The 115,343-nt window shown below is 71.0% G+C and carries 93 protein-coding genes and 7 pseudogenes (2 of these 100 cut by a window edge); 51 read left to right on the top strand and 49 right to left on the bottom strand.

Annotated elements, in window-relative coordinates; all coding sequences use genetic code 11:
• The 3 genes from AMK11_RS25990 to AMK11_RS25980 form a co-directional block, all read right to left on the bottom strand.
• Positions 1-1,967, bottom strand: the 5' portion of a protein-coding gene (locus AMK11_RS25990) for a helix-turn-helix transcriptional regulator (protein WP_241847087.1). Its footprint begins 946 nt before the window's first position; only the first 1,967 of its 2,913 coding nucleotides appear in the window; its start codon is at positions 1,965-1,967; its stop codon lies off the left edge, out of view.
• Positions 1,968-2,168: 201 nt separating this feature from the next.
• Positions 2,169-2,831, bottom strand: a complete 663-nt coding sequence (locus AMK11_RS25985) for an NADPH-dependent F420 reductase (RefSeq protein ID WP_073730481.1) — start codon at positions 2,829-2,831, stop codon at positions 2,169-2,171.
• Positions 2,828-3,697 carry a helix-turn-helix transcriptional regulator gene (locus AMK11_RS25980; protein WP_073730480.1) on the bottom strand — a complete coding sequence of 290 codons (870 nt, stop codon included), beginning with the start codon at positions 3,695-3,697 and terminating at the stop codon, positions 2,828-2,830. Before AMK11_RS25980 ends, AMK11_RS25985 begins: the two co-directional genes overlap by 4 nt.
• Positions 3,698-3,810: 113 nt before the next feature.
• On the opposite strand from AMK11_RS25980, the gene AMK11_RS25975 reads away from it, so the two are divergent.
• The 3 genes from AMK11_RS25975 (at position 3,811) to AMK11_RS25965 (ending at position 7,522) form a co-directional block, all read left to right on the top strand.
• Positions 3,811-4,509, top strand: coding sequence for an SDR family NAD(P)-dependent oxidoreductase (locus tag AMK11_RS25975; RefSeq protein ID WP_073730479.1), 699 nt, complete (start codon positions 3,811-3,813; stop codon positions 4,507-4,509).
• 599 nt (positions 4,510-5,108) lie between these two features.
• Entirely contained in the window at positions 5,109-5,855 is a 747-nt protein-coding gene (locus AMK11_RS25970; RefSeq protein WP_073730478.1) for an SDR family oxidoreductase, read from the top strand.
• 710 nt (positions 5,856-6,565) lie between these two features.
• Positions 6,566-7,522, top strand: a complete 957-nt coding sequence (locus tag AMK11_RS25965; RefSeq protein ID WP_073730699.1) for a LysR family transcriptional regulator — start codon at positions 6,566-6,568, stop codon at positions 7,520-7,522.
• Here the strand turns inward: AMK11_RS25965 and AMK11_RS25960 are convergent.
• From AMK11_RS25960 to AMK11_RS25950, 3 genes are all read right to left on the bottom strand, one after another.
• Positions 7,471-8,217: an SDR family oxidoreductase gene (locus AMK11_RS25960; RefSeq protein WP_073730477.1), complete on the bottom strand. Its 747-nt coding sequence runs from the start codon at positions 8,215-8,217 to the stop codon at positions 7,471-7,473. The genes AMK11_RS25965 and AMK11_RS25960 overlap by 52 nt on opposite strands.
• 57 nt (positions 8,218-8,274) lie before the next feature.
• A complete protein-coding gene (locus AMK11_RS25955) occupies positions 8,275-9,045 on the bottom strand; it encodes an oxidoreductase (RefSeq protein ID WP_073730476.1) in 771 nt (256 codons plus the stop codon).
• A gap of 570 nt (positions 9,046-9,615) precedes the next feature.
• Entirely contained in the window at positions 9,616-9,990 is a 375-nt protein-coding gene (locus AMK11_RS25950) for a winged helix-turn-helix transcriptional regulator (protein ID WP_073730475.1), read from the bottom strand.
• A gap of 75 nt (positions 9,991-10,065) precedes the next feature.
• Between AMK11_RS25950 and AMK11_RS25945 the strand changes: the two genes are divergently transcribed.
• The 3 genes and pseudogenes from AMK11_RS25945 to AMK11_RS25935 form a co-directional block, all read left to right on the top strand.
• Positions 10,066-10,476 carry a RidA family protein gene (locus AMK11_RS25945; RefSeq protein ID WP_073730698.1) on the top strand — a complete coding sequence of 137 codons (411 nt, stop codon included), beginning with the start codon at positions 10,066-10,068 and terminating at the stop codon, positions 10,474-10,476.
• Positions 10,477-11,461: 985 nt separating this feature from the next.
• Positions 11,462-12,526, top strand: a complete 1,065-nt coding sequence (locus tag AMK11_RS25940) for a lipoate--protein ligase family protein (protein WP_073730474.1) — start codon at positions 11,462-11,464, stop codon at positions 12,524-12,526.
• Positions 12,527-12,604: 78 nt separating this feature from the next.
• A pseudogene (locus AMK11_RS25935) lies at positions 12,605-12,972 on the top strand (lipoate--protein ligase family protein); the annotation flags it as partial.
• On the opposite strand, the gene AMK11_RS25930 reads toward AMK11_RS25935, so the two are convergent.
• Positions 12,969-13,667: a response regulator gene (locus tag AMK11_RS25930; protein ID WP_073730473.1), complete on the bottom strand. Its 699-nt coding sequence runs from the start codon at positions 13,665-13,667 to the stop codon at positions 12,969-12,971. The pseudogene AMK11_RS25935 and the gene AMK11_RS25930 overlap by 4 nt on opposite strands.
• Entirely contained in the window at positions 13,664-14,785 is a 1,122-nt protein-coding gene (locus tag AMK11_RS25925) for a sensor histidine kinase (protein ID WP_073730472.1), read from the bottom strand. The genes AMK11_RS25930 and AMK11_RS25925 overlap by 4 nt, the downstream gene beginning before the upstream one ends.
• Before the next feature lie 167 nt (positions 14,786-14,952).
• On the opposite strand from AMK11_RS25925, the gene AMK11_RS25920 reads away from it, so the two are divergent.
• The 3 genes from AMK11_RS25920 to AMK11_RS25910 all read left to right on the top strand — a co-directional run bounded on the left by AMK11_RS25920 (position 14,953) and on the right by AMK11_RS25910 (position 17,542).
• On the top strand, positions 14,953-15,954 hold the full coding sequence (locus AMK11_RS25920; protein ID WP_073730471.1) for a carboxymuconolactone decarboxylase family protein: 1,002 nt from the start codon (positions 14,953-14,955) through the stop codon (positions 15,952-15,954).
• Positions 15,951-16,679 carry a class I SAM-dependent methyltransferase gene (locus AMK11_RS25915; RefSeq protein ID WP_073730470.1) on the top strand — a complete coding sequence of 243 codons (729 nt, stop codon included), beginning with the start codon at positions 15,951-15,953 and terminating at the stop codon, positions 16,677-16,679. The genes AMK11_RS25920 and AMK11_RS25915 overlap by 4 nt, the downstream gene beginning before the upstream one ends.
• A gap of 200 nt (positions 16,680-16,879) precedes the next feature.
• Positions 16,880-17,542 (top strand): hypothetical protein, encoded by a 663-nt coding sequence (locus AMK11_RS25910; RefSeq protein ID WP_073730697.1) that lies wholly within the window; start codon positions 16,880-16,882, stop codon positions 17,540-17,542.
• On the opposite strand, the gene AMK11_RS25905 is transcribed toward AMK11_RS25910, so the two are convergent.
• The 8 genes from AMK11_RS25905 to AMK11_RS25870 form a co-directional block, all read right to left on the bottom strand.
• Positions 17,533-19,080: an NCS1 family nucleobase:cation symporter-1 gene (locus AMK11_RS25905; protein WP_073730469.1), complete on the bottom strand. Its 1,548-nt coding sequence runs from the start codon at positions 19,078-19,080 to the stop codon at positions 17,533-17,535. The two genes, AMK11_RS25910 and AMK11_RS25905, sit on opposite strands and share 10 nt — an antisense overlap.
• Positions 19,081-19,188: 108 nt before the next feature.
• Positions 19,189-20,211, bottom strand: coding sequence for a TIGR03842 family LLM class F420-dependent oxidoreductase (locus AMK11_RS25900; RefSeq protein ID WP_073730468.1), 1,023 nt, complete (start codon positions 20,209-20,211; stop codon positions 19,189-19,191).
• An 11-nt stretch (positions 20,212-20,222) separates the two neighbouring features.
• Entirely contained in the window at positions 20,223-21,626 is a 1,404-nt protein-coding gene (gene hydA, locus AMK11_RS25895) for a dihydropyrimidinase (protein WP_073730467.1), read from the bottom strand.
• A gap of 33 nt (positions 21,627-21,659) precedes the next feature.
• Positions 21,660-22,502, bottom strand: coding sequence for a nitrilase-related carbon-nitrogen hydrolase (locus AMK11_RS25890; RefSeq protein ID WP_073730466.1), 843 nt, complete (start codon positions 22,500-22,502; stop codon positions 21,660-21,662).
• Between the two features lie 102 nt (positions 22,503-22,604).
• Positions 22,605-24,203, bottom strand: coding sequence for a PucR family transcriptional regulator (locus tag AMK11_RS25885; protein WP_073730465.1), 1,599 nt, complete (start codon positions 24,201-24,203; stop codon positions 22,605-22,607).
• Between the two features lie 55 nt (positions 24,204-24,258).
• Positions 24,259-25,542 (bottom strand): aspartate aminotransferase family protein, encoded by a 1,284-nt coding sequence (locus AMK11_RS25880; protein WP_073730464.1) that lies wholly within the window; start codon positions 25,540-25,542, stop codon positions 24,259-24,261.
• Positions 25,539-26,381: a nitrilase-related carbon-nitrogen hydrolase gene (locus tag AMK11_RS25875; protein ID WP_073730463.1), complete on the bottom strand. Its 843-nt coding sequence runs from the start codon at positions 26,379-26,381 to the stop codon at positions 25,539-25,541. The genes AMK11_RS25880 and AMK11_RS25875 overlap by 4 nt, the downstream gene beginning before the upstream one ends.
• A 163-nt stretch (positions 26,382-26,544) precedes the next feature.
• Positions 26,545-26,799 carry a helix-turn-helix domain-containing protein gene (locus tag AMK11_RS25870; protein WP_043378025.1) on the bottom strand — a complete coding sequence of 85 codons (255 nt, stop codon included), beginning with the start codon at positions 26,797-26,799 and terminating at the stop codon, positions 26,545-26,547.
• A gap of 64 nt (positions 26,800-26,863) precedes the next feature.
• Here AMK11_RS25870 and map point away from each other — a divergent pair, with 64 nt between their 5' ends.
• Both map and AMK11_RS25860 read left to right on the top strand, forming a co-directional pair.
• Positions 26,864-27,640 (top strand): type I methionyl aminopeptidase, encoded by a 777-nt coding sequence (map, locus tag AMK11_RS25865; RefSeq protein WP_073730462.1) that lies wholly within the window; start codon positions 26,864-26,866, stop codon positions 27,638-27,640.
• Positions 27,641-28,396: 756 nt separating this feature from the next.
• Positions 28,397-30,925, top strand: coding sequence for an ATP-dependent Clp protease ATP-binding subunit (locus tag AMK11_RS25860; protein WP_073730461.1), 2,529 nt, complete (start codon positions 28,397-28,399; stop codon positions 30,923-30,925).
• A gap of 3 nt (positions 30,926-30,928) precedes the next feature.
• Here AMK11_RS25860 and ggt read toward each other — a convergent pair whose 3' ends face one another.
• The gene (gene ggt / locus AMK11_RS25855) at positions 30,929-32,731 is read right to left on the bottom strand and encodes a gamma-glutamyltransferase (protein ID WP_073730460.1); all 1,803 of its coding nucleotides are present in this window, start codon (positions 32,729-32,731) and stop codon (positions 30,929-30,931) included.
• Between the two features lie 141 nt (positions 32,732-32,872).
• Between ggt and AMK11_RS25850 the strand changes: the two genes are divergently transcribed.
• Entirely contained in the window at positions 32,873-33,640 is a 768-nt protein-coding gene (locus AMK11_RS25850) for a hypothetical protein (RefSeq protein WP_073730459.1), read from the top strand.
• Positions 33,641-33,839: 199 nt separating this feature from the next.
• Here AMK11_RS25850 and AMK11_RS25845 read toward each other — a convergent pair whose 3' ends face one another.
• The 5 genes from AMK11_RS25845 to AMK11_RS25825 all read right to left on the bottom strand — a co-directional run bounded on the left by AMK11_RS25845 (position 33,840) and on the right by AMK11_RS25825 (position 38,376).
• A complete protein-coding gene (locus AMK11_RS25845) occupies positions 33,840-34,247 on the bottom strand; it encodes a DUF6278 family protein (protein WP_073730458.1) in 408 nt (135 codons plus the stop codon).
• Between the two features lie 100 nt (positions 34,248-34,347).
• Positions 34,348-35,127 (bottom strand): exodeoxyribonuclease III, encoded by a 780-nt coding sequence (locus tag AMK11_RS25840; RefSeq protein WP_073730457.1) that lies wholly within the window; start codon positions 35,125-35,127, stop codon positions 34,348-34,350.
• 83 nt (positions 35,128-35,210) lie between these two features.
• Positions 35,211-35,846, bottom strand: coding sequence for an MBL fold metallo-hydrolase (locus tag AMK11_RS25835; protein ID WP_073730456.1), 636 nt, complete (start codon positions 35,844-35,846; stop codon positions 35,211-35,213).
• A gap of 44 nt (positions 35,847-35,890) precedes the next feature.
• A complete protein-coding gene (pcaDC, locus tag AMK11_RS25830; RefSeq protein WP_198941462.1) occupies positions 35,891-37,276 on the bottom strand; it encodes a bifunctional 3-oxoadipate enol-lactonase/4-carboxymuconolactone decarboxylase PcaDC in 1,386 nt (461 codons plus the stop codon).
• Complete coding sequence (locus tag AMK11_RS25825; RefSeq protein WP_241847086.1) at positions 37,255-38,376, bottom strand: site-specific integrase; 1,122 nt, start codon at positions 38,374-38,376, stop codon at positions 37,255-37,257. The genes pcaDC and AMK11_RS25825 overlap by 22 nt, the downstream gene beginning before the upstream one ends.
• 488 nt (positions 38,377-38,864) lie before the next feature.
• Here AMK11_RS25825 and AMK11_RS39150 point away from each other — a divergent pair.
• Both AMK11_RS39150 and AMK11_RS25815 read left to right on the top strand, forming a co-directional pair.
• A pseudogene (locus tag AMK11_RS39150) lies at positions 38,865-39,073 on the top strand (extradiol dioxygenase); the annotation flags it as partial.
• A gap of 49 nt (positions 39,074-39,122) precedes the next feature.
• Positions 39,123-39,713 (top strand): annotated as a pseudogene (locus tag AMK11_RS25815) (transposase); the annotation flags it as partial.
• Positions 39,714-39,750: 37 nt separating this feature from the next.
• On the opposite strand, the gene AMK11_RS25810 reads toward AMK11_RS25815, so the two are convergent.
• The gene (locus AMK11_RS25810; protein WP_206745212.1) at positions 39,751-41,328 is read right to left on the bottom strand and encodes an ISL3 family transposase; all 1,578 of its coding nucleotides are present in this window, start codon (positions 41,326-41,328) and stop codon (positions 39,751-39,753) included.
• 83 nt (positions 41,329-41,411) lie between these two features.
• On the opposite strand from AMK11_RS25810, the pseudogene AMK11_RS25805 reads away from it, so the two are divergent.
• Positions 41,412-42,122 (top strand): annotated as a pseudogene (locus tag AMK11_RS25805) (IS256 family transposase); the annotation flags it as partial.
• Positions 42,123-42,218: 96 nt separating this feature from the next.
• Here AMK11_RS25805 and AMK11_RS25800 read toward each other — a convergent pair.
• Positions 42,219-43,112, bottom strand: coding sequence for a helix-turn-helix transcriptional regulator (locus tag AMK11_RS25800; protein ID WP_073730455.1), 894 nt, complete (start codon positions 43,110-43,112; stop codon positions 42,219-42,221).
• Between the two features lie 222 nt (positions 43,113-43,334).
• Between AMK11_RS25800 and AMK11_RS25795 the strand changes: the two genes are divergently transcribed.
• From AMK11_RS25795 to AMK11_RS25745, 11 genes are all read left to right on the top strand, one after another.
• Positions 43,335-44,351 carry a zinc-dependent alcohol dehydrogenase family protein gene (locus AMK11_RS25795; RefSeq protein ID WP_073730454.1) on the top strand — a complete coding sequence of 339 codons (1,017 nt, stop codon included), beginning with the start codon at positions 43,335-43,337 and terminating at the stop codon, positions 44,349-44,351.
• Positions 44,352-44,390: 39 nt separating this feature from the next.
• Positions 44,391-44,801: a (R)-mandelonitrile lyase gene (locus AMK11_RS25790; protein ID WP_073730453.1), complete on the top strand. Its 411-nt coding sequence runs from the start codon at positions 44,391-44,393 to the stop codon at positions 44,799-44,801.
• Positions 44,802-44,948: 147 nt separating this feature from the next.
• Positions 44,949-45,632 carry an SDR family NAD(P)-dependent oxidoreductase gene (locus AMK11_RS25785; protein ID WP_073730452.1) on the top strand — a complete coding sequence of 228 codons (684 nt, stop codon included), beginning with the start codon at positions 44,949-44,951 and terminating at the stop codon, positions 45,630-45,632.
• Between the two features lie 185 nt (positions 45,633-45,817).
• Complete coding sequence (locus tag AMK11_RS25780) at positions 45,818-46,168, top strand: cyclophilin-like fold protein (protein WP_073730451.1); 351 nt, start codon at positions 45,818-45,820, stop codon at positions 46,166-46,168.
• A 57-nt stretch (positions 46,169-46,225) separates the two neighbouring features.
• Positions 46,226-47,476, top strand: a complete 1,251-nt coding sequence (locus AMK11_RS25775; RefSeq protein WP_073730450.1) for an MFS transporter — start codon at positions 46,226-46,228, stop codon at positions 47,474-47,476.
• Between the two features lie 47 nt (positions 47,477-47,523).
• Positions 47,524-48,291 (top strand): glucose 1-dehydrogenase, encoded by a 768-nt coding sequence (locus AMK11_RS25770; RefSeq protein ID WP_073730449.1) that lies wholly within the window; start codon positions 47,524-47,526, stop codon positions 48,289-48,291.
• Positions 48,292-48,349: 58 nt separating this feature from the next.
• The gene (locus AMK11_RS25765; protein ID WP_073730448.1) at positions 48,350-49,117 is read left to right on the top strand and encodes an SDR family NAD(P)-dependent oxidoreductase; all 768 of its coding nucleotides are present in this window, start codon (positions 48,350-48,352) and stop codon (positions 49,115-49,117) included.
• Between the two features lie 162 nt (positions 49,118-49,279).
• Positions 49,280-49,927, top strand: a complete 648-nt coding sequence (locus AMK11_RS25760; protein WP_073730447.1) for a (2Fe-2S)-binding protein — start codon at positions 49,280-49,282, stop codon at positions 49,925-49,927.
• A gap of 12 nt (positions 49,928-49,939) precedes the next feature.
• Entirely contained in the window at positions 49,940-50,920 is a 981-nt protein-coding gene (locus AMK11_RS25755; RefSeq protein ID WP_073730446.1) for an FAD binding domain-containing protein, read from the top strand.
• Positions 50,917-53,115, top strand: a complete 2,199-nt coding sequence (locus AMK11_RS25750; RefSeq protein WP_073730445.1) for a xanthine dehydrogenase family protein molybdopterin-binding subunit — start codon at positions 50,917-50,919, stop codon at positions 53,113-53,115. Before AMK11_RS25755 ends, AMK11_RS25750 begins: the two co-directional genes overlap by 4 nt.
• Before the next feature lie 154 nt (positions 53,116-53,269).
• A complete protein-coding gene (locus AMK11_RS25745) occupies positions 53,270-54,598 on the top strand; it encodes an XdhC family protein (RefSeq protein WP_079187704.1) in 1,329 nt (442 codons plus the stop codon).
• A 70-nt stretch (positions 54,599-54,668) separates the two neighbouring features.
• On the opposite strand, the pseudogene AMK11_RS39260 reads toward AMK11_RS25745, so the two are convergent.
• Both AMK11_RS39260 and AMK11_RS25735 read right to left on the bottom strand, forming a co-directional pair.
• Positions 54,669-55,763 (bottom strand): annotated as a pseudogene (locus tag AMK11_RS39260) (IS110 family transposase).
• Positions 55,764-57,373: 1,610 nt separating this feature from the next.
• Entirely contained in the window at positions 57,374-58,636 is a 1,263-nt protein-coding gene (locus AMK11_RS25735; RefSeq protein WP_073730444.1) for a cellulase family glycosylhydrolase, read from the bottom strand.
• 494 nt (positions 58,637-59,130) lie between these two features.
• On the opposite strand from AMK11_RS25735, the gene AMK11_RS25730 reads away from it, so the two are divergent.
• The 3 genes from AMK11_RS25730 to AMK11_RS25720 all read left to right on the top strand — a co-directional run bounded on the left by AMK11_RS25730 (position 59,131) and on the right by AMK11_RS25720 (position 63,141).
• Complete coding sequence (locus AMK11_RS25730; RefSeq protein ID WP_158070999.1) at positions 59,131-60,744, top strand: cellulose binding domain-containing protein; 1,614 nt, start codon at positions 59,131-59,133, stop codon at positions 60,742-60,744.
• A gap of 88 nt (positions 60,745-60,832) precedes the next feature.
• Positions 60,833-62,080, top strand: a complete 1,248-nt coding sequence (gene manA / locus AMK11_RS25725; protein ID WP_073730442.1) for a mannose-6-phosphate isomerase, class I — start codon at positions 60,833-60,835, stop codon at positions 62,078-62,080.
• Positions 62,081-62,166: 86 nt separating this feature from the next.
• A complete protein-coding gene (locus tag AMK11_RS25720; protein WP_073730441.1) occupies positions 62,167-63,141 on the top strand; it encodes an ROK family protein in 975 nt (324 codons plus the stop codon).
• 201 nt (positions 63,142-63,342) lie between these two features.
• Here the strand turns inward: AMK11_RS25720 and AMK11_RS25715 are convergent, their stop codons facing one another.
• Both AMK11_RS25715 and AMK11_RS25710 read right to left on the bottom strand, forming a co-directional pair.
• Complete coding sequence (locus AMK11_RS25715) at positions 63,343-64,371, bottom strand: LacI family DNA-binding transcriptional regulator (protein WP_073730440.1); 1,029 nt, start codon at positions 64,369-64,371, stop codon at positions 63,343-63,345.
• Positions 64,368-66,815 carry a glycoside hydrolase family 2 protein gene (locus tag AMK11_RS25710; protein ID WP_073730439.1) on the bottom strand — a complete coding sequence of 816 codons (2,448 nt, stop codon included), beginning with the start codon at positions 66,813-66,815 and terminating at the stop codon, positions 64,368-64,370. The genes AMK11_RS25715 and AMK11_RS25710 overlap by 4 nt, the downstream gene beginning before the upstream one ends.
• A 271-nt stretch (positions 66,816-67,086) precedes the next feature.
• Here AMK11_RS25710 and AMK11_RS25705 point away from each other — a divergent pair, with 271 nt between their 5' ends.
• From AMK11_RS25705 to AMK11_RS38735, 6 genes and pseudogenes are all read left to right on the top strand, one after another.
• The gene (locus AMK11_RS25705; RefSeq protein ID WP_073730438.1) at positions 67,087-68,409 is read left to right on the top strand and encodes an ABC transporter substrate-binding protein; all 1,323 of its coding nucleotides are present in this window, start codon (positions 67,087-67,089) and stop codon (positions 68,407-68,409) included.
• Between the two features lie 111 nt (positions 68,410-68,520).
• The gene (locus AMK11_RS25700) at positions 68,521-69,495 is read left to right on the top strand and encodes a carbohydrate ABC transporter permease (protein WP_073730437.1); all 975 of its coding nucleotides are present in this window, start codon (positions 68,521-68,523) and stop codon (positions 69,493-69,495) included.
• Complete coding sequence (locus AMK11_RS25695) at positions 69,492-70,364, top strand: carbohydrate ABC transporter permease (RefSeq protein ID WP_073730436.1); 873 nt, start codon at positions 69,492-69,494, stop codon at positions 70,362-70,364. The genes AMK11_RS25700 and AMK11_RS25695 overlap by 4 nt, the downstream gene beginning before the upstream one ends.
• Before the next feature lie 712 nt (positions 70,365-71,076).
• Positions 71,077-71,393, top strand: a pseudogene (locus tag AMK11_RS38740) (alpha/beta fold hydrolase); the annotation flags it as partial.
• Between the two features lie 1,091 nt (positions 71,394-72,484).
• Positions 72,485-73,003 (top strand): hypothetical protein, encoded by a 519-nt coding sequence (locus AMK11_RS25690; RefSeq protein WP_073730693.1) that lies wholly within the window; start codon positions 72,485-72,487, stop codon positions 73,001-73,003.
• A gap of 90 nt (positions 73,004-73,093) precedes the next feature.
• Positions 73,094-73,752: pseudogene (locus AMK11_RS38735) on the top strand (transposase); the annotation flags it as partial.
• Positions 73,753-74,010: 258 nt separating this feature from the next.
• On the opposite strand, the gene AMK11_RS25680 reads toward AMK11_RS38735, so the two are convergent.
• A complete protein-coding gene (locus AMK11_RS25680; protein WP_073730435.1) occupies positions 74,011-75,432 on the bottom strand; it encodes a non-reducing end alpha-L-arabinofuranosidase family hydrolase in 1,422 nt (473 codons plus the stop codon).
• 450 nt (positions 75,433-75,882) lie between these two features.
• Here AMK11_RS25680 and AMK11_RS25675 point away from each other — a divergent pair, with 450 nt between their 5' ends.
• Complete coding sequence (locus AMK11_RS25675) at positions 75,883-77,316, top strand: endo-1,4-beta-xylanase (RefSeq protein WP_073730434.1); 1,434 nt, start codon at positions 75,883-75,885, stop codon at positions 77,314-77,316.
• 84 nt (positions 77,317-77,400) lie between these two features.
• Here AMK11_RS25675 and AMK11_RS38730 read toward each other — a convergent pair whose 3' ends face one another.
• Positions 77,401-79,920, bottom strand: coding sequence for a DUF1963 domain-containing protein (locus tag AMK11_RS38730; RefSeq protein WP_241847085.1), 2,520 nt, complete (start codon positions 79,918-79,920; stop codon positions 77,401-77,403).
• 187 nt (positions 79,921-80,107) lie between these two features.
• On the opposite strand from AMK11_RS38730, the gene AMK11_RS25665 reads away from it, so the two are divergent.
• The 4 genes from AMK11_RS25665 to AMK11_RS25650 are packed head-to-tail and all read left to right on the top strand — an operon-like array spanning position 80,108 to position 83,404.
• Entirely contained in the window at positions 80,108-80,959 is an 852-nt protein-coding gene (locus tag AMK11_RS25665) for a TetR family transcriptional regulator C-terminal domain-containing protein (RefSeq protein ID WP_073730433.1), read from the top strand.
• 42 nt (positions 80,960-81,001) lie between these two features.
• Entirely contained in the window at positions 81,002-81,895 is an 894-nt protein-coding gene (locus AMK11_RS25660) for a 3-keto-5-aminohexanoate cleavage protein (RefSeq protein ID WP_073730432.1), read from the top strand.
• Between the two features lie 31 nt (positions 81,896-81,926).
• A complete protein-coding gene (locus AMK11_RS25655; protein ID WP_073730431.1) occupies positions 81,927-82,928 on the top strand; it encodes a 3-hydroxyacyl-CoA dehydrogenase NAD-binding domain-containing protein in 1,002 nt (333 codons plus the stop codon).
• Complete coding sequence (locus AMK11_RS25650; RefSeq protein ID WP_073730430.1) at positions 82,925-83,404, top strand: thioesterase family protein; 480 nt, start codon at positions 82,925-82,927, stop codon at positions 83,402-83,404. Before AMK11_RS25655 ends, AMK11_RS25650 begins: the two co-directional genes overlap by 4 nt.
• Here AMK11_RS25650 and AMK11_RS25645 read toward each other — a convergent pair.
• From AMK11_RS25645 to AMK11_RS25605, 9 genes are all read right to left on the bottom strand, one after another.
• Positions 83,343-83,888 carry a hypothetical protein gene (locus AMK11_RS25645; protein WP_073730429.1) on the bottom strand — a complete coding sequence of 182 codons (546 nt, stop codon included), beginning with the start codon at positions 83,886-83,888 and terminating at the stop codon, positions 83,343-83,345. The genes AMK11_RS25650 and AMK11_RS25645 overlap by 62 nt on opposite strands.
• Positions 83,889-83,929: 41 nt before the next feature.
• On the bottom strand, positions 83,930-86,101 hold the full coding sequence (locus AMK11_RS25640) for an SWIM zinc finger family protein (protein ID WP_073730428.1): 2,172 nt from the start codon (positions 86,099-86,101) through the stop codon (positions 83,930-83,932).
• Complete coding sequence (locus AMK11_RS25635) at positions 86,098-89,166, bottom strand: DEAD/DEAH box helicase (protein ID WP_073730427.1); 3,069 nt, start codon at positions 89,164-89,166, stop codon at positions 86,098-86,100. Before AMK11_RS25635 ends, AMK11_RS25640 begins: the two co-directional genes overlap by 4 nt.
• A 108-nt stretch (positions 89,167-89,274) precedes the next feature.
• The gene (locus AMK11_RS25630) at positions 89,275-89,856 is read right to left on the bottom strand and encodes a sugar kinase (protein WP_073730426.1); all 582 of its coding nucleotides are present in this window, start codon (positions 89,854-89,856) and stop codon (positions 89,275-89,277) included.
• Entirely contained in the window at positions 89,853-91,001 is a 1,149-nt protein-coding gene (locus tag AMK11_RS25625; protein WP_073730425.1) for an ROK family glucokinase, read from the bottom strand. The genes AMK11_RS25630 and AMK11_RS25625 overlap by 4 nt, the downstream gene beginning before the upstream one ends.
• Before the next feature lie 91 nt (positions 91,002-91,092).
• Positions 91,093-91,908, bottom strand: coding sequence for an ATP-binding cassette domain-containing protein (locus tag AMK11_RS25620; protein ID WP_073730424.1), 816 nt, complete (start codon positions 91,906-91,908; stop codon positions 91,093-91,095).
• Positions 91,905-92,951 carry an ABC transporter permease gene (locus tag AMK11_RS25615; protein ID WP_073730423.1) on the bottom strand — a complete coding sequence of 349 codons (1,047 nt, stop codon included), beginning with the start codon at positions 92,949-92,951 and terminating at the stop codon, positions 91,905-91,907. The genes AMK11_RS25620 and AMK11_RS25615 overlap by 4 nt, the downstream gene beginning before the upstream one ends.
• The gene (locus AMK11_RS25610; protein WP_073730422.1) at positions 92,948-93,952 is read right to left on the bottom strand and encodes a sugar ABC transporter substrate-binding protein; all 1,005 of its coding nucleotides are present in this window, start codon (positions 93,950-93,952) and stop codon (positions 92,948-92,950) included. The genes AMK11_RS25615 and AMK11_RS25610 overlap by 4 nt, the downstream gene beginning before the upstream one ends.
• A 219-nt stretch (positions 93,953-94,171) precedes the next feature.
• On the bottom strand, positions 94,172-94,909 hold the full coding sequence (locus AMK11_RS25605; RefSeq protein ID WP_079187720.1) for a myo-inositol degradation transcriptional regulator: 738 nt from the start codon (positions 94,907-94,909) through the stop codon (positions 94,172-94,174).
• Positions 94,910-95,039: 130 nt separating this feature from the next.
• On the opposite strand from AMK11_RS25605, the gene AMK11_RS25600 reads away from it, so the two are divergent.
• Positions 95,040-96,062, top strand: coding sequence for a Gfo/Idh/MocA family protein (locus AMK11_RS25600; RefSeq protein WP_073730420.1), 1,023 nt, complete (start codon positions 95,040-95,042; stop codon positions 96,060-96,062).
• Positions 96,063-96,092: 30 nt separating this feature from the next.
• On the opposite strand, the gene AMK11_RS25595 is transcribed toward AMK11_RS25600, so the two are convergent.
• Together AMK11_RS25595 and AMK11_RS25590 are read right to left on the bottom strand one after the other, a co-directional pair.
• Positions 96,093-96,782 (bottom strand): response regulator transcription factor, encoded by a 690-nt coding sequence (locus AMK11_RS25595; protein WP_073730419.1) that lies wholly within the window; start codon positions 96,780-96,782, stop codon positions 96,093-96,095.
• A 94-nt stretch (positions 96,783-96,876) separates the two neighbouring features.
• A complete protein-coding gene (locus AMK11_RS25590; RefSeq protein WP_073730418.1) occupies positions 96,877-98,136 on the bottom strand; it encodes a sensor histidine kinase in 1,260 nt (419 codons plus the stop codon).
• A gap of 169 nt (positions 98,137-98,305) precedes the next feature.
• On the opposite strand from AMK11_RS25590, the gene AMK11_RS25585 reads away from it, so the two are divergent.
• Positions 98,306-98,506 carry a hypothetical protein gene (locus AMK11_RS25585; protein ID WP_073730417.1) on the top strand — a complete coding sequence of 67 codons (201 nt, stop codon included), beginning with the start codon at positions 98,306-98,308 and terminating at the stop codon, positions 98,504-98,506.
• Positions 98,507-98,536: 30 nt separating this feature from the next.
• On the opposite strand, the gene AMK11_RS25580 is transcribed toward AMK11_RS25585, so the two are convergent.
• Complete coding sequence (locus AMK11_RS25580) at positions 98,537-98,932, bottom strand: ribonuclease domain-containing protein (protein ID WP_073730416.1); 396 nt, start codon at positions 98,930-98,932, stop codon at positions 98,537-98,539.
• 186 nt (positions 98,933-99,118) lie between these two features.
• On the opposite strand from AMK11_RS25580, the gene AMK11_RS25575 reads away from it, so the two are divergent.
• Positions 99,119-99,886: an SDR family oxidoreductase gene (locus AMK11_RS25575; RefSeq protein WP_198941460.1), complete on the top strand. Its 768-nt coding sequence runs from the start codon at positions 99,119-99,121 to the stop codon at positions 99,884-99,886.
• Positions 99,887-100,461: 575 nt separating this feature from the next.
• Here AMK11_RS25575 and alc read toward each other — a convergent pair.
• Both alc and allB read right to left on the bottom strand, forming a co-directional pair.
• Positions 100,462-101,592: an allantoicase gene (alc, locus tag AMK11_RS25570; protein WP_073730414.1), complete on the bottom strand. Its 1,131-nt coding sequence runs from the start codon at positions 101,590-101,592 to the stop codon at positions 100,462-100,464.
• A 62-nt stretch (positions 101,593-101,654) separates the two neighbouring features.
• Complete coding sequence (gene allB, locus AMK11_RS25565) at positions 101,655-102,995, bottom strand: allantoinase AllB (RefSeq protein ID WP_073730413.1); 1,341 nt, start codon at positions 102,993-102,995, stop codon at positions 101,655-101,657.
• A 250-nt stretch (positions 102,996-103,245) separates the two neighbouring features.
• Here allB and allR point away from each other — a divergent pair, with 250 nt between their 5' ends.
• Positions 103,246-104,049, top strand: a complete 804-nt coding sequence (gene allR, locus AMK11_RS25560; protein ID WP_073730412.1) for an allantoin degradation transcriptional regulator AllR — start codon at positions 103,246-103,248, stop codon at positions 104,047-104,049.
• 15 nt (positions 104,050-104,064) lie between these two features.
• Here the strand turns inward: allR and AMK11_RS25555 are convergent, their stop codons facing one another.
• Positions 104,065-104,379, bottom strand: coding sequence for a DUF5955 family protein (locus AMK11_RS25555; protein ID WP_073730411.1), 315 nt, complete (start codon positions 104,377-104,379; stop codon positions 104,065-104,067).
• 209 nt (positions 104,380-104,588) lie between these two features.
• Between AMK11_RS25555 and AMK11_RS25550 the strand changes: the two genes are divergently transcribed.
• Together AMK11_RS25550 and aceB are read left to right on the top strand one after the other, a co-directional pair.
• Positions 104,589-105,188 (top strand): nucleotidyltransferase family protein, encoded by a 600-nt coding sequence (locus tag AMK11_RS25550; protein WP_073730410.1) that lies wholly within the window; start codon positions 104,589-104,591, stop codon positions 105,186-105,188.
• A gap of 184 nt (positions 105,189-105,372) precedes the next feature.
• Positions 105,373-106,995, top strand: a complete 1,623-nt coding sequence (gene aceB / locus AMK11_RS25545) for a malate synthase A (RefSeq protein ID WP_073730409.1) — start codon at positions 105,373-105,375, stop codon at positions 106,993-106,995.
• Positions 106,996-107,057: 62 nt separating this feature from the next.
• On the opposite strand, the gene AMK11_RS25540 is transcribed toward aceB, so the two are convergent.
• Both AMK11_RS25540 and AMK11_RS25535 read right to left on the bottom strand, forming a co-directional pair.
• Positions 107,058-107,972, bottom strand: coding sequence for a HipA family kinase (locus tag AMK11_RS25540; RefSeq protein ID WP_073730408.1), 915 nt, complete (start codon positions 107,970-107,972; stop codon positions 107,058-107,060).
• A gap of 46 nt (positions 107,973-108,018) precedes the next feature.
• On the bottom strand, positions 108,019-108,462 hold the full coding sequence (locus tag AMK11_RS25535) for an ATP-binding protein (protein ID WP_073730691.1): 444 nt from the start codon (positions 108,460-108,462) through the stop codon (positions 108,019-108,021).
• A 162-nt stretch (positions 108,463-108,624) separates the two neighbouring features.
• On the opposite strand from AMK11_RS25535, the gene AMK11_RS25530 reads away from it, so the two are divergent.
• Both AMK11_RS25530 and AMK11_RS25525 read left to right on the top strand, forming a co-directional pair.
• On the top strand, positions 108,625-109,485 hold the full coding sequence (locus tag AMK11_RS25530; RefSeq protein ID WP_073730690.1) for a helix-turn-helix domain-containing protein: 861 nt from the start codon (positions 108,625-108,627) through the stop codon (positions 109,483-109,485).
• The gene (locus AMK11_RS25525; RefSeq protein WP_073730407.1) at positions 109,482-109,727 is read left to right on the top strand and encodes a DUF397 domain-containing protein; all 246 of its coding nucleotides are present in this window, start codon (positions 109,482-109,484) and stop codon (positions 109,725-109,727) included. Before AMK11_RS25530 ends, AMK11_RS25525 begins: the two co-directional genes overlap by 4 nt.
• A gap of 3 nt (positions 109,728-109,730) precedes the next feature.
• Here the strand turns inward: AMK11_RS25525 and AMK11_RS25520 are convergent, their stop codons facing one another.
• Positions 109,731-111,260, bottom strand: a complete 1,530-nt coding sequence (locus tag AMK11_RS25520; protein WP_073730406.1) for an IucA/IucC family protein — start codon at positions 111,258-111,260, stop codon at positions 109,731-109,733.
• 124 nt (positions 111,261-111,384) lie between these two features.
• On the opposite strand from AMK11_RS25520, the gene AMK11_RS25515 reads away from it, so the two are divergent.
• The 3 genes from AMK11_RS25515 to AMK11_RS25505 all read left to right on the top strand — a co-directional run bounded on the left by AMK11_RS25515 (position 111,385) and on the right by AMK11_RS25505 (position 115,024).
• Positions 111,385-112,884: an IucA/IucC family protein gene (locus tag AMK11_RS25515; RefSeq protein ID WP_073730405.1), complete on the top strand. Its 1,500-nt coding sequence runs from the start codon at positions 111,385-111,387 to the stop codon at positions 112,882-112,884.
• Positions 112,885-112,946: 62 nt separating this feature from the next.
• A complete protein-coding gene (locus tag AMK11_RS25510; RefSeq protein ID WP_073730404.1) occupies positions 112,947-114,221 on the top strand; it encodes a VWA domain-containing protein in 1,275 nt (424 codons plus the stop codon).
• Positions 114,221-115,024 (top strand): hypothetical protein, encoded by an 804-nt coding sequence (locus tag AMK11_RS25505; RefSeq protein ID WP_073730403.1) that lies wholly within the window; start codon positions 114,221-114,223, stop codon positions 115,022-115,024. Before AMK11_RS25510 ends, AMK11_RS25505 begins: the two co-directional genes overlap by 1 nt.
• A 51-nt stretch (positions 115,025-115,075) precedes the next feature.
• On the opposite strand, the gene AMK11_RS25500 is transcribed toward AMK11_RS25505, so the two are convergent.
• Positions 115,076-115,343: the 3' portion of a winged helix-turn-helix transcriptional regulator gene (locus AMK11_RS25500; RefSeq protein ID WP_073730402.1), read on the bottom strand. The gene runs 398 nt beyond the window's last position; 268 of the gene's 666 nt are visible here — the last part of the coding sequence; its start codon lies beyond the right edge, outside the window; it ends in the stop codon at positions 115,076-115,078.

The raw sequence follows: 115,343 nt of genomic DNA, 5'->3' as shown, positions 1-115,343 counted from the left end.
TGGTCGACGGCGACGAAGATCAGGCCCGGCATGCTCGCGCCCACGGCTCCACCGTCGCGGATGACCCGCGACACAGCCTCTCGACAGTCCGGGAGCCGATCGAAATACTCGGCCACCAAGGCGGTGCGGATGACTACGTCGGCGTCGGTCTGGCCCTTCAGCCGCGAGATCTCCTCATCCAGGCGGCGCAGCATGTCGTCGGTGACGGAGCCGATGTCGTGGTGGATGCGCCCCAATGACGCCGCGGCGGACGGCGATGCTTCGGGAAGCCGGGCGAGCACGTCGACCAGAGGTCGCCAGTGCTCCTCCCGGCCCGAGAAGGTGCTGGTGAGCGTGAGGGTGAAAAGCGCGTTCTCCAGCTCGTCCTGTGGCAGGGCGGCCGGGGCCGGGGCCTGCTCGATCGCCTCCATCAGGAGCGAGTGGGCGGTGTCGGCGTCCCCCTCCGTGACGAGCACCAGGAAGCCGGAGGCCGCGGCCGCCGAGAGCGACCGGGCCACCGGATCGCCCTGCACCTCGCGCATGATCTCGTACGAGACGTCCAGGTGGCCCGCGACCCAGGCGGCGATGTACGCGGCCCGCGACTGGCGGCGCCTGCGGTCCATCCGGTCGGGACTCAGTTCGGCCGCGCGCCGCAGCCTGGTGACCGCACCGTCGGCATCGCCGCGCCGCAGGCTTCTCTCGGCCGCCGACTCGATCACGGCGGCGACCGCCTCGTCGGGCACCGTCGTGGCTCTCGCAAGGTGATCACCGCGACGCTCGGGCTGGTCCACCAGCGCGTCGGCCAGCCGACGGTGGGCGCTGCGCCGCTGCTCGCCGGTGGAGCCGTCGACCACCGCGGACCTGACCAACGGATGCCGGAAACGCACAGCACGGCCGTTCTCCGCGACCATGACCAGATGGTCGCGTTCCGCCGGAGCGAGTCCCTCGAGCCCGCCCGGCCCACCTGCCACCTCAAGAACGCCGATGTCCCCGGAACCTTCGAGAACGGCGAGCAGCAGCAGGTCGCGGGTTCTCTGCGGCAGCCGTTCGACGCGGGCGCCGTACAGTGCACGGACGTCGCGCCCCGGGCCGCTCCACCTCACATCGTTGCCGTCCCAGTTGCCGGACACACTGGTGGACCCGGCGAACTCGAGCAGGGCGAGAGGATTTCCCTGCGCCTCTCGCGCCACGGTCGAAAGGAGCCGCTGGGGGAGGTGAGCGAAGCGCCGGGACAGCAGTCGCAGTGCGTCCGTGTCGCTCAGGGGTCTGACCTCGACCTCTGTCAGGCCGGTAGCCAGGAAGGGCTCCTCGGCCTCCGCACGCTGGGCCCCGATCAGCCCGATGCGGCGACCGCCCAGTCTCCTGGCGACGAATCCCACTGCGGACCGGCTCGCGTGGTCGACGACATGGAGATCGTCGACCACGAGGAGCAACGGCTGCTCCTTCGCGGCCTCTTCGAAAAGCGACAGTGCCGCGTTCAGGACGGTGATACGGCTCGGTGCGGGACCGACGCCGAGACCGAGCGCAACCTCGAGGGACTCCCTCATGGAACGCGGCAGAAGAGCAAACTCGTGCGACAGCGAGGCGACGAGCTGATGAAGCCCCGCGAAACTGATGTCCGTCTCGTACTCGACGCCGCTCCCGCGGAGGACCCGGGCTCCCTTCGCGAGCGCCAGCTCAGCGGTCGCGTCGAGGAGCGCCGTCTTCCCCACCCCCGGTTCACCGGTGAGCACGACGGTGGCTCCGGCCGTGACAGCCTTGTCCAGGAAGATCGCGAGCTCACCGAGCTCACGGTCTCGTCCGATCAGCCCGGTCGGATCGAAGCCCACGCCTGTCACTGAACCCGCCCGCCTCACATCCGCTCGCCCCTCCTCCTGCCGCGCGAAGCATTCGAACGACCTGCCACGCACATGGCCGAAAATTATCTCATCAGCGGACGGCATGTGCGAGGGAACGCGCTCTCGGCGATACCGACGGCCGGTGTCCAATGCCGTGGCGCAACTATGGGGCTATGACGAGGACAGTCATGGGGCGCGCCCGGGGAGGAGAGAGGTCGAGCGCCTGATCGCCGGTCAACGTGAAGGGACACTACGCTGCCGACAAGTCTTTCCTGGGAAGTCGGTGTGCTTCACTGCACGTCCGAAAGCTTCTCAGCAGGTGGGGTGAACCGGCGCGGTCAGACGTCAGACTCAGCCTCGCACGGGGTATCTGATCCTGCGCGCGTTGGCCAGGTTGGCGGCGAGTTGTTCGCGCGTCTGGTGGGCGTGCGACTGCCAGGCGGGCTGACCCGGACCGCTCCGCCATGACTCGCTGAGTGGGCTGTTGTCGACGGTGTCGAATCCGAACTCGTCGTACAGGCGCGTGACGAGGTCCACCGCCTCGGGGTAGTTGCTGGAGACCGAGAGAGCGTGCCGATCGGGAGTGCCCGGGGGGCTTGCGGAGAGGAAGAGGCGCGGTGCCTGGACGTGCGTGAACGCCTTGGCGACCTTGGAGGCGGGCAACTGCTCCTGCCGCAGCTCGTGCACGGTCTTCTCCCCGGAGTCGATGGCCGGGAAGTGGCCGTCGCGCCAGGGCATGTAGTTGTTGGTGTCGAGCACGATCTTGCCGGCCAGTTGCTCCACAGGCATGTTGTTGACCAGCTTGAGAGGGGCGGCGATGATCACGAAGTCGCCCGCTGCGGCGGCGTCTGCCGCTGTCGCGGCACGGGCCGAGGGCCCGAGTTCGTCGACGAGGCGCTTCAGCGTTTCCGGTCCTCGCGAGTTGGCGATGACCACCTGGTAACTGTGGGCGATGGCTGCGCGGGCGAGTTGGCCGCCCACCTCACCTGCTCCGATGATGCCGATTGTCCTCACGCGTCGCTCCTCGGAGAAGAGATGATGCCGGCGACCTCGAGCTTGGACTCGTCCTCGCTGCCCGGAACCGCCGTATACGCAACGACCTTGAGGTCGGTGTCCCCGTCCGTCAGGACGTCGCAGTCGACGCGCACTTCCCCGATGTCGGGGTGCCGGATGGTCTTGCGGTCCTCAGCGTGCCGGCCCACGGCGGCGTCCGCCCAGAACGCGGCGAACCGGGGGTTGCCGGCGACCCTGCTGGCCACGAGCTCGGACACGCGCGGATCATCGGGGAACCGGGCCGCGGCTCGACGCAGGTCGGCCACGAGGGCCCGGTCGGCGGCCTCGGCGTTGACCGGGATCACCGGCCAGCTCGTCAGACGGCCGCGGTCCGAGGCGACCGGGAAACGCAGCCGCACCAGATTGCGTTCCTCGGCCCCGATCCGCGTGGGATCGCCGAACAACGCGGCCCACCGGGGGTTCCACCAGACCAGTTGCCAGTCCGCGGCGAAGACCGCGACCGGCGTGGAGTCGAGCAGGGTCAGCAGCCGTCGCATGCTCGGCGGGATGTCGTTGACGACCCGCTGGTCCTGCGGCGGCCCGAACCCCGCGAGACGGTGAAGGTGGTCTCGTTCGTCCTGGGAGAGCTGCAGCGCGCGGGCCAACGAGACGACGACCTGCTCGGAGGGACTGACTGCCCGGCCCTGCTCGAGTCTCACCAGGTAGTCGACGGAGAGACCGGCAAGCTCGGCGAGCTCCTCACGCCGCAGGCCCGGCGAGCGACGCGCTCTGTCCACCGGCAGTCCGATGGCTTTGGGCGAGAGCCGGTCCCGCCAGGCCCGAAGCGTCGCTCCCAGTTGATTGTCGACGGCATGTCCATGGTTCACCCTTGCATCGTAAGCATCCGCACGTCCGACTCGGTGCTCGTCGGGTGGTACTGCTGGACCTACCGAGAACCGTTCCCTGGCTGGTCCCGACAGGATCGGCAATGGTTTGGGGCATGTCCAAGACCACGTTCATCACCGGCGCCAACAAGGGCCTCGGTTTCGAAACCGCCCGCCGCCTCACCGAACTCGGCCACACCGTTCTCATCGGCGCCCGCGACGTCGATCACGGACGCCGTGCGGCGACGGAGCTCGGTGCCCGCTTCGTCCAGATCGATGTCACCGACGATGCGTCGGTTGCGGCCGCCGCTGCCGACGTCGCGGCCCACGAAGGCCGGATCGACGTCCTGATCAACAACGCCGGCATCACCGGCGGCGTCGTGTCCGCCGACGAGCTGACCGGCGCGGAGGCCGCGCGAGTGCTCGACACCAACGCGGCCGGCATCGTGCGGGTCACCGCTGCCTTCCTGCCGCTCCTGCGCGCCTCCGGCGCTCCGGCCGTCGTCAACGTCACCAGCGGACTGGGGTCCGTCGCGCTCACCCACGACCCCGAACGGGTCGAGTCGAAGGTGATCGCCCCCGCCTACGCGGCCTCCAAGGCCGCCGTCACGATGCTGACCACGCAGTACGCGAAGGCGTTCGGCGACGTCCGGTTCAACGCCGCCGATCCCGGCTATACCGCAACCGACCTCAACGGCCACACCGGCACCCAGACCGTGACCGAGGGAACCGACGCCATTGTGACGCTGGCGACCGAGAACCCCAGCGCCGGGACCGGTCGGATCATCGACCGCTACGGCCTCCTCGTATGGTGAAGTGGACCGGACGGCACTTGGCTTCTTCTCCAATTTCACCGGCGCTTGGAGCGGCCGCGGAGCGGGATGCGACCGTCGTACGCTGCCGCGACCGGACACGCGTGCGGACTCTCGCTCGAATCACCGAGCGGCCCGGAGGAAGACACCTGCGAGGTGGAGACCGGCCAGGTAGATCGTGGCTGTCTCCTCGGGACGCGATAGCTCGGGGCAGGCTCAGTCAGGAGCAGAGCGCCATGACAGGTCGCAGCACGATGCCGATCAAGGCGTGGAGACCTCGCGTTCGACACCGGCCGCGGAGTGGACCGCGCAGCCCTGAATGAGGACCGTCACGAACCGTCAGCGCCCCGGTTTCCAGCGCCGTCCGGAAATCACCTCCTGAACCGTTCGCGCCATCTGCAATGCCTTCGCCCCCTACAGGCGTTGGTCTCGCTCACCGCCGAGTGAGTCCTGGCGGACCGCGCCGGGTCCACCCACCTGGAACCACCATGACCGCCAAAGGCACGTCAGCTGGACCGATCTGCGCAACGCCCGGTTCGTCGCCCATGCACGTCCGTGATCACGGCTCCTGCCCCAGCACCACAACACCGAAAGGAAGACTTATGACCGCACAACCACTCAAAGGCAAGACCGCGTTGGTGACCGGAGGGTCACGAGGAGTCGGCGCCGGCATAGTCGCGCGCCTGGCAGCCGACGGCGCAGCAGTGGCGTTCACCTACGCCCGGTCCGACGAGCGCGCGGAAGCCGTAGCGGCCGAGGTCGTCGCGTCGGGAGGCACCGCGCTCCCCGTCCGCGCCGACAGCATGCACGAACAGGACGTCGAGGCCGCCGTCACGCGGACCGTCGAGCGGTTCGGCGGCCTGGACATTCTCGTGAACAACGCCGCCGTAGGCTACGTCGCACCGATCACCGACCTGACGATGGACGAGATCGACGCGATGCTCACGATCAACGTACGGTCCGCCGTCGTCGCGATCCGCCAATCCCTGACTCACATGGGCGCAGGCGGGCGGATCATCAACATCGGCAGCATCAACGCCGACCGCACGCCGTTCCCCGACCAGTCGATCTACGCACTGACCAAAGGCGCGCTGGCGAGCCTCACCCGCGGCCTCGCGCGTGAACTGGCACCACGCCGGATCACCATCAACAACATCCAGCCCGGACCGATCGACACCGATGCGAACCCCGCCGACGGACCCACCGCGCAGGCCATGCTCGGTGTCATGGCGACCGACCGCTACGGCACCGCCGCAGAGGTCGGCGCCCTCGTGTCATATGTCGCTGGGCCAGACGCCGGCTACATCACCGGCTCCAGCCTGAACATCGACGGCGGCTTCACCGCCTGACAGCCACAGTCATGGGGCTCTCGTACGGATCGCCGAGCGCACCAAAGGAGGGTGCCTGTAGGTCTGCCACGACCTGGGCATCAGCGGGCCCTTCGCCCGCCCCTGGCAGCCCCGGACCAACGGCAAGGCCGAGTGCTTCCGCCGTAGCCTGCTCGACGAGTGGCCTGCGACCGGCCGTCGCCGCCCTTCGAGACACTCCCGTGCGGGCCCAGAACCGAGCCGCCGAGCGGGCACCCCGTCTCTCGCAGTGCCGGAGGCTCTTCCGCTGACCGTCGAGGCCCCCGGGACGGGGGTGCACTTCGAGGGCCTGAGTACTGCCTGGCAGCAGGCCACAAACGACCAAGGCGCGACCGGCAAGCTCACCCGCATCCACCGACCGCAGCATGGCAAGGCCGAGCGCTCCAGCCGGACCCTGGAGGCCCTGATGGTCACCGACGTAGCCCGTGCTTCGCCTGACTGGGCCACCGAGCCATCCTGTGCCGGGGCGCAGGAGCGGGAATACGGCCGGGGCGCGATCGCGTTGCCGCTTCCGCGGTGGACGATCGTCGGCGCACGTCGTCGAGGACGTAGTGGCTGTTCGGCGCCTTGACTGAGCTGCGCTGCGGCTCCCTAGCCAGCGGTGACGGTGGGGAGCGGGCTCGCCGGGCACCGTGCAGGACTCCAGGTACAACGCGGTGGGCCGTGGCCCGGCCCGGGGGAAGGCTTTGAAGGTGACCATTCGTCAGTTCGAGTACGCCCTGGCAGTGGCGGAGGCAGGCTCGGTCACGGCAGCGGCGGAGTCGCTGCGTGTTGCCCAGCCATCGGTGTCGCAGCAGATACGCGGCCTGGAGCGGGAACTCGGTGTGACGCTGTTCGCCCGTACGTCGGCCGGGCTGGTACCCACCACGGTCGGTCGCGCGTTCCTCCGGGACGCGGAGGCCGCAGTGAGGGCGGCACGGCGCGCGAGGGCGACAGCGCGGGCCGGTGCCGATGAGCTGGAGGGCGAACTGGTGGTCGCGGCACAGATGGGACTGGGCACGCGGCAGCTGCCGGGCGCCCTGAGCGCATTGCGTCGCCGTTTCCCGCGGTTGGAGATCACCGTGTTCGAGGAGGCGAATCCCGCGGAGCTGGAGCGGCTGGCCCGCCGGGGTGTGGTGGACCTCGGTCTGATGAGCGGACCCTGTGAGGACGGCCTGTACGAGGGCCACCACCTCGGCGACGAAGAGTTCGTCGTGGTGCTGGGCTCCGAGCAAGCGCGGCTCGCTGCGGACCGGGTCGAACTACGCGACGTAGCGCGGGAGCCGTGGATCAGGTTCGACCACGGCAGCGCGCTCGACGGCGTACTGCGGGACGTCCTGCGGGACAACGATCTTGCCCCGACCACGGTCGCCCGCGTCTCCCAGACGGCGACGGCGGTGCGCTGGGCCGCCCACGGACTGGGAGCGACCCTGGTGCCGGCGTCCGCGGTGCCTCCCGGGTTCGAGCACCTCACGCGTCCCGTCCTTCCCGCCGTTTCCATGCCCACCGTCGCTGCGGTCCGGCCCGGCGCGGGCCCTGCGGAAATGGCCCTGCTCGACTTTCTGCGTCAAGAGACCTGGCAATACACCGGCTTTTCCGATAACAGGTCAGGGCTTGCTTACAACTGGGTGGCGCCTCCGTCCACTACCAACTCGGCGCCCGTGGTGTAAGTAGCGTCGAATGCCAGGAACGCCACCGCCCTGGCGACTTCTTCCGGAGTCCCGAAACGGTGCATGGGGTTCGCCGCGACCCGTTCCGCCTTGAACTGATCCGCGGCCTCTTTGGTCATCGTGGTCTCCAGGATCCCCGTATCGACCGGGCCGGGGCTGACCGCGTTGACCCGGATTTCGCGCGGAAGGAGCTCGCGGGAGAGGCTGCGGGCCATGGAGCGCAGCGCCGCCTTCCCGGCCGCGTAGACGCTGGACTCGAGCAGGCCCATGACGTTCGCGACCGAGGTCGTCAGGACCACGCCGGCGCCCGTGCTCAGCAGCGGGGCGAGCTTCTGCACGGCGAAGAAGGCACCCTTGACGTTGATCGCGAACGATTCATCGAACATCTCCTCGGTCGTCGAAACGAATGGGGTGGGGATGGTGACACCCGCGTTGACGAACAGGGCGCCCACTGTTCCGAGTTCGTCCCGTACGTAAGCAGCCAGAGCGTCGAGGTCGGGTAGCGAGGCCACGTCGCTCCGGAAAGCCAGCGCGTTCTCGCCGAGGCGCTCCCTGGCGGCGTCGAGGGTGGTCTGGGAACGTCCGGTGATCACCACGCGCGCTCCGGCGTCCACCAGCAGCTTCGCCGTTGCGAAACCTATGCCACTGCTGCCGCCCGTGATCACTACGTTTTTGCCTCTGTACGTCTCGCTCATTTCAGGACCCCTACTTCTTCATTTCCTTGTCCGGTTCCTTTGCCTACTGCATCGGCGTCAGCCCACGGGGAACTCGCCGCCGTCCACCGTGAGGGTCCTTCCGGTCAGCCAGCTCGCCCGGACCGATGCAAGAAACAGCACCGCGTCCGCGATGTCGTCGGGCCGGCCATCACGCCCCAACGGAGGGGTGGTGTCGTCCTGGCCCGCCCCCTCGTCAAGACTCATCTGCTGTTCCCGCGTTGCCTCGCCGCCGGGTGTGGCGGTCCTGCCGGGAGACACCGCGTTGACCCGGACCCCGAACGGAGCCAGCTCCAGAGCCAGTCCCCTGCTGTAGTTCTGCAGCGCCGCTTTCGCCGCCGTGTAGTGCAAGAAGCCCGGCGCAGAGGTGGGAACGGCGGCCGAGGAGACGTGCACGACCGCACCCGAACGCCGTTCCCGCATCCCCGGAGTCAACAGCGAGTCCAGCCGCACCGACGCCAGGTAGTTCAGATCCAGCTGGTCCTGCCACTCCTCGTCGGGGATGGCCAAGGCGCTCCTGAAGGGACGCGCTCCACCCGCGTTGTTGACCAGAATGTCCACCCCGCCGAGGGCCTCCTGCGCGGCCTCGGCGACTGCCTTCACTCCGGCCTGCGTCCGCACATCGGCCTCCACGAAGGCGGCGCCCTCCGGCACCGTGCTCGCCCTCGACCTGGCGGTAGTGAGCACCTCGGCGCCCGCGTCCAGGAACTGGCGCACGACAGCCGCACCGATTCCGCGCGAACCGCCAGTGACCAAGACTCGCTTTCCTGCGAATTCTCGCGCCCTTGAATCAATATTGACTGTGGTCATTCCGCTTGCCCTCTCAAATACGAATCGGTCCGCTCGACTGCAAAAGGGAGGCAAGTACGAGGGCTCTGACTCCAGGAAACCACCACGTACGCATCTTGCCTCGTCGAGAGGTTTCACCGTAGAGCCGGAAAGGATTGGGAGGCAAAGACGAAAAATGAGCAGCTGCTATAGGAGTTACCTATAGGCAGGTCACCTGGAGGTGCGACTGGCCTCGCCGGGACGGAGGTCGGCGATCCGCCGGTTCGCTGGCTTGTCGAACTACTTCTTCCCGGCCTGACGTCTGGCCGTGTCGGTGATGCGCGCACATGCCGACGCCCTGGCCCAAGAAGACGCCCACCTCGCCGGTGCTCGATGAGTGCCGGCCTCGGCGGCGGGGTCGCTGGCAGGCATCCACGTCGCACAGACGCGCCGCCCGCGAGCGACTGGGCACTGCGCTCGGCCAGGCGGTGGTAGGGCAGCTGAATGGCGTCTTGGGCGGCACCCCTACGCCCGGCGACACCATCCCCAGGTCGTCTGTTCGAGAAGGAGAAAACAGCACGCCAGCCCCCCGGGGGGGGGGCCGGCAAAGCGTCAGAGGCCCGCTTCTTCTTCCCGCATGTCGAAGGCTGCGCGTGCGCCTGCGATGGCGGGCATGTTGTGCGAGGCCCATGCCAGCAGCACGTCGATGGGGTGTCGAAGGGTCTTACCGAGGGGCGTGATCCGGTACCTGACCGCCACGGGCCGGGTGGAGACGACCTCGCGCTCGATCACACCGTTGCGTTCGAGTCGCCGAAGCGTCGCGGTCAGCGACTTCTGTGTGACCTGAGGGATGGCCCGGCGCAGTTCGTTGAAGCGGCACGGGCGTTCGCACAGTTCGTTGAGGACGCTGAGCGACCACTTGTCCAGGACCTGGTCGAGCAGTTCACGGTGCGGGGCATCAATGCGGAGGTCGGCGTCGGTATCCATGGTGAAACCTGGTCTCGTTGAAGTGTCCTTCGTCTACTAGGTAGCTTACGGATACCTACTGTGGAGGAGAAGACCATGACTGTGCAGCACTTCACCCCGGACGGCATGCTGCAACCGACCCCGTACCACCACGTCGCCGTGGGCACCGGGACGAAGCACATCCACGTCAGCGGTCAGGTCGCCCGCCAGGCCGACGGGACTCCGGTCGCACCCGGCGATCTGGCCGGTCAGGTCGCACAGGCGCTGCGCAACACGTCCATCGGCCTGACGGGGGCGGGCGCGTCGTTCGCGGACGTGCTGCGCCTGACGTTCTACGTGACTCGGTGGAGCCCGGAGAAGATCGGCGACTTCATGGCAGGAGTCGAGTCGGTTGCCGACGAGATCGGACTCAGCCTTCCCATGGCTCCGGCCTCCCTCATAGGCGTCGAGTACCTCTTCGAGCCGGATGTTCTCGTCGAGGTCGAAGCAACCGCGCTCCTCAGCTGAAGTCTCAGTCGGTTTCACCTCCCGAACTTCTGCCGGGATGGCGCGCCGTTGGCAGTGAGGCATGGCGGACTTCGATGTGGCACGTGTTCATCTGCCGTGGCGAGATCAGGCCCACGGCCTGCTGGTGGGGCAGCGGTGGTACGGATGGTGTCGCGTGTCGCTCATGTCCTCGCGGCGGCCGGGGTGGCGGGCCAGGGCTTGCCGGTTCGCCGGATGGCCGGCGCCGTGCTCGACACGGAGACGGCGTGAGGACGGCACCCTCACTGCCGCTCGCGCGTCTCCTCGTACCGCTCAGGCGCACTTATTGACGGGGTGCTGTGACGTCAACGCCCGGCCGCGAGGATCTCGGCCAGTGTGAGGCCCGGGGCGTGCCACTGTACGTCGGCCTCTCGAAGAGGACCGAACGGTGCCGGGCCTGTCATGAGAGGCCGACGAGGTCGGGCAACCGATTTGCCGTCACGAACGTGCCAGTCTGGGGCGAGGCCGGGGTTTCGTGGATGTCGTCGCGTCGTTCCCCGGCGGATGCCCAGGCGGCGGAAGCCGTGCCGCCGGGAGATCGTTCGCCAGCGCGTACACGCGCTGCGGCCGTTCCTCGGCACCGTGTTTGCTGTGTCGAGGTCGACGGCGACAGAGCGGAGCGAGCAGGCCCCGGAGCCACCCCGCCTCGCCGTCCCTGGGACTTTCCGCCGCCTAACGCGGCAAGCCGCCAGAGATCAGAAAGGGCCTCCGTCGCAGATCTGAGGCCCTTCCAAGGAGAAGCCGCAGTTGGCGGCAGACGCGTCGGGCTGTACGCCGGGTTCTGTTCCCCACGAAGAGGCAGCCGCCGGACAGCATGTCGGCATCCTTCCCTCTCCAGTTCCTTCGGGGCTACGCATCGCCCGCTGCGGACGAGCATTAAGGTGCAATCCGAAAGATGTACGCATCTGTCCGACCGCCAGAGCAGCAGGCTCAGGACACGTACAGCGCACTGGAAGGAAACGAAGCCGTGCATGGCGAGTACAAGGTGCCCGGCGGCAAGCTGGTCGTCGTGGATCTGGATGTCGAGGACGGTGTCCTGCGCAACGTGCGAGTCGCCGGGGACTTCTTCCTGGAGCCGGACGAAGCGATCCTCTCGATCAACACAGCCCTAGAGGGTTCATCCTCATCGACGGACGCCGCAGGGCTGGCCGCCCGGATCACGGCGGCGCTGCCGGAGTCGACCGTGATGCTCGGGCTGACAGCAGAGGGCGTCGGCATCGCCGTCCGGCGCGCTCTGGCCCACGCGACCGAGTGGAGCGACTACGACTGGCAGCTGGTGCACATGGAGCCGCAGGCACCGGCCCTGCACATGGCGCTGGACGAGGTGATCACCGCCGAGGTGGCCGCCGGGCGGCGGGCCCCGACCCTACGGGTATGGGAGTGGGCCTCGCCTTCCGTGGTGATCGGCAGCTTCCAGTCCCTGCGGAACGAGGTGGACCCCGAAGGGGCCGCGAAGCACGGGATGACCGTGGTGCGCCGCATTTCCGGTGGTGGGGCCATGTTCGTAGAGCCCATGAGTACGATCACGTACTCCCTGTCCGTGCCGGACTCCCTGGTCTCGGGCCTCTCCTTCGCAGACAGCTACGCCTACCTCGACGACTGGGTGCTCGGCGCACTCGGCGACATGGGCATCAAGGCCTGGTACCAACCCCTGAACGACATCGCCACCGAGGCCGGCAAGATCGCCGGTGCGGCCCAGAAGCGCGTGGTCGGCCCCGATGGCGGCCCTGGAGCCGTCCTCCATCACGTGACGATGTCCTACGACATCGACGCCGACAAGATGCTCGAGGTGCTCCGCATCGGCAAGGAGAAGATGTCCGACAAGGGCACCAGGAGCGCCAAGAAGCGTGTCGACCCGCTCCGTCGGCAGACGGGCCTCGCGCGGGAGCAGGTCATCGAGAACATGGTCGCCTCCTTCCGCAACCGCTACGGACTGACCACCGGCGAAGTCACGGCGGAAGAGATGGCCCGCGCCGAGGAACTGGTGCGGACGAAGTTCGCGACCGAGGAGTGGACCGCGCGCGTGCCGTGAACGCCGCGCCCTGCCGGGTGCCGACTCGCACCCGGCAGGGCGAGTAGGCCCTTGCCCGTGATCACGCCGGCTCGCCAGGGCCTCTCCTTCCAGGACAGCTACGCCTACCTCGACGACTGGGTGCTCGGCGCACTCGGCGACATGGGCATCAAGGCCTGGTACCAACCCCTGAACGACATCGCCACCGACCAGGGCAAGATCGCGGGCGCCGCGCAGAAGCGCGTGGTCGGGCCCGGGGGCGGCCCGGGCGCGCGAAGAAGCGGGTGGACCCGCTGCGCCGGCAGACCGGTCTGCCGCGCGAGGCCGTGATCGACCGCATGATCACCTCCTTCGGCGGCCGCTACGGGCTCACCCAGGGCAAGGTGACCGACGAGGAGCTGACCCGGGCGCGGGAGCTGGCGCGCGCCAAGTTCGGTTCCGCGGAGTGGACCGCGCGGGTGCCCTAGGGGGTGTCGAAGGTGTGCGTCTGGCGTCGCCGCGCCTCCACCAGTCCCGACTCGTAGGCGAAGACCACCAGCTGTGCCCGGTCCCGGGCGCCCAGCTTGGTCATCGCCCGGCTGATGTGCGTCTTGGCGGTCAGCGGGCTGATCACCATGTGCGCGGCGATCTCCTCGTTGCTCAGTCCGCGTGCGGCGAGCGCGGTGACCTCGCGTTCGCGGCGGGTGAGGCCGTCCAGGCCGGGGGCGGTGGCCCGGTCCGGGGGACGGGCCACGAACTCGCCGATCAGGGTGCGGGTGACGGACGGGGAGAGCAGGGCCTCGCCGCGCGCCACCACCTCGATGGCCTGGAGCAGGTCGGCCGGCTCGGTGTCCTTGAGGAGGAAGCCGCTCGCGCCCGCCCGCAGCGCCTCGAAGACGTACTCGTCCAGGCCGTAGTTGGTGAGGATGACCACGCGCACGGCGGCGAGGACGGGGTCGGAGGCGATGCGGCGGGTCGCCTCGATGCCCGACAACACCGGCATCTGCACGTCGACCAGCGCGATGTCGGGCACTTGGGCCCGCACCAGCGCCACCCCTTGCTCCCCGTCGGCGGCCTCGCCGACCACCTCGATGCCGTCCTCGGCGTCCAGCAGGGCCCGGAAACCGGCCCGCATCAGCGCCTGGTCGTCGACGAGCGCCACCCGCAGGATCTGCTCGCTCATCCCCGCTCCCCCAGCGGGAGCCGGGCCCGCACCGCGAATCCGCCCTCCGCGCGCGGGGCGGCGCGCAGGCTGCCGCCGAGGGCCGTGACGCGTTCGTCCATGCCGGTCAGGCCGGTGCCCGGCGCCGGCGGCCGGGCCGGGTCACCGGCGCCGTCGTCCTCCACGAGTATCGTCAACTCCCCCTCCTTCTCGGTGCCGTGGTCGATCCGCACCGTCACCTTAGCCGGTCCCGCGTGCCGTGCCGCGTTGGTCAGGGCCTCCTGGACGATGCGGTAGGCGGCCCGGTCGACGGTCTGCGGCAGCGGGCGTTCCGCACCGGTGACCGTGAGGTCGACGGCGAGGCCGGCCGCGCGGGCCCGCTCCACGAGCAGCGCCGGGGTACCGGCCGGCTCGTCGGCGCGCAGCACCTGGAGGGCGGAGCGCAGCTCGCGCATCGCCTCGCCGCTCGCCTCCTGGATGGCGAGCAGCGCGGGCGGTACCTCCTCGCCCCGTTTGCGCGCGAGGTGGACGGCGACGCCCGCCTGTAGCTTGACGATGGAGATGCTGTGGGTGAGCGAGTCGTGCAACTCCCGGGCGATGCGCAGGCGTTCCTCGCCGGCCCGGCGCAGGGCCGCCTCCTCCCGGGTGCGTTCCGCCTCCAGGGCGCGCTGCTCGGTCTGGCGCAGGTACGCCTGCCAGTTGCGGTCGGCGAGCCCGGTCACCACCGCGCACAGGAACCAGCCGGCCAGCAGCCCGGCCCGCTCAGCCACGTCCTGCGTCCCGGGCCCGGTCGCCACGTATCCCGCCAGGAACACCGCGCCGCCGGCCGCCGCGACGCCCCGGTGGCCGACCCGGGCCGCGGTGTGCACGGCGGCCAGGACGGGCAGTGCGGACAGCGGTCCGGGGTGGGCGTGCACCACGTACGCCGTGCCGAGCGCGGTGGCGACGGCCAGCACCGCGCGCGGGGCGGCGCGGTGGAAGGCGAGGGCCGCCGAGGCGAGGGCGACGAGCGCCTGGTCGAGGACGGTGGTGTCGTCGTCGAAGGCCGCGACGGTCATGCCGAGCGCGCCGACCACGACCGCGAGGATCGCGTCGGCGAGCCGGTCGCGACCGGTCCACGATGTCTGACGCCCACTCATGCCCGCACCATAGACGGGTTCGCCGACGGCCGCGTCGGCCCTGTGGACGGCTTGTGGACTACTCCCGGCGAAGTAGTGGCCGCCCGGGACGGGCTCCGGCGGCGCAGCGAGGACCGTCTCCGGCCGTACGACGACCGCGGGCGCCTCCGCGCCGCACTCTGCTGTCCATGCCCACCACCTTCCGTCACACCGAGCCCCTGCCCCCGAAAGCGGCCACCGGCCGCGTCGCGGAGCTCTACGAGCAGATGGCGCGGGACTTCGGCATCCCCGAACCCGCCCCCTTCGTGGTCCTCTCCTCCGCCCCCGCGCTCCTCGCTCCCGCCTGGGCGCTGATGCGCGAGTCCCTGCTCGCCGGCCCAGGCGACCGGACCGGCAAGGAGGTCGCCGCCTTCGGGGTGTCGCAGGCCAACGGGTGCCGGTTCTGCGTGGACGCGCACACGATGCTGCTGCACGCGACCGGCGACCACGACCTGGCCGAGCGGCTGGCCCGGGGCCGGGAGCCGGCCGACGGGCGGCACGCGCGCGTGCTGGACTGGGCGCGCCGCACCCGGGTTCCGGGCGCCGCGCGGGAGCCGTACCCGTTCCCGCGCGAGGAGGCGCCCGGCTATCTGGGCACCGCGCTGGCCTTCCACTTCATCAACCGGATCGTGTCGGCCCTGGTGACCGAGAGGCTGCTCCCGGCCGACGCGCAGCGGCTGCGTGCGGTGCGGAGTCTGGCGGGCCGGTCGCTGTCCCGCACCGTGCGCCGCCCGGCCGTGCCCGGCGCGTCCCTGCCCCTGCTCGACGACCCCGGCCCGGGACCGGCGTGGGCGGGGGACACGCCGGTCGGCCCCGCGTACGCGGCCCTGCGCACGGCCGCCACGATGGGCACGGGCCTCCTCGGAGCCGACGACCAGGCCCTCGTGCGCACGGTCGTGCGTGACTGGGACGGGTCGCATCCGCCCTTGGACCCGGACCCGTTCCCCGACCGCCGGGAGAGGCCCGGCGCCCGGCTGGCGCTGCTGGCCGCGCTCGCGCCGTCCCGGATCGCGGAGGCGGACGTCGCCGCGTGGCGCCGGCCCGAGCACACCGACCACTGCCTGGTGCACCTCGTGGCGTACGGCGCGTTCACCGCCGTGGACCGCGTCGAGACCGCCCTGACCGCACCCACCGTGGAGGAGACCTCATGACCTTCGTCGCCAACCCCTGCCGGGCCGAGGCCTGGAACGACCCCGTCGGCGCCCACCGGACGGCTCACCAGGACCGGTACGACGCGATGCCCGCCGGTGCGAACGACGCCCTGTTCGAGGCGGCGGCCATCGGCCCCGGCGACCGCGTCCTGGACGTCGGCTGCGGGGCCGGCGCCACGACCCGGACCGCGGCCCGGCTGGCCGCCCCCGGGCACGCGGTGGGCATCGACGTCTCCGCGCCGCTGCTGGAGCGGGCCCGCGTGAACACCGCCGCCGAGGGAATCGAGAACGCCTCCTACGTGTGCGCCGACGCGCGGGTGCACCCCTTCCCCGCCGGTGGGTACGACGTGGTCGTCAGCCGGGGCGGGGTGCTGTTCTTCGCCGACCACGCCGCCGCCTTCCGCGATCTCGCGCGGGCGCTGCGGCCGGGGGGCCGGCTCGCGTTCGTCTGCCCGCGGCCGCCGGGGCCGCACTGGGAGGACACGGAGCGCGTCCGGGAGGTCCTGGCCGGGTTCGAGGAGGTGACGGTCGAACCGGTCACGGTGGAGGCGGTCCGGGGCCGGGACGTGCCGGACCCCGTCGAGTTCCTGCTGTCGCCGTTGCCGGGCGGCGCGCTGCCCGCCTCGCGGCTGGCCGGCCCGGAGGAGGTGCTGCTCCCGTTCGCCGCGGGCAGGAGGCCGCGGACGCGGGCGGGCGTATGGCTGGTGACGGCCGTCCGGCCGTGACGACGGCCGCCGCGCGCCTTCACCCGGCCGGCACACAATCCACTCCGCCCGCACGCCTCGCCCCAGCCCGCCGGTACGTCTGCGTCACCGCCCGCGCACGCACCGAGTTCGCCCTTCCGCCGCACAGGGACTCGTGTGACACTGGCGTCCCGTCCGCAGTGCGGACCTCCCTCCGCACCATCCCCCACGAGAAGTGCGCCGTGCGTCCTCTTCCCCTGCCGTTCGCCCTGACCGCGCGTCTGGCGCCGGTCGCCGTGCTCGCCACGGCGGGCTGGGCCCTGTCCTCCGGGCCGGACACGACACCGGCCGCCAAGAACGAGACGCCGCCCGACACCACCAACCGGTCCGCCTCCGCCCCGGCGACCGAGGCGGTGACCCAGACGTACGCCGCCGCCCCGGCGCCCTGCGAGAGCCTGGCCGAGAAGACGGTCACCTCGCTGGTCCCGGGCGCCAAGGCGGCCGGCAAGGAGATCCCGTCGACGGACACCAAGGTCCGCCGCACCTGTTCCTGGAACGCGCTCAAGGGCTACGACTACCGCTGGCTCGACGTCTCCTTCGAGGTGATGAAGACGGACGAGGCGGCGCAGAAGTCGTACAAGGAGCGGGTCGCCGACCGGAGCGGCGGAGGCGCGGTGCCGGGGCTCGGCGACGAGGCCTACTCCGTCGTGAACCTCACCACCGAGGACGAGCAGCAGACGCGCGAGGGCACCGTGCTGGTCCGCGCCTCCAACGCCCTGGTGATGATCACGTACAACGGCAGTGACTTCGAGTCGAAGAAGGCGCCGAGTACGGAGACGATCAACAAGGGGGCCATCAAGGCGGCCAAGGAGGCGGTGGCCGCCCTGGAGGACGGTCAGGGCTGAGCAGCCTGGAGGGCCCCCTTGCCCGGACGCGTGGCGGGCAGCAGCATCAGCGCCAGGTACAGCACCATGGAGGTGCCGAGGCCCACCGCCCAGCCGTAGTCGGCCAGCGGTTCGAGGAAGGGCACGGGACGGCCGTCGACCAGCGGGTGGAAGTCGGCGCCGCCGATGGCCAGGACGCCGCCGGCCAGGAAGGCGACGACCGCCCGCCAGTTCCAGCCCCGGTCGTACCAGTAGCGTCCGCCGGTGCGGTACAGGTCCACGAGGTCGAGGCGGGCGCGGCGCAGCACCCAGTAGTCCGCGATGAGGATGCCGGCGACCGTGCCGAGCAGGCCGCCGACCAGGCCGAGCCAGGTGAAGATGTAGCCCTGCGGGTCGGAGTACAGCTTCCACGGGAAGATCAGCACGGCGAGGACACAGGTGACGATCGCGCCGGCCCGGAAACTGACCTTGCGCGGCGCGACGTTGGAGAAGTCGAAGGCCGGTGAGACCAGGTTGGCCGCGATGTTCACGGACAGGGTCGCCACCAGGACGGTGACGAGGGCGAAGAGCAGCCCCACGACGTTGTCCGTCTTCGCGGCGAGCTTCACCGGGTCCCAGATCGGCTCCCCGTAGACCGCCTGCGATCCGGAGGTGACCATCACGGAGAGGAAGGCGAACAGCGTCATCGTGGTCGGCAGGCCGAGGGCCTGGCCGCGGGTCTGGGCCTTCTGGCTCTTCCCGTAGCGGGTGAAGTCGGGGATGTTCAGGGACAGCGTGGACCAGAAGCCGATCATGCCCATGAGTGAGGGCCAGAACAGCTTCCAGAAGTCGCCGCCCCAGCCCAGCCGCGACGGCTGGTCGAAGAGCGGGCCGAAGCCGCCCGCCTTGTCGGCCATCCACCACAGCATCACGAAGGCGCCGACCAGGACGAAGGGCGCCGCCCAGTTCTCGAACCGGCGGATCGTCTCCATGCCCCGGTAGATGATGGCGACCTGGATCGCCCAGAAGATCGCGAACGACAGCCACATCGTCCAGGCGTAGCCGCCGAACGTCGCCGCGTTGGTCCAGCCGTCGCCGATCAGCTTGCCGGCCAGGAAGTAGATCGCCTCTCCGCCGATCCAGGTCTGGATGCCGAACCAGCCGCACGCCACCAGCGCCCGCACCACGGCGGGCAGGTTGGCGCCGCGGATGCCGAAGGAGGCACGGGCGAACACCGGGAAGGGGATGCCGTACTTGGGTCCCGCGTGCCCGGTGAGCAGCATCGGGACGAGCACGATCACGTTGGCCAGGGCGATGGTGAACACCGCCTGCTTCCAGTCCATGCCGACGGCGATCAGACCGGAGGCGAGAGTCCAGGAGGCCGTGTTGTGGGCCATGCCGACCCACAGGGCGGAGAAGTTGTAGGTGGTCCAGGTGCGCCCCTCGACGGGGACCGGCAGCAGGTCCTCGTTGGCGTAGGGGCCGCTCGGCGGCGGGGAGCCCGGGGCGAGCTCCACGCGCCCGTCGGGGAGGGTGACTTGGGCGGACGGCGGTATCGCCGTGGGCGCGGTGTCGGTCATGGGCAGGCCAATCGTGCGGTGGGACGGGAGAGGCCGTGCGTGCGGTGCCGAGGGGGGTGCGCGGGTGCGCCCTGGGCCCCTCCCCCGAGGGGAGAGGGAGGGGGTCGGTCAGGCGTTGACGGCCGGGATGATCCGCGTGCCGTAGGCGTCGATCACGGACTCCTGCGCGTCGTGCATGTCGTACAGCGCGAACTGGTCGACGCCGAGGGCGCGCAGGGCCTTGAGTTTCTCGATGTGCTTCTCGGCCGGTCCGACCAGGCAGAACCGGTCGACGATCTCGTCCGGCACGAACTGGGTGTCCGGGTTGCCGCTGCGCCCGTGGTGGGCGTAGTCGTAGCCCTCGCGGGACTTGATGTAGTCGGTGAGTTCGTCGGGGACCGCGCCGGTGTGGGCGCCGTACTTGTCGACGAGGTCGGCGACGTGGTTGCCGACCATGCCGCCGAACCAGCGGCACTGCTCGCGCGCGTGGGCCAGCGCCTCGGGCGAGTCGTCGGCGGTGACGTAGGCCGGGGCGGCGACGCAGATCGTCACCTCGTCCGGGTCGCGTCCGGCGGCGACGGCGGCGTCCTTGACCGCCTTGACCATGTACTGCGTGAGGTAGAGGTCGGCGAGCTGGAGGATGAAGCCGTCGGCCTCCTCACCGGTCATCTTCAGGGCCTTCGGGCCGTACGCCGCCATCCACACGGGGACTTCGGCGCCCGGCTTGATCCAGGGGAAGCGGACGACGGTGCCGCCGCCGAGGTCGGCCTCCTCGCCCTTGCCCAGCGCCCGGATGATTCCGATGGCCTCGCTCATGCGGGCGAGGGTGTTGGGCTTGCGTCCGGCGACGCGCATCGCGGAGTCGCCGCGTCCGATGCCGCAGACGGTGCGGTTGCCGAACATGTCGTTGAGGGTGGCGAAGGTGGAGGCGGTCACCTCCGGCGTGCGGGTGCTCGGGTTGGTGACCATCGGGCCGACCACGAGTTCCGAGGTCTGGGCCAGGATCTGGCTGTAGATCACGAACGGTTCCTGCCACAGCACGGCCGAGTCGAAGGTCCAGCCGTAGCGGAAGCCGTTGTGCTCCGCCCGCTTCATCAGGTCGACGACGCGGGAGGCCGGCGGGTCGGTCTGCAGGACGAGTCCGAAGTCCATGGGCACCGCTCCTAGTTCAGGTACTGACAGGTGGCGCGCGGGGTGTAGACGCCGTGGCCCTTGCGCCCGGTGTACTCCCGCTCGGTGACGACCGGTACGCCGCGCGAGAGCACGGTCTCCACCCGGCCGGTGATCCGCCTGCCCTCGTACGCCGAGTAGTCGACGTTCATGTGGTGGGTCTCGGCGGAGATGACCTGCTCGGCGTGCGGGTCGTAGACGACCACGTCGGCGTCGGCGCCGGGCGCGATGGTGCCCTTCTTCGGATACAGGCCGAACATGCGGGCCGGGGTGGCGCAGGCGATCTCGATCCAGCGGCGACGGCTGATGTGCCCGTCGACTACGGCCTGGTGCAGCAGGTCCATGCGGTTCTCGACGCCCGGCATCCCGTTGGGGATCTTGGAGAAGTCGCCGCGGCCCAGCTCCTTCTGCCCGGTGAAGCAGAAGGGGCAGTGGTCGGTGGAGACCACCTGGAGGTCGTTGGTGCGCAGGCCCCGCCACAGCGCCGCCTGGTGCTCCTTCGGCCTGAGCGGGGTGCTGCACACGTACTTGGCGCCCTCGAAGTCCGGCTCGGCGAGGTTGTCGGTGGACAGGAACAGGTACTGGGGACAGGTCTCGCCGAAGACGGGCAGCCCCTCGTCGCGGGCGCGGGTCAGCTCGGCCACCGCCTCCGTCGCCGAGACGTGCACGACGTACAGCGGCGCCCCGGCGACCTGCGCGAGCCGGATGGCGCGGTGCGTGGCCTCGGCCTCCAGCAGCGCCTTGCGGACCTCGCCGTGGTAGCGCGGGTCGGTCTCGCCTCGGGCGAGGGCCTGCTCCACGAGGACGTCGATCGCGATGCCGTTCTCGGCGTGCATCATGATCAGCCCGCCGTTGCCGGCGGCGCGCTGCATGGCCCGCAGGATCTGGCCGTCGTCGGAGTAGAAGACGCCCGGGTAGGCCATGAACTGCTTGAAGGAGGTCACCCCCTCCTCCACCAGCAGGTCCATCTCCTTGAGCGTCTTCTCGTTGACGTCGGAGACGATCATGTGGAAGGCGTAGTCGATCGCGCAGTTGCCCTCGGCCTTGGCGTGCCAGGCGTCCAGCCCGGAGCGCAGGGAGTGCCCGACGCTCTGGATGGCGAAGTCGACGATCGTCGTCGTCCCGCCCCAGGCGGCGGCCCGGGTGCCGGTCTCGAAGGTGTCGGCGGCGTAGGTGCCGCCGAAGGGCATCTCCATGTGGGTGTGGCCGTCGACGCCGCCCGGGATGACGTACTTGCCGCTCGCGTCGATGGTCCGCTCGGCCGTGAACGCCTCGGCGGCCGGGGTGCCGGTGGCGGCGAGGGCGGCGATGCGGCCGTCCTGGATCAGGACGTCGGCGTGGATCTCGTCGGACGCGGTGACGACGAGGCCACCGCGGATGACGGTACGGCTGCTCATGCTGCTCTTCCCTCCTGTCGGGGCCCCGCCCGGTCAGGGCGCGGTCAGCGGCGAGTACGCGCCGGGCGCCCGGTCGCGGTAGAACTGCCAGCGGTCGCGGACTTCGCGCAGCTTGCCCATGTCGAGGTCGCGGACGACAAGTTCGGTCTCCTTGTCGCTCGCCACCTCGCCGACGAACTGGGCCTCGGGGTCGACGAAGTACGAGGTGCCGTAGAAGTCGTTGTCGCCCAACTCCTCGACGCCCACGCGGTTGATGGCGCCGACGAAGTACTCGTTGGCGACGGCCGCCGCCGGCTGCTCCAGCTGCCACAGGTAGCCGGACAGGCCGCGCGAGGTGGCCGACGGGTTGAAGACGATCTCGGCGCCTTCCAGACCCAGCGCCCGCCAGCCCTCCGGGAAGTGCCGGTCGTAGCAGATGTAGACGCCGACCTTGCCGACGGCGGTGTCGAAGACCGGCCAGCCGGAGTTGCCGGGGCGGAAGTAGAACTTCTCCCAGAAGCCGCGCACCTGCGGGATGTGCGTCTTGCGGTACTTGCCGAGGTAGGAGCCGTCGGCGTCGATGACGGCGGCGGTGTTGTAGAGGACGCCGGGCTGCTCCTCCTCGTACATCGGGAGGACCAGGACGATGCCGTGCTCGCGGGCGAGCCGCCGGAAGCGCTCGACGATGGGGCCGTCGGGGACGCGTTCGGCGTAGGCGTAGAACTCGGGGTCCTGGACCTGGCAGAAGTACGGTCCGTAGAACAGTTCCTGGAAGCACAGCACTTGTGCGCCCTGGGCGGCGGCGTCGCGCACCGCCTGCTCGTGAACCTGGATCATGGATTCCTTGTCGCCCGTCCAGGCGGTCTGGAAGAGCGCGGCACGGATCACTCGGCTCATCTTCGGCCTCCACTCGCTCGGTGTACGGCGACATTAGGGGCGGCGGGCGGCGGGACTGAGTGGCACGGTGTCACGTCTGATGGGGTCGGGCATTGCACGGTGTCACCCCTGTTGCGCGTCGTGGGCGAGGAGCGCGATGTGTACGGAGGCGGCCTGCTCGAAGTCGTCCAGGTCGACGCCGAGCCGGCTCTGTATCGCTTCCAGGCGGCGGTAGAGGGCGGGGCGGGAGACGTGGTGGAGCTGGGCGGTGCGGGACTTGTTGCGGCCGGTGGCGAGGTAGGTGCGCAGGACGGCGAGCAGATCCTCGTCGGGGCCGGCGAGCAGCCCGTCCAGCTCGCGTTCGGCGAAGGACTGCACGTGCGGGTCGTCGCGCAGCAGCCGTACCAGTCCGCGCAGGTGGACGTCGCGCAGCCGTACGACGGGCGGCGGGTCGAGGCCGGGCGCCGAGTCGGCTACGGCGTCGGCGACGTGCCGGGCCTCGCGCAGGCCGGCGGGGACATCGTCCCAGGCGCGGGCGTCGGCCGCCGCGACCACGGCGCGGGACGCCTCCGGCTCGGAGCGCAGCCGGGCCGCGAGGTGGGCGGTGAGCGCCCTGGCGTCCTGGTCGGGGGCGAGACTGAGCAGGACGGCGGCGCGGTCGTCGTCGAGCCCGGCGGCGACCCCCGGCAGGCCGAGCAGCCGCAGTACGCGGTCCAGGCGGGCGGGCTCACCTCCGCGTACGACCAGCGGGACGAAGATCCGCCGGTTGACCGGCAGCCCGGCGGCCCGCGCCCGGGGCAGCAGTTGCCGTGCCGGTACGGCGCCGGTGACCAGGTCGGTGAGCAGGCTCCGCGCGGACTGCTCCGCCCAGGAGTCCCAGGAGCCGCCGGAGGTCCGGGCGTGGGTGCCGTCACCGGCGAGCATGCGGTGCAGGACCAGTGCCTCGGCGGCCCGGTCGGCGAGCAGGCGCCCGGCGGCCCTCTCGCCCCGGTAGCCGCACAGCACCAGCCGGCCCCAGCGTTCCCCGCGGCAGCTCAAGTCGGCGCGGATCCAGCCGTCGGCCGACCCGGCACCGGCCTGGCGGGCGATGCGCTCCCAGTCCCGCAGCACGTCGTCGACGGCCGCCCGCTCCCCCGCCGTGGCGAGGACGCGGTGGGCGAGGTTGGTGACGACGACGGGGCAGCCGCCGTGCCGGGCCACCTCGTCGAGCAGGCGCTGCACGGGGGCGCCGGCGGTGATCAGGCCGGTCAGTTCGGTGCGTACGGCCTCGGAGAGGCTGACGGCGGCGTACTTGCGCCGCAGCAGCCGGGACTGGACCTCCTCGGTGAGTTCGGCGAAGGGGAAGGGCCGGTGCAGGACGACCATGGGCAGTCCGCATCGCTCGGCCGTCGCGCGCATCCCGTCGGGCGGGGCGGGGAAGGCCCGGCCGAGGCCCAGCACGACGGCCGAGGCCTCGGCGCGGTGCAGGGAGCGGACGTACTCGCCCTGCTTGTCCTCGTCGCCGGCGAGCAGCACCCCGGTGGTGAGGACCATCTCGCCGCCGCTGAGCATCACGCCGACGTCGGCCGCCTCGGCGACGTGCACCCAGCGCACGGGCCGGTCGAGCCGGTGGGCGCCGGCCACCACTTCGGGCTGCCCGGCGAGCACCCGCTCCAGGCCGAGGACCTGGCGGACCGACAGGGCGGGTTCCCAGTGCTGGTCCCGGTACCGGGTGGTGGTCATGGCGGCGCCTCCTCGGCTCGGGACGCGGCTGTCGGGTGTGGTGCGGGCGCGTGCGTCAGATGTTGCGCAGGGCGCGTTCGAGGATCGCCGCGCCCTCCTCGGCCTCCGCGACGGTGAGGGACAGCGGCGGGGCGACGCGCAGGACGCTGGTGCTGTGGCCGCCGCCCTTGCCGACGAGCAGCCCGCCCGCGCGGGCCTCCTCCAGGACGGCGGACGCCGCCTCGGGGGCGGCCTCGTCGGTGCCGGGCCGGGTCAGCTCGACGCCGATCATCAGCCCGCGTCCGCGCACCTCCCGTACGTGCGGCACCTGGGCGGCGACGGCCCGCAGCCGTTCGATGAGCAGTCCGCCGACGCGCCGGGCGTTGCCCTGGAGGTCGTGCTCCAGGAGGTAGTTGAGGTTGGCGAGGCCGGCGGCCATGGTGACCTGGGTGCCGCCGAAGGTGGAGATGCTGTTGGCGTCGAGGCAGTTCATGATCTCGGCGCGGGCGATGACGCCGCCGACCGACATGCCGTTGCCGATGCCCTTGGCGAAGGTCACGATGTCCGGCGGGCCGCTGCGTGAGTGGGCCTGCCAGCCCCAGAAGTGCTCGCCGGTGCGGCCCCAGCCGGTCTGCACCTCGTCGGCGATCCACAGGATGCCCCGCTCGTGCAGCACCTCCCGGAAGGCCGCGTACAGGCCGTCCGGCGGGGAGGTGAAGCCGCCGACGCCCTGGACGGGTTCGGCGATCAGCGCGGCGGGCGGGCGGGTGTGGCCGAGGATGTCCAACAGGTCGGCGACGCAGGCGTCGATGAAGTCGCGGTCGTCGAGGTGGGCGTAGGGGCCGCGGGTGCGGACGCCGCCGTGGACGTAGAGCGTCTGGAGCGGGGAGAGCGAGCTCGGGGACCAGCTCCGGTTGCCGGTGATGCCGACGGAGCTGAAGCTGCGGCCGTGGTAGCTGTTGCGCATCGCCAGGACGGTGTTGCTGCGCCGGTAGGCGGTGGCGAGCAGCAGGGCGGTGTCGTTGGCCTCGGTGCCGGAGGTGGTGAAGAAGACGCGGGCGTCCGGGATGCCGGAGACGTGGGCGATCCGTTCGGCGAGTTCGACCATGGGCCGGTTGAGGTACAGGGTCGAGGAGTGGATGATCCGCCCGGCCTGCTCGCTGACCGCCTTGGTCACCTCGGGCAGGGCGTGCGCGGTCATCGTGGTGAGGATGCCGCCGAAGAAGTCGAGGTACTTGTTGCCGGCGGAGTCCCAGACGTGCCGTCCCTCGCCGTGGGTGATCTCCAGCGGGTCCTCGTAGTAGAGGGCGAGCCAGTCGGGCAGGACGGAGCGGTGCCGGGCGTAGAGGTCCTTGGTCACGGCTGCACCAGCCCTTCGTAGGCGTCGGGGCGGCGGTCGCGGTAGAAGGCCCACTGCTGCCGCACCTGCTCGATGAGGTCGAAGTCCAGGTCGCGGACGACGAGTTCCTCCTTGGTGTCGCTGGCGACGTCCCCGACGAACTGGCCGCGCGGGTCGACGAAGTACGACGTGCCGTAGAAGTCGTTGTCGCCGTACTCCTCCTGGCCGACCCGGTTGATCGCGGCGACGAAGTACTCGTTGGCGACGGCCGCCGCGGGCTGCTCCAGCCGCCACAGGTGGGCGGAGAGGCCGCGGTGGGTGGCGGAGGGGTTGTAGACGAGCTGGGCGCCGCCGAGGCCGAGTTGGCGCCAGCCCTCCGGGAAGTGCCGGTCGTAGCAGATGTAGACGCCGACCTTGCCGACGGCGGTGTCGAAGACGGGCCAGCCGAGGTTGCCGGGGCGGAAGTAGAACTTCTCCCAGAAGCCCTTGACCTGCGGGATGTGGTGCTTGCGGTACGTGCCGAGGACGGTGCCGTCGGCGTCGATCACGGCCGCGGTGTTGTAGTAGAAGCCGGACTGCTCGACCTCGAAGACGGGGACGACGATCACCATGCCGGTCTCACGGGCGAGGGCCTGCATGCGGCGGGTGGTCGGGCCGTCGGGCACGGGTTCGGCCCAGCGGTAGTGCTCGGGGTCCTGGACCTGGCAGAAGTAGGGGGCGTTGAAGACTTCCTGGAAGCCGATGACCCGGGCGCCCCGCCGGGCGGCCTCGCGGGCGTGCTCCTCGTGTTTCGCCACCATGGACTCGGTGTCGCCGGTCCAGGTGGCCTGGACCAGAGCGGCGCGTACGACGTTGGCCATGAGCTGCTCCTTCGACACGACGTCACGACGTCAGAGCCTCTACGCCCGTAGAGCGGCCGTAGAGGGACGAACGTAAGCCTGGCTGGAGGGGCTTGCCAAGACCATCGTCGTCAAGGCGCGGTGTCGATCGCGTTTCGCACTCCTGTGGGTGAGTGCGGGAGCCTCAGGCCGCCGCCGCGGGCTCGCACCTCCCGACCAGGTCGTCCATGGACAGCCCCAGCGCGCCGGCCAGCGCGGCCACGGTGAAGAACGCGGGCGTGGGTGCCCGGCCGGTCTCGATCTTGCGCAGGGTCTCGGCGGAGACGCCGGCAACGGCGGCGACCTCCGTCATGCTCCGTTCGCCGCGGGCCGCGCGGAGCAGGCGGCCGAGCTGTTCGCCGCGCTCGCGCTCTTCGGGGGTCAGGGGGGTGCGCACCATGCCCGTCATTCTAATACCGGTCCCGCGCGACCGCTCCAATTCAAATACCGGTATAGTAATTGGCATGGTGGAACTGAAGACAGACACATCGATCGACGCCATGCACGCGGCCGGCCAGGTCGTCGCGCGCGCCCTGACCGCCGTACGGAAGGCGGCGGACGTGGGCGTGTCCCTGCTGGAGCTGGACGCGGTGGCACGTGAGGTGCTGCGGGAGGCGGGCGCCGGGTCGCCGTTCCTCGGCTACCGGCCCTCCTTCGCGCCGACGCCCTTCCCCGGTGTCATCTGCGCGTCGGTGAACGACGCGATCGTGCACGGCATCCCCGACGGCTACCGGCTGCGCGACGGCGACCTGGTCTCGGTCGACTGCGGGGCGACGCTGGACGGCTGGGCCGGTGACTCGGCGGTCAGCTTCATCGTGGGCACCCCGCGCGCGGCGGACGTGACGCTGATCGAGACCGCCGAGCGCGCCCTCGCGGCGGGCATCGGGGCGGCCGTCGTCGGCAACCGCGTCGGCGACATCGCGCACGCCATCGGCACGGTGTGCCGGTCGGCGGGCTACGGCATCATGGAGGACTTCGGCGGCCACGGCATCGGCCGTCACATGCACGAGGACCCGGGGGTACCCAACGAGGGGCGGCCGGGGCGCGGGCTCCCCCTGCGGCACGGCATGGTCATCGCCATCGAGCCGATGCTGATCAGCAGCGGCCGGGACGACTACCACCCGGCCCCGGACGGCTGGACCCTGCTCACCAACGACGGCTCGCGGGCGGCCCACGTGGAACACACGGTGGCGATCACGGACGCCGGCCCCCGCGTGCTGACGTCCCGGGACGGCCTCTGACGACGCCGGGGGCCGGGCGCCGCGAGGATCCCACGAGGGCCAGGGGCGGAAGCGGCCCCGTGGCCCCCGGGGCGGGGCGCGACACCATGGCCCCGGTGAGGGGCGCAGCACCGGGGGCTCGGCGAGGGACCCAGCACCGTGCCTCCGATGCGGGACGCGCACCACGGCCGGGGCAGGGCGCAGCCTCGTGGGCCAGCAGGAGACCCGCCCACGGGGCGGTACGGGACGCAGCACCACGACCGACAGCAGACCCGACCCCACGGCCGAAACCAGACGCAACGCCGTGACGCGGTAGACGCGCCCGCGGACCGAACACAGGACCCAGCACCGCACCCCCGACACACGACCCCAGCCCCACCCCTCCCGGGGCCCGGCACCACCACGGCCCAGGCGGGAGCCTGCGCCGTTGCCCCGAGGGGGCGGCCGGATGCCCCGGCGCGAGACGGATTCGTACCTCCGCGTGGGACAGCCACGTGAGCCCGGGAGGGATGATCCCCGCGCCCCGGGGCAAGTCGGACGCCACGCCCCAGGAACAGACGAGCCCCGCCCAACCCGGCACACGGCGTCCGCCGCCCCGCACAGGGCGCCCGCAGCCCCCTCCCACCACGCCACGCGCCCGGCCGCGAGGCCCTCCGCCCGCCCGGGTTGCCGGACATGCCCGCCGGAGCAGAACGTGTCATGTTGGGCATGACCGCGCCCCGACCGGGTTACCCGGCCCCGGCACGTCGACAGCGATGCAGCGGAGGTCCGTACACGATGACCAGCGGCTACATGGGCCCGGAGGGCGACCCGTTCGCGGAATTCCTGGCACGCTTCTTCGGCGGGCCCAGGCCGAGGCAGATCGACATCGGCCGGCTGCTCAGCCAGCCCGCCCGGGAGCTGGTGCGGGGGGCCGCGCAGTACGCCGCCGAGCACGGCAGCCGGGACCTGGACACCGAGCACCTGCTGCGGGCGGCACTCTCCACCGAACCGACCCGGGGGCTCCTCAGCCGCGCCGGCGCCGACCCGGACTCGCTGGCGTCGCAGATCGACGAGCGCAGCGGCCCGGTGCAGCACCCGCCGGGCGAGGTGCCGCCGCCCACCTCGCTGTCCCTGACCCCGGCCGTCAAGCGCGCCCTGCTGGACGCGCACGAGCTGGCCCGGTCGACCGGCACCGGCTACATCGGCCCGGAGCACGTGCTCAGCGCCCTGGCCGCCAACCCGGACTCGGCCGCCGGGCACATCCTGAACGCGGCCCGGTTCGCACCGTCGGGTCTGCCGACGGAGACGCCGGACGCGGCGAAGGGGCGTACGGAGGGGCCGCAGGCCACCAACACGCCGACCCTCGACAAGTACGGCCGCGACCTGACCGACCTGGCCCAGCAGGGCCGGATCGACCCGGTGATCGGGCGCGAGGACGAGATCGAGCAGACCGTCGAGGTGCTCTCCCGGCGCGGCAAGAACAACCCGGTGCTGATCGGTGACGCGGGCGTCGGCAAGACCGCCGTCGTGGAGGGGCTCGCCCAGCGCATCACCGACGGCGACGTCCCCGACGTGCTGATCGGGCGCCGGGTGGTCGCGCTCGACCTGACCGGCGTGGTCGCCGGCACCCGCTACCGGGGTGACTTCGAGGAGCGGATGAACAACATCGTGGGCGAGATCCGCGCCCACTCCGACCAGCTGATCATCTTCATCGACGAGCTGCACACCGTCGTGGGCGCGGGCGGTGGCGGCGAGAGCGGTTCGATGGACGCCGGGAACATCCTCAAGCCGGCCCTGGCCCGCGGCGAGCTGCACATCGTGGGCGCAACCACGCTGGAGGAGTACCGCCGGATCGAGAAGGACGCGGCTCTCGCCCGCCGCTTCCAGCCCATCCTGGTCCCGGAGCCCACGACCGCGGACGCCATCGAGATCCTGCGCGGTCTGCGCGACCGTTACGAGGCCCACCACCAGGTCCGCTACACCGACGAGGCGCTGGTGGCGGCCGTGGAGATGTCCGACCGCTACCTCACCGACCGCCGGCTCCCGGACAAGGCGATCGACCTGATCGACCAGGCCGGCGCCCGGGTGCGGCTGCGGGCGCGCACCAAGGGCACGGACGTACGGACCATGGAGCGCGAGGTCGACCAGCTGGTCCGGGACAAGGACCAGGCGGTCGCGGACGAGCAGTACGAGCAGGCGACGCAGCTGCGGGACCGGATCGTCGAGCTGAAACAGCGGATCATGGAGGCCGACGGCGGCGGCGAGGCCGACGAGGGCCTGAACCTGGTGGTCGGCACCGAGTCCATCGCCGAGGTGGTGTCCCGGCAGACCGGCATCCCGGTCAGCAGCCTCACCCAGGAGGAGAAGGATCGCCTGCTGGGCCTGGAGTCCCACCTGCACGAGCGGGTGGTGGGCCAGGAGGAGGCCGTACGGGTCGTCGCCGACGCCGTACTGCGCTCCCGCGCCGGTCTGGCCAGCCCCGACCGGCCCATCGGCAGCTTCCTCTTCCTCGGCCCTACCGGCGTCGGCAAGACCGAGCTGGCGCGGGCGCTCGCGGAGGCGCTGTTCGGCAGCGAGGAGCGGATGGTGCGGCTCGACATGAGCGAGTACCAGGAGCGGCACACGGTCAGCCGCCTGGTCGGCGCCCCGCCCGGTTACGTCGGGCACGAGGAGGCCGGCCAGCTCACCGAGGTGGTGCGCCGGCACCCGTACTCGCTGCTCCTGCTGGACGAGGTGGAGAAGGCGCACCCGGACGTCTTCAACATCCTGCTCCAGGTGCTGGACGACGGGCGGCTGACCGACTCGCAGGGCCGCACGGTGGACTTCAGCAACACGGTCGTCGTGATGACCAGCAACCTGGGCTCCGACGTGATCACCCGACGGGGTGCGGGCATCGGCTTCGGCTCGGGCGGCTCGGAGGCGGACGAGGAGGCCAGGCGCGAGCAGGTGCTGCGCCCGCTGCGCGAGCACTTCCGGCCCGAGTTCCTCAACCGCATCGACGAGATCGTCGTCTTCCGCCAGCTCAGCGGCGAGCAGCTGCGGCAGATCACCAGCCTGCTGCTGGAGGAGACCCGGCGCATGGTGCACGCGCAGGGCGTCACGGCCGACTTCACGGACGCGGCCGTGGACTGGATCGCCGAGCGCGGCTACCAGCCCGAGTACGGCGCGCGTCCACTGCGCCGCACCATCCAGCGCGAGGTCGACAACGAACTGTCCCGGCTGCTCCTCGACGGCCGCGTCACGGAGGGCGGCCGGGTCACGGTCGACGTCGAGGACGGGCGGCTGACGTTCCGGACGCCGCAGCAGCCCGTCCCCGAACTGTGAGGTCTAGCGGACCGGCCTGACGACCATCGCCGACCCGCCGCCGCGTCGTTCCTTCTCGGCGGCGGCCAGCCACTTGCCGTCCGGCAGCCGCTGTACGCCGGTCGCCGCGCCGATCTCGGGGTTGCGATTGAAGGAGTGCCCGATGGCCTCCAGTTCCTCCCGCAGGCCACTGTCGTAGAGGCCGGGTTCGAGATCGGTCCGGGCGGCGTTGCGCTGGCTGGCGCGCGGGGCGGCGATCGCGTCGACCAGCGGGAGGCCGCGGTCGATGACGCCGGTGAGGGTCTGGAGCACGGTGGTGATGATGGTGGCGCCGCCGGGCGAACCGACGGCCACGACCGGCTTGTAATGCTGATCCAGCACGATCGTCGGCGCGATGGAGGAGCGCGGGCGCTTTCCAGGGCCGGGCAGGTTCGGGTCGTGGACTGCCGGGTTGGCGGGGGCGAAGGAGAAGTCGGTCAGCTCGTTGTTGAGCAGGAAGCCCCGGCCGGGCACGGTGATGCCGCTGCCGCCGGTCTGCTCGATGGTGAGCGTGTAGGCGACGACGTTCCCCCACTTGTCGGCCACGGTCAGGTGCGTGGTGCTCTCGCCCTCGTACGTCGTCGGCGCCGCTGTGCCGCCGTCCGCGCAGGGGGCGGGATCGCGGGGGTCGCCGGGTGCGAGGGGGCTGGTGAGGACCGCGTCGTCCTTGATCAGGCACGCGCGCGAGTCGGCGTACCGCTGCGACAGCAGTTCCTTCGTCGGTACGTCCTCGAAGGCCGGGTCGCCGACCCAGCGGCCGCGGTCGGCGAAGGCGATGCGGCTCGCCTCGATGAAGCGGTGCAGGTAGCGGGCCTTGCTGGCCTTGGAGAGGTCGGTGCGCTCCAGGATGTTGAGGGCCTCGCCGACCGTGGTGCCGCCGGAGGAGGAGGGGGCGATGGAGTAGACGTTCAGGCCGCGGTACGAGGTGCGCGTGGGCGCCTGGAGCTTGGTCTCGTAGGCCGCGAGGTCCTTGGCGGTGAGGTCGCCGGAGCGGGCGTTCCAGCCGGATTCCGGGTCGACGGGCGGCTCGCCCACGGTGTCGACGATGTCCTCGCCGAGTTCGCCGTGGTAGACCGCGTCGACGCCCTCGCGGCCGAGTTCCCGGTAGGTGCGCGCGAGGTCCGGGTTCTTGAACGTGGAGCCGACGACGGGGAGTTCGCCGCCGGGGAGGAAGAGTTCGGCGGTGTCCGGGAAGTAGCGGAACCGCTGCTCGTTGGCGGCGGTCTGGGAGCGGAAGGTCTCGTCGACGGTGAAGCCGCGCCGGGCCAGGCGCTCGGCGGGCTTGAGCACCGAGGACAGCTTCCGGCTGCCCCACTCGTCCAGGGCGGTCTGCCAGGTGGCGGGCGTGCCCGGGGTGCCGACGGCGAGGCCGCTGCTGACGGCGTCGGCGAAGGGGATGGGCTCGCCGTTCTCCGTGAAGAGGTCCTCGTCGGCGCTCAGCGGCGCGGTCTCGCGGCCGTCGATCGTGCGTACGGTACGGGACTCGGCGTCGTAGTAGACGAAGTAGCCGCCCCCGCCGATGCCGGCGGAGTAGGGCTCGGTGACGCCGAGGGCGGCCGCGGTGGCCACGGCCGCGTCGACGGCGTTGCCGCCCTTGCGCAGCACCTCGATGCCGGCGGCGGAGGCGTCCGGGTCGACGCTGGCGACCGCGCCGCCGTACCCGACGGCGACCGGGGTCTTGGGGACGGCGGGTCTGCTCTGCGCGGCGGGTGGCGCCGCCGCCCCCACCGACACCACGGCGGCCGATACCGCCAGGACCGTCAGATTCCGTGCGACAGGGCGACGCATCCGCACCTCCAGGGAAGGGCCGTTCGGGCAGCTTAGTTGATCGTCATGGTCGCGTCAGGAACGCCGCGAGAACGCGTACGACACGGTCCCGACGCAGCCCGTCGAACACGGGTACGCCGACGCCCGCTAGCATGCCCGCCCATGACTGACGACGTACGCAACATCGTCCTGGGCGTGGTCGCGGCGGGCATCAGTGCCGCGCTGGGCTGGCTGGCCCGTACCTACCTGTGGAAGCGCAGACTCCGCCGCAAGCAGGCGTTCTTCGGGCTGCCGGACAGCTCCGAGTCACTGCTCGTCGTCAACCGGGACCCGGCCGCCACCGAACCGGCGGTCCACCGCTTCGACGTCTTCGCGCTGCTGGAGCTGGCCGCCCTCATCAAGGACTGCGGCGCGCATCTGCAGGTGGTGACCCAGGACATGGTCCACCAGGGCTTCGGCGAGCGCACGGAGTTCTGCGTGGGCGGGCCCGGGTCGAACCGCCGGATGGTGGCCCACATGGCGGCCATGCTGCCCGGGGTGCGGGTCAACGTCGATCCCGAACCCGGCCCGGACCGGGGCGCCTTCCAGATCGGCGGCGAGCGCTACCGCATGGACGCGGGCATCACCGAGTACGTCCTGCTCGCCCGGCTGACGGCCGGGGACCGGCGCGAGGCGCGGCCCGCTTTCCTGTTCTGCGGGCAGCGCGCCATCACCAACCAGGCCGCCACCCGCTATCTCGCCCGGCACCACGAGAAGCTGGCGCGCAAGCACGGCACCAACTCCTTCGTGCTGCTGCTGAAGGTGGTCAACTCCCAGGCGTACGGCCCGGACGTCGTCGAGCTCGTCGGAGACGTGACCCGGGCGGCGACCAGCCCCCTGCCGGTGCCGGCACAGACGCAGGCGACCCGCAATTCCCACCGGGCTTCCTGAACCAGGTGTGCAGCTGACCTTCTCCTCGGCCGCGGACACGCCCTCGTGGTGTCCGTTGCGCGCGAGCAGTGATCTCCGGCTGCACCTTGCGTGTGCCCCCGTGCGTGAGTGTGTGGCCCGACCACCGCAACGTACCGGGATGAAAGCCGCCTTCGCCGACGACACGCACCTTCCGGGCAATAGCCCTATTTACGGCAGCTCACGCTTCCGCGACCTCGCCGTACAGCTGCGAGAGTTCGGGCGCGCCGTCCTCCGCCCAGGCGTGGCCGGAGGCCACCACGTCGAACTCCCGGCCGGAGGCCAGCCGGACGACGGGCTGCCCGTCGGACCGGATGGACCAGGCGGCGCCCGGCACGGTGCGCACGATCACCGTGCCGAGGTACAGACCGGCGTCGTTGCCGAGCCAGTCCAGGATCTCGGCGTCGCCGCGCCACCGGGGCAGCATCTGGTCGAGACGCTCCAAGGAGACCTCGGAGTCGTCGAGTCGGACACCCTCCCGCAGCGCCTGCGAACGCAGCAGGTCGCAGTCGGCGAGCAGCTCGCCGATTCCCTCGGCGTCGTGAGCCCGTCGGTCTTCGCGCCGCCTGCCGAGGAAAGGGATGTTCATACCTACAGATTGTCATTCGTGCCCCGGTGCGCACCACAGGGCGCGCGGAAGCGCCGGGCGGGGCGGGCGGCGGGTGGGGCGGACGGCGGGTGGGCGGGGGCTACACCTCCAGGTCCACCACGACCGGTGCGTGGTCCGAGGCGCCCTTGCCCTTGCGCTCCTCGCGGTCGACGTAGGAGTCGGTGACGGCCTTGGCGAAGGGCTCGTTGCCGTAGACCAGGTCGATGCGCATGCCGCGGTTCTTGGGGAAGCAGAGCTGGCGGTAGTCCCAGTAGGTGTAGGGGTGGTCGTACTTCAGCGGGCGCGGCACCACGTCGGACAGGCCGGCACCGCGCAGGGAGGCGAGGGCGGCGCGCTCGGCGGGGGTGACGTGGGTGGATCCCTCGAAGGCGGCGCGGTCGTAGACGTCGTCGTCCGTCGGCGCGACGTTGTAGTCCCCCATCACCGCGAACGGGCGGCCGCCGGCCGCGTCGCTCTCGACGGCGGCCCGCAGCGCCTCGAACCACTGGAGCTTGTAGGCGTAGTGCGCGTGCTCCACCTCGCGGCCGTTGGGCACGTACACCGACCAGACGCGGACCGGGCCGCAGGTGGCGGAGATCGCTCTGGGCTCCTGGACGCCGTCGTAGCCGGGGTCACCGGGCAGGCCCTTGACGACGTCCTCGAGGCCGACGCGGGAGAGCACCGCCACCCCGTTCCACCGGCCGGTGGCGTGGACCGCCGCCTCGTAGCCCTGCTCGCGCAGCTCGTCGAAGGGGAACTGCTCCTCGGAGACCTTGGCCTCCTGGAGGCACAGCACGTCGGTGCCGCTGCTCTCCAGCCAGGCCAGGAGCCTCGGCAGGCGGGCGGTGATCGAGTTCACGTTCCAGGTCGCGATGCGCATGTCCCACAACCTACCGGGCGGGACTGACAACGCGGCCCCGGTCCCGGGCCGGCCCGGACGTCGGTGTTCTCACACCGCGGTGCTCACACCCGCGCGTAGTCCCCGGGCGTCAGCCGCAGGTGCTCCGCGCCGCCCAGCTCGCCGATCTGGCGGTCGTAGATCGGGCGGGCCAGGTCGGTGAGGAGCGCGTCGTGGATGTCGTAGGCGCGCTGCGGCTTCACCTCGCGGACGTAGTCGATGACCTCGGAGATCTTGTTCCACGGCGCCATGACGGGGAGCATCAGCGTCTCGACCGGGTGGTCGGGGACGGTGAGGGCGTCGCCGGGGTGGAAGACCTTGCCGCCGTCGACGAGGAAGCCGATGTTGGTGACGCGGGGGATGTCCGGGTGGATCACCGCGTGCAGCTCGCCGTGGACCTGCACGTCGAATCCCGCGGCGGTGAAGGCGTCTCCGTGGCCGACGGTGTGCACGCGACCCGGGAACGCCGCCGAGATCCTCTCCGCGACCGACCCCAGCGTCCAGATCCCGGCGGCCGGGTTGTTCTCCATCGCGGCGCGCAGCCGCAGCTCGTCGAAGTGGTCGGGGTGCTCGTGGGTGACGAGGATCGCGTCCGCGCCGAGGGCCGCGTCCTCCTCGCTGAATCCGCCGGGGTCAAGGACGAGCGTCTGCCCGTCCTTCTCGAGGCGGACGCAGGCGTGCGACTTCTTGGTGAGCTTCATGACTCCATCCTGCCGCCGCACGCCGTCCCCCGGCTCGCCAGGACTCACTCGGGCGGCGTGGTCTCCTCCCGGATGACCTGCTGGGCCACCCGGAAGGCGCCGTTCGCGGCCGGTACGCCGCAGTAGACGACCGCCTGGAGCAGCACTTCCTTGATCTCGGCCGGGGTGAGCCCGTTGCGCAGGGCGGCCCGGATGTGGGGCGGCAGTTCCTCGAGGTGGCCGCCGGCGACCAGGGCGGTGAGGGTGACACAGCTGCGGGTACGCCGGTCCAGACCGGGACGGTCCCAGACCTCGCCCCAGGCGTACCGGGTGAGGAACTCCTGGTAGTCCCCGGAGAACTCGTCCGCCTGCGCCAGGGCCTGGTCGACGTGCGCGTCGCCGAGCACTTCGCGGCGCACCTTGAGCCCGGCGTCGTACGGATCGGGCCGCCCCTGTCCGGCGGTCTGCGCCGGTACCGCGGGGGCCGGAGCGATCTCGGCGACGGGCGCGGCCTGCGGCGGGGGCGGCGCCATGGCCGGCTGGACGGGGGCGGCGGAGGCCGCGAGGGCGGGCGGTCCGGCCACGGGGGCGGCGGGTACGGCCACCTGGGCGGCCGGGACCGCGATCTGGCCGGTGGAGGAGTCGTGGGCGGTCTGCCAGGCGGTGGAGAAGTGCCGCACCAGCAGGTCGGTGACGGCTCCGGGCTGCTCGACCGGGACCAGGTGGGAGGCGCCGGGGACGACGGCGAGGCGGGCGTCCGGGATACCGGCGACCAGCGTGCGGGCCTCGGCGGGGCCGGTGACCTGGTCGTCGGAGCCGACGAGGACCAGGGTGGGCACACCGACCTGCCCGAGCTCGCCGCGCACGTCGAACGCGGCGAGCGCCTCGCAGGCGGCGATGTAGCAGCCGGGGTCGGTGGTCCGCACCATCTGCACGGCCCACTCGGTGATCGCGGGCTGGGCGGCGGCGAAGCCCCCGGTGAACCACCTCTCCGGCGAGCTGCGGGCGATGGGGTCGAGCCCGTTCGTACGGACTATCACGCCACGCTGACGGAACTCGTCGGCCGTGCCGAAGCGGGGCGAGGCGGCGATCAGGGCGAGGGAGGCGAGCCGCTCGGGGTGGCGCAGGGCCAGCTCGACGCCGACGGCGCCGCCGAGCGCGCAGCCCGCGTACCCGAAGCGCTGCACGCCGAGCCCGTCGAGGGTGGCCAGCAGACGCGAGGTGAGGTCGGCGACGGAACCCGCCGGGTGGGCGGGGGCGCCGCCGTGCCCGGGCAGGTCGAAACGGAAGACCCGCCACTGCTGCGCCAGCTCGGGCACCTGCCGGTCCCACATGTGCCATGTAGCACCGAGGGACGGCCCCATGACGAGGACCGGGGCCTGTTCCGGCCCGTCAAAGCGGTATTGCATGGTGTCGACGTTCTTCTCACTCACCCGTTCACGCTCCCACATCTCACATTCTCTTCGTGAACGGGGGCGGAGCCACTCGCCAGACCTCCCCACGTGTCCGCCGCAGGCCGCAGGTCCTCCACATCCGGTTTCACGTACCAGCGCTTCGTGGTCCGGGCGTCGGCGTGACCGGCCCACCGGGCGAGAAGGTGGTCCGGGACCCCGTGGTTCGCCAGGTACGTCAGGCAGCTCGCACGGGCGTCGTACAGACGGAGCCGACGCAGCCCGCTGCGGTCCATGACCTTGTAGGCCCGCTCACGCAGCTGCCGACCGTTGAGCACCCTGCCCCGAGCGTCCACGAGAACGTAGCCGCTGCCTTCGTACCCCTGCCCGGCCACCGCCCTCTCGTCTGCCTGAGCAGCCCGGAACGCGGTCAAGGCAGCCGCAACCGGAGCCGGCAGAGGAAGTTCCCGCTCACCGGCGGGTGACTTGGTGTCCTTCTCCACCACGATGTCGTTCCCCATGACCGTCCGGGTGTTGGTGATGGACACGGTGGCTTCGTCCAGGTCGACGTCCGTCCAGCGCATGCCACAGATCTCCGCCGGCCGAAGGCCCATCAGAGCGAGAAGGAACGGTGCCTGCAGGCGGTCGCCTGCGATCGCACGGACAAAGGCGTGTACTTCCGCGACGCTCCACGGCGGCACTGCCGCCGTGGCCCTGCGCTCTGCCTTGCGTGCCTTACGGGGAACGGTCACCTCGCGAGCGACGTTGACCCGGACCAGGCCCCGTGTCACTGCCCGGTCAAGCGCCTCCTTCAGCCGGGCCAGCGACATCTCGACCGAGGTCGCCCCCAGGCCGGTGCCCGGCTTCCCTCCCCGCCCACGCCCCTCCTGGAGCGCCCATCGCATCCATGCCGTCACATGGTCCTCGGTGAGGTCCTGGAGCCTGATGTGCCCGAGCCTTCCGCGGACCCGGGCCAGGGTCATGGTGTAGCTGTAGGCAGTGCTCTCTTCCAGATCCTCCGCCTTCATGGCCAGCCACTGATCGAGCCACTCGCCCACCGTGACCTGACTGAACGGCGCCTGCTCCGCCTCGTAGCGACGATGCACGATGCTCGCGTACTCCGCCTTCGCCTCCCTCAGCGTGGCGACGGTACGTGTCACCTGTGTGCGCTTCCCGGTGACGGGATCGGGCCCTGTATCGACCACGAACCGGTACCGGACCTTCCCCTTGGCATTGGGGGCAAGCTTCTTGATCGGGTAAGACAGGACTACTCGCTTTCCTTGGAGTGTGGGAGCCCCAGCGCAGCCTTCTGTGTTCATGTCGAACACCAAGCCCCGGGGGGCTGACGAGCTCCTCCAAGGATTGCCGTGATCGCCGGTTTGGCCAACCGGCGATCACGGTCTATGTTTCGCTCGTCGCCAACCGGGGCCGGGCCTCAGTAGCCCCATGAGAGTGGCCATCCCATCGATGCTGTGCGGGTACGGCCCCTCCCGGGAGACCGGTGTCCACCCGCCATCTCGGCTGAGACAGCCACGTCGCTGTGAAAGTCCCGCGCGGCGAGGTGGGGCCGATGGGTTCACCCCTCCCGGACGGTCTACCCAGCAACGTGACCGTTCGCGACAGGAGCAACACGTCCACTGTCCAGCCATTGATCCTGACACCGACCAGAAGGCTCTGGCCGACTCTTACACACAGTTGTGCGATGCCGAGGAGATTCTTTCGGGTACCCGAAGAAGGCCCGGTCTTCTACCTCGGCCTGCGCATCGGCGACACCGACCTCGGTCTAGTGGCCAAAGCAGACGCGGAACCGAGGCAGCGCCGCGGATCCCGCTGAGCATCGACGTCGACAGCGTCGACGGGGACTGTAAATCGTTCGGTGTAACTCCCGATCATGGAAGATGCATCGATGACCAGTGAGAACGTAGCCGAGCAGGACGCTGCCGAGTCGGCAGCGGCTGTGTCGGCGAAGGCCGTGGACGACCAGCTGATCGACGATTTGGTGAGCCGGGCCCAGGCCGAGGGCCTGCAGCTGACCGGCGAGGGCGGGCTGCTGCAGCAGCTGACCAATCGATTGCTGGAGTCCGCCCTGTAAGGCGAGATCACCGACCACCTCGGCTATGACAAGCACGATGCGACGGGCAAGAACGGCGGCAACTCCCGCAACGGCAAACGCTCCAAGACGGTGCTGACCGATGTCGGCCCGGTGGAGATCGTCGTGCCCCGCGACCGCGACGGCTCCTTCGAGCCGAAGATCGTCAAGAAGCGGCAGAAGCGCCTGACCGGGGTCGACGAGATGGTCATCTCGCTGGCCGCGAAGGGCCTGACCACCGGCGAGGTGCAGGCCCACCTGGCCGAGGTCTATAGCGCCGACGTCTCCCGCCAGGCCATCTCCACCATCACCGACAAGGTCCTCGAGGGCATGGCCGAATGGCAGAGCAGGCCCCTCGACCCGGTCTATCCGGTCGTCTTCATCGACGCCATCCACGTGAAGATCCGGGTTCTGTCGACGATCTTGTGATCTGGTGGGTTGGGGCTCATCGTGTGAGCAGAACGCGTTTGCGAAGGAGATCAAGGCTGGCGCGGCCGAGCATCTGGCGTTTCAGCATCTTCAGTCGGTTGATGTTGCCCTCGACGGCACCGGAGTTGTGGGGCAGGGACAGTCCGTTGCGGACGGCGTCGAAGTCGCGGCGGAGGTTGCAGGCGAAGCCAGCAAGCGGAGCCAGGCTGTCTCGTTCGACGTCGGTGATCCAGTCTTCGAGGCGGTCGCCGTGGTGGCCGGTCATCATCGCGGCGAACTTCCTGACGTGAAGGGTGAGCCGGTCGAGTTCCAGATCGCGCTCACGCAGCCGACGCAGCTTGTCGGCGTCCTCGGCCCGCAAGTGCTCGGGGTGGGTCATGATCCAGGAGGTGACCTCGCGGACCGACGGAGGCTTGGGTCCTGGGGCGGGTGCGTGTCCGCGTCCGGTCCGGTAGCGCCGCAGGTGGCGCTGGACGGCCAACTCGCCTCCCGGATAGCCGAGCTCTTGGATCTCCCGGTAGAGCTGGGCGGCGTTTCGGATGCCTTCGTTCCAGCCCTGGTGCAGGTGGCCGACGTATGGGTCGACGATATGCGCCCGCTGCAGGCTCTTGGCGACGACGTCGTCGGCGGAGCGGGCGCTCACCAGCTTGCGGACGGTCGCCTGGTGCAGTCCGAGTTTCCGGCCGATCGCTGCCTTTGACATCCCCTGTTCCCAGAGCTCATGGGCGGCGGCGTGCTGCTCACGCAGCCGGGCGACGATCTTCAGTTCTTTCGGGGGCCGTACCACCTCGGGCTTCACCGAGGGGGTGTCGTGGCTGCTGGTCCGTGCCGGAGGCGGTTCCGCCAGGCGGGAGCGATGGGCGTTGACCGTCTGCTCGACGGCCTGGCCGAGGTTGGCCCACAGGTGATAGCGATCCGCGACCTGTTCGGCCTGCGGCGCCCCGACCCGAGCGCCCTCCCCGTATCCGCTGGAACGGTCCCGACAGATGACCGTCACCTCGGGGTGCTCGCGGAGCCAGGCAGCCAGGTCCTCCCCGTCGCGGCCGTCGTAGAGGTGCAGCGGCCGGTGGGTGGCCATGTCGATCAATACCGTGCCGTAGTGGCGGCCCTTGCGGAAGGCAAAGTCGTCGACGCCGAGGACCTCCACCTTGCCGATTTCCGGCTCGGGCAGGGACCTGACCAGTCGCAACAGCGTGTCCCTACCTATGGTGAGGCCGACCGCGGACGCCAGTCGGGCTCCTGCCCGGCCGGCCAGGGCCAGCCCGATCTGCATCAACATCTCGCGCAGCAGCGGGGTATGCCGACTGTGCGGGGTGGTCAGTCCCAGGACCTGCTCGGCGAACGTCACCGCCGTGCAGGCAGGGTTCTCGCAGCGGAAGCGGCGCACGCATAACTCGATCACGACACCGAGCCCGCCAACGGCGACATCACGCAGCCTGCGTACGTACCGACCGTGCACCCGGGTCGAGCTCTGGCCGCACCGACAGGCCCCAGTCGTCGCCCGCACCCGCGCTCTCAGCACTACCTGGTCCGGCCGTCGTTCGACTTCCTCGATCACCAACGCGGACAGGTAGGGAAACAGCTCCAGGAGCACATCATGAGAGCACGCGATGCATGATCGTGAACAGGCGGAGCGACAAGCTCATCCGTCCGGATCACAAGATCGTCGACAGAACCAAGATCCGCGACGGCGCGGTCGCCAACCGGCCGATCTACGTGGCCCTCGCGGTCACGGTCGAGGGCCGGCGGGAGATCCTGGGCTTGTGGGCCGGCGACGGTGGCGAGGGTGCCAAGCACTGGCTGCACATCCTCACCGAGATCAAGAATCGCGGCGTCAGCGACGTCCTCATGCTGGTCTGCGGCGGGCTCAAGGGGCTGCCCGAGGCGGTGGAGACCGTATGGCCGAGGACGATCGTGCAGACCTGCGTGGTGCACCTGCTGCGGAGCTCCTTCCGCTATGCCGCCCGCCAGGACTGGGACAAGATCGCCCGCCTCCTCAAGCCCGTCCACACGGCTCCGACGGTGGAGGCCGCCCTGGAGCGGTTCGCGGAGTTCGCCGGCGCCTGGGGCCGGAAGTATCCGGCGATCGTGAAGCTGTGGGAGAACGCCTGGGAAGAGTTCACCCCCTTCCTGCGGTTCGACACCGTGATCCGCCGGATCGTCTGCACAACGAACGCGATCGAGTCGGTGAACGCGCGGATCCGCCGTGCGGTCAAGGCCCGCGGCCACTTCCCCAACGAGCAGGCCGCCCTCAAGTGCGTCTACATGGCGATCACGTCCCTCGACCCCACCGGCAAGGGCCAGACCCGCTGGACCATGCGCTGGAAGACCGCACTGAACGCCTTCGACATCACCTTCGACGGCCGCCTGTCAGCCGCCCGCCAGTAACCCCAACCACCCTAGTTACACCGCTCGTTTGACAGACCCGCAGCAGGCTGCACACCCGAGATTACCGAGCCCCCATGGGGCCAGCCCAGTCGACGGTCAGCTAGTCGCCGACCGTTTCGTGTCCGGGGCGGCTTCCTGGGTGGCGGCCCAGGTGGCGAGCAGACGCAGTCCCTCCTCGGAAGGTGAGCCGGGCTCGGCGGTGTAGATGGTGAGGGTGAGACCGGGGGCGGCGGCCATCTCCAGGCCCTCGAAAGCGAGCGAGAGGGCGCCGACGGCGTGGTGGTGGAAGTGCTTGGTGCCGGTGCCATGATGGCGGACGTTGTGCGCACCCCACCGGGTACGGAACTCATCACTGCGGGTACACAGCTCACCGACCAGATCGTGCAGCTCCTTGTCGTGCGGGTTACGGCCGGCTTCCGCACGCACGATGGCGACGGTGATGTCGGCGAAGGCGTCCCAGTCCGGATAGAAGCGGCGGGCGGCGGGATCGAGGAAGGTGAAGCGGGCCAGGTTCTGCTGGTTGCCGGACGTGGCGTAGACGTCGGTGTAGAAGGCGCGGAAGAGCTGGTTGGCGGCGAGGATGTCCATGCGGCCGTTGCGGACAAAGGCGGGTCCGGCGGTGATCGCGTCCAGGGTCCATTGCAGGCTGCGGTGCGGCTTCCACTGCTCCTTGGTACGCCGGCGGCGGGGGCGGGTGAGCGCGTCGGAGCCGTCGGCGGCCTGGGCAAGGTTCACCAGGTGGGCGCGCTCGGCCTCATCGAGCTGGAGGGCGCGGGCGAGGGCTTCGAGGACGGCCGGGGAGACTCCGGCGAGGTTGCCGCGTTCCAGTTTGGAGTAGTACTCGACGCTCATGTCGGAGAGGGCCGCGACCTCGCTGCGGCGTAGGCCCGGCACCCGGCGGCGGGATCCGGAGGGCAGTCCGGCCTGGTCGGGGGTGATCTTCGCGCGCCGCGAGGTGAGGAACTCGCGGACCTCCTCACGGTTGTCCATGTCTTCGACGGTACGTCCCGCACGCCGCCATAGGGATGTACTGCCGGTACACCCCTTGTCAGTGACTCGCTGCGCGTGTGAAGAGGGGGTTACCTGGAAGGCGTGGTGCTTCTCCTTGGGGCCACCAAGGCAGCGAAGACGCAGCTCCACGCCCCCTCTCGGGCGGTCCGCCGCCCGAGGCTCCGGGGCCGCACCTGCAACCCGTAGGCAAAGGAACCTCTCATGCGCGGCGCAGTGATCCACTCCCCTGGCGACATCCGCTTCGAGACTCTGGAAGACCCGAAGATCGAGCATCCGACCGACGCGGTCATCCGCACGGCGGTGACCTGTGTCTGCGGGTCGGATCTGTGGCCGTACCGGGGGGCAGAGCCGACCGAGCAGGCACATCCGATGGGCCACGAGTACGTCGGCTTCGTGGAGGAGGTCGGCTCCGAGGTCACCTCGGTCCGGCCCGGCCAGTTCGTCGTCGGCTCGTTCGCCACCTCGGACAACACCTGTGCGAACTGCCGCAACGGTTTCCAGTCGAACTGCCTGAACCGCGAGTTCATGTCCACCTGCCAGGCAGACTACGTCCGGATCCCCAACGCGCAGGGCACTCTCGTGGCCACCGACGGTGTTCCGGACGAGCGGTTCTGGCCGGGGCTTCTGGCCGTCTCGGACGTGCTGGGCACCGGCTGGTGGGCCGCCGACGCCGCCGAGGTCAAGCCCGGTGCGACCGCCGTTGTGGTCGGCGACGGCGCGGTCGGCCTGTGCGGCGTGATCGCGGCCAAGGAGATGGGTGCGGAGCGCATCATCGCCATGTCCCGCCACGAGTCCCGGCAGAAGCTCGCCCGTGCGTTCGGCGCCACCGACATCGTCACTGAGCGCGGCGAGGAAGGTGTCGCCCGGATCAAGGAGATGACCGGCGGGATCGGCGCGGACTCCGTGCTGGAGTGCGTCGGCACCGCCCAGGCCATGCAGCAGGCCCTGCACTCCGCCCGCCCCGGCGGCAACGTCGGCTTCGTCGGCGTCCCGCACGAGGTGGCCGTCGACGGCCAGGAGCTGTTCTTCTCCCACGTCGGCCTGCGCGGCGGGCCCGCCCCGGTACGCCGCTACCTGCCCGACCTGATCGATCGCGTCCTGTCGGGTCGGATCGACCCGGGCAAGGTCTTCGACCTCACTCTGCCCCTGGACCAGGTCGCCGAAGGCTACAAGGCCATGGACGAGCGCCGCGCCATCAAGACGCTCCTCAAGCCCTGATCCCCCTGTCCCCCGTACCCCCCGTACAAGGAGCTTTTCGTGCAGATCACCCGCAGCTCGATCGACACCGTCAAGGGTCCGGCGGACTGGTTCACCGGCGACGTCTACATCGACGCCGTGGCCGCGGCCCCCTCACCGTCCCGGGTCACCGCGTCGCTGGTGCACTTCATGCCCGGTGCCCGCACCCACTGGCACCGCCACCCGCTGGGCCAGACCGTCTTCGTCACCGAAGGCGTCGGCCTGTGCCAGCGCCGTGGCGGACCGGTGGAAGTCATCCGGCCTGGCGACCGCGTCCTGTTCGAGGCCGATGAGGAGCACTGGCACGGTGCCGCGCCGAACCGGCTGATGGTCCACCTGGCCATCAACGAGGGCGACGACGATCACGATGTCGTGCACTGGCTGAACCCTGTCACCGACGAGGAGTACGCCGCAGCTCCGGCCGCCGGCTGAACACGGGCCCCCTGGTTCAGGTCGTCAAGGGCTGCGCGGCGTCGACGAACGCGCGCCATCCAGAACCACCCCTCGCGAATCGCACGGCTCTTTCCGCGGGCTCCCTGATTCGGCCAGCCCGCCACCACGTTGTTGAGGAGAACTACCGTGACCACCTTCGCCCTCGTCGGCGCCGGCCCCGGCCTGGGGCTGGCTGCCGCCCGTCGCTTCGGCAAAGCGGGCCACAGCGTCGCCCTCCTCTCGCGCAGCGCCCAGCACCAGGACAACCTGGCAGCCGAACTGGCGAGGGAGAACGTCCACGCCCGCGGCTTCACCGCCGACGTCCTCGACCCCGCCTCCCTCACCGCTGCCCTGCGTGAAGCTGCGGACACGCTGGGCACCGTCGAGATCCTGCAGTTCAGCCCGGTGCCCCGGGGCGACTTCATGAAGCCGGTCCTGGAGACCACCGCGGCCGACCTGGACGACCCGTTGGCCTTCTCCGTCAAGGGCCCGCTCACCTGCATGAACACGGTCCTGCCCGGCATGCGGGAGCTCGGGCGGGGCACGCTGCTGTTCGTCAACGGCGGCAGCGCGGTACGCCCGCACCCCGACCGGGCCGGCACCTCGATCGCGTTCGCCGCCGAGAGCGCCTACGCGGCGATGCTCCACACCGCGCTCGCCCCGGAAAACATTCACGCCGCGCAGCTCATCGTCCCCGGCGCGATCAGCCCCGACTCCGCGACCTCCAGCCCCGAGGCGCTTGCCGAGCTGCTGTACGGCCTGCACACCGACCGCAAGGGTTTTCGCCACTACGCCGAGCCCATGCCCGACCCGCAGGCCAGCACCCCATGACCCACACCTTTCGCCAGGCCCTGACCACCACCGCCATCACCGGCGTTCTACTGCTGGCCGCGACCGCCTGCTCCGACGACCCACCTGCAGGGTCGACCCCCGCCACAACAACCTCCGCCGCGTCGTCCGGGCAGCCCCCGACCTCGGCGTCAGCAACCGCGTCCGGATGGGACAGGAGCACTGCGATGGATATCCGCCTCACCATCGACGGCCGACCCGTCGACGCCACCCTGAACGACAGCCCTCCCGCCCGCGACTTCGCCGAGCTACTCCCGCTCACCCTGGAACTGGAGGACTTCCATCAGGCCGAGAAAATCGTCGACCTTCCTCGTCGGCTGTCCACCTCCGGTGTCCCGGAGGGAGCCGCCCCGAAGGCCGGTGACCTCGGCTACTACGCACCCTGGGGCCAGCTGGTCCTCTACTACCGCGATGTCCCCTACGCCGACGGCATCGTCATCCTCGGCCATCTCGCCGACGACGGTGACATCGGCCGGCTGGCCACCGCCTCCAAAGTGACCGTCGACGTGGTCCGCTGACCGGCCCGAACCGCCGCTGCCTCGCCCGCCCCCCGTATCTCGAACAAGGACCCCCGCATGCCCCCCGCCTCCGGTACCGCAACCGGCAAGCTGCCCTTCGTCGTCTGGGTGCTCGCCGCCGGCACGTTCCTGATGGGTACCACCGAGTTCGTCATCGCCGGATTGCTGCCCGAGATGGCCGCCGACCTGAACGTGAGCGTGTCGCACGCCGGCCTGCTGATCACCGCGTTCGCCGTCGGCATGATCGTCGGCGGGCCCGCGATGGCCATGGCCATCCTGCGCCTGCCGCAGCGCCACACCCTCATCGGCGCACTCGCCGTCTTCGCCCTCGGGCACGCCGTCGCCGCCCTGAGTACCTCATTCACCGTCGTGCTCACCGCCCGCGTGGTGACGGCCCTGGCCACCGGAGCGTTCTGGGCCGTCGGCTTCGTCATCGCCACCACCACCGCCGGGCCCGCCGGTGCCACGCGCGCGGTCGGTGTCATGATGGGCGGCCTCACGCTGGCCAACGTGATCGGGGTGCCGATCGGCTCGTTCGTCGGCCACTACACCGGGTGGCGAGGCCCGTTCTGGGCGCTGGCCGTCCTCGCCGCGCTGGCCGCCGCGTTCGTCGGCCGGTTCATCCCCCGCACCGAGCAGCGGGCCGAGGTGTCGGTGCGGGCCGAGGTCCGGGCCCTCAAGCAGGGGCGGCTGTGGCTGGCGCTCGGCGCAGCCGTGCTGATCATGGGCGGAGTCCTGGCGACGCACACCTACATCACCCCGCTGCTGACCGACCGGGCGGGCATCCCGGCCGGGGCCGTGCCGCTGGTGCTGATCGCCTTCGGTATCGGGGCGCTGGGCGGCACCGCCATCGGAGGACGTCTCGGGGACCGCCGCCCGATGGTCACGACGATCACCGCGTCGGCGGCCACCGCCCTCATCCTCCTGGCTCTGATCCCGGCCTCCAGCAGCCCGGTGGCCGCCGTGGTCCTGGTCTTCGGCATGGCCGCGGCCGGGTTCACCGTCAACCCGGTCGTCACCTCCCTGGCCGTCCGCTTCGCCGGGGATGCCCCCACCCTCACCTCGGCGCTGACCACCTCCGGCTACAACACCGGCATTGCCGCCGGCTCCCTCGTCGCGGGCCGGGCCCTGGACTCCTCGCTCGGCCTGACCGGGCCGGCCCTTGTCGGCGCTGTCTTCGCCGCGCTCACCCTGCTGCCGCTCATCGCGCTCGCGCTCAGCGGCACCGGCCACCGCACACGGATTGTCGCCCAGCGCGCTGCTGCGGCCCCCGTGCGGGACGACGCCTCCACACCGGCACACCACTGACATCCGCCCGGACGAGCCACCGTTCCGCCATCGAGGGAGAGACTCCCATGACCGTCGCCTACGACTTTCGCGGCAAGAGCGCGTTCGTCACCGGCGCAGCCTCAGGCATCGGCCGCACGACCGCCCTGGCCTTCGCCCGCGCCGGCGCGCAGGTCGCCCTCGTCGACCGGTCCGCCGAGGGCCTGCGCGAGACCGCCCGCCTCATCGAGGCCGACGGCGGCAAGGCAATCGCCCTGACCTGTGATGTCACCAGCGAGACAGACGTCCAGACTGCTGTCGAGCGGACAGTCGAACGTTTCGGGAGCCTGGACGCCGCGTTCAACAACGCCGGGGTAGAGCAGCCCGTCCAGACGGCCGCCGATACCGCCAAGGACGACTGGGACCGCATCCTCGCTGTCAGCCTCACCGGTGCGTTCCTGTGCACCAGGGCGCAGGTCCGCCAGATGCTCCGGCAGGACGGCGGCGGGGCGATCGTCAACGTCTCCTCCGGAGCCGGCGTCAAGGGGTTCAAGGGCCAGGCCGCCTACGCCGCCGCCAAACACGGGATCATCGGCTTCACCCGCTCCGCGGCCCTCGACCACGCCGCCGAGGGCATCCGCATCAACGCTGTCTGCCCCGGCATCATCGACACCGAGATGATCCGCCGCTTCGGCGACACCCGACCCGGCGGGCGCGAAGGACTCATCGCCGACGAACCCGTCGGCCGCCTGGGCAAACCCGAGGAGATCGCCTCCGCCGTGCTGTGGCTGTGCTCCGACGACGCCGCCTTCACCACCGGCACCGCCCTCGTCGTCGACGGCGGCCAGACCGTCTGACCCGCCGGAACCCCCAGGGAACACCAGTCGCCGAAACCCGACGTGAGGAGTCCACTCCATGAACCCCACCTACGACTTCACCGGCCAGGTCGCCTTCATCACCGGCGCCTCCTCCGGCATGGGCCTGGCCAGCGCCCGCGCCTTCGCCGCCTCGGGAGCCGCCGTCGCCCTCGCCGACATCAACGAAGACGCCGTCAACCATGCTGCCAAGCAGCTCGCCGAGGAGGGCCACCGAATCCTCGCGCTGGTCTGCGATGTCACCGACGAGGACCAGGTCGCCGCCGCCGTCGACCGCACGGTCGAAGCCTTCGGCCGGCTCGACATGGCCTACAACAACGCCGGGATCATGCCCCCGCCCACCGACGCCGCAGACGAGAGCGCCGAGCAGTTCGACCGTGTCCAAGGCATCAACCTGCGGGGCATCTGGGCGAGCGTGAAGCACGAACTGCGCCACATGCGGGCCCAGGGCAGCGGCGCGATCGTCAACTGCTCCTCCCTCGGCGGTCTCGTCGGCAACCCCGGCCGCGCCGCCTACCACGCCACCAAGCACGGCGTGATCGGTCTGACCAAAAGCGCCGCCCTCGAATACGGCTCCCGCGGCGTCCGGATCAACGCCGTCTGCCCCGGCACGATCAGCACCCCGATGGTCGACGCCATGGTCGAAGGCGGAGAACTCGACCGTAGCCAGGCCGAAGCGGGCCAGGCCATCGACCGGCTCGGCACCGCCGACGAGATCGCCCAGGCCGTCCTGTGGCTGTGCAGCGACGGCGCCAGCTACGTCACCGGCATCGCCCTGCCCGTCGACGGCGGCTACACCGCCCAGTAACCCGCTCCCGGGCCGGATACGACACGACGTCCGGACCCAGCTCTCCTACGAACCGAACCCGCGTGAGCCTCCTTGCCGCCAGGAGGCCATCGGGCCATGCCCTCCCGCACGGGCGCCACCGCTGTGCTGTTGACCCTGTCCACGACGCGAAGGTCTCCCCACATGCCCACCGAACCCGTACCGCAAGAACCCGTCGCCATACCCGCCGACCCGCAGTCGCGCATAGCGCCGACCCGGCGCGCCTTCATCGCCACCGGCACGGCCGTCGGGACCGCCGTGGTCGCCGGTACCGTCCTCGGCACCGACCTACTGTCCGAGTCCGAAGCGGCAGCCGTCCCCTCGGCGCCCTCCAGCCGCCTCACCGTGACCGTCAATGGCACCCGCCACACGGTCACGGTCGACAACCGCACCTCCCTGCTGGACCTGCTGCGCGAGCACCTCGATCTGACCGGGGCGAAGAAGGGCTGCGACGCCGGTGCCTGCGGGGCCTGCACCGTCCTGGTCGACGGACACCGGCAGAACGCCTGCCTGACCCTCGCGGTCCGTCTGGAGGGGGCCGAGGTCACCACGGTCGAGGGCCTGGCCGACGGCGACCAACTCCACCCCTTGCAGCAGGCGTTCATCGACGAGGATGCCTTCCAGTGCGGCTACTGCACCCCCGGCCAGATCCTCTCCGGCGTCGGCTGCATCAAGGAGGGCCATACCGACTCCCCGGAGGAGATCCGGGAATGGATGAGCGGCAACATCTGCCGCTGCGGCTGCTACGTCAAGATCGTGCGCGCGGTGGAACACGCCGCGGGCCGGAAGTGAGGGCCCCGCATCATGTATCCCTTTGACTACACCCGTGTCTCCGACACGGAAGAGGCCCTCGCCGCGGGCCGTCGCGGAGGCCGCTACATCGCCGGCGGCACCACCCTGGTCGACCTGATGCGCGAGACCGTCGAGCGCCCCGAGATGCTGGTTGACATACGCGGCCTGCCGCTGGACGAGGTCACCGCCACCGAACGCGGCGGCCTGCGCATCGGCGCCCTGGTCACCATGTCCGCAGCGGCCGCCCACCCCAAGGTGCGCAGCCTCTTCCCGGTCGTCTCCCAGGCGCTGGAGCTGAGCGCGTCGGCGCAGCTGCGGAACATGGCCACCATCGGCGGGAACATCATGCAGCGCACCCGCTGCACCTACTTCCGCGACGTGACCGCCAACTGCAACAAGCGCGACCCGGCTTCGGGCTGCGCCGCCCGCGAGGGCTACAACCGCTCCCATGCCATCCTCGGCACCTCGGATGCCTGCGTGGCGACCCATTCCTCCGACGTGGCGGTGGCGTTCGCCGCCCTGGAAGCCCAGGTTCATGTGCTGGGCGCCGACGGGCAACGGCAGATCCCGTTCGCCGACTTCCTGCTGCGCCCCGGCTCGACCCCGAACCGGGAACAGGCACTCGAGAGCGGCGAGTTGATCACCGCAGTGGAGATACCCGCTCTGCCCCGCCCGCTCAGGTCCGGGTATCTGAAGGTCCGTGACCGGCAGTCCTACGAGTTCGCCCTGACGTCGGCCGCCGTCGCCCTGCACGTGCGCGGCGGAGTGATCCGCGAGGCCAAGGTCGCGGCCGGCGGCGTGGGCACCGTCCCATGGAAACTGCCCGCCGTCGAACAGCACCTCCTCGGCGAACGCCCCTCCCCCTCACTGTGGGCCGCCGCCGCCGAGAAGGCCGCGGACGGGGCCCGCCCACTGGCCCACAACCGGTTCAAGACCGACCTGCTGAAGCGGACCGTCGAACGCCAGCTGCGCATCGTAGGAGGTACGAAGTGAGCCCCCAGCCACAGGCAGCCGTCGGCGCCCCGCTCTCCCGCGTGGAGGGACGGCTCAAGGTCACCGGCAAAGCCCCCTACGCCGCCGAGCACGACATCAAGGGCGTCGTCCACGCGGTCATCGTCGACGCGAGCATCGGCCGTGGCCGCATCACCTCCATCGACACCCGTGACGCCCTGGCCCAGCCGGGCATGCTGGCGGTGATCCACCACGGCAACGCGCCGAAACTCCCCTACAAGGACAACCCCGCCTCGAACAACCCGCCCGGCGGGCGCAGACTGCGGGTCTTCCAGGACGACAAGGTCCTCTTCCACGGCCAGCCCATCGCCGTCGTCGTCGCCACCACCCTGGAGGCCGCGCAGCACGGCGCAAGCCTGGTCAAGGTCGCCTACGACGCCCAGAAGCCGTCCACCGACCTGACGAAGGCGAAGGCGGACAAGCCGACCAAGTACGCACGCGGTGACGCGGCGGCGGCCCTGCGCTCGGCGCCCGTGCGGATCGATGCGACCTATCAGATGGCGCGCAACCACCACAACGCGATGGAGCCGCACGCAACCATCGCCCACTGGAGCGGCAACAATCTGACCGTGTGGGACAAGACCCAGTGGGTGGTCGGCACGCAGACCGAACTGTCCACCGTCTTCGGCCTGCCCGCCGACTCCGTGCGCGTGATCTCCCCGTACGTCGGCGGCGCGTTCGGCAGCGGACTGCGCTGCTGGCCCCACACCATCATCGCCGCCCTGGCCGCCCGGGAAACACGACGCCCGGTCAAACTCGTCCTCAAGCGCAAGCAGCAGTACTTCAACACCGGCTTCCGCCCCTCCTACGAATACCGGCTGAAGCTGGGCAGCAACCGGCAGGGCCGCCTGACAGCGATGGCCCACGAGATGGACGCCGAGACCTCCTCGTACGAGACGTTCACCGAATCCATCCTGATGCCAGGACAGATGCTCTACAGCACCCCGAACGTCTGCCAGGCGTACCGGACGGTGCCGCTGGATGTGAACACCCCGCTCTACATGCGCGGCCCCGGCTTCGCCACCGCCTCGTTCGTCATCGAATCGGCCATGGACGAACTCGCCGCCAAGCTCGGCATCGACCCGATCGAGCTGCGCCGCCGCAACGAACCGTCCGAGGACGAGTCCAAGAACCTGCCCTTCTCCACCCGCCGGCTGCGCGAGTGCTACACCACCGGCGCCCGCCAGTTCGGCTGGGACCAGCGCCGAGCCAAGCCCCGCTCGCGCCGCGAGGGTGACTGGCTGATCGGCATGGGCATGGCCGCCGGCGTCTACGACACCGCCCGCATGCCCGCCCAGGCCCGCATCCGTCTGAACGCGGACGGCACCGCGGTGGTCGACGCCGCCGCCAGCGACATGGGACCGGGCACCTACACCTCCCAGACCCAGGTCGCCGCCGACGCCCTCGGCCTGACCATGCGCACCGTCACCTTCCGCCTCGGCGACTCCCTCTTCCCGCCGACCCCACCGCACGGCGGATCGATGACCATGGCGAGCGTCGGTTCCGCCGTCCTCGACGGCTGCAACCAGGTCCGCCGCCAGGCCATCAAACTGGCCGTCGAAGACCGCCAGTCACCCCTCTACGGAGTGGATGCCGAGGACATCGTCGTACGGGGCGGGCGGCTGCACACCAAGGACAACCCGGCGCGCGGCGAGACGTACAAGAGTCTGCTGACCCGGAACAGGCGTTCCCACCTGGAAGCAGACGGCGCGTACGCCGGGCCCGCGGCGAAGGAGCGGCACTCCTTCTACGCCTACAACGCCACCTTCGCCGAAGTCGCCGTCGACGCCACCCTCGGACTGGTGCGGGTGCGGCGCATGCTCGGCGTGTACGACGCGGGCCGCATCATCAGCCCCAAGCTCGCCGAGAGCCAGGCGATCGGTGGCATCACCGGTGGCATCGGCACCGCCCTGCTGGAACACACCGTCACCGACCACCGCGATGGCCGGATCGTGAACGCGAACCTGGCCGACTACCTCGTGCCCGTCAACGCCGACGTCCCCGACATCCAAGCCATCTACCTCGACGGCGAGGACCGCGAAGCCGACCCGCTCGGCGTCAAGGGCCTCGGCGAAGTCGTCCACGTCGGCGTCGCGCCTGCCATCGCCAACGCCGTTTTCAACGCCACCGGCCACCGTGTACGCCAACTCCCCATCACCGCCGAAGCACTCCTGTAACCCGTGCACCCCGCGGTGCACGCCGATCCGTCCGGCAGACACCCAGTCACACAGCGTCTGCCGGATCGCCGGGCGCCGCCGCTCCGTCCCCCGTCGGACGGCGGCGGCCTACCCACCTCGTCCAATCACCGTGCTTCACCTGCGGAGAGAGCCCATGCTGAACATCGCGGCCCCACTGCACCACTGGTGCCGTGAGCACCGCCCCTTCGCCCTGGCCACGATCGTCGGTGTCACCGGCAGCGCGCCCCTGCCCGTCGGAACCTCGGTCGCGGTCGGCGAAGACGGCACGGCCGTCGGCAGCATCTCCGGCGGATGCGTCGAAGGCGCCGTGTACGAGCTGTGCCGACAGATCCTCGAGGACCGCACGGCTCCGCAGCAGGCCCGGTTCGGCTACTCCGACGAGGACGCCTTCGCCGTCGGCCTGACCTGCGGCGGTCAACTCGACGTCCACGTGCAGCGCATCGACCCGGCCGCACAGCCGTACCTAGCCACCGCCCTCGCCGACGCGGCGAACGGTGGACCCACCGCCGTGGCACAGGTCGTGAACGGCCCCGCGCACATCCTCGGCGGCCTCCTCGTTCTGGACAGCGACGGCCGCCTGACCGGCACCGACCTGGACGCGGACACCAGCCGCGTCGTGACCGACCACGCCCGGGCGCTGCTGCGGGCCGGGCGTACGGCTGCCGACCGTCTCGGCGGTGACGCCGCGACCTGCCCCGAGCAGCTGACCGTCCTGGTGCACGTGGCGGCCGCCCGGCCGCGCCTGCTCATCTTCGGCGCCGTCGACTTCGCCGCCGCCCTCGCCCAGGCCGGTCGTTTCCTCGGATACCGGGTCACCGTTTGCGATGCCCGGCCCATGTTCGCCACTGCCGCCCGGTTCCCGCACGCGGACGAGGTCGTCGTCGACTGGCCCCACCGCTACCTGGCGCAGACCGCCGTCGACACCCGCACCGCCATCTGCGTCCTCACCCACGACGCCAAGTTCGACATCCCCCTGCTGCGACTGGCTCTCGCCCTGCCCGCCGGCTACGTCGGCGCCATGGGCTCCCGCCACACCCACAGCGAGCGCCTGCGCCTCCTGGACGAGGCTGGCATCACGGCAGAACAGCTGACCGCACTCCACTCGCCGATCGGTCTCGACCTCGGGGCGCGTACCCCCGAGGAGACCGCCGTGTCCATCACCGCGGAGATCATCGCCCACACCAACGGCACCAGCGGCCTGCCCCTGTCCCAACGCCCCGGCCCCATCCACCGGACTGCACCACACCACGGACCCGACAATCGGCCCACCCGACACGACGCGGCGGCCCGAGCAGTCGCCTACCGCTCCGCCTCATTGCCCACGCCACTCCCCGCAGGGCGCGCCGCCACTGCAGCGCCCCATTCTCGACGCGGAGCGCCTAGTGGCGCCAACTCCGAGGTAGACCACTACGGTTTGACATCCGACCTAGTCGGCCCAGGTCAGAAGGCCACACACGACTAACTTCGCTGTCAAAGGACACGAACTACGGCGGCCCACCCCTGTTGTGGGATCTCAAGTTTCACGGACGCCCCTATAACGCAGGGGTGTGGGAAACCGGTCTGACCAGGTTGAAGTCCTCTCGGGCTGTATATCGCTTGAGGCATCGGATGATCTCACGTCGGGTCTTGCCCTCCTGGGTGCGGCGTTCGTAATACGCTGGGTGCGCGGGTCGTGGCGCAGGCGGGTGAAGACAATGCGGTGCAGGGCGGCGTTGGCCTGCCGGTCGCCGCCGTAGTTGAGCCGGCGCGTTCTCCGACGCCCGGAGGAGTACTCGATGGGGCTGACTCCGCAAAGGGCAGCAAAGGACGCCTCCGTGTTCAGCCGCTCGGGATTGTCCCCCAGTGATCAGGAGAGTGACGGCGCTGTCCGGACCGATGCCTACCGGCACGAGCAGCTGTGGGGCGTGACGTTCGACGAGCCGGGTCAGGCGTTGGTTGAGCTCATTGATCTGGCCGGTGAGCTGTTCGATGCGTTCGGCGAGCATGCGCAGCGTCATGTGGGTGGCCTCGGCTACCGCGTCCTCGTCTCCCCCTCCGGCGGTCGCGCCGAGGGTCGCGCAGGTGCGGAACAGCTCGGCGTTGCCCAGGCTGGACAGCCGTTCCCGGAGGGTGGGGTCGGCGATGACCAGGACGGCCTTGAGCTGGTTGATCGCCTGGGTGCGGGCCTTGACCGCGGAGTCCTTGGCAAGTTTGTAGATCCGGGCGCTGTGCACCGGACCGTCGCCGGATTTCGCCCAGGCCCGGGCGCGACCACTGAGCACGGCCCGTGCGGCAGCCTGCGCATCGAGCGGGTCCGACTTCCCCAGCAGACGGCGGGCTGTGCGGTTGGGCCGATTCACTTCAAACACCTGGACGTGCTGGGCCAGCAGGTAGCGGGACAGACCCGCACCGAAGGTGCCGGTGCCCTCCACGCCGGCCCGGCGCACCGTGCCCCGCTTGCGGGCCCAGACGAGCAGCTGACGGTAGCCGGCCGCCGTCGCCGGGAAGGACTCGGTGCCCAGGATCTTTCCCAGCGGAGAGATCACGGCCGCGACATGGACTTCGCCGTGGGTGTACACGCCCAGGACGACCTCGCGCCGAACGGGAGGATCCGTGCTCGAGAAAGTGCTGCGTTGCCGGGTCGTCATAATGGTTCGCCTCCCGCTATGTGAGATGCAGGGTGGACGGCACCGGCCTGCTCGGGCGGTCTGAACCGTGATGGCGCCTGATCGGCAAGGCCCCTATAGGGACACGCCCTCTGGCTCGGTGGCAGGCAGCATCCCGCAACGATGGCCGACATGCCTGTGACTGGACACTTCGGTCAAAAATCTCACGAGTCAGACCCCGTCCGGGATGGCACTGCACAACCGTCCCATCGATGCCGGTACAGCGGCATGACTCGATCATTTCCGGATGGCTTCGGCCGAATCGGTACTCAACCTGATTGGGCGAGCTGACAAGGCGTTGCCATTCGTCCGCTCCTGACCGGTCTTGACGGAGAGGCGTCAAGCGAGGTGGTGATCTCACCGGCTGCGGCACCTACTCCGTGATCAGCACCCGGTGGCTAACTCACCGGAAGAGGACTCTTGCCGTTTGCCTCCACTGCGGTAGCCGCCGCCGTGTCGGCCATGTTGCGCGCATACCTCACCCAACACCTTGTGCCCGGCGAACACGGGGCACCGCCGCAAGACCGGTGGCCTGCTCCTTGTCGGGCGGCGGGAGGGGTTTGCGGCGCGGAGTATCTGGTTGACGTGCACGGTGTCGAGGGCCCTTTCCCAGCGGGCGATGACCGGCTGACCAACCTCGCAGGCAACAGCGTCGCCACTCCCCACCTGGCGAGCAGGTGATCCGGCACCCCGTTGTTGGCGAGGTACATGAGGCCAGCCGGCCGAGCATCGTACAAACGGACCCGCGAAGGCCGTTTGCGTCCAATACTTTGTAGGCCCACGTTCGGAGCTGCCGACCTTTCAGCACGCACCCAAGTTCATCCACGAGCGCATACCCGCCGCACTCGCACCCCTCACCCACTGCCTGCGTGGCGCGGAACCTTTTCAGCGCCTCCCGTACGAGGCTCGGGAGCGGCAACATACGCTCCCCCGCCATGCTCTTCGTGTCCTTCTCCACCACCGTGCGGCGCCCCATCATGGTCCGGGTGTTGGCGATGCTGAGCGTGGCAGCGTCCAGGTCGATGTCCGACCACCGCAGGCAGCAGACCCCCCGCCGGACGGAGCCCCATCACGGACAGCAGCAGCGCGAACAGGCGGTCGCCCTTCATCGCAGCATCGAAGGCACCCACCTCCGAGGCGTTCCAACTGAATGGCGTCTGAGGCGGACAGCCTGGCCGTGGCCGCACGGCCCCACATGCGCCGTCCATGCACCCGTCGCCGCGAAGGCGCTCCGCTCGCCCGAGCCCGGTTCGGGTGCTCACGTCGGACCGCGAGGACTGGTTGAAACCGTGCGGCGCCCCCATGCAGGCGGAGATGTCTGAGCAAGATGTTCACGCGCTGGAGGGTGTCGGCCCGCGCATCGCGCACCATCCCCGACGCTCTGCGCTGAGTGAAGGTAGACGACGAGATCACTGCCGGAGTCGTCACCTGACTCAAGGGATGCCGAGGCACCTGGTCGCGCTGGACGAAGCGGCACCCAGGCGGCCCGAATTCGGAATCTCACGTCCGTGGCCAACGCCTGGCGTCACCGTACGGCCGAATGCCCCGCCCCCTGGGACTTCCCCTGGGCGGGGCACTACCGCATCCGCCAGTCAGCGATCCGCCGCGCCGCCCCGGACGACACAGGACCGGCTGTTCTCCCAGCCCCACCCGTCACCGTCGGGATCCGAGGCGCTGCCGTTGGCGCAGTACGAGTACCCGTTGGGCGCGAGCCCGCCCGGGACCACGCACGAGCGGCTGTTCTCCCAGCCCCACCCGTCGCCGTCCGGGTCGGAGGCGCTGCCGTTCACGCAGTACGGGTAGCCGTTGGGAGCGGTGCCGCCCGTGCTGCCGTCGTCACCGCCGCCGTAGACGGTGGCCGTCTTGGACGTGGCGGCGATGCCGTTGCTGCCGTTGAAGAAGCGGTCACCCCAGCTGGTCAGCGAGTTCGGGTCGAAGCCGTTGACCATGTCGAGGTACTCGACCCCGCTGCCGTTGCCGCTCCAGGACCAGCCGATGTAGCCGATACCGAGGGACTGGGCCGTCGCCATGATGGCGTCCTCGTCGGGGTTGCCGTCGCTGTGCTGGTCGCCGAACTCGCCGACGACGATGGGGAGTCCGTTGTCGACGAAGGCGTTGAGGTAGTCCTGTACCTCGGCGGCGGTGTCGTAGACCCCGTACATGTGGATGGAGAAGATGGTGTTGCGGTCGGGGTCGGAGGCGAAGACCGAGGCCGCGTTGGACCGCATCGTGCCGGACCAGTCCTGGCCCCAGTTGGGTGCGTCGACCATGAGGGCGTGGTCGATGCCGGCGCCGCGGAGCTTGGTGATGGCCGCCTTGGTGGCGTCGGTCCACGCGGTGTAGTTCGTGTTGCCGAAGGGTTCGTTGCCGATGTTGACGACGACGTAGTCCTCCTGGCCCTCCAGCGCGCTCTTCACGCTGATCCAGTAGTCGGCCGCCTGGTCCAGGCTGGTCGCGGCGCCGTCCTCGCCGTACCCGGTCGTGTCGTGCACCTCCAAGACGCAGATGACCTTGTTCTCCTTGCACTGCTCGATGAGCGTGGAGACTTGGGACGCGTTCGTCTTCGTCCAGCGGCCGCCACTGCCGAGCACGACGCGGACGGTGTTGGCACCCTTGGCCGCGATGTCGGCGATGGAGCTGGTCTGCTCGGGGTACCAGGTGTAGGCGTGGTTGACGCCGCGCATGACGAATGCGTTGCCGTTGCCCTCGACGACGCGTCCGTCGCTGACGTGGATACCGCCGTCCGCCGCCTCCGCCTTGCCGGTTGACGGCCCGGCGAGTGAGAGCAGCAGGCCGAGGACGGCGGCGAACGCCATCCCCGCCGTCGTGATGAGTGTGCTTCCTGGCTTTCGCATGTGTCTCCTCGGGGGTGAGTGGGACGGGGTGACGGCACCTGACCGGGTGCGCTGAACGCGGTGCCGGCGCATGCGGATGACAACGATGTCAGACGGCGGGAGGGGCCGCCCGACACAGGCCCTCACAGGCGTCGGGGGTTGCGGAGCAGGCGCCGGACTAGCGGCGTGACGGGGACGACGAGGCAGCCGGAGGGGCTGCGGACCACCCAGCGCCACACCATGAGGCACCGGATGTTCCATCCATGTCAATAGACCGTTCAAGATTCGCCTCAGCAAGTCCAGAAGCTCTGGCGTACTAAACCGCTAAACGCGCTGCCCAGCACCAAGAGACGGTCACGAGTGGGCAGTTACCAGCAAGAACGCACTCTGCGCGATTGATTGACAGTCGAAGTAGACGCCCCTACGTTCCTCCCCGGTTAACCGGTACATGCAAGTCACCTCCGAACGAGAGAGCCGCTATGCATGCTCACCCCCTCCCCTCATCCAGACGGTATGTGACGCCTCTGGTGCTCCTGCTCGTGGCCGCGTTGGCGGGCGCGTGTCTGTCGCTCATGCGCCCGCCCCCGGCCTCGGCCGCAGCCGAGGACTCCTTCGTCACGCGCTGCGGGATCCGCTTCTGCCTCGACGGCGAGGAGTACTACGTCGCCGGCGCCAACGCCTACGACCTGTTCACCTTCGGCTCGGGCTCCGGCGACACCGAGACGCAGTACATGGACAAGGAACGCATCGACGCCCACATGGCACGCATGCGCGACGACGGTGTCGACGTCGTCAGGCTGTGGATGTTCAGCCACGAGAGCTGGCACGGCTTCGAGAAGTCCGAAGGCGTCTACGACGAGCAGCAGTTCGCGCTCTTCGACTACGTCATCGAGTCCGCCAGGACGCACGGGCTGCGCCTCATGCCGGTCTTCGAGAACTACTGGGAGGCATACGGCGGCATCGACACGCGCCTGGGCTGGGAGGGACTGTCCGGTGGGCAGCCCGCCCGTGCCGCGTTCTTCGACAAGGACCGCTGCCCGGGATGCTTCACGTCCTACAAGAACTACGTGAGCCACGCCCTCAACCGGACGAACCACTACAGCGGTGTCAAGTACAAGGACGACCCGACCATCTTCGCCTGGGACCTGATGAACGAGCCGCGTTACGAAGGCCAGAGCGACGAGGAGAACGTCGAGGGGACCACACTGCGAGCCTGGGTCGACGAGATGGGGGCCTTCGTCAAGGAGATCGACCCCAACCACCTGCTCGGCGGCGGCATCGAGGGACACGGCACGCAGTACGGCTTCGGCGGCGACGAGGGCAACCCCTTCGTCCACCTCCAGCAGTCGCCCTACCTGGACTTCACCTCGGCGCATCCCTACCCGACCGAATACTGGGCCGACCTGTCCCTGGACGAGACGAAGGAACTGGTCCGGGCCTGGATCACCGACTCGCACGAGAAGGTCGGCAAGCCCTTCTTCATGGGCGAGTTCAACGTCCACAACGTCGACCGGGCGGCCTGGTGGAGCGAGATCTACGCCGACTTCGAGGCGGCCGGCGGTGACGGCAGCGCCTTCTGGTGGTACCAGGACCGCGAGATCGACGGGAAGTTCGGCGTCACCCAGGGCGATCCGGAACTCGACGTGTTCCGCGCCCACTCCGCCCGCATGGCCGCCAAGAGCGGTCACACCTCCCCGACCGGCACCCCGACCTCCTCGCCCTCCACCGGAGAGCCGACGACGACCCCCGAGCCGACCACCACACCGGACCCGACCGGCACACCCACCGCGTCCCCCACGACCGGCACACCGTGCCGGGTCGACTACCGGCTGTCGGACTGGGGAACCACCTTCAACGCGGACGTCACGATCCACAACACCGGCAGCACGGCGGTCGACGGGTGGGAGCTGTCGTTCACCTTCCCCGGCGGCCAGTCCGTCACGCAGATCTGGAACGCCACCCGCATCCAGGACGGTCGCAGCGTAACCGTGACCCATCCCTCGGGCTACAACACGTCCATCGCATCCGGAGCGACCGTGAACTTCGGGTTCAGCGGCGCCTCGCAAGTCGGCACGAACGGCGTTCCGGACTCCTTCACGCTGAATGGAACAGCCTGCTCGTCAGTGTGACGGAAAGCCGACCGGACCAACTATACCGGTTCAATAACGGGACCCGGGCAGCTCACGGAATCTGTTCAGACACGGTTAACGTACGACCGTGGATCTACTTCAACCGATCATCAAGCCATACGCATGGGGTTCACGCGACGCATTGGCCCGGCTGCAGGGGAGGGACACCCCGTCGGCCGGGCCGGAGGCGGAGTTGTGGATGGGCGCGCATCCGTCCGGCCCCGCGGGGTTGACCCGCGACGGACGGGCCACGACACTCCTGGACGCCGTGGCCGGCGATCCGGACGGGGAGCTGGGGGGCGCCTGCGCCCGGACGTTCGGAGGCAGGCTGCCGTTCCTGCTGAAGGTGCTGGCCGCCGAGCAGCCGCTGTCCATCCAGGTGCATCCGGGCCGGGACCAGGCCCGCTCGGCGTTCGCCGCCCAGCAGGCCCACGGCGGTCACGGCCCCTACGCGGACGACTGGCCCAAGCCCGAACTGCTCTACGCGCTCAGCCGCTTCGAGGTCCTGGCCGGATTCCGCGACCGCGAGGAGGCCGCACACCTCCTGGAGAACCTCGGGGTCGACGGCCTTCGCCCGGTGATCGGACTACTGCGAGCCGGCACCGGTGAGCAAGCCCTCTCCGAGGCCCTGCGCGCCCTGCTCGAACGGGCGCCGGACGATCGCGCGCCGCTGGCTTCCGCCGTCGTGGCGTCGAGCCGCCGCCTGGCGCGGTCCGCGCACCCTCATGCGGCCGCGTACGCGGCGGTGGAACGCATGTCAGGGCATCATCCCGAAGACCTCGGCCTGGTGGCTTCCCTGTTGCTGGACCACCGGGTTCTGGAGCCGGGCACCGCCCTGTTCATGCCGGCGGGCGGACTGCACGCCTACGTGCACGGGGTCGGCCTGGAGCTGCTCGCCAACTCGGACAACGTGCTGCGCGCGGGACTGACGACCAAGGAGGTGAACGTGCCGGAGCTGCTACGGATCACCGACCCGACGGTGCGCGTGCCGGTGGTCGTGCCCAGGAGCGTCCCGGGGCCGGGTCCAACCTGGCTGTACGACTGCCCGGTGGCGGAGTTCGCGCTCTACAGGACCGAACTCGACGGCTCCAGCGGGCCCCTCGTACCCGCGTCCGGCCCCCGCATCGCCTTCTGTGCGGACGGATCGACCCGACTGAGCACGAGGACCGGGTACTCCGAGCCGCTGCGCCTCGGCCCCGGCGCCTCCTGCTTCCTTCCCGCTTCGGACGAGGAAGTCCTGGTCGAGGGCGAAGGAACGCTGTTCGTGGCCACCGTGGGCCTGCTCCCGGACGAGCACAGCGCGATCGCCCAGAATTCGTTCGCTTCTCTGCAATGACAACGTTGTCGCATCATTGGTTTCCTCATCGCGTCCACATCCTGCTTCGAGGTTTCCGGTGACCGACTGGAGAAAGGACCACATCGGTGTACGCCGCCCTGGACATCGGAGGGACAAAGATCGCGGGAGCGCTGGTGGACGAAGGGGGGTCCGTCGTCCACCGAGCCGAACTCCCCACGCCCGCGAGGGAGTCCGCCCAACGCATGGCACGGACGATCGACGCCGTGATCGACACCCTGTCGGCCGCCCCGGCCTGGGGCACCGTGCGTGGTGTGGGCGTCGCCAGCGCGGGCCCCGTCGACACAGCGGCCGGCACGGTCAGCCCCGTGAACATTCCCGCCTGGCGGGACTTCCCCCTCGTCGAGAGCGTGCGCGCCCATCCACTGCTCCTCACCGGCCTCGAACCGGTCCTGCTCGGGGACGCCGTGGCCATGGCCGCTGCCGAACACTGGCTGGGGGCTGCTCGGGGCGTGGACAACGCCCTGTGCATGGTCGTCTCGACCGGCGTCGGAGGCGGATACGTCCTGGGCGGCCGACTGCATCCCGGCCCTTCGGGCAACGCCGGGCACATAGGCCACATCTCCGTCGGCATCGACGGACCGCCCTGCGCCTGCGGGGCGCGGGGATGTGTCGAGGGGTACGCCAGCGGTACCGCCATCACCCGTTACGCCGTGCAGACGGGCTGGTCGCCGGGGCCGGGTTCGCAGCCCTCGGCCGCCGCGGTCGCCGCGTCCGCACGCGAGGGCGACGAGCGTGCCCTGGCTGCCTACGACCGTTCGGCCCGGGCGCTGGCCGCCGCGATCGCGGGCAGCGCGGCGCTGCTGGAGATCGAGGTCGCGGTCATCGGGGGCGGTGTCGCACAGGCGGGCGAGACGCTGTTCACGCCCCTGCGCCGCCATCTGCGCGCATTCGCGGTCCTCGACTTCGTGCGTGATCTCAAGGTGCGTCCCGCCGCTCTGGCACGGGACGCCGGGCTCATCGGCGCGGCTGCGGCGGCCCGGCAACAGTTCGCAGAACGGAGCGGGGCGGCAGCGCCCGTCGTTCACGAAACCAATGCTTAACCGGTTTCGTGACACTGTTGTCGCAGTGCGGCTCACGGGGCAGCTCTTCGCTCTCATTTGCAGTACCCACTTGCAGTGCCCTTGGGTGAAATTCCCTGTGGAACTACCGCGGTCCGGGTGGCATTTCACAGCGAAGCTCTCGGTGACACGCGAAGGGGCGCGGCATGACGCCGCGCCCCTGGACCGTCCCTGCCCGCCGCTCTACGACGGGGGCGGCGCGGTCGACGCCCGCGGAACCAGCGAGGGCGTCGCGACGGGCCCGGAGGTCACGTCGTGGCCCGCCAGTACCTCGAACAGCACTCGCGCGACCTGCGCACCGAAGCCGTGCACGTCGTGACTCATCGCCGAGAGCGTCGGATGTGTGAGCCGGCACAGCTGGGAGTCGTCCCACGCCAGCAGTGACAGGTCGTCCGGCACGGAGACGCCCATCTCGGCGGCGACACCGAGTCCGGCGACCGCCATGATGTCGTTGTCGTAGAGGATCGCCGTGGGGCGCTCGGCGGACAGCAGCAGGGAGCGGGTGGCCCGCGCGCCGTCCTCTCCCGAGAAGGCCGTCTCGACGTGCGGACCGCCGTCGAGGCCGAGTTCGCTCATGGTCCGTTCGAACGCGGTCGTCCGGATGGCGCTGTGCCCGAGCCCCAGGGGACCGCCCACGTGCGCGATGCGTCGGTGCCCCAGCACCGCCAGGTAGCGCACCGCCTCGGCGACGGCCGCGTCGTCGTCGGTCCACACCGACGGGAATCCGCCCGTGAGGGACGGGTGACCGACCGCCACAGCAGGGAGGCCGATGCGCCGCAGCGGGGCGATCCGTGGATCCTCGTGGTGGAAGTCGACCAGGATCGAGCCTCCTACCTGCCGCTCCCGCCACCAGCGTTCCTGCAGCCCGATCTCCTCGTCCAGCGAGCCGACCAGGCGCAGCAGCAGTGAGCAGTCCCGCTCGGCCAGCACGCTCTCGATGCCGGAGATGAACTCCATGTAGAACGGCTCCAGGCCGAGCAGCCGGGCGGGCCGGCAGATCGCCAGGCCGACGGTGTCGACGGACTGGCGCGACAGGCTGCGGGCCGAGGAGTTCGGGGCCCAGCCCAGTTGCCGGGCCGCCGCGAAGATCCGCTCCCGGGTGGCGTCGGACACCCCCGGCTTGTCGTTGAAGGCCAGGGACACGGCACCCTTGGACACGCCGGCGGCCGCGGCGACGTCCTTGATGGTGACGCGTACGGACGGTGCGCTCACGCCGGTTCCACGCAGAACAGCGCCGCCCGGACGGCATTGGCCCCGGTGTCGGTCGCGCCCGTGACCCGCAGGCGGAGTTGTTCGCCGGGGAGGAGGGTGCGCAGTCCGGTGTCGCAGACGGCGTCCGGTCCGAGCCGGTCGGCCTGTAGGAGGAGGTCGCGTACGAGGGTGTGTGCGGTTACCACGACCTCGACATTACCCGTCCCGGCACCCATCGGGGACTCCACGGCCACGTCGTAGTGCGGGACCGGATAGGCGAACTCGCGGTCCGTCACAGGCAGGTGCACGCTGCGCAGATCCTCGCTGTCCGCGACGAGGAGCTCCTTGGTGGACCCCTGGGCGGGGGCCAGGTCCTGCGGCACGGTCCGGCGGTGCACCGCGCGGGCGGCGACGGTCACGTCGAGCACGTGCTCGGCCACCTCGGTGCCGTCCGCCCGCAGGCGTCGCAGTGTGATGCGTGCCTGCCAGGGCTCGGCGGACTGGTTGACGGCGGCGAGTACGAGGCCGTCGTCGCCGTCGCCCGGCTGGAGCGTGAGGAGCCGGTCCGCGTAGACCCGGCGCAGCTCGTGGTAGAGCGGCTTGAGCCGGCCGTCGCCGTCGATGGCCGACCAGGAGCTGACCGGCCAGCAGTCGTTGATCTGCCACACGATGGTGCCCGCGCACACGGGCCAGTGCGAGCGCCAGTGCTCGATCCCGGTGGCGATCGCGCGGGCCTGCACGACTTGGGTGAGGTAGTGCCAGCGGTCGAAGTCGCCCTCGGGCAGGTCGAAGTGGCGCGCCACGCCCCGGTTCAGCTTGCCGTTGCCGTCCTCGGCCTTCTGGTGGTGCAGCATGCCGGGCGAGTCGGGCGCGAGTCGTTCGCCGGGCAGCGCGCGTCGCAGGGTCGCCAGGGCGGGCGGCGCCTGCCAGCCGAACTCCGACACGAAGCGGGGCACCGAGTCGCGGTACTCGGCGTAGTCCCGGCGGTTCCAGACCTCCCAGGAGTGATACGTGCCGTGGGCCGGGTCGTTGGGGTGGTGGTCCCAGGAGCCGGACCAGGGGCTGCCGGCGGTGTAGGGGCGGGTGGGGTCGAGTTCGGCGACGATCCGCGGGAGCAGGTCCAGGTAGTAGCCGCCGCCCCAGGAGTCGCCGCGCAGCTCGGGCTCCCAGTCCCAGTCGCGAAAGCCCCAGAGGTTCTCGTTGTTGCCGTTCCACAGCACGAGCGAGGGGTGGGGCATCAGTCGGACAACGTTGTCGCGGGCCTCGGCCTCGACCTCGCCGCGCAGCGGCTGCTCCTCGGGGTAGGCGGCGCAGGCGAAGAGGAAGTCCTGCCAGACCATGAGGCCCATCTCGTCGCAGGCGTCGTAGAAGGCGTCGTCCTCGTAGATGCCGCCGCCCCAGATCCGCACCAGGTCCACGCCCGCGTCGGCCGTCTGGCGCAGCCGCGTGCGGTAGCGCTCCGGGGTGATCCGGGACGGGAACACGTCGTCGGGAATCCAGTTGACCCCGCGCGCGAGAATCCGTTCGCCGTTGACCACGAGGGTGAAGCCGGTGCCGTGCTCGTCCGCCGAGCGGTCCAGTTCCACGGTCCGGAAGCCGATGCGCCGGTGCCAGGAGTCGAGGGGCCGCTCTTCGGCGCCCGGACCCGCGGCTTCCTCGGTGAGCTCGAGTTCCAGGTCGTACAGGGGCTGGTCACCGTATCCGCGAGGCCACCAGAGGGCGGCGTCGGGCACCTCCATCGTCAGTACGGCGTGTGTCCCCTCCACCACGCCGCGCGCCTCGGCCAGGCCGTCCCCGACGGTGGCACGTACGGTGAGCGGGCGGGCCGTCCCCTGCGCGGTTCGCTCGATCTCGACGCGTATCTCGACGCGGCCCGTGCCGCCCTCGACCGTCACCAGCGGGCGTACGTCGGCCAGCCGGGCCGTCGACCAGCGTTCCAGCCGGACCGGGCGCCAGATGCCCGCGGTCACCAGGGTCGGGCCCCAGTCCCAGCCGAAGCTGCTGGCCATCTTGCGGATGTACTGGAACGGCTCCGGGTAGACGTTCGGTCGCTCCCCCGTCAGCGCCCGCACCGAGGCCGCCTCGTCGTAGGCGGAGGCGAAGTCCACCTCTAGGCGCCCGTGGCGGCCGGTGACGTCGAAGCGGTAGCGCCGGTGCATGTTCCGGGTGCGGCCCACCTCCCGGCCGTCCAGCGTGATGGTCGCGGCGGTGTCGAGTCCGTCGAAGACCAGGTCGGTCCGCTCGTGCCCCTCCCCTGCGGTGTCGGAGCCCGGCAGGTCGCGGGCGTAGGTCCAGGCCCGCTGTCCGACCCAGGCAACAGCGGGTTCGTTGACGCCGAGGAAGGGGTCCGGGATCAGCCCGGCCGCGAGCAGATCGGTGTGGACGCAGCCGGGGACCTGGGCGTGCAGCAGGTTGTCGCTGTAGCTCAGGCTCCAGCCCTCGGTGAGCGGGAGGACTTCCTTCATGTACGGCTCCTTCGGCGGGACGGGCCCGGTGTCGTATGAACGCGGCTCAACCTAACCCCACAGAAGTGAACCGGTCTAGCCCTCCTTCCTTGCCAGGAGTCCACGCCGAAGCACAGTTGGCGCCTCAATAGCCCGACTCGGCCTCTCACCTCAGGTAACGATTGAGTATCGCGAAGGTTTGGGCAGCTTTACCGGTTCACGAGTGCCTGACATAGTCGCCGTCAACCACCACCGGAGCCCGAGCCGTAATCCTTGGAAAGGAGCTGGGCACATGGGGAAGAGGACGCTGAGCGTCGCACTGCTTGCCACCGCGATGATGACCGTCGCGGGGTGCAGCGGAGGGGGAAGCGCGGACGCCGGCGAGACCGCCGCCGCACCGGTGAACCCGGACGGCGTCTCGGGGGACATCACCGTGCTCACCAATCGCACCGACCTTGTAGAGGACGGGACGATGAAGAAGTACGCCGCCGAGTTCAACAGAACCTACCCCGACGTGAAGGTCGAGTTCGAGGGCCTCACCGACTACGAGGGCGAGGTGAAGATCCGCATGAACACGGAGGACTACGGCGACGTCCTGCTCATCCCGTCGGCGGTCGCCAAGGGCGACTATCCCAAGTTTTTCGCGCCGCTCGGCGAGACCTCCTCGATGAAGCCCACCTACCGCTTCACCGACAAGACCGACGTCGGCGGCAAGACCTACGGCATCGCCACCTTCGGAACCGCCAACGGCCTGGTCTACAACAAGGCGTTGTGGAAGAAGGCCGGGATCACCGACTGGCCCACCACCACCGACCAGTTCCTCGCCGACCTCAAGGCCGTCAAGGACAAGACGGGGGCGACCCCGTACTACACCAACTTCAAGGACGGCTGGCCGCTGGAGAGCCCCTGGACCAACAGCGTCGGCTCCATCAGCTGCGACATCCAAGGCCACGACAAGCTCGCCGACATGGACAAGCCTTGGGCCAAGGGCAACGACCTCAACACCCTTGACACCCTGCTCTACGACATCGTCCACCAGAAGCTGTCGGAGAAGGACCCGGCCACCACCAACTGGGAGAGCTCCAAGACCCTCCTGGCCAAGGGCAAGGTGGGCAGCATGGTGCTCGGCTCCTGGGCCATCAACCAGATGCGGGACGCGGCCGAGAAGGCCGGCGAGAACCCCGACGACATCGGCTTCATGCCACTCCCGTCCCAGAAGGACGGCACGTTCTGCTCCACCCTGGTCTCCGACTACCAGCAGGCCGTGAACATCCACTCCGACCACAAGGAAGCCGCCCGGGCGTGGATCGACTGGTTCACCGAGAAGTCCGGCTACGCGGCCAAGGAGGGCGCCGTCTCCGCCCTGAAGTCCGAGGGGATGCCGGAGACCCTCAAGGACTATGTTGACAACGATGTCAAGACGATTGAGCGTTCCGCGGCACGGACGGCCGAGGTCGACGCCATCGACAACGCCTCCGAGATCGGACTCAACAAGCCGGACTACCGCAAGAAGCTCATCGACATCGCCCGCGGTGCCACGGACGGAACACTCGAGGGCTACTTCGACGACCTGAACAAGCGCTGGTCCGAGGCCAGGCAGACCGTCGGCTCCTGAATCCGGCACCCGTCTGAACCCCGCACCCGCCGGGTCCCCTCCCCGCCTCCCCGGAGAACGGGACCCGGCGCCCAGTGCCCTCAGCGGACGACGAAAGGCCCTGGCTCCGCAATGACCCGAACCGCTTCCACCGCTTCACCGCCCACCCCGGCCGCCGGGACGGGCCCAACCGGCAAGCAACCCACCCGGCATCGCGCACGGGCCGACGCCTCGTGGCGCGACCGGCCGCTGCGCAAACTCACCCCGTGGCTGTTCCTGCTGGCCCCCCTCGCCCTGCTGATCACGTTCACCTACGTGCCGGTGGGCAACATGATCTACTACAGCTTCACCGACTGGGACGGCGTCAGTCCCGACCGCAACTACGTCGGCGCGGAGAACTACACCGAGATCTTCACCCGCCCCGAACTGTTCCGGGTGTTCACGGTCAGCTTCTACTACCTGGCGGCGTCCGCCGTACAGATCGTCATCGCCCTGTACTTCGCCGTCGTCCTCAGCTTCGACCTGCGCTTCAGGAACCTGTTCAAGGGCATCCTGTTCTTCCCGTACCTGATCAACGGCGTCGCGATCGGCTTCGTCTTCCTGTACTTCTTCCAGGACGGCGGCACGCTCGACTCGGTCCTGTCCTGGTTCGGCGTCGGCACCGACCACGCCTGGCTGGGCACTCCCGAGTCGGCCAACACGTCCATGGCCGGCGTGTCCGTGTGGCGCTTCACCGGCCTGAACTTCGTGTTGTTCCTCGGCGCGATCCAGTCGATCCCCGGCGAACTCTACGAGGCCGCCCAGTTGGACGGCGCGAGCCGCTGGCAGCAGTTCCGGCACATCATCGCGCCGAGCATCCGGCCGGTGCTGAGCCTGAGCGTCATCCTGGCGATCTCCGGCTCCCTCTCCGTCTTCGAGATCCCCTACATCATGACCGGCGGTGCGACGGAGACCTCGACGTTCGTCATCCAGACGGTGAAGTACGCCTTCCAGTTCAACAAGACCGGCCTGGCCTCGGCCTGCGCGGTGGTGCTGCTGGCGATCATCCTGGTGATCACCTGGATCCAGCGCCGCCTCGTGCCCGACGAGAAGGTGGACCTCGTATGACCCTCACCGCCCCGACCCGCCGCGCGCAGGAGCAGACGCGCCGCCGCCCGCGCGTCAGCACCGCCCTGACGTACCTGTCGCTGGTCGTCGCCTCACTCGTGGTGCTGCTGCCGCTCGCCGTGGTCTTCCTGACCTCGCTGAAGTCCTACGGGGAGATCTCCGACGGCCAGGGCGCGCTGGCCCTGCCGGACGACTGGCTCAACTTCTCCAACTACGCCACGGCCTTCAACGACGGTCACATGCTGCAGGCTTTCGGCAACACGGCCTTCATCCTGCTGTTCTCCATCACCGGCACGGTGATCATCGGCTCGATGACCGCGTACGCGATCGACCGCTTCGACTTCCGCTTCAAGAAGCTCGTCATGGCTCTCTTCCTGATCGCCACGCTGGTGCCGGCCGTGACGACGCAGGTGGCCACCTTCCAGGTGGTCAACAGCTTCGGGCTGTTCAACACCCGGTGGGCCCCGATCCTGTTGTACATGGGCACGGACATCGTGGCCATCTACATCTTCCTGCAGTTCATCCGCGGAATCCCCAGGTCCCTCGACGAGGCCGCACGGCTCGACGGCGCCAACTCCTTCACCATCTATCGGAAGATCATCTTCCCGCTGCTGAAGCCGGCTATCGCGACGGTGGTCATCATCAAGGGCATCACCACGTACAACGACTTCTACATCCCGTTCCTTTACATGCCCAAAGAGGATCTCGGAACCATGTCGACGGCCCTGTTCCGGTTCAAGGGGCCGTTCGGGGCGCACTGGGAGAACATCTCCGCGGGAGCCGTTCTCGTCATCGTGCCGACGCTGGTGGTCTTCCTGTTCCTCCAGCGCTACATCTACAACGGCTTTGCCCAAGGGGCCACAAAATAGCGAAGCCCCCGCCGCGTCGGATCTGCCGGACGAGGCGTTCGGGCGAACTGAAGGCGACGTCGGAGCCGCCCGCGCCGCAAGGGCGACCAGAAACCTTCGAAGAGGCGCAGCCGGCTCCCGCAGGGGACGGCCGTGGCATGAAGTCGTCGGCTGTAAAGACCAGCGTCTCAACGGGACCTGGTCCGCGACCGTTGCCCCTGACCGGTCGCAGACCAGGCACTCGTGCGTGGCAAGTGATCGGTTCTCGTTCCGAGGGGAACCGATCCGGCCAAGATACGGCGGAACCTCGGACAGGCAACGGTTGGACGGCGGGCGGAGCCGACCGGGATCGGCTGGAAGTGGCCGTTGTTTCACACGCGCGGTGGCATGCCGGGGGGAGGCACTCCGCCGGGCGTCTCGCCCTCCCCCACCGCTTGGGCACCGGGGACGTGACGCGCTGACGACCGCCGGGCCCACGATGGTCGGGGGCCTCGCCAAACTCAAGTACGTCCGCTGGGTGAAGGCCCGGCCGCTCCGGACACCACCAGGTGGCACCACCGGACACCCGTGTACGCCGGAACCGAACCCCGCTTCGAAGACGGAAACGCTGTCGGCCCGACGCCGGAACGGGCCCGGGCCAACTGGTAGCGACCTCGTCGTCCAAGCCGGGTGCCGCAAGGCTCTCTCCGGACTCCGCCGGGCCCGCTCGCACAGGAATGGGGCAATGGCCGGAATGGACATGCCCCGCAGAAACGACGTCACGGTCGTCGGACAGGGCGACGGAGTGGCGCTCTTGCTGCCGCGCGATTTCGAGTGTGACCAGAACATGTGGCGCCTGGCCGTGCCGGCCTCGCGAAGCGGCACCGCATGGTGCAGTTCGACCACGTCGGCTCCGACGGATCGGACCTGTCGGCCTGGAGCCGCGAGCGGTACTCGTCCCTGGAGGGTTACGCCCGCGACGCAGCGGAGGTCTGCGAGGCACTCGACCTGGAACGGGCCGTGTTCGTCGGGCACTCTGTCCGCGCCATGGCCGGGGCGCCGGCGGCACGCGCCGGCAGAGCCACTCCCGACTCCTCACCAGGACCGGGCGGTGTGGCCGGGGAGGGCGGCGCGTGGGCATCCGGCATACCGCTTGGCCTGCCCGAGCAGGGCACAGTGCATCAACCCTCCAGCCGACAGAGCCCGCCCAGTTGCCTGGCGAGCCACGTCGTCCGTCATGTCTGCGATCGCAAATCTAGCGCCCCCGAGAACAGCGCTGGAAGACCAGACTGCATGACGAGCCGAACGCGTCACGCGTGCACGCACAGTCAACTCCACGGTGATGCCCCACCGGAGCGCTCCGGTGGGGCACCGTCTCATGGCTTCAGGAAGAGGCCCGCCAAGGATGCTCCCCGGCGGGGCCTCGATCTATCACCGGCGCTGTCACGCGTCTGTCACCAACTACGCCGACGCCCCCGGACCGCAACGCGCTGACCTGCCACAACTCGCCCAGTCTGGACTGACGTGGACGCCCAAAGACGGTCTCTACAACCTGTGCCATGTGGTACCCAGCGAGGGACCCAGGATCAGGACCGGGGCGTCTTCTGGCCCGTCAAAGCGGTATTGCAGGGTGTTCGGCGGTGTCTCACTCACGCCCCAGACCCTCTCACGTCTCACGAAATCGCACACAGCCCGGGGAAGCCGGCGGCTCGGGCACCCGCGGCGTGTACGCGCGCCCCTGACGCAGCGTGGCCGGCCGGCCGCGCTCTCGCCCGGTCCTCACGTCAACGCCGCCGAACTCACGCACGACCCTCCGCCTCACCGTGCAGGCCATCCCATGTAGTGGCGGCTTCGCGGAGGTCCTCCACATCTGGCCTGCAGAAGACACGGCAACCCGCGCTGGGCCCTGTTCGACTGCGGTATGGCCCAGGCCACGTTCACATGTACGCCGGCAACTGATCCTGGAGGGTCGCTGCAAGTCGCTCCAGGCCATGGCCCCCAGGCTGCCGGACGGCAACGAGCAGAGCCGGCAGCGGTTCGTGGACTAGGGGGTGTATCTGGTCGTGATCATGTGACTGCGCAGTTCGGTTGCGAGCAGGGCGCCAGCCGCTTCTCTCACCTGCGATTTCGCCCATCGGGTGTCCTGAGAGATGCTGACTCGCATGCACCACTCGCTCACACACCGGGACAGTCCCTTCATCAACTTCAAGGACTTCGAGTTTCCAGACGGCCGTGGACACGGATTCCGGTGGGTGCACATCAAGCGGTTCCACCTGTCAGCCGGCACGCCAACCGACCGGGAGCTGTTGGCCGCCCTGATCGCGCACCCCGAGTTCCGCGACACCTACGACGGAGCCGGCGTCTGGCTTGAACCACGACACGGCCAGTGGTGGTCGGACCGGATCACTCCCAGCGCATACACGGCCATCGACGAGTCGACCGCGGCCCGCACGATTCACACCTGGGCCACCGATGGCGTCCCCCTTCCCCCAGGTCTCGACACGAGGTTGCGCGAGGCGGTCTACGAACCGATCCGCCAAGCAACGAGCCTGTATGCGCTCGGGGCCCTCCCCGAAGACGCGCGCCACGACTACGGCCCGATCCACATCGAGTTTCACGAGCTCGTCCTCATCGACCGCCGAATGGGCACTCTCGCCCTCCTGGTTGCTGGCGACGACTGAAACAGTTGCCTCCACCACAGTCGCAGGCACCGCGGACCGAACACATCGATTCACCCTCGTGGCGAACCCGGGCGCGATAGATCGTCTTGCGTGACGCGGGTGCGACTGACTGACGAAGAGCGGAAGTTCATCGGCCCATACCTGTCGATCGGCGAGTGCAGCCCGTGTCCCGAACGCCCGCGGCAGCAGTTCGAGGGTGTGATCTGGCGTTCAAGACCGGCGGGCAGTGGCGGGAGATGCCGCAATAGTTCGGGGCCTGGTCGACCGTCTCCAACCGCTTCCGGCAGTGGCGCGACCTACACGTGTTCGAAGCCCTGTTGGAGCGGCTGATCGCGGAGGCAGCAAAGCGGGGCGAGGTGGATCTGTCGCTGGTCAGCATCGACTCCACGACCGTGCGGGCAGGGGGCGGTCCTGGACAACAGAACGGGCAGGCCATTGAAGCGGATCCCGAGCGGGCTGAACGACGACGCGTACAGCGCCGCCGAAAGCTCCGACCGAAGGCCGCACTGCCGGACGCTCGCGGGGCGGGCAGACCAGCAAGGTTCACCTCGCCGCCGACCGTAAGTGCTAGGGAAGATCCGCGTCCGTGGCCCGGTCGGCCGCCCCGCACCCGGCCGGACGTCCACCTGCGGTAACGCCAGATCAAGACGGTCATGGCCGAGAAGTCTGACCAGGCCGCGAACCGGAAGCAGAAGGGTGCCAAAGGCGGCCGGCCCGTCGGCCACGACGCCGACCTCTACGAGGAGAGGTGCGCCGCTTCGACCGGGTCGACGCCCGGCCGCAGCACACCTGGAAGCCCGGAGGAGACCGACACGTGCCTCCTGGGCGCCACCATGCGCGAGGCCGAGGCGGAGCTCCAACCTGTGGCGTCCAATGGCCGCCCGCGCACTGCTGCCCACGCCGCTCACCGCGCCCTCGTCACGGGCCTGAGTAGCCGGGCGCCCAGCGAGCGGGCGCGGTGTCGCCGCCTTGCGACGCTGCGCGTTGTCCTCTTCCTCGCCCTACGGTCAGCGCCGCAGGGTGAGGACGCCCGGTCGCCAGGGCAGTTGGTTGTAGGGACCGCCCGCGTTCGGGGACTTGCCCTGATAGAGGAACCGCAGGTTGCAGGGGTCGATGGTCATGGTCTGGTCGGGGTTGTCGCGGACCAGGTCACCGTGGCTGATGTCGTTGGTCCAGGTGGCGCCGCTGTTGGCCTTGCCCGCGAAGGGGTTGCTCTCGGTGGCGGCCTGCGGAGTCCACGAGCCACTCAGGCTGGAGGCCGTGAAGGAACGGAAGTAGCGTCCGTTCGCGCCCATCGCCTCGACGATCATGAGGTACTGGTTCTGGCCCTGGACCTTGTAGACCTGCACGCCCTCGAACAGGTTGGCCTTGGTGTCACTCATGATCGTCGTGTACGACGAGCCGAAGTTGCCCGGGAAGTTCCCGATCGGCATGCTGGCCCGGTAGATCTTGCCGTTGTCCCCCGCGAAGAACAGGTACATGTTCTGGCCGTCGGCGATCAGGGTCTGGTCGATCGGACCGGTGTCCGAGCCGGAGATGCTGCCGGTGAACAGCGGCTGCGGAGCGGACCAGCCGTTGGGGTCGGTGGGGTCGCTCGACGTGCGGTAGATGAAGGGCCACGAACCCCACTGGTACGCCAGCACCCAGATGTCCTTGGGGGCGAAGTAGAACAGCGTGGGCGCCACCGCGGCCTGGCTCATCCCGGTCTGGCCCGCCGACGCCATGTCCGACCAGTCGGTGAAGGGGCTGAACATCATCGAACCGTACGACGATCCCGACACGTTCGACGCGTAGACCAGGTGCTTGCCGTTGTGGGTCACGGTGGTGAAGTCCTTGACCGCGGCCCACCCGTTCGCCGGCTGCGCCAGCACACCCGTCGACGACCAGTTGTAGGCCGACGGCAGGGAGCACGTTCCGTCCGTCGGCGGCCCGGACAGGCCGGACCACTTCTGGTGGCTGCCACCACCGCACCTGCCGATCTGCACCGCCGTACTGTTGGCCGTACCGGCCCCCGCGACCTCCAGGCACAGCCCGGACTCCACGCCGACGACCGTACCGTCGGCGTTCACCCGCCACTGCTGGTTCGCGCCGCCGGAACAGCTCCAGATCTGCACCCGGGTCCCGGGCGCGGTGGCGTGACCGGGAACGTCCAGGCACTTGTCGCCGTACACGGTCAGCTGCCGGCTGTCAGTCAGCGTCCACTGCTGATTGGACCCACCCCAGCAGTCGTATATCTGCAGGTACGTGCCGTTGGTCTGGACGGCGCCCGGCACATCGAGACACCGCCCCGAACCCGTACCGCGCAAGGCGCCACTGGCGGCCGCCTGGGCCGGGGCGACGGTGAGCAGCGCCGCCAGCACGGCGACGGCCGCGGCCACGGCGGCGAGCACCGCGGACGGGTGTCCGCGGGTGAGACTTCCTCTGCGCATGGGGACTTCCTCTACCGTGAGTGGGCGGTTGGTGCGTTCGAGATGGCGAACAAAGGCCGAAGTGTCGAGCAGCCTGAATGCTAGGGAGCCGAGGACCGACGTCAACCCCTCTCGCATCTATCGCTCTGAGAATCGAAACATTCAGGCCTCGCCGCTCGCACCGCACAGCCACCCCGTTGGGACCCACAACCCAGAACGACGGACAATGACTCACGGAACCGCTGCCGAGGACCGGCATGACGCACCGTCGACCTCGCCGCGACCCCGAATCCTCGCTAGCCAGGGACGACACCTCCGAAGCCGCCCATCCGACCCATCCAGGTTCGAATGTTTCGGTCTCACAGTAGAAACTTTTTCGCGACCGAGTATTGACGATGCATCGTCAACACCTCAATCATTCCTGTCGCCGACCGGCGATCCGCCGGTGATCTCTGCTTTGGAGGCACAGTGATGGGCTCATACGCCCTCCCCAGACCCGACATCCGCCGCAAGCTCCGCGGCCTGTTACCGGCGATGGTCGTCGGCGTCCTCGGTGCGGTCGCCGCCCTGGTGGCGCCGCCGACCGCGCACGCCGCCGAGAGCACCCTCGGCGCAGCGGCGGCGCAGAGCGGCCGCTACTTCGGCACCGCCATCGCCTCGGGCAAGCTGGGCGACTCGACGTACACGACGATCGCCAACCGTGAGTTCAACTCGGTGACGGCCGAGAACGAGATGAAGATCGACGCCACCGAACCGCAGCGAGGGCAGTTCGACTTCACCGCAGCCGACCGTGTCTACAACTGGGCGGTACAGAACGGGAAGGAGGTGCGCGGTCACACCCTGGCCTGGCACTCCCAGCAGCCCGGCTGGATGCAGAGCCTCAGCGGCAGCGCACTGCGCCAGGCGATGATCGGCCACATCAACGGCGTGATGTCCCACTACAAGGGCAAAATCACTCAGTGGGACGTCGTGAACGAGGCGTTCGCCGACGGCAGTTCGGGAGCCCGGCGGGACTCCAACCTGCAGCGCACCGGCAACGACTGGATCGAGGTCGCCTTCCGCACCGCGCGCGCCGCCGACCCGGAAGCCAAGCTCTGCTACAACGACTACAACGTCGAGAACTGGAACTGGGCCAAGACCCAGGCCATGTACGCCATGGTCCGGGACTTCAAGCAGCGCGGCGTGCCGATCGACTGCGTGGGCTTCCAGTCGCACTTCAACAGCGGCAGCCCCTACAACGCCAACTTCCGCACCACCCTGGAGAACTTCGCCGCGCTCGGCGTCGACGTGGCCATCACCGAACTCGACATCCAGGGCGCCTCACCCACGACCTACGCGAACGTGGTCGAGGACTGCCTGGCCGTCGAGCGCTGCCTCGGCGTCACCGTCTGGGGCGTGCGCGACACCGACTCCTGGCGATCGGAGCAGACGCCGCTGCTGTTCAACGGTGACGGCAGCAAGAAGCCCGCTTACACCGCCGTCCTCGACGCCCTCAACGGCGGCGGCTCCACCACGCCCCCCGCGGATTCCGGACAGATCAAGGGCGTCGGTTCGGGCCGCTGCCTGGACGTGCCCGACGCCGTCACCACCGACGGCACCCAGCTCCAGCTGTGGGACTGCCACAGCGGCACCAACCAGCAGTGGACGTACACCGACGCCGGCGAGCTGAGGGTCTACGGCGACAAGTGCCTGGACGCCGCCGGTGCCGGCAACGGCGCCAAGGTCCAGATCTACAGCTGCTGGGGCGGCGACAACCAGAAGTGGCGCCTCAACGCCGACGGCTCCATCGTCGGCGTCCAGTCCGGCCTCTGCCTCGACGCCGTCGGAGCCGGCACCGCCAACGGCACCCTGGTCCAGCTCTACTCCTGCTCGAACGGCAGCAACCAGCGCTGGTCCCGCACCTGATGGTGCCTGCCGCGCGGTAGTCCGGGGTCGCCGCCGTGGTGGCGGCGACCCTCGCGACCGGCACCACCCGGCGCTTCGCGGTGTTCAGGGGTTGGCGTGCATCTGGACGGTGACCCGGTCGAAGCGGCGGGCCGCGAGGTCCTGGCGGGTGATGGTCCAGTACAGGATCGACATGGGGAACCCCACCCACTGCGCGAGCAGGACCCAGTCGTCGGGGTCCGTGACCTGTTCACCCACCTCCGGGTAGGCGGAGGCGGGCACCGGGTCGCCGTAGTCGTCGAAGTTGGCGGCGTGGCCGCCGAGTTGCCAGTCTCCGCCGCCGTCGGTCTGGTCGGACCAGACGTCCCGAAGGGTCTCCGCGTGGGGATGCCGGGCGAGCGTCTCGTCGTCGGGCGGCGTGGACGGCAGGGACACACCGGGCGCGAGTCGCAGCTCGCCGGCGCTGCGCAACTCGGCGTCCAGGTCCTCCGGGCTGTCGTACTCGTAGATCTCGTAGTCGGGGGACGACTCCCGTTCCTCCACCGGGACTCCGGCCGGTACGTACACGGCGCCGCCCGCGGGCCAGGGTTCCAGGTCGGCGTTGACGAAGAGGAGCAGCGTGCCGTCCGGCGGGAGCGGCAGGTCGGTCGCCCCGTCGGGGACGGCGGAGAAGTCGAGCGTCAGGATGAGCTGGTGGTGGTCCTCGTATTCCTCGCCCGCCGGCCCGTGGCTGTCGCCGGGTGTGGGGAGATCCGGCGGGAGCATCAGCGGCCCGCCGAGCCTGCCCACCACCGGCCCGCTTCCGTCGGGAGCCGTCCGCAGCATGGGGCGGGCGAGCCCGAGCCACCGGTCCACGTCCGGCACCGGAACGCCTCGTTCCAGCGCTTGCTCCCTGAAGCGGTCGAGCCACCAGAGGGTTGCGGCGGGCAGGGTCCGGGTGGCCGGGGACAGCACCCCGTCGCCGAACTCCCAGCCGGGTTCCGGTGCCGCGACGCCCGGCTCGCCCAGGCCGGCCAGCCACTCCGCCGCCGACCTGCGCGTCATCCCCTCCGCGCCGTCCAGCGCCGCCCGCGCGGCGGCCCGGACGCCCGGGTCGTCGCCGAGCACCCGGCGCGCGGCCAGGCGGTGCCGTGAGACGCCGAGCGCGATCGACGTCAGGCGAGGGGCCAGCGTCTTCGGGACTTCCGGGAAGCACTCGAGGATCGTCAGCATCATGTGGGTCGTGTCGACGGCCTCGTCGTCGGGGTGCCTCCTGGCGTCGAAGCCCTCCAGGTACTCGTCCACCAGGTCCGGCCGCTCGGCGAACAGCGGCCACCACCGCACCGCGTCCTCGAGGGTCAGAACCGCCCCGATCCTCCGGCCGAACGCCCCGGTGCTCCGGGTCGTCAGGAGCGCCATGACCCGGCGGTCGGCGTCGGTCATCCCGGCCTGCCGCAGTGCGTTCCGCAGCACACGGACGTCGGGTATCCGCGCCAGCCGCTGCTCGACGCCGGGCCAGAAGTAGTCACCCTCCAGGCGGGCGGCGGCAGGTCGGGTGTCCAGCTCCGTCAGGAGGTCGGCGTCGGCCGGCGGCGCGGTCGGCGGGAGGGGGACGACGGCGCCGGGACCCTGCGCGAGAGACGCCCGGCCGGCCGCCCGGCGCAGCGACTCCGCGCGCTCCGCGTCGAGCGGGTGCCCTTCCGGCGCCCGCAGTGCTTCCCCGATCGCCGCGGGACCGCCGTCGATGTCGGACAGGCGCCTCAGGACTCCGGTGAGACGGTCCGGTGCCGCCGTCCGCAAGTGCGGGCGCAGCAGCTCCACTTGCCGGGCCCCGTCGAGCCAGGCCAGCGCGGCGAGCGCCTCGGCCCGCACGGAACGGTCCTCGTCGACGGTCAGGGCGGCGAGGAGACCGGCGTGTTCTTCGGCGTCGCGCGCGCACCGGAGCGTCAGGAGCCGGCGGGGGCCGGGGCCCGCCACCGTGGCGATCTCGGCGAGGACATCGGCGTGCCGGGCGAGGAACGTGTCGCCGGCGTCCGTCGCCAGAAGTGCGTACCGGTGCGTCGAGTACCTGTCGTCGTCGATGTGCAGCAGCGTCGTCAGCGTCGCGTGCGCGGGCGTACGGCCAGGCGCACCGCCGGCCCCGGCGACCTCGCTCACCAGGTCGGGGGTCCATCGGGTGCGCGCCTGGTGGGACGCCTCGGACCGGGGCCCGGTGGCTTTGAGGACGTTGTCCGTCAGCGTGGCGAGCCAGGTGGTGGAATCCGGCCGGTCCGAAGGGGCGATCGCGTGCAGCAGGTGCCCGAACCGGGCGAGTACGTCGACCGGTGCGTCGCGGTAGACGACGAGCCGAGCGGCGTCTGCGTTCTCGGAGCTCCATCCCGGGTGCAGGTCCGCGACGGCGGTGACGCGCTCGTCCGACCAGTTGCCGCCGGCGGACACCATTCTCCCGGCCGTCGTGGATCGTACGTCGTCCAAGGCGGCCAGGACCTCCGGTCCCGTGCCCCGCTGGACGTACTCGACCGCGCCGTCGAAGGTCTGGCACAACCCCAGTGGCGCGAGGCAGGTGCGTAAGGCGGTCTCGAGGTCGGCCGGTGTGCCCGTCGGGAGCTGAGCGGCCCTGGTCTTTTCCATCTCGTCCTGCGGCATCCGGGGAGCCTATCGAGCTCCGGGCAGCCCTCCGACGCCGGGCACCGCGCCTGCGCGCGGCTGGTCCGCACAGGACGTCACCGATCTGACTGATCCGCAAGTCAGGCATCTCAATCCCACCATTCATCTGCTACTTCGCTGGCACCTGTGTTGAGTTTTCCGCAACGTATGCCTAAGGTCGTGCCTCGTGGAGACCGACGACGCCCCCGAAGGCACACCGACCGCCGCCGCCCGTGTACGCGAGGTCATCGCGGCCGCGGGTGTCAGCCAGCGCGAGTTCGCGCGCCGGGTCGTCATGGACCCGTCCAAGCTGTCGCGTTCGCTGAGCGGCACCCGCCGCTTCACGGCCGCGGAGCTGGCGCGGATCGCCGACGAGGGCCGGGTGGACGCGGGCTGGCTGCTCGGCACCCGCCCCCGTGAGAAGGACTCGGCGCCGGCCGCGGGCGTCGAGGGCGGGCGACCGCTGCAGATCGTCCGCGAGACGGTCCGGCTGATCGCGGAGCACGGCTTCCACGCGGTGCGGGTCGCCGACATCGCTCGCGCCTGCGCCACCAGCAGCGCCGCGATCCACTACCACTTCCCGGGCCGCGCCGAACTCCTGGAGGCGGCCGTGCGCTGGTGCATGGACGAGGACACCGCACGGCGTGCCGCCCGTCTCGCCGAGGCGGACGACGCGGCTCAGGAACTGCGTCAGCTCATCGCGCTGCAGACGCCGCGCACCGAGCAGCAGCGCCGCCAGTGGGCGGTGTGGCTCGACCTGTGGGCCGAGGCGGCGCGCTCCACGACGGTCGGCCGGCTGCACTCCGAGTACTACCGGCAGTGGCGGGAGACCGTCGCCGACGTCGTACGCCGAGGTGTCGGACAGGGCGTGTTCCGCGCCGGGGTCGATCCACAGGCAGCGGCACTGACGCTGACCGCGCTGATCGACGGCCTGGCGACACACGTCCTCTCGGTGAGCGGGTCGTCGTCCGCCGCGGCCGCGGACGCGATGCACGCCGCACTGACCGCTCACGTCAACCACACGATTCTGGCCCCATAGTCCCATCCCCCCGCCACCGAAGCCCCACCCCGGAGGCCCCGCATGCCCATGACCGAGAACGTCATCATCACCTGCGCGCTCACGGGCGCCGGCGACACCGTCCGCAAGAGTCCCCACGTCCCCGTCACCCCGGAGCAGATAGCCAGGAACGCCGTGGAGGCGGCCGCCGCCGGAGCAGCCGTCGTCCACATCCACGTACGCGATCCGCGGACCGGCGATCCGTCCCGCGACCCGAAGCTGTACCGGGAGGTCGTCGAACGCATCAAGGAGACCGGCACCGACGTCGTCATCAACCTCACCGCCGGCATGGGCGGCGACCTGGTCATCGACCCGGACGACCCGCTCACCCACCTCCCCGGCACCGACCTCGTCAGTGGTCTGGAGCGCCTCCCGCACGTCGAGGACCTGCTGCCCGACATCTGCACGCTGGACTGCGGCTCGCTCAACTTCGGCGACGGCTCGAACCTCTACGTCTCGACGCCCGACATGCTGCGTGCGGGCGCGCGGCGCATCCAGGAGCTGGGTGTGCGGCCCGAGCTGGAGATCTTCGACACGGGTCAGCTCTGGTTCGCCAAGCAGCTGCTCGCCGAGGGTCTGCTCGACGACCCGACCGTTTTCCAGCTGTGCATGGGCATCCCGTGGGGCGCGCCGGCGGACCCCGGCGTGCTCCAGTCGATGGTCAACATGCTTCCGGACGGCGCGCGTTGGGCGAGCTTCGCGCTCGGCCGGATGCAGATGCCGTGGGTCGCGCAGTCCATCCTGCTCGGCGGGCACGTCCGCGTGGGCCTGGAGGACAACCTGTACCTCGGCAAGGGCAACAAGGCGACCAACGCCCAGCTCGTCGAGCGGGCCGTGACCATCACCGAGTCGATCGGCGCCCGCGTCGCGACACCGGACGAGGCCCGCGCCACCCTCGGCCTCAAGCCGCGCAAGTAGCCCGAAGCGACGACGAAGGACCAACACACTCATGACCTCATCCGAGACGACCTCGCCCGAGCCGATCTCGCCTGGGCGGACCTCGCCGGAGAACGCCCGCCGCGTCGCCTGCGTCGGCGCCGGAGTCATCGGCGGCGGCTGGGTCGCCCACTTCCTGGCGCGCGGCTACGACGTGACCGCCTGGGACCCGGCGCCCGATGCCGGGCAGAAGCTGCGCCGCCTGGTCGACGCGGCGTGGCCGGCGCTCACCGCGCTCGGCCTGGCCGAGGGAGCGTCGGCCGACCGGCTCACCGTGACCGACACCCTCGAAGAGGCCGTGTCCGGCGCCGAGTTCGTCCAGGAGAGCGCGCCCGAGAAGCTCGACCTCAAGCGCGACCTGCTGGCCCGCCTGGACGCGGCGACCCCGCCCGGCGTCGTCATCGCCTCCTCCACCTCCGGGTATCCGATGACCGACATGCAGACGGCGGCCGCGGACCCGTCGCGCCTGGTCGTCGGCCACCCGTTCAACCCGCCCTATCTCATCCCGCTCGTCGAGGTCGTCGGCGGCGAGCGCACCGACGCGAGCGCGGTCGCCTGGGCCTCGCGCTTCTACGAGGTGGCGGGCAAGTCAGTGATCACGATGGACGACGAGGTACCGGGCTTCATCGCGAACCGCCTCCAGGAGGCCCTGTGGCGCGAGGCGCTGCACATGGTCGCCAACGGCGAGGCGACGGTCCGGGACATCGACCTGTCGATCACCGAGGGTCCCGGGCTGCGCTGGGCGGTGATGGGGCCGATGCTGACCTTCGCCCTCGCGGGCGGCGAAGGCGGCATGGCGCACATGCTCGACCACTTCGGCCCGTCCCTGAAGTCGCCGTGGACGCGCCTGGAAGCGCCGGAACTGGACAAGGAGCTGTACGACGCCGTGGTGGCGGGCTGCGACGAGGCGGCGGACGGCCGTTCCATCGCGGACCTGGTGGCCGAACGCGACCGGGGCGTCATAGAAGTGCTGCGCGCCACCGGCCGCCTGGGCCGCGCGGAGGACTCGCGATGACGAAGCTCCCTCTGCTGCACAGCACGGTCCGCCCGGAGTGGATCGACTACAACGGTCACATGAGCGAGGCCTTCTACGTCCTCGTCTTCGGTCACGCCACGGACGCGCTGATGATCGAGACGGGCCTGGACTCCGGCTACCGCGAGTCCACGGGCTGCTCCCTCTACACGGTCGAGTCCCACATCCGCTTCCTCCGGGACGTGCCCGAGGGCGCCCATCTGGCCATCCGCACGCGCGTGCTGGGAGGGGCGGCGCGCAAGGCACGCTTCACGCACGAGATGTACGTGGTGTCCGGACCGGAGTCGGAGCCGACGCCCGACGCGGCGCCGGTGGCGACGACCGAGCTGCTCGCGGTCCACGTCGACCAGCAGGCGGGCCGGGCCGCCGAGTTCCCGGACGCGGTCCGGCACCGCTTCACGGAGCTGACCGAACCGGCTCCTGAGTGGGCGGGGCGCTCGATCGGTGCCGTGGCCTGACGGACGAGGGCCAGATCTGCACGAGACAGTAGAGATCCCTGCCGTTCAGCCTGTCGTCCCGCACCGGGGGAACCTCCAGCGTGCGCCAGGAGAGCGGTGAGGTGAAGGGACCGCTTTCGCTGTTGAACATCCACTGCCACCGCATCAGGTACTGGCCGGGCGAGGGCAGCACCAGCGGAACCTCCTGGCGCCCGCCGTCGACGGTGTGGAGGGCGAGGTCACCGCCGGGAAGCCGGATACCCACCTCCTCACGGCCGAACCACCGGACGTCCTCTTCCGGAGGCGGAGTGGACCAGCTTTCCAGCCGTACCGCGGCCCGGATCACCTGGGACGGCACCTGCATGTACACGAGGCCAGGGGCGGAGAGCAGCCACTTCGTGGGATCCGCCTCCAGTCCATAGGGGTCGACGGATGTGTCATGGAGGCCGAAGACGCGGTAGCTCGGGGACACGCGGGCGTCGAACGCGTCCAGCAACCTGCTCACGAGGTACCTCTCGCATCGTCGGTCGGGTCACGGGCAGCACGTCAGAGGTCACCGGACGCGCCCAAGCCGGTCAGCGCGCCGACCGGGTCGAGGTCCGGGGTGCCGCGCGGCCACCAGTCGTCGCGGCCCGGCTCCGACTCGTAGGCGTACCAGAGCCCGGTGCGGCCGAGCCGGAGCTGGACGTGGCCCTGGGGGTGGGTGAGGCGGTTGCGCCAGGGGCGGAAGGCGGGGAGGTCGGCGGCGAGCAGCAGGGGGCGGGCGCGGTCGAAGCGGCCGGCCGGCGGGTCCCAGGCCTCCTCCAGGACGTCCAGGCCGTCGAGTCCGCCCTGGCGCCAGGCGGCCACGGCTCGGGCCAGCTCCGCCGTGTCCCGGCCGACGGCCCCGGCGAGGGACGCGTACAGCGCCCGGGTGCCGGCGGTGAGGCCGGAGCCGGGGCGGGCCGCGGCGAGCCGGACGGCGTCCTGCCACAGCGTCAGCCCACCGACCGGGTCGCGGCCCGTGGTGAGCAGGGCGTGGGCGCGGGCGGCGGCGTCGGTGGCCAGTTGGTCCAGCGCGAAGGGGTCCGGTCCGCCCGGGGCCGCCGGATAGGCCGGGGGCTGTTCGGGGTGCGGGGGCGCAGGCAGCGGCGACGGGAGGGGCGGCGACGTGCGCGCCGCCAGGGCCTCGGTGGCGCGCACGCCGGGCAGCGGCGCCGGCCCTCGGTCCTGGGCGGCGCGTGCCGTACGGGCCGCGTTTCTCCGGGACAGGTCGTCGAGCAGGGTGCGTTCGCCCCGGCCGCGCAGCAGGAGCAGGACGAAGGGGTCGGCGTCGAGCAGGCGTGCCGTCTGGTAGCAGAGCGCCGCGGCGTGCTTGCAGGGGTGCCCGGAGTCGGGGCAGCTGCACTGCGGGACGAGATCGCCGGGGCCGGGGAGCAGGGGGACGCCGCAGTCGGCCAGGGAGTGCGGCAGCTCCTTGTCGAGCAGGGCGGCGATGTGCCCGGGCCGTTCGACGGCGGCGTCCAGGAACCGCTCCCAGTCGGTGTCGTGGAGCGTCCGCAGCCGCACCTGGACCCGGTACGGGCGGGGACGGCTGCCTTGCACGTAGGCGAGGACCAGGCCGGGGGTCACGGTGATCGCGTCGACGTTGCCCCGCTCGGCGTACCCGCGCCCCCGGAGAAGCCGAGCGGTGTCCAGGGCGCCTTCCTCCAGAGCGGTCACCCAGGCATTGCCCCACCAGGTCGCGGCGAAGCCGTCCTCCGCCGACGACCGGGGCGGCAGGGCGGGGAAGGTGCGGCGCAGTTCGCCGTCCCGGTCCGGGGCGGCCATGGAGCCGGGCGTGCGGGGCTGCGCGGGTGGCTCGTGCGCTTCTCGGCGCGGGGGCCGGCGCGGGGCCGGGTGGGCAGGCCGGTACGGCGGACCGTCCGGCACCGTCGGGGCGCGCTCCAGCTCCGGTACCGACGGGTGCCGTCGTGGCGAGGGATCGTACGACGAGGGGGGCGGGGTCGGTGGACCGGCCGAAGAAGCCTGCGCCTGCGCGGGGCCCTCCGAAGCGACGCCGGTGGGCTCGTCGGCGCGCGGGGGCTCCACCGAGGTCGCCGCCTCCTCGGGGGACGTGACCTCGCCCGCGGCGTCGGCCTCCGGAGGCAGTCGGAAGGCGCCCGCGGCGAAGTCCCGTACGGCACGAGCACGAGCGGCGGCGGTGCCCGTGCCGCCGGTCCGCTGCGGAGCACGGGCCGGGCCGGCCGACCGTCGTGGCGTCGCCGTCCCCTGGGCCGCCGGATCCGGCCTCGGCTGCCGGCGGGCCGCCCGCAGCGCCTCACGCGCCACGTCCGCGGGCCGGCTTCCCGCCGCGCGGTCGGAACGGTCCGCCGGGGTGGTGGCAGTCGCCGCGTCCGCGGTGGACGGCTGGGTGGGCCGAGTCGCCTCTTCGGGTCGGTCCGCTTCTGTTCCCCGGCTGCCGGGTGGGTCCGGCGGACCGTCCGGGGCAGCGTCCGGTCGCCCTGCGGTCCCGCCCGGGACGCGGGCGTTGCGCAGTGCCTCGCGTGCGACGTCACCGGGGCGATTCCTGTCCTGCTGCCGAGCCGGTTCGCGGGCCGTCGCGTGCTCGCGCGTACCGGTTCCGGCAACAGCGGCGGCGTCCGTGTTCGTGTCGGCGGTGGTGGTCCGGGTCTCCTCACCGCGCCCGCGGGCCTCCCGCAGGGCGCGGCGGGCCTCGTCGGCGGGGCGGGGGGTCATGACGGCCTCCGCAGGGACACCAGGTCGGACAGTTCACGGGCCGTCAGCTCGGTGAGGGCCGCCTCACCGGAGCCGAGGACCGCGTCGGCCAGGGCGCGCTTCGACTGGAGCATCTCGGCGATGCGGTCCTCCACTGTGCCCTCGGTGATGAGTCGGTGGACCTGGACCGGCTGGGTCTGGCCGATGCGGTAGGCGCGGTCGGTGGCCTGTTCCTCGACGGCCGGGTTCCACCAGCGGTCGAAGTGCACGACGTGACCCGCGCGGGTGAGGTTCAGGCCGGTGCCGGCTGCCTTGAGGGAGAGGACGAGGACGGGGATGGCCCCGCTCTGGAAGCGGTCCACCATCCGCTCGCGCTCCGGGACCGGCGTACCGCCGTGCAGCAGGTCGACGGGGACCGCGCGGGCGAGCAGGTGGGAGGTTATCAGGCGGGCCATGCCCACGTACTGGGTGAAGACCAGTACCGAGCCGTCCTCCGCGAGCACCGTGTCCAGCAGCTCGTCCAGGAGGGCGAGTTTGCCGGAGCGGGCGGTCAGCCGGTCGGCCCCGCCCGGCGGGTGCTCCTCCTTCAGGAACAGCGATGGGTGGTCGCAGATCTGCTTCAGTGAGGTCAGAAGCTTGAGCACCAGGCCCCGGCGGCCGATGCCCTCGGCCGACTCGATGGCGAGCATCGACTCGCGCACCACCGCCTCGTACAGCGCGGCCTGTTCGCGGGTGAGCGGGACGGGGTGGTCCGTCTCGGTCTTCGGCGGCAGCTCCGGGACGATGCCCGGGTCGGACTTCCTGCGGCGCAGCAGGAAGGGGCGGATCAGGCGGGCGAGGCGGTCCACCGCCTCCTCGTCCTCTCCGTTCTCCACCGCGCGGGCGTGCCGGGCGCGGAAGGACTTCAGGGGGCCGAGGAGTCCTGGAGTGGTCCAGTCGAGCAGTGCCCACAGCTCGGAGAGGTTGTTCTCCACGGGTGTGCCGGTCAGCGCCACGCGCGCGGGGGACGGGATCGTGCGCAGGGCCTTCGCCGTCGCCGAGTACGGGTTCTTGACGTGCTGGGCCTCGTCCGCGACGACCATGCCCCAGTGCTGCTCGGCCAGTGTCGCCGCGGCGGAGCGCATGGTGCCGTACGTGGTGAGGACGAAGCCGCCGGTCAGGCCGTCCAGGGTGCGGTCGGGGCCGTGGAAGCGGCGGACGGGGACGCCGGGCGCGAACCGGGTGATCTCCCGCTGCCAGTTGCCCAGCAGGGAGGCGGGGCAGACCACCAGGGTCGGTTCGGTGCGCGCCCGCTTGAGGTGCAGGGCGATGACGGTGACCGTCTTGCCGAGGCCCATGTCGTCGGCGAGGCAGCCGCCGAGGCCGAGGGACGTCATAAGGTGGAGCCAGGCCAGGCCGCGCAGCTGGTAGTCACGGAGGGTGGCGTGGAGCCCGGGCGGTGGCTCCGCGGGGCTCACCCCGGCCGTGAGGCGGTCGCGGAGGGCGGCCAGCGCGCCGACCGGTACGACCTCGACCGTCTCGCCTTCGGCCTCCGCGCTGCCGGTCAGGGCGACGGACAGCGCGTCGACCGGGTCGAGCAGGCCGAGGTCCCGCCTCCGGGCCCGGCGGACGAGGGCGGGGTCGACCAGGACCCAGCGGTCGCGCAGTCGCACGACCGGGCGGTGGGCCTCCGCGAGGGTGTCCATCTCGGCCTCGGTGAGCGGGTCGCCGCCGATGGCCAGCTGCCAGCGGAACTGGAGGAGGTCTTCGCTCTCGAAGAAGCCGGTGCCGTCCGTCGCCGAGCCGGGCGCGGGCCGGACGACGGCGGTGGCGGTGAGGTCCTGGGCGAGGTCGCGGGGCCAGTGCACGGCGACCCCGGCGGCGGAGAGGCGGCCGGCCGCCACGCCGAGCAGGTCGGTCACCTCCTCTTCGGACAGGCCGAGGACGTCGGGCACGTCCTGCTCGCCGAGCCGGTCCAGCGGCGGCCAGACCCGCGCCGCGCGCCGCACCGCGAGGGCCGCGTCCACACGGGCGCGGGGACCGAACGCCGCGTCCGCCGCCCCCGACCACAGGTCCGCGGCGTCGGCGACGAGGGTGGGGTCGGCGAGGCTGTGCACCTGCACGACCGCCGCCCCGGCGTTGCGCGCGCCGCCGCTGCCCGCCCCGTCTCCGTCGAAGAGGTCGTACGCCGACAGATCGAGACGCAGGGAGATCCGCACACCCGCGTCCATGCCGGCGGCCACCTCGGCGGCCCAGTCGTGGGCGCCCGGCATGGGCTGGGCCGCCCGGTCGGCGAAGGGCCGGCCGGAGGCGTGGGGCGCGGCCGGCGTGCGCGGCAGGGTGTCGGCGACCGCGTCCAGGAAGGCGCGGATCAGTGCTTCCGGCTCGGGCAGCCTGATCGGGCCGGGGCCTTCCAGCGGGACCGCGTGTCCTTCGGGGGGCATGGCCGCGGCCACCGCCCGCAGGTGTGCGACGTCGTCGGGGTCGAGCGGGCCGGAGCGCCAGGCGTCGTGCCCGGCCGGCGTCAGGCCGGGCAGCAGACGGCCGCGCGCGGTGAGCCGCAGGGCGTGCAGGGCGGCGGCGCCCCAGCAGGCGGCGGCCGGGTGGGCGGCCGGGTCGTGCCGGGCCCGCACCAGCAGGGGCAGGGCCTCGGTGATCGGGAGCGAGAGCGCGGGCGCCGTCCCGCGCCGCGCCCCAGCGCCGTGCCGCCGCACGACGGTGAGCTCCGTGAGCCGGGGGGCCGCGTCGGCGGCGGGCCCGTCCCCGGCGAGCACGTCGACGGCCGACGCTTCCCCGGGCGCCTCGACGGGCCCGGGATCCTTCCCCGTGAGCGGCTCCGCCACGCCGTCCCCGGGCGCCGCCTCGGCCGCGGTCCCGCCGTCGCGGGAGACTCCGGAAGCCGCCCCGTACTGCGCGAAGGCCTCGATGCCGGAGCCGTCGCCGGGGTCCCAGAACGCGATCCGTCCGTCGCGCGGGAGCGGTGCGGGCAGGAAGACGGCGGCGAGCCGGACGGGGACGAACGGAACAGTGTCCTCCGGCTGCCCGGTCCGCCCGAGCCCCGCGGCTCGCCCGGCGACCGGCATACCCGCCACGGCCACGTCGCTCATACGTCCTGTCACCTCCCGCCCGTCCACCCGGATCAGATGTCTTCGACTCTACGGGCGGGGTCTGACAATCGGTCCCGGCTGCCTGCCGGGTCCGGACGCTCGGGCCGGTCAGGGCACCGTGCGCGAGACGACGTACACCATCGGGTAGTCCGGGTTCTTCATGTTCACCATGACGTCCTGGGTGGGCGCCGGGTTCTGCTGCTCGTTGACCAGGCCCCACCAGGGGCCGGACCGGCCGAAGTCCCAGCCGGTGACCCGCTGGGCCCGGTCGCTGATGGCGATCTTGTCCTTCTTCAGTGCGTCCCGGTCGACGCCGAGGCCCGCCAGGAAGGCGTCGAGACCGGCCTCACTCGTCTCGAACTGGACGTAGAGGCGGCTGGTCTTCCAGTTGTTCGTCTCGTAGTACGCCGTCTTCTTGGCCGGCAGCGGGACGGGCACCTCGTAGATGCGGCGCTGGAGCTTGGACGGCCAGCCCCGGGTCATGCCGGTCGCCGCGTACTTCGCCTCCTTCTCCCTGCCGCTGTCGCGGCTCTGGTTGGCGGAGATCACGAGGTAGCCCGCCGGGATGCCGATGAGCAGCACGATGATGAGCAGGGTGAGCGACCGGCGGCGGATCATGTGCCGGCGGTCCTCACCCCCGGGTCCGGGCTCGTCCGGGGGGCCGGCCTGGTGGGGCAGGGAGTCCGTCACAGCGACTCCCGGGCCGTGCGGCGGGCCTCCGCGTACCGCTCGTAGCGCTCGTAGCGCTCCACCCGGCGCCGTTTGGCGCGGCGGAACCGGCGGGCGACCAGGCGGGCCAGGTCGGCGGCGCCGACCATGCCCGCCTCCGGGCCGAGCTGGGCACGGACGATGTGTGCCTCGGGGCGGTAGCCGCGGCCGGTGAGCTGGCGCTTGAAGGCGTCGCGGGCGGGCCCGATCAGCAGGTCGTCGGCGGCGCTGACCCCGCCGCCGATGACGAAGCAGGACGGGTCGAGGGCCGCGGCGAGGTTCGCGATGCCGACGCCGAGCCACTGTCCGATGTCCTGGAGCAGCTCGACGCACATGGCGTCGCCGTCGCGGGCCAGGTCGGTGATCATCGGGCCGGTGATGTCGCCGATGCTTCCCTTGACGTGCTCGATGATCCCGTACGCCACCGGCGAGTCGGCGGCGGCCAGCTCGCGGGCCTCCCGGACCAGGGCGTTGCCCGAGCTGTACTGCTCCCAGCAGCCGCGGTTGCCGCACGGGCAGCGGTGGCCGCCGGGGACGACCTGCATGTGGCCGAACTCTCCGGCGACGCCGTACTTGCCGCGCTTGACCTGGCCGTCCTCGAGGATCGCGCCGCCGATGCCGGTGCCGAGCGTGATCATGACGAGGTGGTCCTCGCCGCGGCCGGCGCCGAAGCGCCACTCGGCCCAGGCGGCGGTGTTGGCGTCGTTGTCCACCAGGACGGGGACGGCGAGGCGGCCGGCGATGCGGTCGCGCAGAGGTTCGTTGCGCCAGGACAGGTGGGGGGCGAACAGGACGCGGTTGCGGTCGGCGTCGACCCAGCCGGCCGCGCCGATGCCGACGGCGTGCACGTCGTGCCGGTCGGAGAGGTCCAGGACCAGTTCGACGATGGTGTCCTCGACGACCTTCGGACTCTTGGACTTGTCCGGGGTCTCCGTGCGGAGCTTCTCCAGGATGTTGCCGTCGGCGTCCACGACGCCCGCCATGACCTTCGTGCCGCCGATGTCGATGCCGACCGTCGGCACGCGGGGTGCCGTCAGGTGCGATCGGCGTTCCCTGGTGCCCACGGTGCGCAGGACCGGGGCGCGGCGGGAGCCGATGGGGGCGGTGAAGTCGCGGTAGGTGCTCATCGGGTGCGATTGTGCCGCACGGCTGTGCCGGGTGCCGAATGGGACAGGGGGTGGCGTGATCGGTTCGTTGCCGGGTGCGGGCGCGTCGTGGTTACTCGCGCCGTTCCCCGCGCCCCTGGGTCCGCTGCAGCTCGTGGCGTAGATCGTCCAGCTCCGTTCCGCCTGCCATCTGGGTCGTCAGCTCGTCCAGCGTGATGTGCTCCCGCTCGTGGTTGCCCACCATCGTTCCGCGCTTCAGCAGGACGAACCGGTCCCCCACCAAGTACGCGTGGTGCGGGTTGTGGGTGATGAGGACGACACCCAGGCCCTGGTCGCGCGCCGCCGCCACGTACTTCAGCACGACTCCCGACTGCTTCACGCCCAGCGCCGCCGTCGGTTCGTCGAGTACCAGTACCTTCGCGCCGAAGTGCACCGCGCGGGCGATCGCCACGCACTGGCGCTCGCCGCCGGAGAGGGTGCCGATGGGCTGGTCCACGTCGCGCAGGTCGATGCCCATGCGCAGGAGTTCCGCGCGGGTGGTGCGGCGCATGTGGTCGACGTCCATGCGCTTGAAGGGCGCGACGCCCTTGCGCGGCTCGGAGCCGAGGAAGAAGTTGCGCCAGACCGGCATGAGCGGGACGACGGCCAGGTCCTGGTAGACGGTGGCGATGCCGCGGTCCAGTGCCTCGCGCGGGGAGGAGAGGCGGGTCTCCTCGCCGTCGAGGGCGAGCGTGCCGCCGTCGTGCTGGTGCAGGCCGGCGATGATCTTGATGAGCGTCGACTTGCCGGCGCCGTTGTCGCCCAGCACGCAGGTGATCTCACCGGCGTGGACCTCCAGGGACACCCCTTCGAGGGCGCGGACGTTGCCGTAGTTCTTGCTGACGCCGGACAGCTCGACGAGCGCCGCGCGGGTATCGGTCTGCGTCACTTGGTGGCCTCCGCGCGCTTGCGGACCCAGGCGTTGAGCAGGGTCGCGAGGAGCAGCATCGCTCCGAGGAAGAACTTGAACCAGTCGGGGTTCCACTCGGCGAAGACGATGCCCTTGCTGGTCATGCCGAAGATGAACGCGCCGACCGCCGAGCCGACCGCGCTGCCGTAGCCGCCGGTGATCAGGCAACCGCCGATGACGGCCGCGATGATGTAGATCAGCTCGTTGCCCACGCCCTCGCCGGACTGGACGACGTCGTAGGAGAACAGCAGGTGCTGGCCCGCGATCCAGGCGCCGAGGCCGACGCCCATGTAGAGGCCGATCTTGGTCTTGGTGACCGGGACGCCCACCGCGCGGGCGGCGTCCTTGTTGCCGCCGACCGCGAAGATCCAGTTGCCGGCGCGGGTGCGCAGCAGGATCCAGCTGGCGACGGCGACCAGGGCGAGCCACCACAGGATGGTGACCTTGAAGCCCACGCCGCCGACGGTGATCGTGGAGGCGAAGACCTCGCGGGCGGAGTCGAAGCCCTCCATGTCGGCGATCGTCTTGGTGGAGACGGTGCCGTCGATGAGCTTGGTGAAGCCCAGGTTCATGCCGGTCAGCATGAGGAAGGTGCCCAGCGTGATGATGAAGCTGGGCAGCTTGGTGCGGGTGAGCATGAAGCCGTTGAAGGCGCCGATGGCCAGGGTCACCAGCAGGGAGACGCCGACGCCGACCCAGACGTTGGCGGTCATCTGGTAGCTGAACATCGACGACACCAGGGCCGAGGAGGTGACCATGACGCCCGCGGACAGGTCGAACTCGCCGCCGATCATCAGCAGCGCCACCGGCACGGCCATGATGCCGATCGTCGAGGCGGCGTAGAGGACCGTGCTGAGGCTGGTGGCGCGCAGGAAGCTGTCGGCGAAGAAGGCGAAGAACACGAAGACCGCGATCGCGCCGACGACGGAGCCCAGCTCGGGGCGGCCCAGGAGCTTCCGCAGCGGAGAGGCGTGCAGAATCCTTTCGTCAGCGTCGGTTTCCTTGACCTGCGTGGCGCTCATCGGGTGCCCCGCCTGGTGTAGTCGGCCAGCTCGGCGGCGTCGTCCTTGGTGATGATCTGCGGCCCGGTGAGCACCGGCCGGCCACCGCCGAGGACGTCGGCGTTGTACTTGTACAGCCACAGCAGGTCGACCGCCTCGTAGCCCTGGAGGTAGGGCTGCTGGTCGACGGCGAAGCCGAGGGAGCCGTCCTCCAGTCCGGCGGCCACCTTCGCGTTGAGGTCGAAGGTGTCGATCTCGGCCTCGCTGCCGGCGCTCTGCTTGGCCTTCACGGCGGTGGCGGCGTACGGCGCGCCGAGGGTGACGACGGCGTCGAGGGACTTGTCGGTCTGGAGCTTGGCCTCGATGGCGGACTGCACGTCGGGCATGCTGGTGCCGTTGACGTAGAGCCGCTGGACCGTGCCGTCGAAGGTCTTCTCCACGCCGTCGCAGCGCTGCTCGTGGCCGACGTTGCCCTGCTCGTGCAGGACGCAGATCGCCTTCTCGCGCCCCCGCTCGTTCAGCTCCTCGCCGACCGCCTCGCCGGCGATGGTCTCGTCCTGGCCGACGTGGGTGAGGGCGCCGAACTCCTTGGACTCGGCCGAGCCGGAGTTCACGGTGATCACCGGGATGCCCGCCTTGTGCGCGCGGTCCAGAGCGGACTTCATCGCGGCGGGCTTGGCGAGGGTGACGATGATCCCGTCGACCTTCTTGTCGATGGCCGCGTTCACGAGCTGCGCCTGCTGCTGCGCCTCGTCGTCGTGGGAGTACAGGAAGTTGATGTTGTCCTTCACGGCGGCCTGCTCGGCGCCGCTCTGGACGATGTCCCAGAAGGTGTCGCCGTCACCCGAGTGGGTGATCATGGCGAAGGTCCAGCGGGGCGTGTTCACCGCGGCCTTCCCCTGGGCCGACGCGGCCTTGCGGGCGTCCTCGGCGCGCTTGCCTCCCGTGCTGCTGCAGCCGGCCAGGGACAGCGACAGTGCCCCTGCCAGCGCGATGCCCACCCATGTCCGAAACCGTGCCACGAGGCCGTGCCCTTCTTGCTGTGCCGTGCTGTGCGTGCCGGGTTCCGCGGGCGCCCCGACCGGGCTCCGGAAACCACAAACGCCCCATTGTCCGACATGGCGAACGAGCGCCCGGCGCCGGGGAGCAGACGTCGGTCACATTGTCCGGACATTGCGACGAACTCGCACGGCGAGCCGCAGGGCATCGGCGGGCACCGCCGGGCACCCGGGCGGCGCAGGTCAGGAGCGTACGAGCAGCTGGAACTCGAAGGAGTAGCGGGACGGCCGGTAGGTGTGGGTGCCGAACTCGACCGCGCGCCCCGTGTCGTCGAACGTGGTGCGCTCCATGGTGAGCAGCGGCGCGCCCTCGTGCTCACCGAGACGTTCGGCCTCGTCCGCGCTCGCGGCGCGGGCGCCGATGGACTGACGGGCGCTGTGCAGGGTGATGCCGGCGGCCCGCATCAGCCGGTACAGGCCGGTGGCCTCCAGCTGCCCGGTGTCCAGGTCGACGAGGCCGGGCGGCAGGTGGTTGCACAGGTACGCCATCGGCTCCCCGTGCGCCAGCCGCAGCCGCTCGACGCGGTGCACGTCACTCTCCTCGGCGACGCCGAGCGCGGCGGCGACCTCGGCGGTCGCGGGGACGACCGTGTTGACCAGGACTTTCGTGGCCGGGCGCTGTCCCGCCGCCTCCAGGTCGTCGTAGAGGCTGCTCAGTTCCAGCGGACGCTTGACCTTGCTGTGCACCACCTGGGTGCCGACGCCGCGGCGGCGCACCAGCAGGCCCTTGTCGACCAGCGACTGGATGGCCTGGCGGACCGTCGGCCGGGACAGGCCGAGCCGCGCGGCGAGCTCGATCTCGTTGCCCAGCAGGCTGCCGGGGGTCAGCTCGCCGTGCTCGATCGCCGCCTCGAGCTGCTGCGCCAGCTGGAAGTACAGCGGCACGGGGCTGCTGCGGTCCACGCTGAGGTCCAGCGACACGGTCGGGTCCACTTCTGGTTTCGGCACGGGCCCGAGCGTAGCTCCGTGCGCTGATGACGGGAAGTTGCGTAGTTCGATTGTCCGGACATACGCATTGACAGGGTGCGGGCTGTGAGCCCACTTTGATTCCATGCGCATCGGGGTCATCGGTACGGGCCGCATCGGCACCGTTCACGCCAACACGCTCAGCCGCCACCGGGACGTCGGGTCCCTGATCCTCACCGACGCCGACCTGGCGCGGGCCCAGGATCTGGCCCACCGGCTCGGCGAGACGGCGGCGCCCGGAGTGGACGAGATCTTCCGGTGGGGCGTGGACGCCGTGGTGATCACGACGGCGACGCCGGCCCACGCGGAGTTGATCGGCCGGGCGGCGCGCTCGGGGCTGCCCGTGTTCTGCGAGAAGCCCATCGCGCTCGACGTGCCGGGCACGCTCCAGGCGATCGCGGAGGTGGAGGCCGCCGGGACGATCCTGCAGATGGGCTTCCAGCGCCGCTTCGACGCCGGCTACACGGGGGCGCGGGAGGCCGTGCGGTCCGGGCGGCTCGGCCGGCTGCACACCGTCCGGGCGGTGACCAGCGACCAGGCGCCGCCGCCGGCCGCGTACCTGCCGCAGTCGGGCGGGCTCTACCGGGACACGCTCATCCACGACTTCGACGTGCTGCGCTGGGTGACCGGCCGCGAGGTCGTCGACGTGTACGCCGGCGGGTCCGACGCCGGGCCGCCGATGTTCCGGGCGGCCGACGACGTGGACACCGGTGCGGCGCTGCTGACGCTGGACGACGGCACGCTCGCCACGGTGACCGCGACGCGGCTGAACGGCGCGGGGTACGACGTGCGCATGGAGCTGGCCGGCGAGCTGGACCAGATCGTCGTCGGGCTGGACGACCGTACGCCGATCGCTTCGACGGAGCCGACCGGGCCGCCGGCCGCGGACAAGCCGTGGACCGGTTTCGTGGAGCGGTTCGGACCCGCCTACGAGGCGGAGCTGGCCGCGTTCGTGGAGGTGGTGCGCGGGGAGCGGGCCAACCCGTGCGACGGGCGCGAGGCGCTGCGGGCGCTGCTCATCGCCGAGGCCTGCGACGTCTCCCGGCGCGAGCGCCGGCCGGTGCGGCCTGCGGAGGTCGAGGCGGCCGCGTCCTCCGAGTCGGGGTGAGCGGCCCGTACGCCCTCCGGTGCCCGGTTCTCAGTGCTCGTCCTCCTCGTGCGCGTCGTATTCGTCCAGGAGGCCCGCGTCGTACGTCAGGAGCGCGATCTGCACCCGGTTGCCGAGGTCGAGTCTGGCGAGGATGCGGGAGACGTGGGTCTTGACGGTGGCCACGCTCATGAAGAGCTCCGCCGCGATGGCGGCGTTGGCCAGGCCCCTGCCGACCGCGACGGCGACCTCGCGTTCGCGGTCGTTGAGGGCGTCGAGGCGCTGACGCGCGCGGGTGCGTCGGGTGTCGGCGGAGCCGCCCGCGGCGTGCTCCATCAGCCGCCGGGTCACCGCGGGCGAGAGGACCGGGTCGCCGGCCGCGACCCTGCGCACCGCGTCGAGGATCTCCGCGGGCGGGGTGTCCTTCAGCACGAAGCCGGCGGCGCCGGCGCGCAGGGCCCGCAGCACCTGCTCGTCCGCGTGGAAGGTGGTGAGGACGACGACCTGCGGGGCGTCCGGGCGGCCCCGCAGCCGCTCGGTGGCCGTGAGGCCGTCCACTCCCGGCATGCGGATGTCCATGAGGACGACGTCGGGGCGGGTGCGGTCGACCAGCTCCGCGACCTGGCCGCCGTCGGCGGCCTCGCCGACGATCTCCACGTCCTCGGCGCCGCCCAGCATGAAGGAGAGTCCGGCCCGCACCAGCGGGTCGTCGTCGACGAGGAGCAGTCTGATCGCAGTCATGGCGCCTACGTAATCATGGTTGCCGGTGGCCGACTTGGTCCTGTGGACGACTCGGCTCCTGTGGACAACGCCCTCCGCCCTGGGTCGCCCCGGCTCATCCCCACGGCAGCCGCGCCCGCACCGCGAAGCCGCCCTCGGGAGTCGGGCCGTGCTCCAGGGCGCCGCCCGCGAGCGTGGCACGCTCGGTGAGCCCGATCAGTCCTTGCCCGGAGCCGGGTACGTGGGGGATGTCCCCCTCGGGCGGGGTGTTGCGCACGGTGAGCGCGAGGCCGTCCCCCGGTGCTCCGGCGACCGAGACGGTGACCTCGGTGCCGGGCGCGTGCTTGCGCGCGTTGGTCAGGGCCTCCTGGGCGATGCGGTAGGCGGTGCGGCCGACGGAGGCCGGGACGGCGGCGGGGTCGGGGACGCCGCTCGCGAGGGTGACCTTCATGCCGGCCTGGCGGCACTCGGCGACCAGCGCGTCGAGTGCGCCGAGCGTCGGCTGGGGGCGGCCCGCGTCGTCGGACTCCCCCGCGCGCAGCACGCCGATGATCTCCCGCAGGTCCTGGAGGGCCTCGTGCGCGCTCTCCCGGATGACGCCGGCCGCCCGCGCCACCTCCTCGCGGGACGCGTCGGGCCGGAACTCCAGGGCGCCCGCGTGCACGCTGAGCAGGGTCAGCCGGTGCGCCAGTACGTCGTGCATCTCCCGCGCGATGGCCTCCCGGGCGAGCCGCTGCGCCTGTTCGGCCCGCAACCCGGCCTCCGCCTCGGCATGCCGGGCACGGTCGCGCAGACTGAGTAGGAGCCGGCGCTTGGAGCGGACGAGCAGGCCCCAGCCGATGACCGTCACCCCGAGCAGCATCGCGATGACGAGTGACGCCAGGTAGGGCAGGCCCGGTTCCGGGCGCATCCAGTAGTACAAGGGCGTCAGGGCGAGGCTCGCGCCGCCGATCCAGGCCACGTACCGGAAGGGACGGTGGACGGCGAGCGTGAACAGGGAGGCGAGGACGGCGCCGCCCGCGGTGGCCGAGACCAGCGAGACGGGCACCATCGCCACCGCCAGCCCCACCGGCCACCTGCGCCGGAGCCAGACGGCGGCGCAGGCCAGGGCACCGATCACCTGGTCGGCGACGGCCATGGCGGCCGACAGGTCGGGTTCCTCGTCCAGCACGTCGGCGGCGAGCAGACCGATGGTGACCGCCAGCAGGAAGCAGGCGAAGTCGACGAACCAGTCGCGCGCGGTGCGCCGGGGTCTGCCGCCGGGGCGCCGCGGTTCCGGGTACAGGTCCTCGACCAGCGCCGCCGGCAGCACCCAGCGCCGCTTGGCGAACGCCGGGGGTACCGTGGCCTGCTTGTCACTGTTCACAGTCGACAAATCTACGCAGAGGCCGAGGCCTGGACGGCCGGGCGGAGGGGATCGCCGACCAAAGTCGCGGAACCGGCGACTTTCGACGCGCCGCGGCAGGCACGACGCCACCTTCCGGCGGGCAGGACTCGCCCCGCGGCCGATGCGTGTGGGGGGACCGCGGGGCGAGGGTCGGGGCATGAAGGAATTGCTGGAGTTTCTGGGCCTGATGGCCGTGATCCAGGGTGTGGCGGGCCTGGTGCACGAGTTCACCGACTGGAACTGGGGCCTGGTGCAGCGGATCGGTTTCCTCGACGGCTACGAGGTGTACGCGAGCATCGTGCTGCTCGCGCTCGGCGGCGCGCTGTTCGCCGCCGCCGAGCGCCAGAGATCCGGGTGAGCCGCCCCGGAGCGGCGGTGGCCGCCGCCCTCAGCAGCCGTGGTCGACGAGGTCGAACGAGGCGTAGTGATCGGCCGTGTAGTAGTCCTCCTGGTAGTCCTCACCGGTGACGATGCGGCGGGCGCCCCGCGTGTCCGAGCCCGGCGTGATCACCGTGTACTCGTGGTAGTAGCCAGTGGACTGGCTGGGCAGGATGCCCTCCCGGTTCTGGAAGACGGTGCCGTCCTGCTCGAACGGATAGGGGCCGCCCTGCTCGATCAGGTCGAGCGTGTCGTGGGCCTGGGAGGGCAGGTCGCTGTAGCAGATGTCGCCGACCGCGGCGGGGGCGGCACCGGCCGTGGTCGCGGAGACGGTGCCGCCCACGAGGAGGGCGGACAGGACTGCGGCTGCTGCGCCGGACCGAGCGACGCGTGGGGGGAATCGCATGACCTCATGATGACGCGCGTAGACAGTGGCATGTCAATGACAAGACGGTGGAGTTTTCCGGGAAGTCATATGTGTTTTCGGGGTGTTCACACAGGAGTGGCGCCCGCCCACCAGGTCGGTGTCCGTTCGCCGCCAGCGTCAGGCGGGGCGGGCCGGTGGGATGGAGCCATGAACACGAGCGCGAGCATGAACACGAACACGAACCCTTCCACCCACGTGCCGGCCCCCCTGGCCGGCCGCACCGCCCTGGTGACCGGCGGCAGCCGCGGTATCGGCGCGGCGACCGCGTTGCGGCTGGCGCGGGAGGGCGCCGACGTGGCCCTGACCTATGTGAACCGCAAGGACGCGGCCGACGACGTCGTCCGGGCCGTCGAGGCGCTGGGCCGCCGGGCGGTGGCACTGCGCGCGGACAGCGCCGACGCGGACGAGTCGGCGGAGGCGGTGGAGCGAGCCGCCGACGCGCTGGGCCGGCTCGACGTGCTGGTCAACAACGCGGGCGTCGGGCTGCTCGGTCCCGTCGAGGGCTTCACGGTCGCCGATGTGGACCGGGTGCTGGCGGTCAACGTACGGGGCGTCTTCCTCACCGCGCGGGCGGCGGCCGCCCGCATGACGGAGGGCGGGCGGATCATCACCGTCGGCAGCTGCATGGCCCTGCGGGTGCCGGGTCCCGGCGGGACGCTGTACGCGATGAGCAAGGCGGCACTGATCGGGCTGACCAAGGCGCTGGCCCGGGAACTGGGCGGGCGTGGCATCACCGCGAACATCGTCCACCCCGGGCCGATCGACACCGACATGAACCCGGCCGACGGCCCCTACGCCGACGGGCAGGCGGCGCTGACCGCGCTCGGCCGCTTCGGCAGGGCCGAGGAGGTGGCGGCGACCGTCGCCCACCTGGCGTCGGCCGGGTACGTCACCGGTGCGGAGTTCGCGGTGGACGGCGGCCACGCCGCTTAGGCCTGTCCGGCGGATCAGGTCGCAGGGAGCTGACGGTGCCTGATCAGTGCGGGTGAGCGGAGGCGACCGAGGGCTCCTCCCGCGCATGGGGTCCCCCGCTCGAGCGGAGCCGAGAGTGGGGAGCAGTCGAGCGGTGAGGAAGTCGGCAACCGACGACAACGCCGCAGAGGGCGTGCCAGGCCCCGCGTCCGCGGCATGATCCGCCGGACAAGGCCCTGACGCCGACCGTGCGCGGCGACGACGGCCCGGCCGCCGCCCGGCCCCGCGCCGACTCTGCGGCCGCTCGTCCGGTGGGTGATCCTCCGGAGTTGGCCGGCCGCCCGGCCCGGCACCGGCGGCACCGGCGCCACGCACGGCAGCCGCCCCGGCACGACACCGACCGCACGCACGGCAGCCAGCGGCCGACCCGGAGAAACTCGCGACAGTCACCCGGTCCCAGGCCGGCCGCGCGAGCGGACAGCGCGGTCAGTCATCCCCAGGCCCCGCCGGGCCGGCGGCGTTCGTTGTGCGGGCATGCGCGTGGGGCGCGCCGGTGCTGTCCAGGCCGGGCGCGCCCCACGGGTTCAAGGGGTGGGTCAGCCGCCCAGCTCCTGGTGACGGGCGGCGAGGTGGGCCGCGCCGTCCTCCGTCAGGGAGCCGAACAGGCGCAGGCGGGAGATGCCACCGTCGGGGTAGATGTCCACGCGCGCGTGGGTGCCGACGGCCGCCTCGGGCAGGACGAAGCGGTGGTTGGTGTCGGGCTGCATGCGGGTGCGCGGCAGCGCCTCGCGCCACTCGCCGGACTCGCCGTCCTTCACGGACACCGAGGCCCAGCCGGCCGAGTTGCCCTTCAGGTACGCCGTGTCGATCTCGATCGCGCGGATCTGGACGCGGTCCACCAGCCGGTAGCTGATCCAGTCGTTGCCCTGGTCGCGGCGGCGGCGGGTCTCCCAGCCGTCGTCCATCTTGCGGGAGCGGCCCGGCTGGATGGTGTTGGTGGCCGGCGAGTAGAAGAGGTTGGAGGCGTCCTCGACCTGGCCGCCGTTCTCCAGGGCGACGACGTCGAAGGTGCCGAGGGCGGCGAGCCACGCCGGGTCGGGCACGACCTCGCCGTGGACGCGCAGGCGGGCGATGCCGCCGTCGGGGTGCTGCTTGAGCCGCAGGTGGGTGAAGCGCTGCTCGGCCGAGACGGCGAAGCCGTTGGCCGCGTGGCCGCCGACCGCGGTGCGCGGGACGAGGGTCGTCCACTTCACGTCGTCCGCGAGCAGCTCCTCGGGCGACGGGGAGCCGGCGACCGAGGTGCCCTCGACGGAGACGGCCTGCGGGTAGTTGCCGCGGAAGTGGGCGGTGTCGACGACGATGCCGCGGATCACGCCGGGGGCGCCGAGGCGGATGAGCGCCCAGTCGTGGTCGTCCTCGGTGGGCCAGGGGTGCTCGGCCGAGACACCGCGCCGACGGCGGGTCTCCCAGCCGTCCATGACCTTGCCCTTGTGCCCGAAGTGCTCGGGGTCGAACTCGGCGCGCTCGGGCACCAGCAGGTTCTCGCGCTGGGCGAAGAACTCGTCGTTGGCGGCGACGACACCCGCGCCGAGCTGCCGGTCGGCAAGGTTGGCGTACTGGGTGAAGGGGAGGTCGGCGGTGCGGTAGTCCGCGTACGGGTCGCCGCCTCCGTAGGGGTTCGCGTCTCCGGTGAAGCTGGCCAACGACGTGTTCTGCTGGGCCGTCACGGTGATCAGGTGTTCCTTTCGGGGTCGTTCGATGTGTGAGTTGGGGCAGGTCCGGACATACGTCACTGGGTCCGGGTGAGGAGCTGTCCCTTCGGATCGGTGAACGCGCCGTCCGCCACGATGCGCGCTCCGCGCAGCCAGGTGGACTTCACGACGCCGTACAAGGTCTTGCCCGCGTACGCGGTGACGCGGTTGCGGTGCTGGAGGGCGGCCGGGTCGACGGTGAAGGTCTCGTCGGGGGCGAGGACGGCGAAGTCGGCGTCGTGGCCGGCGGCGATGGCGCCCTTGCGCCCGTCGAGGCCGACCTGGCGGGCCGTGTTCACGGACATCCAGCGCACGACGTCCTCCAGGCCGAGGCCACGCTCGCGGGCCTTGGTCCACATCGCCGGCAGGCTGAGCTGGAGGCCGGCGATGCCGCCCCAGGCGGTGGCGAAGTCGTCGGTCTTCAGGTCGGCGGTGGACGGCGAGTGGTCGGTGACCACGCAGTCGATGGTGCCGTCGGTGAGCGCCTGCCACAGCAGGTCCTGGTTGGCGGCCTCGCGGATGGGCGGGCAGCACTTGAACTCGCTGGCACCGTCCGGCACTTCCTCCGCGGTGAGGGTGAGGTAGTGCGGGCAGGTCTCGACCGTCACCTGTACGCCGTCGGCGCGGGCCTCGGCTATCAGCGGCAGGGCGTCGCTGGAGGAGAGGTGCAGGACGTGCACGCGGGCGTTGAACCGCTTGGCCTGCGCGAGCAGGGTCGCGATCGCGGTGTCCTCGGCGTCGCGCGGGCGGCTGGCGAGGAAGTGCGAGTACTTGGGACCGCCCTGCTGCGGCGCCGCGGCCAGGTGGTGCGGGTCCTCGGCGTGGACGATCAGCAGGCCGTCGAAGGCGGCGATCTCCGCCAGCGACCGGGCGAGCTGCTCCTGGTCGAGGTGCGGGAACTCGTCCACGCCCGACGGAGACAGGAACGCCTTGAAGCCGAAGACCCCGGCCTCGTGCAGCGGACGCAGGTCCTTGACGTTGTCGGGCAGCGCGCCGCCCCAGAAGCCGACGTCGATGTGTGCCTTGTCGGCGGCGACCTCGCGCTTGGTGCGCAGGTTGTCGACCGTGGTGGTCGGCGGAATGGAGTTCAGCGGCATGTCGACGAGGGTGGTGATGCCGCCGGCCGCCGCGGCGCGGGTGGCGGTCCAGAAGCCCTCCCACTCGGTGCGGCCGGGGTCGTTCACGTGCACGTGGGTGTCGACCAGGCCGGGCAGCACGACGTGGTCGCCCACGTCCTCCAGCCGGGCGCCGTCCGGTACGGGGGCGTCGTACGGCAGGACCGCCGTGATCTTCTCCCCGGACACCGCGATCGACGCGGCGCGTGTCCCCTCGGGGGTGATGACGCGCGTCGAGCGCAGCACCAGTTCAGCTCCGGACACCCGAAACCCCTCTTTCTGCCGCCGAGATTTTCAACGTTCTGTTGAAGCCTCCTGCTGAAGGAGTCTTCATTCCCGCCTCCGTGCCGTCAAGAGGCACCCTTTGTGCGGGCATGCCCACGGCTCAACCCTGGACGTTTCCACAAAGCGGAATTAGAATTCCAGCAAGCAGAACGTAGCTACGTACAAGCCGGTAGTCAACCGGCTGCCGGGTACGCTTCTTTCCTCCCGCCAGCCCCGAAAGGAACGTGCCGTGCCGACGTCCAGCGCCAGCACCACCGACTCCGCCAGGTCCGCCACAGGTGGCGTCCAGTCCCTGGAACGCGCCTTCGACCTGCTCGAACGGATGGCGGACGCGGGCGGCGAGGTCGGCCTCAGCGAGCTCTCCGCGAGCAGCGGACTGCCGCTGCCGACCATCCACCGCCTGATGCGCACCCTCGTGGCCTGCGGCTACGTACGCCAGCAGCCGAATCGCCGGTACGCGCTCGGCCCGCGCCTGATCCGGCTCGGCGAGTCGGCCTCCCGACTGCTCGGCACCTGGGCCCGCCCGCACCTGGCCCGCCTGGTCGAGGAGACCGGCGAGACGGCGAACATGGCGCTGCTCGACGGCGACGAGATCGTGTACGTCGCACAGGTGCCGTCCAAGCACTCGATGCGCATGTTCACCGAGGTCGGCCGGCGCGTCCTGCCGCACTCCACCGGCGTCGGCAAGGCCCTGCTCGCCGACTTCCCGGCAGACGAGGTGCGGGCCCTGCTCGGCCGCACCGGCATGCCGGCCGCGACCGACAAGACGATCACCACTCCGGACGGCTTCATCGCCGCGCTGGAGGAGGTGCGGCGCCAGGGCTACGCGATCGACGACAACGAGCAGGAGATCGGCGTGCGCTGCCTGGCCGTCTCCGTGCCCGACTCCCCCACCGCCGCCGCGATCTCCATCTCCGGCCCGGCCGGCCGGGTCACCGAGACCGCGACCGACCGGATGGTGCCGCTGCTCCAGCAGGTGGCGGCGGAACTGTCCGAGGCCCTGCTGACCTCGAACGGCAACCCCGCCGCGTAGACCGCGACCCGCCGCTCAGCGACGCGGCGGGTCGCCGAAGAGTTCCACGGCGTGACGGACCTCCGTCAGCCCCCGCGACAGGGCGCTGACGGAGCCGATCGCGCCGGCTATCAGCAGCAGGGAGCGGTGCAGCCGCGGCACCTCCGGCACACCGTGCGCCGACATCGCGGCGAGGTCGGCGAGTTCGTCCTCGGCGATCACCCGGTCCGGGAAGTCGGCGGGCAGCACGGCGAGCTGGCGGCGCAGCCGCGCCACCGCGGTGCGCAGCGCGACCACCCTCACGTCCTCGTCGCCGACGGTCACCTGCCCCTGCCCCAAGCTCCGCAACACAGCCCTCCCCCTCGCACCCCGTTGTGCGCCCCTGCGCGGTGAACGTGCCGAGCGCCCCCTCGCACTGGCCGGGCGCCGGGGACGCGGGCCAGTAAACGCCACCCCCTGCCGAACGCGCCACCGCGCGGACCGAAATTCAGCCTCCCGAATCCATCCCGAATCCCTGCCCGTACGCCGGGGTTTGGCGAGCCGTCAGGTATGCAGGACGCATGACGGAGACCGAAGAGCAGGTTGCGGGGCTGCTGCTCGCCGCCGGAGGCGGGCGGCGGCTCGGCGGACGGCCCAAGGCCCTGCTCGAACACCGCGGACATCCACTCGTCGAACACGCGATCGCCGCGTTGCGCGCCGCCGGATGCGCCCGCGTACACGTGGTCCTGGGGGCGCGCGCCGACGCCGTACGCGAGCGGGCGGCGCTCGACGGCTGCGTGGTCGTGGAGAACCCGGACTGGGAGCGGGGCATGGGGTCGTCGCTGCGCGCCGGACTGACTTCTCTGACCGGGACCGGGGTACGGGCCGCACTGGTCTCCCTGGTGGACCAGCCCGGCATCGGGGCCGAGGCGATGGCCCGGGTGCGCGGCGGCTTCCGGGACGAAACCTCCCTCGCGTCGGCGGCGTACGCGGGCGCGCGCGGCCACCCCGTTCTCCTCGGCGCCGGCCACTGGACGGGCGTCATGGCGACTGCCACCGGGGACCGTGGGGCACGCGCCTATCTGAGGGAACACGAGGCGGAGATCACGCTCGTCGAGTGCGGGGACGTGGCGCGGCCGTACGACATCGACACCGAGGCCGACCTGCGCCACCTTGAGTGAGGGGTGTGGCACTGGGCGCCACTGTCCCTCGACTCAGAGAATCTCGACATCAACAAACCATTGAAGTTCCACGATGAGGAAACTACTATCCACTGACCAGAAGCACTCGACCGCACAGCGAGTGCGTTATGCCCTATACGCGCCATCTGGCACCCGGTGCCACCGCTGAAGGAAGTGACAGCTCATGTCCGCACCAGCGCCGTCCACGCTGGCCATCGTCGACGCCGAGCCCCTGCCCCGGCAGGAGGAGGTCCTCACCGATGCGGCGCTCGCCTTCGTGGCCGAGCTGCACCGGCGGTTCACGCCCCGGCGTGACGAGCTCCTCGCCCGCCGAGCGGAGCGCCGCGCCGAGATCGCCCGCACCTCCACGCTCGACTTCCTCCCGGAGACCGCCGCGATCCGCGCGGACGACTCCTGGAAGGTGGCCCCCGCTCCGGACGCGCTCCAGGACCGCCGCGTCGAGATCACCGGCCCCACGGACCGCAAGATGACCATCAACGCCCTCAACTCGGGCGCGAAGGTCTGGCTCGCGGACTTCGAGGACGCCTCCGCCCCGACCTGGGAGAACGTCGTCCTCGGCCAGCTCAACCTGGCCTCCGCCTACACCCGCACCATCGACTTCACGGACGAGCGCACCGGCAAGTCGTACGCCCTGCGCCCGGCCGAGGAGCTGGCGACGGTCGTCATGCGCCCCCGCGGCTGGCACCTCGACGAGCGCCACCTCCAGGTCGACGGCCGCCCGGTCCCCGGCGCCCTGGTCGACTTCGGCCTCTACTTCTTCCACAACGCGCAGCGCCTGCTGGACCTCGGCAAGGGCCCGTACTTCTACCTGCCCAAGACCGAGTCGCACTTGGAGGCCCGCCTCTGGAACGAGGTCTTCGTCTTCGCGCAGGACTACGTCGGCATCCCGCAGGGCACCGTCCGCGCCACCGTCCTGATCGAGACGATCACGGCCGCGTACGAGATGGAGGAGATCCTCTACGAGCTGCGCGACCACGCCGCCGGCCTGAACGCCGGCCGCTGGGACTACCTCTTCTCCATCGTCAAGAACTTCCGTGACGGCGGCGAGAAGTTCGTCCTCCCGGACCGCAACGCGGTGACGATGACCGCCCCGTTCATGCGCGCGTACACCGAACTCCTCGTCCGCACCTGCCACAAGCGCGGCGCGCACGCGATCGGCGGCATGGCGGCGTTCATCCCGTCGCGCCGGGACGCCGAGGTCAACAAGGTGGCCTTCGAGAAGGTCCGCGCCGACAAGGACCGCGAGGCCGGCGACGGCTTCGACGGCTCCTGGGTGGCCCACCCCGACCTGGTCCCGATCGCCATGGAGTCCTTCGACAAGGTCCTCGGCGACAAGCCGAACCAGAAGGACCGCCTGCGTGAGGACGTCGACGTCAAGGCGGCCGACCTGATCGCCATCGACTCGCTCGACGCCAAGCCGACGTACGCGGGCCTGGTCAACGCCGTGCAGGTCGGCATCCGCTACATCGAGGCCTGGTTGCGCGGCCTGGGCGCGGTCGCCATCTTCAACCTGATGGAGGACGCGGCCACCGCCGAGATCTCCCGCTCGCAGATCTGGCAGTGGATCAACGCGGAGGTCGTCCTCGACAACGGCGAGCAGGTCACCGCCGAGCTGGCCCGCAAGGTCGCCGCCGAGGAACTGGCGGGTATCCGCGCCGAGATCGGCGACGAGGCCTTCACGGCCGGCAACTGGCAGCAGGCCCACGACCTGCTGCTGACCGTCTCGCTCGACGAGGACTACGCCGACTTCCTGACGCTGCCGGCATACGAGCAGCTGAAGGGCTGACGCCCGATTACCGCATGCCCGCGCCCCCGGTACCGCACAGCACCGGGGGCGCGGTCGTGCGTTCAGCCCAGGTGTGCGGACCAGTCCTGCTCGGCGGGCGGCTTGCCGTGCAGGTCGGGGACGCGCTTGAGCCAGTCGGGCCGGCCGCGCCGGGTGCGCTCCGCGCGAGCGGCGTTCTCGGCGGCGAGTTCCTCGCGGGTCGGGAACCCGGTCGGCAGCCACTGCCGGGAGGCGCGGGCGCGGGTGAGCAGGTACTCGACGTAGGCGGCACGCACCTCGTCCGGCGTGCCCAGACCGGTCTCGCAGGTCAGCCACGCCTCCGGCACCCGCCCCACCACCTCGCGCAGCAACTCCTCCGTCACCTTCGGCGCCAGCTCGGCGTCGGCGGCCCGGACGTCGGGCGCGTAGTGGCCGAGGGCGTGGTGGCGGAAGTCGTACGCCTTCTCGGGCGGGGAGGCACCCCAGCGGTGGTGGAAGACCAGGGCCGCGCCGTGGTCGATGAGCCACAGCCTCGGGGGCACCGTGCCGGAGGTGGGCCAGACCATGAGGTTGGAGCTGTGCACCGTGCGGTCGACGTTGACGGTGAGCGCGTCCAGCCAGACCACGCGCCCGGCCTCCGCCGAGTCCACCGGGAACACCTCGGCCAGCTCGGGCGTGAGGTCGGCGCCGCCCGACAGGTAGTCCATGCCGAGGTTGAGCCCCGCGCTGGCGTCCAGCAGGTCCCGCACCTCCTGGTGCGGTTCGCCGGCGCCGATCGCCGGGTCGAAGTGCGCGAGCACCAGCTCCGGCACCCGCAGCCCCAGCTCCCGGGCCAGCTCCCCCACGATCACCTCGGCGACCAGCGCCTTGCGCCCCTGCGCGGAGCCGGTGAACTTCAGCACGTAGGTGCCGAGGTCGTCGGCCTCGACGACGCCGGGGACGGAGCCGCCGGTGCGCAGGGGCTCGACGTAGCGGGTGGCGGTGACTTCGGTGAGCATGGGGCGAGCATATGCACGCCGGCCACGCGGGGCGCGGCCCCGTCGCTCACCGGAGCGGCAGGTCCAGTTCCGCGCGGACCGTCTTGCCGACGGGTACGCGGTCGAAGACGCCCCACCGGTCGGCGAGCGCGTCCACGAGCAGCAGACCCCGGCCGCGCTCGGCCTCCGGCGCCACCGTGCTCTCCGACTTGCCCGGCCGGCGCTCTCCCCTGCTGTCGGACACGTCGATCCGCAGCAGGTACGCGTCCAATCGCAGCCGCACCTCGATGTCCCGCCCCGGCACCCGGCCGTGCGTCACGGCGTTCGCCGTCAGCTCCGCGACGAGCAGCGCGGCCGTGTCGGAGACCGGCGAGCCGTACGGGACACCCCACGCGTCCAGGCGGTGCAGGGCGAGATGCCGGGCCAGTCGTGCACCGCGCGGGGTGGAGCTGAACCGCTGCACGAACACACGCGCGGTGACCGGAAGTCGGGGGGTGGAGGCTGCTCTCATGCCGCCCATCCCACCTGCGGCGATGACCTCGCACCAGCGCGGCGACCGGTACGCAGGGTCAGCGTACGGGTACGGACGGTGGACGGTAGGGGTAACCATCCGTGACCATGGGCCCGTTCGGTGGGTTTGCCCGAGTGGGTGTACGTGTGGGAGGTGCCCTGGATGTCGGACGGTGCGGGTGGCGCGGAAGCGCCTTGTGGGGGCGGGGAGCCGGAGCGGTCGGACAGTCTCAGGACCTTCGGGGAGGTCCTCAAGGCGTTCCGCAAACGGGCAGGGCTGACGCAGGAGGAGTTCGCACCGCAAGTGCGGTACTCGGTGCCGACGGTGGCCTCGATCGAGCAGGGGCGGCGGTTTCCGCCGGTGGACTTCGTGGAGCGCGCGGAGGAGGTTCTCGACGCGTTCGGGGCGCTGCGGGGTGCGGCACGGCACCTGTCGCGGCAGCCGGGGCTGGCGAGCTGGTTCCGGCAGTGGGCGCGGTTCGAGGCGGAGGCGGTGAGTTTGTATACCTATGAATGCCGGGTGGTGCCGGGGCTGTTGCAGACGGAGGGGTATGCGCGGGCGGTGTCGTTCAGCGTGCCGCCGCTGCCCGCCGAGAAGGAGATGAACGACCGGATCACGGCCCGGATGGCCCGGCACGAGCTCCTGGCGACGAGCCGGAACCCGCCGACGGCGTTCAGCTTCATCGTGGAGCAGGCGGTCCTGGAGCGCGGCACGGGCGGCGAGGAGGTGACGCGCGAGCTGTACGACCACCTGCTGGGCGTGGTCGAGCGGCACTGGAACGTGGAGTTCCAACTGATGCCCCTGCGCCAGCCGGTGCACGCGGGGCTGGACGGCCCGATGCAGTTGGCGGAGACGCCGGACAACCAGTGGTTCGGTTACTCGGAGGGACAGAAGAACGGGCGGCTGATCACCGATCGTAAGGAGATCAGCGTGCTCCACCAGCGCTATGCCAAGATGCGTTCACAGGCCCTGACCCCCGAGGACTCCGTGGGCCTGTTGAAGCGAATGCGAGGAGCGCTATGAACACGTCCGGACTGGCCTGGTTCAAGAGCAGTTACAGCGGCTCCGAAGGCGACAGCTGCGTCGAAGTGGCGATGACGTGGCACAAGTCCAGCTACAGCAGCGGCGGCGACGGCGACTGCGTAGAGGTCGCCGCCTGCCCCGGCACCGTCCACGTCCGGGACTCCAAGGTGCGCCACGGCGACCAGCTCGCCGTCTCCCCGGAGGCCTGGGTCCACTTCCTCACGTACACGACCGGCCACTGACGCTCACGCCCCCCGCAGCGGATTGGGCAGCAGACGGTACCGCGCGTCGGCGCCGTCCGCGCCGGTCCAGCGGAGCAGGAGGTTGGTCTTGGCGGGGAGCGTGGGTGCGGTGAGAAGGGCCGGGATCTCCGGCAGGTCGGTGTGGTGGGCCAGGGCCCGGCGGGCCGCGGGCCAGGGATCGAACCCCGAGTGGTGCTCGGCCAGGGCGGCGGCGATCTCCACGAGGTGGTTGACGACCAGGCAGTACACCAGCCGCTCCCACCCGGCCGCCCGCGAGGTCTCCGGCAGCAGCTTGACGCCCTCCGCGTCCCGGAACAGGGCCTGCACCGGCATCCCGGCCGCGTCCACGGCGACCAGCGTGTTCTGGAGGTGCGCCTCCAGGACGACGCCGTCCTCGGCGAAGGCGGTGAGGACGGGCGGGACGACGGCCGCGAGGTACGCCTCCCACCATGCCGCCGGGTCGGCGGCGGCCTCCAGGGGGCTGCCCTCGAAGCCCTCCACCAGGGCGGCGGCGAGCAGCGGGGTGGCCCCCGGCAGGACGCGGTCCCGCAGTCCGTCGCGGACGACGACGGCCAGTTCCTCGAAGGCGAAGTCCGCCGTGCGGTAGCCGCGGTCGGCGAGCCAGGCGGCCGGTGCGCCGATGGCGTCGAAGGCCTCGGTGACGGCGGTGTCGGTGCGGCGCAGTTTCAGCAGGTCGTGGCGCCACAGGCGGCGGATGTCATTGGTGATGCGTACGTCGAGGCTGAACTTGAGGAAGAGGTCGGGATCGGGGGCGTACACCGTGCGGATCGCGGCCGTCGGCCAGACGAAGCCGCCGGTCGTGCCGAGGCGGATGAGGCGGCCGTCAGCGAAGGCGGGGGCGAGGGCGCCCGCGGTCAGGTCGAGCTGCCAGGGGTGCGCCGGGAGCAGCCGGTAGCCGGGCGGGGCGTCGGCCAGGGCGTCGAGGGCGGTGGTGTCGCCCTCCTCGACGATCGTGTCCTCTCGCACGGCGAGCAGGGTCAGCGGGAAGCGGGCGTGCGCCTCGGGCGCGTACGGCAGCCAGGCGGCGTGCGGGCCTCCGCCGCGCGCTTTGGGCGCGGGGTGGTGGGTGTGGCCGGTGATCAGGGCCTGTTCGGAGCGGAGGTAGAGGTCCTGGGGCGGGGTGGCGCGGGCGCGGGCCGTGAGCAGGGCGGCCACCGTGTCGCGGCTGTCGGCGATCTCGGTGGGCAGTTCGTGGTTGGGCAGGCCGGTGTGGTGGCGCAGTTCCTCGGCGACGAGTTTCACCAGTGCGGTGTGGCCGACCGGATGCCAGCCACCCGCCGCCGTGGCGACCTCCGGCTCGGCGGGGCGGCGGCCCGCGCGCACCCGCAGCAGCCTGCCGCCGGGCAGCCGGTACACGGGCCGGGGGCCGGGGTCCGGCAGGGGTTCGGCCACCTCGCGCAGCAGGCAGTTGAGCAGCGGCACCGTCGCGTAGGCGTCGGCCGATTCGGCCACGCCCGGGCGGGGGGCGGCGTCGGCGCCGGTGGGCGGGGGCAGGAAATCCACGCGTTCCACTCGTTCCCTACGGTCTGTCCATGACGGAGAGGCGGAGACGATCAGTATGTCTGTCGTGATGCCCGTCTTCGTCCCTGTGCCGTGACCTCCTACTCGTACCGACTCGTACCCGAGGAGCCCGCCCGTGCATCGTCCCCCCACCGCGGAGACCGAGGTCGCCGAAGAACTGGCCGTCGTCCGTCCCGGTCTGCTGTCCGAGTTCACGGCCGGGCTGCCCGGCGCCCGCGCGGCGGTGCTGACCCGGCTGTGGCGTGCCTTCGCCCATGAACCGCTGCCGTGGGTGGCGGGCCGGGAGGCGGTGCGCGACGGGCTCGTGCTGCGCCTGCGGGACGGCCGCCGGCTGGCCGGTCCGGCCGCCGACCCGTACCGGACGGACGCGTACGTCCGTGTCGTACGCCTCGACGACGTGTCCTACGACGATCCGGCGCGGCTGACGACGGACCTCGCCGTGCCGCACTCGGCGGGGTTCGCGGCGGAACTCGGGCACAGTGTCGCGTCGTTGGCGCTGTCGCGGACGGCCCCGGAACTTCACCCGGACGAGTGGCCGGACAGCGACTGGGGCTGGGAGCAGCGAGTGGTGGACGGGCATCCCTACCACCCGGGCTGCCGCTCCCGTCCGGGTTTCTCGGTGGCGGACCAGCTCGCGTACGGGCCCGAGCACCGGCCGGTGGTGGGGCTGGGTCTGGTGCCCGTGCCGGCCTCGGCGTGCCTGGTGACGGGGATGTGGCCGACCGACCTGCGGGACGGGGCGAAGGTGCTGCTCCCGGTGCATCCGTGGCAGGCGGCGCACGTGCTGAAGCGGCCCTGCGAGGAGCGGATCGCCGCCCGTCCGCTGATGTCCCTGCGTACGCTCGCCGTGCCCGACGGACCCCACGTAAAGACGGCGCTCAGCGCCCGGCTCACCTCCTCCGTGCGGGACATCTCGGTCGCCTCGATCGCCGCGTCGGCGACCCTGTCGGCCTTCGGGGAGGAGCTGGCGGCGCGTACGGACGGCCTGCTCCACATGACCCGCACCCTGGGGGCGGCCACCGCCCACTCCCCCGACCTGGCCGCCGTGCTGCGCGAGTCGCCCGAGGTGTACGCGAGCGGCGGCGAGCGCGTCGTTCCGGTGGCCGCCCTCGCCACCACCGGGCTGCCCCGCCGCCCCGGCTGGGCGGCCGCCTTCGCCCGGCTCGCGCTCACCGTCGGACTGCGCGCCCTGGAGCTGGGTGTGGCCCTGGAGGCGCACGGCCAGAACCTGCTGGTGGTGCTGGACCGGGCGGGCGAGCCCCGGCGCCTGGTCTACCGCGACCTCGCCGACATCAGGGTGAGTCCGGCACGCCTGGCACGGCACGGCGTCCCGGCCCCCGACCTGCCGCCGCGGATGCTCACGGACGACCCGGCGGTGCTGCGCCGCAAGTTGTTCGGTTCGCTGGTGGGTGGCGCGCTGGCGGCGACCGTGGGGTCCGGCCCGGCGCTGCGGGAGGCGCTGGAGGGGGCCGTGCGCGAACTGCCGCGCACACCGGACGTCGTGGCGCTGTGCGAGGAGCCGCTGCCGGTCAAGGCGCTGACCCTGATGCGTACTTCACCGGAGAGCGGCGGGGACCTCTGGGCCTGGCTGCCCAATCCGCTGCACTGGGGGTGAAGTCGGGGCGTCCGCGCGGTCTCGTTTTGGAACCCGGCACCACTGATCAATAAGATCCGCCGATGATCACAAGAACACGGCTGGCGGCGGGTGCCTGTGCCCTGCTCGCCGCGCTGACGGCGGGGTTGGCGTTCCCGTCCGGCGCGGCCGCCGGTGAACCCACGGGCGAGGACGCACCGAAGGTCGATCTCGTACTCGACGTCAGTGGGTCGATGCGGACCCGGGACATCGACGGCGGGACGCGGATGGCCGCGGCGAAGCAGGCGTTCAACGAGGTTCTCGACGCGACGCCCGAGGAGGTGCAGCTGGGCATCCGCACGCTGGGCGCCGACTACCCGGGCGACGACCGCAAGCGGGGCTGCAAGGACACCGCGCAGCTCTACCCGGTGGGCCCGCTGGACCGCACCGAGGCCAAGACCGCGGTGGCGACCCTGTCGCCCACCGGCTGGACGCCGATCGGTCCCGCGCTGCTCGCGGCGGCCGGCGACCTCGAGGGCGGCGACGGTTCCAAGCGGATCGTGCTGATCAGCGACGGCGAGGACACCTGCGCCCCGCTCGACCCGTGCGAGGTGGCGCGCGAGATCGCCGCGAAGGGCATCGGGCTGACCATCGACACGCTCGGCCTGGTCCCGAACGCCAAGATGCGGCAGCAGCTCAGCTGCATCGCCGAGGCGACCGGCGGGACGTACACCTCGGTCGAGCACACCGACGAACTGACCGACCGGGTCAACGAGTTGGTGGACCGCGCGGCCGACCCCGTGGTGACGCCGGTGGCCGCCGAGGGCGCCGACTCGTGCGCGAAGGCACCGACGTTGGAGTCTGGGCTGTACACCGACCGCGAGGAATTCGGCCAGCAGCGCTGGTACCGGGTGGACGTGCTGCCCGGGCAGGAACTGCGCGCCTCGGTGAGCGTCGGCGCGGACCGTGCCGTCAATCCGTCCCACGGCGTGCTGCTGCGGGCGGTGACGGTGCACGGCCGGGAGATCGTGCGCGGTGAGGCGGCGGGCAACGGCCGTACGGACGTGATCTCGACCGGGCTGCGGTATCCGAAGGCGGAGAGTGACGAGACGGACGGGGACAAGCCTGCGGCCGAGGCCGTGTGCCTCCAGGTCACCAACTCCTTCTCCGTCGCCTCCGGTGTGAAGACCACGCCGGGGCTGCCGCTGGAGCTGACCGTCGACGTCGTGGACGGTCCCGGCGACGCCGACGACGTGGCCTCGTTCGGTCTCGGGCGCGGCTGGTGGCTGCTCGGCGTGCTGGTGCTCGTCGGTTTCCTCGCCGGTCTGCTGTGGGGCTGGCTGTCGCGCTGGCGGTTCGCGGTCTGGAGGACCAACTGATGCGTGCTGTACGAGTCCTGGGTGCTGCGGTCCTGCTGCTGGGCCTCGCCGCGGCCCCGGCGGCGGCCGACTCCTCGCCCTCCGCGGGCCCGTCCGGGGACGGTGACGCGCCGACGACGGCGGGCACCTCCTTCCGGACGGCGACCGAGATCGAGCAGGGGCAGCGGGCGACCGCGAACGGTGCCGCCGGTGACTACCTGTACTGGTCGTTCCCGGCCGACGCCGGCCAGCGTCCCACGGTGCGGGCCACGGTGAAGCTGCCCGAGACACACGCGGCCCAGACCTGGCGGGTCGACGTGTACGACGGTCTGCGGCGGCGCCAGGCCTGCCAGTGGGGCGCTCAGACCCGCACCGCGGCGGCGGACGCCTCCTCCGTGGAGCTGGCCTGCGTGCTGCGCACCGTCCGCGCCTGGTCCGAGCCGTGGGCGAACGACCCGCTGCCGGGCACGTACTACGTCCGGCTGACGGTCGTGGACCTGCCCACCTCCGACCTCGGCGTCCGGGTGGGCGCCGAGGTCGAGGTCGGCTCGAAGGACATGGGCGGGGCGGCGGCGGTGGACGGTTCGCTGTCCGAGCCGCTGGTGCCGGGCGTCGCGATGAAGTCCGGTGCGGACGAGGACGAGGAGGACGGCGGCGCGGTGCTGTCCGCGATCGAGCCCGAGGACGGCTGGTCCTCCGGCTGGTGGTCCGACCGGTGGGTGTGGACCGGGATCGGCGGCGTGCTGGCCGCGCTCGCGGGCGTCGGCGGCTACGCGCTGACGCGCGGGTCGGGGCGGCCGTCGAGGGTGCCGCCGGGCGCCTGATCGACCGTCACGCCCGTAGAAGGCCCGCCTCGCGGCGGGCCTTCCGCCGTCTCACGCCTCCCTGAGCGCCTTCGCCGCCGTGCCCTCGCCCGTCACCTCGACACGGCCCTCGCGCACCGCATCCCGCAGACCCAGCTCCCCGCGGCAGACGGCCGCGCAGGCCCCGGCGTCCAGCACGAGCCGGGCGTCGGGCTCACCGGGGGCGGGCCCGTCGCCGTACACGGAACCGTACCCGCGGCCGAGATCGCTCTCCCCGTCACCGGCGTACAGGTGGAAGGTCCCTTCCTCCAGCCGGACTTCGACGACCCCCTCCCCCGCC

Origin of the sequence: Streptomyces sp. CB02414 (assembly GCF_001905385.1) — a bacterium.
Classification (GTDB): Bacteria; Actinomycetota; Actinomycetes; order Streptomycetales; family Streptomycetaceae; genus Streptomyces.
Note: the sequence above shows the minus strand (reverse complement) of the source record. Positions and strands in the feature narration are given on the sequence as shown.

Coding starts and splice junctions, on each gene's coding strand:
- AMK11_RS25765 (WP_073730448.1), top strand. CDS start 48,350: ATGAACCCCACCTACGACTTCACCGGCCAGGTCGCCTTCATCACCGGC.
- AMK11_RS25795 (WP_073730454.1), top strand. CDS start 43,335: ATGCGCGGCGCAGTGATCCACTCCCCTGGCGACATCCGCTTCGAGACT.
- AMK11_RS25615 (WP_073730423.1), bottom strand. CDS start 92,951: ATGAGCGCCACGCAGGTCAAGGAAACCGACGCTGACGAAAGGATTCTG.
- AMK11_RS25710 (WP_073730439.1), bottom strand. CDS start 66,815: ATGAAGGAAGTCCTCCCGCTCACCGAGGGCTGGAGCCTGAGCTACAGC.
- AMK11_RS25525 (WP_073730407.1), top strand. CDS start 109,482: ATGAACACGTCCGGACTGGCCTGGTTCAAGAGCAGTTACAGCGGCTCC.
- AMK11_RS25960 (WP_073730477.1), bottom strand. CDS start 8,217: ATGAGCGAGACGTACAGAGGCAAAAACGTAGTGATCACGGGCGGCAGC.
- AMK11_RS25955 (WP_073730476.1), bottom strand. CDS start 9,045: ATGACCACAGTCAATATTGATTCAAGGGCGCGAGAATTCGCAGGAAAG.
- AMK11_RS25970 (WP_073730478.1), top strand. CDS start 5,109: ATGACCGCACAACCACTCAAAGGCAAGACCGCGTTGGTGACCGGAGGG.
- AMK11_RS25745 (WP_079187704.1), top strand. CDS start 53,270: ATGCTGAACATCGCGGCCCCACTGCACCACTGGTGCCGTGAGCACCGC.
- AMK11_RS25920 (WP_073730471.1), top strand. CDS start 14,953: ATGCCCACCACCTTCCGTCACACCGAGCCCCTGCCCCCGAAAGCGGCC.
- aceB (WP_073730409.1), top strand. CDS start 105,373: ATGTCCGCACCAGCGCCGTCCACGCTGGCCATCGTCGACGCCGAGCCC.
- hydA (WP_073730467.1), bottom strand. CDS start 21,626: ATGAGCAGCCGTACCGTCATCCGCGGTGGCCTCGTCGTCACCGCGTCC.
- AMK11_RS25695 (WP_073730436.1), top strand. CDS start 69,492: ATGACCCTCACCGCCCCGACCCGCCGCGCGCAGGAGCAGACGCGCCGC.
- AMK11_RS25780 (WP_073730451.1), top strand. CDS start 45,818: ATGGATATCCGCCTCACCATCGACGGCCGACCCGTCGACGCCACCCTG.
- AMK11_RS25550 (WP_073730410.1), top strand. CDS start 104,589: ATGACGGAGACCGAAGAGCAGGTTGCGGGGCTGCTGCTCGCCGCCGGA.
- AMK11_RS25635 (WP_073730427.1), bottom strand. CDS start 89,166: ATGAGCGACGTGGCCGTGGCGGGTATGCCGGTCGCCGGGCGAGCCGCG.
- AMK11_RS25835 (WP_073730456.1), bottom strand. CDS start 35,846: ATGAAGCTCACCAAGAAGTCGCACGCCTGCGTCCGCCTCGAGAAGGAC.
- AMK11_RS25800 (WP_073730455.1), bottom strand. CDS start 43,112: ATGGACAACCGTGAGGAGGTCCGCGAGTTCCTCACCTCGCGGCGCGCG.
- AMK11_RS25870 (WP_043378025.1), bottom strand. CDS start 26,799: ATGGTGCGCACCCCCCTGACCCCCGAAGAGCGCGAGCGCGGCGAACAG.
- AMK11_RS25775 (WP_073730450.1), top strand. CDS start 46,226: ATGCCCCCCGCCTCCGGTACCGCAACCGGCAAGCTGCCCTTCGTCGTC.
- AMK11_RS25850 (WP_073730459.1), top strand. CDS start 32,873: ATGACTGACGACGTACGCAACATCGTCCTGGGCGTGGTCGCGGCGGGC.
- AMK11_RS25585 (WP_073730417.1), top strand. CDS start 98,306: ATGAAGGAATTGCTGGAGTTTCTGGGCCTGATGGCCGTGATCCAGGGT.
- AMK11_RS25915 (WP_073730470.1), top strand. CDS start 15,951: ATGACCTTCGTCGCCAACCCCTGCCGGGCCGAGGCCTGGAACGACCCC.
- AMK11_RS25600 (WP_073730420.1), top strand. CDS start 95,040: ATGCGCATCGGGGTCATCGGTACGGGCCGCATCGGCACCGTTCACGCC.
- AMK11_RS25905 (WP_073730469.1), bottom strand. CDS start 19,080: ATGACCGACACCGCGCCCACGGCGATACCGCCGTCCGCCCAAGTCACC.
- AMK11_RS25650 (WP_073730430.1), top strand. CDS start 82,925: ATGACGAAGCTCCCTCTGCTGCACAGCACGGTCCGCCCGGAGTGGATC.
- AMK11_RS25595 (WP_073730419.1), bottom strand. CDS start 96,782: ATGACTGCGATCAGACTGCTCCTCGTCGACGACGACCCGCTGGTGCGG.
- AMK11_RS25975 (WP_073730479.1), top strand. CDS start 3,811: ATGTCCAAGACCACGTTCATCACCGGCGCCAACAAGGGCCTCGGTTTC.
- AMK11_RS25760 (WP_073730447.1), top strand. CDS start 49,280: ATGCCCACCGAACCCGTACCGCAAGAACCCGTCGCCATACCCGCCGAC.
- AMK11_RS25700 (WP_073730437.1), top strand. CDS start 68,521: ATGACCCGAACCGCTTCCACCGCTTCACCGCCCACCCCGGCCGCCGGG.
- AMK11_RS25735 (WP_073730444.1), bottom strand. CDS start 58,636: ATGCGAAAGCCAGGAAGCACACTCATCACGACGGCGGGGATGGCGTTC.
- AMK11_RS25660 (WP_073730432.1), top strand. CDS start 81,002: ATGCCCATGACCGAGAACGTCATCATCACCTGCGCGCTCACGGGCGCC.
- AMK11_RS25510 (WP_073730404.1), top strand. CDS start 112,947: ATGATCACAAGAACACGGCTGGCGGCGGGTGCCTGTGCCCTGCTCGCC.
- pcaDC (WP_198941462.1), bottom strand. CDS start 37,276: ATGTGGGAGCGTGAACGGGTGAGTGAGAAGAACGTCGACACCATGCAA.
- AMK11_RS25945 (WP_073730698.1), top strand. CDS start 10,066: ATGACTGTGCAGCACTTCACCCCGGACGGCATGCTGCAACCGACCCCG.
- map (WP_073730462.1), top strand. CDS start 26,864: ATGGTGGAACTGAAGACAGACACATCGATCGACGCCATGCACGCGGCC.
- AMK11_RS38730 (WP_241847085.1), bottom strand. CDS start 79,920: ATGCCGCAGGACGAGATGGAAAAGACCAGGGCCGCTCAGCTCCCGACG.
- AMK11_RS25755 (WP_073730446.1), top strand. CDS start 49,940: ATGTATCCCTTTGACTACACCCGTGTCTCCGACACGGAAGAGGCCCTC.
- AMK11_RS25875 (WP_073730463.1), bottom strand. CDS start 26,381: ATGGCCAACGTCGTACGCGCCGCTCTGGTCCAGGCCACCTGGACCGGC.
- AMK11_RS25890 (WP_073730466.1), bottom strand. CDS start 22,502: ATGAGCCGAGTGATCCGTGCCGCGCTCTTCCAGACCGCCTGGACGGGC.
- AMK11_RS25770 (WP_073730449.1), top strand. CDS start 47,524: ATGACCGTCGCCTACGACTTTCGCGGCAAGAGCGCGTTCGTCACCGGC.
- AMK11_RS25690 (WP_073730693.1), top strand. CDS start 72,485: ATGCACCACTCGCTCACACACCGGGACAGTCCCTTCATCAACTTCAAG.
- AMK11_RS25640 (WP_073730428.1), bottom strand. CDS start 86,101: ATGACCCCCCGCCCCGCCGACGAGGCCCGCCGCGCCCTGCGGGAGGCC.
- AMK11_RS25705 (WP_073730438.1), top strand. CDS start 67,087: ATGGGGAAGAGGACGCTGAGCGTCGCACTGCTTGCCACCGCGATGATG.
- ggt (WP_073730460.1), bottom strand. CDS start 32,731: ATGCGTCGCCCTGTCGCACGGAATCTGACGGTCCTGGCGGTATCGGCC.
- AMK11_RS25540 (WP_073730408.1), bottom strand. CDS start 107,972: ATGCTCACCGAAGTCACCGCCACCCGCTACGTCGAGCCCCTGCGCACC.
- AMK11_RS25530 (WP_073730690.1), top strand. CDS start 108,625: ATGTCGGACGGTGCGGGTGGCGCGGAAGCGCCTTGTGGGGGCGGGGAG.
- AMK11_RS25655 (WP_073730431.1), top strand. CDS start 81,927: ATGACCTCATCCGAGACGACCTCGCCCGAGCCGATCTCGCCTGGGCGG.
- AMK11_RS25535 (WP_073730691.1), bottom strand. CDS start 108,462: ATGAGAGCAGCCTCCACCCCCCGACTTCCGGTCACCGCGCGTGTGTTC.
- AMK11_RS25860 (WP_073730461.1), top strand. CDS start 28,397: ATGACCAGCGGCTACATGGGCCCGGAGGGCGACCCGTTCGCGGAATTC.
- AMK11_RS25625 (WP_073730425.1), bottom strand. CDS start 91,001: ATGAGCACCTACCGCGACTTCACCGCCCCCATCGGCTCCCGCCGCGCC.
- AMK11_RS25580 (WP_073730416.1), bottom strand. CDS start 98,932: ATGCGATTCCCCCCACGCGTCGCTCGGTCCGGCGCAGCAGCCGCAGTC.
- AMK11_RS25950 (WP_073730475.1), bottom strand. CDS start 9,990: ATGGATACCGACGCCGACCTCCGCATTGATGCCCCGCACCGTGAACTG.
- AMK11_RS25675 (WP_073730434.1), top strand. CDS start 75,883: ATGGGCTCATACGCCCTCCCCAGACCCGACATCCGCCGCAAGCTCCGC.
- AMK11_RS25845 (WP_073730458.1), bottom strand. CDS start 34,247: ATGAACATCCCTTTCCTCGGCAGGCGGCGCGAAGACCGACGGGCTCAC.
- AMK11_RS25505 (WP_073730403.1), top strand. CDS start 114,221: ATGCGTGCTGTACGAGTCCTGGGTGCTGCGGTCCTGCTGCTGGGCCTC.
- AMK11_RS25900 (WP_073730468.1), bottom strand. CDS start 20,211: ATGGACTTCGGACTCGTCCTGCAGACCGACCCGCCGGCCTCCCGCGTC.
- AMK11_RS25930 (WP_073730473.1), bottom strand. CDS start 13,667: ATGAGCGAGCAGATCCTGCGGGTGGCGCTCGTCGACGACCAGGCGCTG.
- AMK11_RS25885 (WP_073730465.1), bottom strand. CDS start 24,203: ATGACCACCACCCGGTACCGGGACCAGCACTGGGAACCCGCCCTGTCG.
- AMK11_RS25575 (WP_198941460.1), top strand. CDS start 99,119: ATGAACACGAACACGAACCCTTCCACCCACGTGCCGGCCCCCCTGGCC.
- AMK11_RS25925 (WP_073730472.1), bottom strand. CDS start 14,785: ATGAGTGGGCGTCAGACATCGTGGACCGGTCGCGACCGGCTCGCCGAC.
- AMK11_RS25840 (WP_073730457.1), bottom strand. CDS start 35,127: ATGCGCATCGCGACCTGGAACGTGAACTCGATCACCGCCCGCCTGCCG.
- AMK11_RS25680 (WP_073730435.1), bottom strand. CDS start 75,432: ATGCGCAGAGGAAGTCTCACCCGCGGACACCCGTCCGCGGTGCTCGCC.